At 56.7% G+C, this 85,510-nt stretch carries 84 protein-coding genes and 2 tRNA genes; 40 read left to right on the top strand and 46 right to left on the bottom strand.

What is annotated here, in order from left to right:
• The 5 genes from ACR0MS_RS18380 to ACR0MS_RS18360 form a co-directional block, all read left to right on the top strand.
• The coding region (locus tag ACR0MS_RS18380; protein ID WP_480579006.1) for a hypothetical protein at positions 1 to 188 on the top strand (188 nt) is incomplete at its 5' end.
• 308 nt (positions 189 to 496) lie between these two features.
• A complete protein-coding gene (locus ACR0MS_RS18375; RefSeq protein ID WP_480576830.1) occupies positions 497 to 1,252 on the top strand; it encodes a 5-oxoprolinase subunit B family protein in 756 nt (251 codons plus the stop codon).
• On the top strand, positions 1,249 to 2,247 hold the full coding sequence (locus ACR0MS_RS18370; RefSeq protein WP_480576833.1) for a 5-oxoprolinase subunit C family protein: 999 nt from the start codon (positions 1,249 to 1,251) through the stop codon (positions 2,245 to 2,247). The genes ACR0MS_RS18375 and ACR0MS_RS18370 overlap by 4 nt, the downstream gene beginning before the upstream one ends.
• 12 nt (positions 2,248 to 2,259) lie before the next feature.
• A complete protein-coding gene (locus tag ACR0MS_RS18365) occupies positions 2,260 to 3,021 on the top strand; it encodes a LamB/YcsF family protein (RefSeq protein WP_480576836.1) in 762 nt (253 codons plus the stop codon).
• A 151-nt stretch (positions 3,022 to 3,172) separates the two neighbouring features.
• Positions 3,173 to 4,420 (top strand): hypothetical protein, encoded by a 1,248-nt coding sequence (locus ACR0MS_RS18360; protein ID WP_480576839.1) that lies wholly within the window; start codon positions 3,173 to 3,175, stop codon positions 4,418 to 4,420.
• Positions 4,421 to 4,480: 60 nt separating this feature from the next.
• On the opposite strand, the gene ACR0MS_RS18355 is transcribed toward ACR0MS_RS18360, so the two are convergent.
• On the bottom strand, positions 4,481 to 5,863 hold the full coding sequence (locus tag ACR0MS_RS18355; protein WP_480576841.1) for a D-alanyl-D-alanine carboxypeptidase family protein: 1,383 nt from the start codon (positions 5,861 to 5,863) through the stop codon (positions 4,481 to 4,483).
• Between the two features lie 280 nt (positions 5,864 to 6,143).
• Positions 6,144 to 6,845, bottom strand: a complete 702-nt coding sequence (locus tag ACR0MS_RS18350) for an HAD family hydrolase (RefSeq protein ID WP_480576844.1) — start codon at positions 6,843 to 6,845, stop codon at positions 6,144 to 6,146.
• A 91-nt stretch (positions 6,846 to 6,936) separates the two neighbouring features.
• Between ACR0MS_RS18350 and clpS the strand changes: the two genes are divergently transcribed.
• The 4 genes from clpS to hemF are packed head-to-tail and all read left to right on the top strand — an operon-like array spanning position 6,937 to position 9,997.
• Positions 6,937 to 7,278 (top strand): ATP-dependent Clp protease adapter ClpS, encoded by a 342-nt coding sequence (gene clpS / locus ACR0MS_RS18345; RefSeq protein WP_480576847.1) that lies wholly within the window; start codon positions 6,937 to 6,939, stop codon positions 7,276 to 7,278.
• 30 nt (positions 7,279 to 7,308) lie between these two features.
• Positions 7,309 to 8,274 (top strand): class I SAM-dependent methyltransferase, encoded by a 966-nt coding sequence (locus tag ACR0MS_RS18340; protein ID WP_480576850.1) that lies wholly within the window; start codon positions 7,309 to 7,311, stop codon positions 8,272 to 8,274.
• 36 nt (positions 8,275 to 8,310) lie between these two features.
• Entirely contained in the window at positions 8,311 to 9,108 is a 798-nt protein-coding gene (locus tag ACR0MS_RS18335) for an SDR family NAD(P)-dependent oxidoreductase (protein WP_480576853.1), read from the top strand.
• A 4-nt stretch (positions 9,109 to 9,112) separates the two neighbouring features.
• Positions 9,113 to 9,997, top strand: a complete 885-nt coding sequence (gene hemF / locus ACR0MS_RS18330) for an oxygen-dependent coproporphyrinogen oxidase (protein ID WP_480576856.1) — start codon at positions 9,113 to 9,115, stop codon at positions 9,995 to 9,997.
• A gap of 7 nt (positions 9,998 to 10,004) precedes the next feature.
• On the opposite strand, the gene ACR0MS_RS18325 is transcribed toward hemF, so the two are convergent.
• The 4 genes from ACR0MS_RS18325 to modA form a co-directional block, all read right to left on the bottom strand.
• On the bottom strand, positions 10,005 to 10,412 hold the full coding sequence (locus ACR0MS_RS18325; RefSeq protein ID WP_480576859.1) for a hypothetical protein: 408 nt from the start codon (positions 10,410 to 10,412) through the stop codon (positions 10,005 to 10,007).
• A gap of 94 nt (positions 10,413 to 10,506) precedes the next feature.
• Complete coding sequence (gene modC, locus ACR0MS_RS18320) at positions 10,507 to 11,604, bottom strand: molybdenum ABC transporter ATP-binding protein (protein WP_480576862.1); 1,098 nt, start codon at positions 11,602 to 11,604, stop codon at positions 10,507 to 10,509.
• Positions 11,601 to 12,293, bottom strand: coding sequence for a molybdate ABC transporter permease subunit (gene modB / locus ACR0MS_RS18315; RefSeq protein ID WP_480576865.1), 693 nt, complete (start codon positions 12,291 to 12,293; stop codon positions 11,601 to 11,603). Before modB ends, modC begins: the two co-directional genes overlap by 4 nt.
• 3 nt (positions 12,294 to 12,296) lie before the next feature.
• Entirely contained in the window at positions 12,297 to 13,076 is a 780-nt protein-coding gene (modA, locus tag ACR0MS_RS18310) for a molybdate ABC transporter substrate-binding protein (RefSeq protein WP_480576868.1), read from the bottom strand.
• 224 nt (positions 13,077 to 13,300) lie between these two features.
• On the opposite strand from modA, the gene ACR0MS_RS18305 reads away from it, so the two are divergent.
• Positions 13,301 to 14,554 (top strand): aminotransferase class V-fold PLP-dependent enzyme, encoded by a 1,254-nt coding sequence (locus ACR0MS_RS18305; protein WP_480576871.1) that lies wholly within the window; start codon positions 13,301 to 13,303, stop codon positions 14,552 to 14,554.
• 73 nt (positions 14,555 to 14,627) lie between these two features.
• Positions 14,628 to 14,703, top strand: a tRNA-Val gene (locus ACR0MS_RS18300).
• A 336-nt stretch (positions 14,704 to 15,039) separates the two neighbouring features.
• Here ACR0MS_RS18300 and ACR0MS_RS18295 read toward each other — a convergent pair.
• The gene (locus ACR0MS_RS18295; RefSeq protein WP_480576874.1) at positions 15,040 to 15,633 is read right to left on the bottom strand and encodes a TetR/AcrR family transcriptional regulator; all 594 of its coding nucleotides are present in this window, start codon (positions 15,631 to 15,633) and stop codon (positions 15,040 to 15,042) included.
• A gap of 118 nt (positions 15,634 to 15,751) precedes the next feature.
• Here ACR0MS_RS18295 and ACR0MS_RS18290 point away from each other — a divergent pair, with 118 nt between their 5' ends.
• From ACR0MS_RS18290 to aspT, 6 genes are all read left to right on the top strand, one after another.
• Positions 15,752 to 16,129: a hypothetical protein gene (locus ACR0MS_RS18290; RefSeq protein WP_480576877.1), complete on the top strand. Its 378-nt coding sequence runs from the start codon at positions 15,752 to 15,754 to the stop codon at positions 16,127 to 16,129.
• Between the two features lie 79 nt (positions 16,130 to 16,208).
• On the top strand, positions 16,209 to 17,099 hold the full coding sequence (locus ACR0MS_RS18285) for a haloalkane dehalogenase (RefSeq protein WP_480576880.1): 891 nt from the start codon (positions 16,209 to 16,211) through the stop codon (positions 17,097 to 17,099).
• Positions 17,100 to 17,210: 111 nt separating this feature from the next.
• Positions 17,211 to 18,173, top strand: coding sequence for an HlyD family secretion protein (locus ACR0MS_RS18280; RefSeq protein ID WP_480576882.1), 963 nt, complete (start codon positions 17,211 to 17,213; stop codon positions 18,171 to 18,173).
• Positions 18,170 to 19,096, top strand: a complete 927-nt coding sequence (locus tag ACR0MS_RS18275; protein ID WP_480576885.1) for an ABC transporter ATP-binding protein — start codon at positions 18,170 to 18,172, stop codon at positions 19,094 to 19,096. The genes ACR0MS_RS18280 and ACR0MS_RS18275 overlap by 4 nt, the downstream gene beginning before the upstream one ends.
• A gap of 5 nt (positions 19,097 to 19,101) precedes the next feature.
• Positions 19,102 to 20,238: an ABC transporter permease gene (locus tag ACR0MS_RS18270; protein ID WP_480576888.1), complete on the top strand. Its 1,137-nt coding sequence runs from the start codon at positions 19,102 to 19,104 to the stop codon at positions 20,236 to 20,238.
• Between the two features lie 136 nt (positions 20,239 to 20,374).
• Complete coding sequence (aspT, locus tag ACR0MS_RS18265) at positions 20,375 to 22,075, top strand: aspartate-alanine antiporter (protein WP_480576891.1); 1,701 nt, start codon at positions 20,375 to 20,377, stop codon at positions 22,073 to 22,075.
• 154 nt (positions 22,076 to 22,229) lie between these two features.
• On the opposite strand, the gene ACR0MS_RS18260 is transcribed toward aspT, so the two are convergent.
• The gene (locus tag ACR0MS_RS18260) at positions 22,230 to 23,861 is read right to left on the bottom strand and encodes a bifunctional aspartate transaminase/aspartate 4-decarboxylase (protein WP_480576894.1); all 1,632 of its coding nucleotides are present in this window, start codon (positions 23,859 to 23,861) and stop codon (positions 22,230 to 22,232) included.
• Between the two features lie 274 nt (positions 23,862 to 24,135).
• Positions 24,136 to 25,572, bottom strand: a complete 1,437-nt coding sequence (gene xylB, locus ACR0MS_RS18255; RefSeq protein WP_480576897.1) for a xylulokinase — start codon at positions 25,570 to 25,572, stop codon at positions 24,136 to 24,138.
• A gap of 119 nt (positions 25,573 to 25,691) precedes the next feature.
• On the opposite strand from xylB, the gene ACR0MS_RS18250 reads away from it, so the two are divergent.
• The 8 genes from ACR0MS_RS18250 (at position 25,692) to ACR0MS_RS18215 (ending at position 34,545) form a co-directional block, all read left to right on the top strand.
• Positions 25,692 to 26,717 (top strand): LacI family DNA-binding transcriptional regulator, encoded by a 1,026-nt coding sequence (locus ACR0MS_RS18250; RefSeq protein ID WP_480576900.1) that lies wholly within the window; start codon positions 25,692 to 25,694, stop codon positions 26,715 to 26,717.
• 95 nt (positions 26,718 to 26,812) lie between these two features.
• A complete protein-coding gene (locus tag ACR0MS_RS18245; RefSeq protein ID WP_480576903.1) occupies positions 26,813 to 28,117 on the top strand; it encodes an ABC transporter substrate-binding protein in 1,305 nt (434 codons plus the stop codon).
• Positions 28,118 to 28,222: 105 nt separating this feature from the next.
• The gene (locus tag ACR0MS_RS18240; protein WP_480576906.1) at positions 28,223 to 29,089 is read left to right on the top strand and encodes a carbohydrate ABC transporter permease; all 867 of its coding nucleotides are present in this window, start codon (positions 28,223 to 28,225) and stop codon (positions 29,087 to 29,089) included.
• Between the two features lie 12 nt (positions 29,090 to 29,101).
• The gene (locus ACR0MS_RS18235) at positions 29,102 to 29,932 is read left to right on the top strand and encodes a carbohydrate ABC transporter permease (RefSeq protein ID WP_480576909.1); all 831 of its coding nucleotides are present in this window, start codon (positions 29,102 to 29,104) and stop codon (positions 29,930 to 29,932) included.
• A 12-nt stretch (positions 29,933 to 29,944) separates the two neighbouring features.
• Positions 29,945 to 30,949 (top strand): ABC transporter ATP-binding protein, encoded by a 1,005-nt coding sequence (locus tag ACR0MS_RS18230; protein ID WP_480576912.1) that lies wholly within the window; start codon positions 29,945 to 29,947, stop codon positions 30,947 to 30,949.
• Positions 30,946 to 31,719: an L-iditol 2-dehydrogenase gene (locus ACR0MS_RS18225; protein ID WP_480576915.1), complete on the top strand. Its 774-nt coding sequence runs from the start codon at positions 30,946 to 30,948 to the stop codon at positions 31,717 to 31,719. The genes ACR0MS_RS18230 and ACR0MS_RS18225 overlap by 4 nt, the downstream gene beginning before the upstream one ends.
• On the top strand, positions 31,719 to 33,230 hold the full coding sequence (locus tag ACR0MS_RS18220) for a mannitol dehydrogenase family protein (protein WP_480576918.1): 1,512 nt from the start codon (positions 31,719 to 31,721) through the stop codon (positions 33,228 to 33,230). The genes ACR0MS_RS18225 and ACR0MS_RS18220 overlap by 1 nt, the downstream gene beginning before the upstream one ends.
• A gap of 316 nt (positions 33,231 to 33,546) precedes the next feature.
• The gene (locus ACR0MS_RS18215; protein WP_480576921.1) at positions 33,547 to 34,545 is read left to right on the top strand and encodes a LacI family DNA-binding transcriptional regulator; all 999 of its coding nucleotides are present in this window, start codon (positions 33,547 to 33,549) and stop codon (positions 34,543 to 34,545) included.
• Here ACR0MS_RS18215 and ACR0MS_RS18210 read toward each other — a convergent pair whose 3' ends face one another.
• Both ACR0MS_RS18210 and ACR0MS_RS18205 read right to left on the bottom strand, forming a co-directional pair.
• A complete protein-coding gene (locus ACR0MS_RS18210; protein WP_480576924.1) occupies positions 34,546 to 35,679 on the bottom strand; it encodes a Gfo/Idh/MocA family protein in 1,134 nt (377 codons plus the stop codon).
• A 36-nt stretch (positions 35,680 to 35,715) separates the two neighbouring features.
• On the bottom strand, positions 35,716 to 36,819 hold the full coding sequence (locus ACR0MS_RS18205) for a Gfo/Idh/MocA family protein (RefSeq protein WP_480576927.1): 1,104 nt from the start codon (positions 36,817 to 36,819) through the stop codon (positions 35,716 to 35,718).
• Positions 36,820 to 36,946: 127 nt separating this feature from the next.
• On the opposite strand from ACR0MS_RS18205, the gene ACR0MS_RS18200 reads away from it, so the two are divergent.
• The 3 genes from ACR0MS_RS18200 to ACR0MS_RS18190 are packed head-to-tail and all read left to right on the top strand — an operon-like array spanning position 36,947 to position 39,596.
• Positions 36,947 to 37,915, top strand: a complete 969-nt coding sequence (locus tag ACR0MS_RS18200) for a PfkB family carbohydrate kinase (RefSeq protein ID WP_480577044.1) — start codon at positions 36,947 to 36,949, stop codon at positions 37,913 to 37,915.
• Positions 37,916 to 37,923: 8 nt separating this feature from the next.
• Positions 37,924 to 38,760, top strand: a complete 837-nt coding sequence (locus ACR0MS_RS18195; protein WP_480576929.1) for a 5-deoxy-glucuronate isomerase — start codon at positions 37,924 to 37,926, stop codon at positions 38,758 to 38,760.
• Positions 38,757 to 39,596 (top strand): class II fructose-bisphosphate aldolase, encoded by an 840-nt coding sequence (locus ACR0MS_RS18190; protein ID WP_480576932.1) that lies wholly within the window; start codon positions 38,757 to 38,759, stop codon positions 39,594 to 39,596. Before ACR0MS_RS18195 ends, ACR0MS_RS18190 begins: the two co-directional genes overlap by 4 nt.
• Before the next feature lie 27 nt (positions 39,597 to 39,623).
• On the opposite strand, the gene ACR0MS_RS18185 is transcribed toward ACR0MS_RS18190, so the two are convergent.
• The 15 genes from ACR0MS_RS18185 to ACR0MS_RS18115 all read right to left on the bottom strand — a co-directional run bounded on the left by ACR0MS_RS18185 (position 39,624) and on the right by ACR0MS_RS18115 (position 54,271).
• Positions 39,624 to 40,382 (bottom strand): SDR family NAD(P)-dependent oxidoreductase, encoded by a 759-nt coding sequence (locus tag ACR0MS_RS18185; RefSeq protein ID WP_480576935.1) that lies wholly within the window; start codon positions 40,380 to 40,382, stop codon positions 39,624 to 39,626.
• Positions 40,379 to 41,185, bottom strand: a complete 807-nt coding sequence (gene iolB / locus ACR0MS_RS18180) for a 5-deoxy-glucuronate isomerase (RefSeq protein ID WP_480576938.1) — start codon at positions 41,183 to 41,185, stop codon at positions 40,379 to 40,381. Before iolB ends, ACR0MS_RS18185 begins: the two co-directional genes overlap by 4 nt.
• Before the next feature lie 47 nt (positions 41,186 to 41,232).
• Positions 41,233 to 42,414, bottom strand: coding sequence for a phytanoyl-CoA dioxygenase family protein (locus ACR0MS_RS18175; protein ID WP_480576941.1), 1,182 nt, complete (start codon positions 42,412 to 42,414; stop codon positions 41,233 to 41,235).
• Between the two features lie 47 nt (positions 42,415 to 42,461).
• The gene (gene iolE / locus ACR0MS_RS18170; protein WP_480576944.1) at positions 42,462 to 43,361 is read right to left on the bottom strand and encodes a myo-inosose-2 dehydratase; all 900 of its coding nucleotides are present in this window, start codon (positions 43,359 to 43,361) and stop codon (positions 42,462 to 42,464) included.
• Entirely contained in the window at positions 43,358 to 45,190 is a 1,833-nt protein-coding gene (gene iolD, locus ACR0MS_RS18165; RefSeq protein WP_480576947.1) for a 3D-(3,5/4)-trihydroxycyclohexane-1,2-dione acylhydrolase (decyclizing), read from the bottom strand. Before iolD ends, iolE begins: the two co-directional genes overlap by 4 nt.
• Positions 45,191 to 45,269: 79 nt before the next feature.
• Positions 45,270 to 46,088, bottom strand: a complete 819-nt coding sequence (locus ACR0MS_RS18160; RefSeq protein ID WP_480576950.1) for an ATP-binding cassette domain-containing protein — start codon at positions 46,086 to 46,088, stop codon at positions 45,270 to 45,272.
• A 1-nt stretch (position 46,089) separates the two neighbouring features.
• Positions 46,090 to 47,214 carry an ABC transporter permease gene (locus ACR0MS_RS18155; protein WP_480576953.1) on the bottom strand — a complete coding sequence of 375 codons (1,125 nt, stop codon included), beginning with the start codon at positions 47,212 to 47,214 and terminating at the stop codon, positions 46,090 to 46,092.
• A gap of 81 nt (positions 47,215 to 47,295) precedes the next feature.
• Positions 47,296 to 48,198: a sugar ABC transporter substrate-binding protein gene (locus ACR0MS_RS18150; protein WP_480577047.1), complete on the bottom strand. Its 903-nt coding sequence runs from the start codon at positions 48,196 to 48,198 to the stop codon at positions 47,296 to 47,298.
• 163 nt (positions 48,199 to 48,361) lie between these two features.
• Positions 48,362 to 49,375, bottom strand: coding sequence for an inositol 2-dehydrogenase (gene iolG, locus ACR0MS_RS18145; RefSeq protein WP_480576955.1), 1,014 nt, complete (start codon positions 49,373 to 49,375; stop codon positions 48,362 to 48,364).
• Positions 49,376 to 49,935: 560 nt separating this feature from the next.
• A complete protein-coding gene (locus ACR0MS_RS18140) occupies positions 49,936 to 50,199 on the bottom strand; it encodes a helix-turn-helix domain-containing protein (protein WP_480576958.1) in 264 nt (87 codons plus the stop codon).
• Positions 50,200 to 51,087: 888 nt separating this feature from the next.
• The gene (locus ACR0MS_RS18135) at positions 51,088 to 51,732 is read right to left on the bottom strand and encodes a hypothetical protein (RefSeq protein WP_480576961.1); all 645 of its coding nucleotides are present in this window, start codon (positions 51,730 to 51,732) and stop codon (positions 51,088 to 51,090) included.
• Positions 51,729 to 53,144 (bottom strand): tyrosine-type recombinase/integrase, encoded by a 1,416-nt coding sequence (locus ACR0MS_RS18130; RefSeq protein ID WP_480576964.1) that lies wholly within the window; start codon positions 53,142 to 53,144, stop codon positions 51,729 to 51,731. Before ACR0MS_RS18130 ends, ACR0MS_RS18135 begins: the two co-directional genes overlap by 4 nt.
• 240 nt (positions 53,145 to 53,384) lie before the next feature.
• Positions 53,385 to 53,461 (bottom strand) — tRNA-Arg (locus ACR0MS_RS18125).
• A gap of 21 nt (positions 53,462 to 53,482) precedes the next feature.
• The gene (locus tag ACR0MS_RS18120; protein WP_480576968.1) at positions 53,483 to 53,959 is read right to left on the bottom strand and encodes a GNAT family N-acetyltransferase; all 477 of its coding nucleotides are present in this window, start codon (positions 53,957 to 53,959) and stop codon (positions 53,483 to 53,485) included.
• A complete protein-coding gene (locus ACR0MS_RS18115) occupies positions 53,960 to 54,271 on the bottom strand; it encodes an ETC complex I subunit (RefSeq protein ID WP_480576971.1) in 312 nt (103 codons plus the stop codon).
• A 153-nt stretch (positions 54,272 to 54,424) separates the two neighbouring features.
• On the opposite strand from ACR0MS_RS18115, the gene uvrB reads away from it, so the two are divergent.
• Entirely contained in the window at positions 54,425 to 56,611 is a 2,187-nt protein-coding gene (uvrB, locus tag ACR0MS_RS18110; RefSeq protein WP_480576974.1) for an excinuclease ABC subunit UvrB, read from the top strand.
• A gap of 432 nt (positions 56,612 to 57,043) precedes the next feature.
• Here uvrB and ACR0MS_RS18105 read toward each other — a convergent pair whose 3' ends face one another.
• The 3 genes from ACR0MS_RS18105 to ACR0MS_RS18095 all read right to left on the bottom strand — a co-directional run bounded on the left by ACR0MS_RS18105 (position 57,044) and on the right by ACR0MS_RS18095 (position 58,246).
• Complete coding sequence (locus ACR0MS_RS18105; RefSeq protein WP_480576977.1) at positions 57,044 to 57,361, bottom strand: hypothetical protein; 318 nt, start codon at positions 57,359 to 57,361, stop codon at positions 57,044 to 57,046.
• Between the two features lie 234 nt (positions 57,362 to 57,595).
• Complete coding sequence (locus ACR0MS_RS18100) at positions 57,596 to 57,949, bottom strand: MmcQ/YjbR family DNA-binding protein (RefSeq protein WP_480576980.1); 354 nt, start codon at positions 57,947 to 57,949, stop codon at positions 57,596 to 57,598.
• A 9-nt stretch (positions 57,950 to 57,958) separates the two neighbouring features.
• Entirely contained in the window at positions 57,959 to 58,246 is a 288-nt protein-coding gene (locus ACR0MS_RS18095; RefSeq protein ID WP_480686340.1) for an excalibur calcium-binding domain-containing protein, read from the bottom strand.
• A gap of 287 nt (positions 58,247 to 58,533) precedes the next feature.
• On the opposite strand from ACR0MS_RS18095, the gene ACR0MS_RS18090 reads away from it, so the two are divergent.
• Positions 58,534 to 59,037, top strand: coding sequence for a HugZ family pyridoxamine 5'-phosphate oxidase (locus ACR0MS_RS18090; RefSeq protein ID WP_480576986.1), 504 nt, complete (start codon positions 58,534 to 58,536; stop codon positions 59,035 to 59,037).
• Here ACR0MS_RS18090 and ACR0MS_RS18085 read toward each other — a convergent pair.
• Positions 59,022 to 59,429 (bottom strand): universal stress protein, encoded by a 408-nt coding sequence (locus tag ACR0MS_RS18085; RefSeq protein ID WP_480576989.1) that lies wholly within the window; start codon positions 59,427 to 59,429, stop codon positions 59,022 to 59,024. The genes ACR0MS_RS18090 and ACR0MS_RS18085 overlap by 16 nt on opposite strands.
• A 66-nt stretch (positions 59,430 to 59,495) precedes the next feature.
• The gene (locus ACR0MS_RS18080; RefSeq protein WP_480576992.1) at positions 59,496 to 59,822 is read right to left on the bottom strand and encodes an antibiotic biosynthesis monooxygenase family protein; all 327 of its coding nucleotides are present in this window, start codon (positions 59,820 to 59,822) and stop codon (positions 59,496 to 59,498) included.
• A gap of 104 nt (positions 59,823 to 59,926) precedes the next feature.
• On the opposite strand from ACR0MS_RS18080, the gene ACR0MS_RS18075 reads away from it, so the two are divergent.
• Positions 59,927 to 60,589, top strand: coding sequence for a hypothetical protein (locus ACR0MS_RS18075; protein ID WP_480576995.1), 663 nt, complete (start codon positions 59,927 to 59,929; stop codon positions 60,587 to 60,589).
• A 31-nt stretch (positions 60,590 to 60,620) separates the two neighbouring features.
• Here ACR0MS_RS18075 and ACR0MS_RS18070 read toward each other — a convergent pair whose 3' ends face one another.
• From ACR0MS_RS18070 to ACR0MS_RS18060, 3 genes are all read right to left on the bottom strand, one after another.
• Complete coding sequence (locus tag ACR0MS_RS18070; protein WP_480576998.1) at positions 60,621 to 62,909, bottom strand: glycosyl hydrolase family 28-related protein; 2,289 nt, start codon at positions 62,907 to 62,909, stop codon at positions 60,621 to 60,623.
• A gap of 228 nt (positions 62,910 to 63,137) precedes the next feature.
• Entirely contained in the window at positions 63,138 to 64,301 is a 1,164-nt protein-coding gene (locus ACR0MS_RS18065; RefSeq protein WP_480577002.1) for a tyrosine-type recombinase/integrase, read from the bottom strand.
• Positions 64,298 to 64,858, bottom strand: a complete 561-nt coding sequence (locus tag ACR0MS_RS18060) for a hypothetical protein (RefSeq protein WP_480577005.1) — start codon at positions 64,856 to 64,858, stop codon at positions 64,298 to 64,300. The genes ACR0MS_RS18065 and ACR0MS_RS18060 overlap by 4 nt, the downstream gene beginning before the upstream one ends.
• Positions 64,859 to 64,985: 127 nt before the next feature.
• Here ACR0MS_RS18060 and ACR0MS_RS18055 point away from each other — a divergent pair, with 127 nt between their 5' ends.
• The 4 genes from ACR0MS_RS18055 (at position 64,986) to ACR0MS_RS18040 (ending at position 68,982) form a co-directional block, all read left to right on the top strand.
• Complete coding sequence (locus ACR0MS_RS18055) at positions 64,986 to 65,189, top strand: hypothetical protein (protein ID WP_480577008.1); 204 nt, start codon at positions 64,986 to 64,988, stop codon at positions 65,187 to 65,189.
• Positions 65,190 to 65,250: 61 nt separating this feature from the next.
• Positions 65,251 to 65,505 carry a MerR family transcriptional regulator gene (locus ACR0MS_RS18050; RefSeq protein ID WP_480577011.1) on the top strand — a complete coding sequence of 85 codons (255 nt, stop codon included), beginning with the start codon at positions 65,251 to 65,253 and terminating at the stop codon, positions 65,503 to 65,505.
• 150 nt (positions 65,506 to 65,655) lie between these two features.
• Entirely contained in the window at positions 65,656 to 67,998 is a 2,343-nt protein-coding gene (locus ACR0MS_RS18045) for a DUF3631 domain-containing protein (protein ID WP_480577014.1), read from the top strand.
• 504 nt (positions 67,999 to 68,502) lie between these two features.
• On the top strand, positions 68,503 to 68,982 hold the full coding sequence (locus tag ACR0MS_RS18040; protein WP_480577017.1) for a hypothetical protein: 480 nt from the start codon (positions 68,503 to 68,505) through the stop codon (positions 68,980 to 68,982).
• 252 nt (positions 68,983 to 69,234) lie between these two features.
• Here ACR0MS_RS18040 and ACR0MS_RS18035 read toward each other — a convergent pair whose 3' ends face one another.
• Complete coding sequence (locus ACR0MS_RS18035; protein WP_480535589.1) at positions 69,235 to 70,944, bottom strand: sulfatase-like hydrolase/transferase; 1,710 nt, start codon at positions 70,942 to 70,944, stop codon at positions 69,235 to 69,237.
• A gap of 276 nt (positions 70,945 to 71,220) precedes the next feature.
• Between ACR0MS_RS18035 and ACR0MS_RS18030 the strand changes: the two genes are divergently transcribed.
• Entirely contained in the window at positions 71,221 to 71,841 is a 621-nt protein-coding gene (locus ACR0MS_RS18030) for a class I SAM-dependent methyltransferase (RefSeq protein ID WP_170558291.1), read from the top strand.
• Between the two features lie 172 nt (positions 71,842 to 72,013).
• Positions 72,014 to 73,744 (top strand): adenylate/guanylate cyclase domain-containing protein, encoded by a 1,731-nt coding sequence (locus ACR0MS_RS18025; protein ID WP_480686339.1) that lies wholly within the window; start codon positions 72,014 to 72,016, stop codon positions 73,742 to 73,744.
• Positions 73,745 to 73,925: 181 nt separating this feature from the next.
• Here ACR0MS_RS18025 and ACR0MS_RS18020 read toward each other — a convergent pair whose 3' ends face one another.
• The 4 genes from ACR0MS_RS18020 to ACR0MS_RS18005 form a co-directional block, all read right to left on the bottom strand.
• A complete protein-coding gene (locus tag ACR0MS_RS18020; RefSeq protein WP_171126091.1) occupies positions 73,926 to 74,696 on the bottom strand; it encodes a DUF2182 domain-containing protein in 771 nt (256 codons plus the stop codon).
• A gap of 28 nt (positions 74,697 to 74,724) precedes the next feature.
• Positions 74,725 to 75,345 (bottom strand): DUF1326 domain-containing protein, encoded by a 621-nt coding sequence (locus ACR0MS_RS18015; RefSeq protein WP_480686338.1) that lies wholly within the window; start codon positions 75,343 to 75,345, stop codon positions 74,725 to 74,727.
• A 232-nt stretch (positions 75,346 to 75,577) separates the two neighbouring features.
• The gene (locus tag ACR0MS_RS18010; RefSeq protein ID WP_170425569.1) at positions 75,578 to 75,772 is read right to left on the bottom strand and encodes a DUF1059 domain-containing protein; all 195 of its coding nucleotides are present in this window, start codon (positions 75,770 to 75,772) and stop codon (positions 75,578 to 75,580) included.
• 31 nt (positions 75,773 to 75,803) lie between these two features.
• Positions 75,804 to 76,214 (bottom strand): GFA family protein, encoded by a 411-nt coding sequence (locus ACR0MS_RS18005; RefSeq protein ID WP_480577023.1) that lies wholly within the window; start codon positions 76,212 to 76,214, stop codon positions 75,804 to 75,806.
• A 159-nt stretch (positions 76,215 to 76,373) separates the two neighbouring features.
• Between ACR0MS_RS18005 and ACR0MS_RS18000 the strand changes: the two genes are divergently transcribed.
• Positions 76,374 to 77,270, top strand: coding sequence for a LysR family transcriptional regulator (locus ACR0MS_RS18000; RefSeq protein WP_217359036.1), 897 nt, complete (start codon positions 76,374 to 76,376; stop codon positions 77,268 to 77,270).
• A 55-nt stretch (positions 77,271 to 77,325) separates the two neighbouring features.
• Here the strand turns inward: ACR0MS_RS18000 and ACR0MS_RS17995 are convergent, their stop codons facing one another.
• The 5 genes from ACR0MS_RS17995 to ACR0MS_RS17975 form a co-directional block, all read right to left on the bottom strand.
• Positions 77,326 to 78,558 (bottom strand): flavin-containing monooxygenase, encoded by a 1,233-nt coding sequence (locus ACR0MS_RS17995; RefSeq protein WP_480577026.1) that lies wholly within the window; start codon positions 78,556 to 78,558, stop codon positions 77,326 to 77,328.
• A gap of 263 nt (positions 78,559 to 78,821) precedes the next feature.
• Complete coding sequence (locus tag ACR0MS_RS17990; RefSeq protein ID WP_480577029.1) at positions 78,822 to 80,531, bottom strand: adenylate/guanylate cyclase domain-containing protein; 1,710 nt, start codon at positions 80,529 to 80,531, stop codon at positions 78,822 to 78,824.
• 498 nt (positions 80,532 to 81,029) lie between these two features.
• Positions 81,030 to 81,494 (bottom strand): CoA-binding protein, encoded by a 465-nt coding sequence (locus ACR0MS_RS17985; protein ID WP_170389882.1) that lies wholly within the window; start codon positions 81,492 to 81,494, stop codon positions 81,030 to 81,032.
• A 3-nt stretch (positions 81,495 to 81,497) separates the two neighbouring features.
• Positions 81,498 to 81,863, bottom strand: coding sequence for a 2Fe-2S iron-sulfur cluster-binding protein (locus tag ACR0MS_RS17980; RefSeq protein ID WP_170389884.1), 366 nt, complete (start codon positions 81,861 to 81,863; stop codon positions 81,498 to 81,500).
• The gene (locus ACR0MS_RS17975) at positions 81,860 to 83,215 is read right to left on the bottom strand and encodes a selenium-binding family protein (protein ID WP_480577032.1); all 1,356 of its coding nucleotides are present in this window, start codon (positions 83,213 to 83,215) and stop codon (positions 81,860 to 81,862) included. The genes ACR0MS_RS17980 and ACR0MS_RS17975 overlap by 4 nt, the downstream gene beginning before the upstream one ends.
• Positions 83,216 to 83,285: 70 nt before the next feature.
• Here ACR0MS_RS17975 and ACR0MS_RS17970 point away from each other — a divergent pair, with 70 nt between their 5' ends.
• Entirely contained in the window at positions 83,286 to 84,047 is a 762-nt protein-coding gene (locus ACR0MS_RS17970; RefSeq protein WP_480577035.1) for an IclR family transcriptional regulator, read from the top strand.
• A 96-nt stretch (positions 84,048 to 84,143) separates the two neighbouring features.
• Complete coding sequence (locus ACR0MS_RS17965) at positions 84,144 to 84,497, top strand: putative quinol monooxygenase (RefSeq protein ID WP_010437910.1); 354 nt, start codon at positions 84,144 to 84,146, stop codon at positions 84,495 to 84,497.
• Positions 84,498 to 84,821: 324 nt separating this feature from the next.
• Here the strand turns inward: ACR0MS_RS17965 and ACR0MS_RS17960 are convergent, their stop codons facing one another.
• A complete protein-coding gene (locus tag ACR0MS_RS17960) occupies positions 84,822 to 85,016 on the bottom strand; it encodes a hypothetical protein (protein ID WP_480577038.1) in 195 nt (64 codons plus the stop codon).
• 154 nt (positions 85,017 to 85,170) lie between these two features.
• Positions 85,171 to 85,510 (bottom strand): hypothetical protein (locus ACR0MS_RS17955; RefSeq protein WP_480579009.1); only part of this gene is annotated, 340 nt, incomplete at its 5' end.

The raw sequence follows: 85,510 nt of genomic DNA, 5'->3' as shown, positions 1-85,510 counted from the left end.
CAACTCAGCGCGCCCGCCTAAAACTCAACCTCAGATGCCCCCAGTCTATCCTGAGCGTCCCCGCCGCTCCCGCAGCGCCCCAACCCCGCCTCAGCAGCGCCGGTGAAGGGGGTTCTAAGGATAACACCAAAAACCCGCAAGTGGAAAAATGCATATTGCGCGATTTTTTTGCTGTTTTATTTTTTTAGATTTAAAAACAGATGGTTAAACATCCAAAATCTTGAAACCCAAGCCCCTGATCACGGCTTCCAGACGAATAATACCGTAGTCGTCGCACCACGGCACTCGTGACCACCCTATATATAGTAAGTTGCCCTACCCCACCCACAAGACTCAAGCGAGTCGAACTTCAGGTTTTGATGCAATCCGAACCTAAAATCACCAGATCGGGCATCCAGTTTCGCGTTTAATACTCGGCGGCGATGGTCAGAGGCTTGCGCATTCGTACTGAATGCGGTCAGGTCGTCCGAACAGGAAGGCCTCAGATTTTCTCGTCATGATATCGCCAGTCGCACCCCCCTTTCCAAGAATTCAACCCGTCGGCTTTGACGGTCTGCTTGTCTCGTTCGCGGATAGCATGGCGGAATCTTCTAACCGTGCGGCCCTGGCCTTTCGAAGTGCTTTGGATCAGGCCCAATGGGATGGTGTGATTGAAACGTCTGCTTCGCTGGCTTCGGCCTATGTCCGCTTTGATCCCGAACAGCTCCCCCACTCGGAAATCCGAACCCGCGTGTCTGACCTACTTGGGCAGCAAAACTGGTTTGAGGCCCCGATGCCCTCGGGCCGCAAGTCTTGGCGCGTTCCAACTGTTTATGGAGGGGACTTGGCACCGCAACTGAACGAAGCGGCGGCCGCGGCAGGACTGACACCGGATGAAGCGGTGCGACGGCTCAGCGACTCGCGCGTGCGGGTTTTGACAATCGGGTTTGCACCCGGGCAGCCTTATCTCGGACCTCTGGGTCCCGAGTTCAACATACCGCGCTTGCAGGAGCTGACCCCGATGGTGCCGGAAGGCGCGCTGGTTTTGGCCATATCGCAGTTTGTGCTGTTCTCAGGGCCGACGCCAACCGGGTGGCGACATGTCGGGCAAACTGCTTTTCGCTGCTTTCGACCCGAGCGCCCAAACAGCTTTGCGTTAACGCCCGGTGATGAGATGCAGTTCTATTCCGTCTCGCAAGACGATCTCGAGACTATTCGCGCAAACGACTTAGATGGCTCGGGCGGCGCGACGTATCAGGAAATCGGGTCATGAGCCTTACCGTTCTAAGAATAGGACCCGCATGCACACTGCAGGATCTGGGGCGTACCGGTTATTTGGATCAGGGTCTTTCACGCTCCGGAGCCGCAGACATACTGGCCCTGTACGAAGGGGCGGCCTTGCTGGGTCAAGCGCCTACATTGGCGGCTTTGGAAATGGCGGGCATGGGTGGCGAGTTTGAAGCGACCGAACCGACGCGCATAGCGTTGACCGGCGCGCCGATGCAGGCGAGCGTTGACGGCAGCCCCGTCATTTGGAACGCGTCGCACGAACTTGAAGCGGGACAGCGTTTAACCATCGGTGCAGCGACGCAAGGAACCTATGGGTATTTGCATATCGGTGGCGGAATTGACGGCGACATGTTCCTTGGCTCTCGCTCCGCCCACCTGACGGCCAAGATTGGACGGACTGTCCAGGTAGGTGACCATTTGACTGCCGGGGCGGGCTCGGGTCAGGCCGGGTTGAAACTGCCGCCCGACAACCGATTTTCGGGCGGCGTGCTTCGGGTCGTCGCCAGTTTCCAAACCCCTTTGTTCGACCAAGATACCTTGGACCGGTTTGCCAATACGCAGTTCCAACGTGGTGCCCGGGCCAACCGAATGGGGATGCAGCTTGAAAGCGCCGGAGAAGGCTTTGCCGCCAAGGGTCAACTCAACATCCTGTCCGAGGTTATCACACCCGGCGACATCCAGATGACCGGCACCGGGAACCCGTTCATCCTGCTGCCCGAGTGCCAGACCACCGGAGGGTATCCGCGCATTGCAACGGTCCTTCCGTGCGACCTGCCGCGCGCGGCGCAAACGCCCGCTGGCGGACACCTGAGTTTCAAGTTTGTCACGATGGATGAGGCCGTCGTCCTGCACGCGGCCTTCCAAGGCGATTTGTGTCGCCTGCCTTCGCGGGTGGAACCTATGATCCGCGACCCCCATGACATCCCTGACCTGTTATCCTACCAATTGGTCGGCGGAATGATCTCTGCCACAGACTAAGGAGTTTTGCCGATGCCCAGCGTTGATCTGAATGCAGATATGGGAGAGAGCTTTGGCCCATGGAACATGGGTGATGATGAAAGCCTGCTCAAGATCATCACCTCGGCCAACATCGCCTGCGGCTTTCACGCCGGAGATCCGGACGTCATGGCACAGACGATGACACAGGCGGCAGAAAACAACGTCGGCATCGGGGCGCATCCGGGGTTTCCCGACCTTCAGGGTTTCGGGCGCCGCAACATGAAAATCCCGCATGACAGCCTGCGCAATCTGGTTCGGTATCAGTTGGGTGCAGCCATAGGGGTTGCCAAGGCCGTTGGCACCAAGGTCCGGCACCTCAAGCTGCATGGCGCACTGGCAAATATGTGTTCGGTCGACATCGACATGGCGCGGGCTTGTTATCAGGGTGCTCTGGATGTGGACCCGGACATTATCATCATGGTTTTGGCCGTGACCAAACAGGAAGACGCCGTGCGCGAGCTGAACTGCAAATGGGTCGGAGAGATTTTTGCAGACCGCGCTTATAACGACGACGGAACTCTGGTCGACCGCAGCAAACCCGGCGCGGTCATCCATGACCCCGAACTGGCCGGTCCGCGCATTGTGAATATGGTTCAGGAAGGGGCCATCATTACCGAATCCGGCAAACGACTGGAAACGTCGATCGACACCATCTGTCTGCACGGTGACGGACCAACTGCTGTGCAAATTGCCCGCTCGGTCCGGGAAAACCTGATTGCGGGCGGTGTTGACGTGACAAAATTCACCCGTTGATCAGGTTGGCATAACTTGGCCACCCCATGTCCAGACTGTTGCCCGGTATCGCCTCAGGCCCTAGCATGGCCGTAACTGTATGATCTGAGTACCACAAATCCCGGCAACGACCTGCACCGAGCACACGGCGCACCGGCAAGGAGCACGCTTAATGTCTTTTGATCTGATGTCTTACGAACCCCGCGGCGACAAGAAGAACTCGGATTTCTTCAACGAGTATCTGCCGATGATTTACGAACGCCGCTCAAGCTCAGGCATCGCAGATCAGGTCGGGCCGATGCGGGCCATTGTTCTTCAGGTGGAACCGGACACATTGTTTGACACGCTGGTCGAGCTTTATGTGATGAGCCCCTATCGCCACACCGCCAGCTATCTTGGGCGAACGCACAAGTTTTCGGTTCTGCATTCCCACGCAGATTACCCCGCGCTGATCGTGATGGCACCCCTCAGCCCGACATTCGAGGATTTCATTCCCCGTATCAACCGCATGTATCCGCTGGCCCGCAACACACCCCAAACTCGGTATGTGGGCGAGGTATTCGCGGCCTCCGACCTGAACACGCTGACCAAGACGCTGGAAGATCAGAACATACGGTTTGAATATAGTGGCGATACCGAAAATCCGTTTTACACACTGGACGGCTTCCGCTTCACGACGCCATCGGATTTCACCTGCAATCGGGTCGGCTATTCCACGCTTGATTTCAACGACACGGATAGTCTTGGCCTGGGCGACCGCGTCTTGCTCAGCGATGCTGAACAATCCCGCCTGGATCAGGCAGCCGCTTTTGGGTCAGACAGCAAGATTGCCCCGCTCATGCTTGGCATCGACCACCTTGCCACGCGGGTATTGGCCGGAGAGCGTGAGGATGCGATCCTCGAATTCCTCACGATGGTGCCCTATTATTTCTGGGGTGCGTACAACATCTTTGACATGAATTCGTCCACCAATGTGAACCGCAATCCGAGTGTCGACGATGACAAGAAATCCCCCGCCAAGGTGTTCACGGCAAACAACACGCCCTCTTTCGTGAACTCCTTTGCCAAGCTGCCGATGCCCACCGAAGACTTCGTTCGCAATTTTGGCCGTCGCCTGCACCATATGGCCGTCGAGATACAGGACGGCGACCACGGTGCCGGCGAAAAGAACGTCGATTTCGTCGTGAACACTCTCAAGGACAAGGGCGTGCCGTTTCTGGCGCATGTGGTTGGCGAGTGCAAAGACGACCCGAACCTGAAACAGATTTTCTCAAAACACTCGAAGAATACCCTTCTGATCACCGAGTATATTGAGCGCTGCCATCACTATGACGGCTTTTTCACCAAGGATAACGTCGCCGCGCTGACCGCCGCCGCCGGTCAGGATGAGCAATACCAGCACGGCCATGTCTTCGACTAAGAAAAAGGGCCGCGAATGTCTTCGCAGCCCATGTCCAGTCAGGAGAATATATGCCGGGTCTTATGACGGCCCGATCATGAAACATGTCACATTCCGGGCCTGAAGCCTGCGGCAGGCCAGATCAGCCTGTTCGCGGGTCATGCCCTGAAACGTCGCATCAAAGCCGCGCGCGCTTTGGTTCACCTTGCGCAGCGTTCCTTCCAGAGTGGTCATTTCCGAAAGGGCTGTTTTCAACAGCACCTTTTCGGCCTCATATCGTGTTGTATAGCGCCCGACATTCACACCCCAGAGATGCCCACCCGAGGTGGACAAGCGCGTGACAATCTCCTGCTCGGGCTCGGGCTGTTCGACGGGGCCGGTCGATGCAAGGACCAGATCCTCGGGACGGGCCGCCGGGCGGGTCGTATCCTCGGACGGGGTCTGAATATCTGCGGCGGCGATGGCTGCCGCGATCCCATCCTGAATACGCGCGCCGTTTTTCGCTGCGGTCGCTGCAACCGTTCCGGCCACCTGAACGGCGGCCCCCGGTCCCGGACGCAGTACCGGTCGCAAACTGGTGGTCGGTGCGCCAACCAATCGCGCGACCTGTACATTCAGGCCCGCATTTCCTGCGTAAGCAGGACGCGACGGTTTGCGGATTGGTGCACGCGACGGTGCGCGGCGGAACCCCATATCCAGCAGCTCGGCCACTTTAGCGTTACGTGATGCACCGGATTTTCCACCGAAAACCGTGGCAATGATCCGTTCGTCTTTACGTTTGGCCGAGGCCACAAGGTTAAAGCCTGCTGCCCGCGTGTATCCGGTCTTGATCCCATCCGCACCCCTGTAGGCGGCCAGCAACCGACGGTTCGTGTTCGGCACCGTCTTGATCCCGGCATGCGTCGACTGACGCGAAAACAGGTTATAATACTGCGGGTAATCATACAGCAGATGCCGACCCAGCGTTGTCATGTCCCGCGCAGTCGACAGGTGACCTGATTCCGTCAACCCGTGCGCGTTCTTGAACGTGGTGCGGCTCATGCCCATGGCTTTGGCGGTGCGGGTCATGCGCCGGGCAAACGCCGCCTCGGACCCGCTGATGGCGATGCCGATCGCCGTGGCCGCGTCATTGGCCGATTTCACGGCCGCGGCGCGGATCAGATACCGAAACGCAATCGTCTGGCCCGTACGAAGACCCAGTTTCGACGGGGGTTCGGACGAGGCTTTTTTGGTGATGCGAACCGGGGTGTCCAGCTCGATCTCACCGTTTCGCACGGCCTCAAACGCAATGTAGAGCGTCATCATCTTGGTCAGCGATGCGGGATGAAGCCGGGTGTCGGCGTTGCGCGAATGCAACACCTCACCGGTGCGCGCGTCAATCACCATGGCCGCGTAGGGCGCGGCCAATGACTGGAGCGGCGCAAAAGCAAGCAACCACACGAATGCTATAAGAATAAAGCCCATTCGGGCCGGAACTGTCCGCCGAACCTGCACGATCTTTGCCTCTGTCTACCTCACGCCGCCGGGTTTTCCCGGTCAGCAATACATTTATTTTATTATCCTTCAGGCTAGCACAGAGACCCCGTGAAATAAACCTAAAGCGTACAAATTCGTCGCTTTATTGGCTGCTCATTTAACGCTATATGTTGTTGAAAATTGACGCCACACCACTAAATCCGCCCCAACTCGCAAATCGGCATTTGCGATCACTCTGTTTTTCCCGAACTGAGACCAATCGGCAACATCATCCAAGTGTCTGAACGAGGCCTGTCAGCTCTCCCAGGTGTTCCAACTCCTTGAAGCGTGGGTTGCCCATCGGTATCTCTGCCTTTTCGATCTCCCAGACCAACCCGTGTGGAACATATACGCCCCAACACCCGGCCTGAATCGGGGCCACAACGTCGGACCGCATCGAGTTCCCGACCATCATCGCGTGCTCTGGCCCCTCGCCATATCTTTGGAAAATCTCTCGATAGATTTCTGGCGTTTTTTCCGAGACTATCTCGACTTCGTCAAACAGCTCCCCCAGCCCCGACTGCGCCAGCTTGCGTTCCTGATCAATCAGATCGCCCTTGGTGATCAACACGACCTTATGTGTCGTGGCTACACCCTCGATCGCCTCGCGCGCATGGGGAAGCAACTCAATCGGATGGGCCAGCATGTCCTGCCCTGCTTCGATCAACTGCCGAATGACTGACGCGGGAACGCGGTCCTCGGTCACCTCGATGGCGGTTTCGATCATCGACAGGGTGAAGCCCTTGATTCCGTAACCATAGTGTCGAATGTTGCGCTTTTCAGCTTCCAGCAAACGATCTAGCAGATGATCGCGCTCGGCATGGTCGGCCAGCAATTCCGCGAAATGGCTCTGCGTCAGTTGGAAGAACCGTTCATTGTGCCACAATGTATCATCCGCATCGAACCCGATTGTGGTCAGCTTATTTTCCATTACAATTGCGTCCCGCTGGCTCTTTTCTCTGACCCCTAGGACGTTATATAACCGCACAGATAAACCGAAGCCTGAATCGGACAGCCGCGCGATGCTTATTGACCAATGGATGATGTCTGACAATTCCGACGACGAGTCTGACTCGTCGGTTCTGGTCCAGACACGCCCCAAGACCAAGCGCCCGCCGCTGTATAAGGTTCTGCTCCTGAACGATGACTACACCCCGATGGAGTTCGTCGTTCATGTGCTCGAGCGCTTCTTCGGCATGACCCACGCCGAAGCGTTCGAAATCATGCTGACCGTCCACAAAAAGGGCGTTGCCGTGGTCGGCGTGTTCAGCCACGAGATTGCGGAAACCAAGGTCGGGCAGGTCATGGATTTTGCCCGTCGGCACCAGCACCCGCTGCAATGTACCATGGAACGCGAAGAGTGACGCCAGCGGCGGCTCTTACCGGATTTGCCCATGTCCCCTCGCCTTGATCTCGCCTTGCAAAGCGGCCTTGTGCTGTCTCAACCGCTGACCGTCATTGGGCCGACACCGGCAAATGATCTGTCCTCTCTGCCGCGCGACACGCAAGTCGTTCAGCCCTTCAAACCGTTCCACGACTATTTTGCGGACCAAGGATTTGTCGTAACGCCGCAGTCTCAGGACCCGTGTCAGGATGCGATCGTGATCCTGCCCCGCGCCAAAGCCTTGGCCCGCAGCCTTGTGCAGCAAGCCTGCGCGCGCGCCAGTGGCGTGATCGTCGTGGACGGCGCCAAAACCGATGGTGTGGACAGTCTTCTGAAAGAAATCCGTAAGCGAGCAGATGTTGAGGGGCCGATTTCCAAGGCGCATGGCAAAATCTTCTGGTTCCGCTCTGCGCCCGATGCGTTTGACGACTGGGCCGCGCCCAAGACCCAAATGGCGGACGGATATCAGACCGCTCCCGGCGTCTTTTCGGCAGATGGCGTCGATCCGGCCTCAACGCTGCTTGTGAATGCACTGCCGGACAAGATCGGGGCGCGGGTCGCAGATCTGGGGGCGGGCTGGGGGTTTCTCTCAGCGTCACTGATCCAAAATGCGGGTTTGCGAAGCCTGCATCTGGTCGAGGCCGACCATATCGCCCTGACCTGTGCGCAGGCGAATGTCACCGATGAACGCGCGGTTTTTCACTGGGCCGATGCCGTGACATGGAATGCGCCCGACGCGCTGGACACCGTCGTCATGAACCCGCCCTTCCACACGTCACGCAGCGCCGAGCCGGAACTGGGCCAAGGGTTCATCAAGTCCGCCGCCCGCAATCTGGCCAAGCATGGAGAACTATGGATGGTCGCCAACCGCCACCTTCCATACGAAGCAACTTTGACCGACAGGTTCGCGCGCGTTGAAGAAGTATCCGGCGACGCACGTTTCAAAGTGTTCCATGCCTCTCGCCCTCGACGGTGATCCCGGTTAACCTCCGCCTCAACCCAGGAGATTTGCATGTCCTTTTCCATCGCTGGCAAAACAGCAATCGTGACCGGCAGCGCCAACGGCGTCGGTTTGGCCATCGGTCGGCACTTTGCGGATGCGGGTGCCAATGTCATGTTTGCCGACATGGACGAAAAGCGTCTGGCTGATGAACTGGGCGAACAGGCCGATGACAGTAACATCCGCTTCTTTGCCGGCGACCTGCGGGAAAAGCTGACGATTGCGAACCTGCTGTCCGCCACCATAGACGCCTTCGATCAGGTGGATATTCTGATCAACGGGGCGCGGCAGGTCATTCCGTCCGATCCTCTGGACACGGACGATGACTCGGTGCGGACTTTGCTGAACCAGAACCTGATGCCCGCTTTGCGGCTCAGTCAGGTTGTCGCCAAGCGGATGATCAAACAGGCGGGTGACACCGAAAACCCGGCCGGGTCGATCATCAACCTGTCGTCGATTGCTGCCCGACGCACACACCCGGACTTGATGGCCTATTCGGTTTCGACCGCCGCACTGGATCAGATGACCCGGTCTCTGGCCGTGGCGCTGGCTCCGAACCGCATCCGCGTCAACTCGATCGCGCTGGGGTCGGTGATGAGTGCATCGCTGCAATCCACCCTGAAAGAGAACCGCGACTTCCGGGATGACATCGAAAAACACACACCTTTGTCCCGCATCGCCGCCCCGACCGAACTGACGGAAACCGCACAGTTCCTTGCCTCGGACGCTGCCGGTTTCATCACCGGACAAATCCTGACCATTGACGGAGGCCGCACCCTGCTGGACCCCGTCGCAGCCCCGGCGCACTAATCAAATGTTCGAAAAAGAAAAGTCCACCGCCTCAGCCTGGTTCCGCCAACTGCGCGATGACATCGTTGCGGCGTTTGAAGCACTGGAAGACAGCCACAACACCGGGCCATTCTCGGACGCAGGGCCGGGCCGGTTTGAGGTCAAGGAAACGACACGCCGATCTGACGAGGGCACGGACGCTGGTGGCGGCCTGATGTCCGTCATGCGCGGAGGCCGTGTGTTCGAGAAAGTCGGCGTCAACATCTCGACCGTTTACGGCACGCTGGGTGAGCGCGCACAACACGCCATGGCCGCGCGCAAAGGCATTCCCGGCATGACAGAAGACCCGCGCTTTTGGGCGTCGGGCATCTCGTTGGTCGCGCATATGCAGAACCCGCATGTACCAGCGGTCCACATGAACACGCGCATGTTCTGGACACCGCATGCATGGTGGTTCGGCGGTGGGTCCGACCTGAACCCCTGCATCGAATATGACGAGGACACGGCCCATTTTCACGCCACCCAAAAGGCGCATCTGGACCCGCATGGGCCGGGGCATTATCCGCGCCTGAAAGACTGGGCGGATGAGTATTTCTATATCCCGCACCGCAAAAGCGCCCGTGGGGTCGGCGGCATCTTCATGGATGATTATTGCACCGGTGACTGGTCATCGGATTTCTCGCTGACGCAAGATATCGGAAAAGCGTTCCTCCCTGCCTTTCTGCCACTGGTCGAAAAGCGCCGGGTTCAGGAATTTGACGCGGCAGACAAGGACACCCAGCTTGTGCACCGTGGCCTCTATGCGGAATATAACCTTGTATATGACCGTGGCACCAAGTTCGGGCTGGAAACCGGCCATGACCCCGATGCCGTTCTCATGAGCTTGCCGCCGCTGGCGAAATGGGTCTGATCAGCGGTCAGAACCCAAAATCCATGAAGTTGTCGTAACAGTACCCCTGCGCTGATCCGGCGGACATGTTTTCACCGACGCGTTTGACCGTGACCGAGTAACCCGGAGTGGTATCGACCCCGTCTGGTGGGGTCAGCGAGAATTGCACGGTCCTCGATTGCTTCTCGTAGGCCCGGGTGATGTAGATGCGCTGGGATGCCTTGGTTCTTAGGGTGCGGATAGCAAAGTCGCCAATACCACACCAATAGGCAACCGGCGCAGAGGAACCGCTGGTGGACACCTCGTATATGCCGTTCTTCAGGGGTGTGACCGTGGTACGGAATGCCGGATACGCGCCAATGCCGAACCCAACCGCCTGAGCGAGGCCCGGAAGGGCAATCAACAAAGCCAAAAATGGCAGCTTCCAATTTCGCATAACTGAAATCCCGCGATAAAAACCTAACCGGAACCATAGCAAACACAGAGGCCGAGTAAAGAATCCCGGTCGCAGTCCGAGTGGGGCCGTGGCCTCAGTAACTGCCCAGACGCCCGCCGACATCCTGCGGGGCCAGCGCGACGGTTTTGATCACTGCATAGCAAACGCGCCCGGGCTCCAACCCCAGGGATGTGACCGAACGGCGCGTGATCCGAGCCAGAACCGAACCGGCCGTCGTTTTAATTGAAACGATCGCGCCCGGCCCTTCACCTGACCGGATCGTTTCAACCGTCCCCTCCAACACGTTCAAAGCAGAGAGCCCGTCGGGGCGCTTGCTGGACAGGATGACCTCTTGCGCCGGGATGCGGATGCGAAGACTGGCCCCGACCTGATGGGAAATACGTGGCAGGAACAAGCTGGTGCCACCCGCATCCAACTCGGTCAGCCCATCATCATGGTGCTTGGCCACGCGCACCTGCAGAACCGCGCCCACGGCCCTGACACCTGCGGGTGCAACCGAAGGATCCGCCAACACCTCGGACGCGGGGCCATGGCGCACGACCTTGCCGTCCTGCAAAGCCACCACCGAAGTGGCGAGGCGCGCGACCTCGGCCGCCGAATGTGTGACATAAAGAATTGGAACGGACACCTCATCCCGAAGCCGCTCAAAATACGGAAGGATTTCGGATTTTCGCGCATCGTCCAGCGCAGCCAGAGGCTCATCCGCCAGAATCAGACGCGGGCTGGCCAGCAAAGCGCGGCCAATCGCAACACGTTGTTTTTCACCGCCTGAAAGACCGGCTGGTCTGCGATCCAGAAGATGCCCGACACCCAGCATTTCGATGACCTTCTGCGGGCTTTCCCTGCGGGCTCCTCTGGGTGCAAACCATCGTCCGAAAAAAAGGTTCTGACGAACTGTGAGATGGGGAAACAGCCGCCCTTCCTGAAAGATATAGCCGAGCCTTCGTTTGTGCGGAGGCAACCACAGGCCACGCTCAGTGTCGAACAGCTCCCAGTCATCAATGGCGACGCGACCGGCTGTAGGGCGCAGCAAACCCGCGACCGCATTGACGACTGTGGTTTTACCCGCCCCGGACCGCCCGAACAGCACCGTTACCCCGGGCGGAGCCTCAAAACTGAGGTCCAGCCTGATGTCCGGCAGGTCATGTTGAAGACGTACAGAAAGGCTCATGATCCGGCCACCCGCGCGGCGACCCGACGTCCTATGAACTCTGACAACAGCAAAGCGCCCATCGCGATCACGATCGAGATCACGACCAACCTTGTGGCAGCAGCCTCGCCCCCCGGCACCTGCAGAAACGCATAAACGGCCGAGGGCAGGGTTTGGGTCTGACCCGGAATGTTCGAGACAAACGTGATGGTGGCCCCGAACTCTCCCATTGCCTTGGCAAAGGCCAGTATCGCCCCCGCGACGACTCCGGGCAGGATCATCGGCAATGTGACCGTCGCAAAAACCAGCGGGCGCGACGCACCCAGTGTGGCCCCGGCCTGTTCAAGCTTGGGGTCCACGGCCTCGATCGACAGCCGGATCGCCCGGACCATCAGCGGAAAAGCCATGATCCCTGCGGCCAGCGCCGCTCCGGTCCAGCGAAAGGCCACGACCACACCGAATTCCGCCAGAAGCCTGCCCAAAGGCCCCTGAATGCCAAATGTAATGAGCAACAGATATCCCGTGACGACCGGTGGCAGGATCAATGGCAAATGCACCAGCCCGTTCAAAACCTGCCGACCGGGAAACCGCCAGCGGGCTAAGGCATAGGCAACAAAGATACCAAATGGCAGGGTGACCAGCGTGGCCCAAAAGGACACACGCAAGGACAGCTTCAACGCCTCAAGCTCTTCCGGCCCCAGCCATCCCATGGGCTATTCGCCCGGCAGGGCAAACCCCTGCTCTGCAAATACAAGACGCGCCGCGTCCGAGTTGAGATGGGCAAGAAAAGCTTTCGCCCCGGCTGACGCAGGCAAGATAGCGGCTGCGGGGTAAATGATCGGAGGATGCAAGTCCGGCGAAAAGGTCGCGACGACTTGGACACGATCTTCGACCTTGGCGTCGGACCGGTAGACAATGCCCAAAGGGGCCGCACCGGTTGCAACCAGCGCAAGCGCGGCTCGGACATTGTCTGTTTGGGCGACCTGATTTTGAACCCGGCTCCATTGACCGAGACTTTGCAACGCTGCTTTGCCATAGATCCCTGCGGGCACAGCATCCACCAGCGCCATGGCAAGATGCCCGCCATTCAGCGCAGCCTGCAGATCGACATCCAGCCTCATTTCGCCAATATCGTTTGCGCCACTGCCAGCAATCAGGACAAGCCCGTTCCCCAAGAGATCGACGCGAGAGGCTTCATCTATCAACTCTTGTTCCTGCAGGACATCCATCCAGTCTTCGTTGGCGGAAATGAATACGTTCGCAGGGGCGCCAAGCTGTATCTGTCGGGCCAAAACAGACGAGGCCGCGTATGAGATGGTGACGTCCTGCCCGGATTGCTGTTCGAACGTGGGAGCGATTTCATCCAGCGCGGTTTTGAGGCTGGCGGCGGCAAAAACCAATACACCTTCCGCTTCCGCCCGTAGCGGACCTTGCAGCGACCCCACCAGAATAAGGGCCGCAATCAATACGCGGCAGGCACGTGACAGGAGCATATCCTTTTCGTTGGCATCGTTTCAGTCTCTCCGGGGATATCTGAGGCAACCGGGGGCACGCAAGCGCCTTTGGGGAACGCATCCGCATATCAGGCAGATAATCAAAGAAAAATGCGCGGTACTGCCATTTCCGTCAGTAGGAGTGCGACCAATGTCGCAAACGATATTGATCCAGACCCGTCCCGGATGGATGCTGCAATCAACTCAGGAACAGGACGTCCACCATGCTGCACACTATACCCGGTCTGATAGACGCCATTCGTTCGCGCTTTGCCCATGTCGAGACCTGCCCCTTTCAGGGCCCCCGCATCTTTTTCGAGAACGCGGGCGGGGCACTCACGTTGAACTCGGTTGTTGAGACCTCGGCCAAGTTCGCCGCAATCCCTGACAATCAGGGACGGGACAACATAGCCAGCCATGCGCTTGTGGACATCATCAACACCGCCAAAGCCGATTTGTCAGTGTTCATGAACGCCTCGACAGGGCAGTTCTTTGTAGGCGAAAGCGGGACCGAACTGTTGTTCCGGATGATCCGCACCGCCTGTGTTAACGCGCCCAAGGGCAGCAAAGTGATCGGCAGCTCGATCGAACACCCCGCAAGCCGTAGCGCCGCGCGTCGCTGGGCCGAGATTGCGGGATTGGACTACGTCAACGTACAGCATGATGACGAAACGGGTTTGGTCACAGCCGATGATTATCGCGCGTCCATGACGTCGGATGTCAGGGTCGCAACGATCGTTCACGCCTCGCCCGTCACGGGCATGGGCATGGACGTGGCGGCCATCGCGCGGGCCATACGTGACGTCTCACCCGACTGTTTCATTATCGTCGATGGCATTCAGCATGCGGCCCATGGACAATTGGATATCGACAGCTATCTCGTCGATGGCTATGCGATTTCACCTTACAAAGTGTTTTCGCGCCACGGCTATGGGATTGCCTGGATTTCAGACCGTCTAACTGCCCTGCCCCATGATCAGTTGATCGACGCCCCGTCGGAAGGGTGGGAATTCGGCACCCGCGATACGGGGTCTTACGCAACGATGTCCGACGTTGTGGCCTATTTTGACTGGCTGGGGGCTGAGGTCTCGGAAGAAACCGATCGGCGCGCCCGGATTGAGGCTGCGGGCCGCGCCATTCACGCATATGAAACCCACTTGACCGATGCGATGATCAACGGCACCGGCAACCTGCCCGGCCTGCGCGACATGGATCACATCACAATTCTGGCCGGTGCCGACAACCCTGCACGCGAGGGGTTGGTCTCGATCGTAGTGCGCGACACTCCGTCTGCCCAAGTCGTGACGCGTCTGAATCAGGAAGGCATCCGCACCCATATTCGAAAAGCCGACCACTATAGCGGCAATGTGCTGACGCCACTGGGTCTGAGCGACTGCATCCGCATCTCGCTTTGCCATTACAACACCGAACAGGAAGTGGCGCAGTTGTTGACCGTTTTGAACGAGATGGCCGACTGATCCGAAATCTGAGGAAGAAATTATGCCAGACCCTCTTGCGCCCACGCGCTGGCTTGGCTACATGCACCGTCACGGGTGATTAGCTCAGTTGGTAGAGCGCTTCGTTTACACCGAAGATGTCGGGAGTTCGAGTCTCTCATCACCCACCATTCCCATCTTTTTCAATGGTTTGCCCAGTGTCTTGTAACGAGAACCTGGTGACAATCTGAGGACGAGTGTTCGGGAATCGAAACCTCAAAACCGCGTTGAACTGCTCAGACGATTGTTCCTTAGAGGCAAAGGTTACGATCTCGGCGACGCTTGTTAGGCCAATAACGCGGAACTGGTGGAACGGGTCTGCGCGCAGATCAAAGGCTTTACGGCAGTCGGCACTGTGGACGCTAGACCGGACGGTCCAAAATCCAGATATTCGCTACAGGAACGAAGTGCTTAGACCGTAAGAAATCAGAACTACACAACCCATAGAAGCGTAAATCTGAAGAAGCCTACCGATTTTTCCATCCTTCAATCAATCCGACCGCCGCTTCAGCATAGCCTTGTGGAAACTGGTCCGACGTCCGGGCCTTCATGATCGTGTGAAGCCCCAGCAAAAGTCCAACCAGTAGCTTTGCGCTTTCCTCTGGATCAACATCATCGCGCACCGTTCCTTCAGATCTGGCGCGGGTAAGGATTGCCGCAAACCGCCCTTCCAAGGTGGTCAAATACCTTTCGATTCGGGCATTCACCTCAGGGTCAGAACGGTCAAATGAGCTGATCGAATTGAAGGCCAGACACCCCGCATCCTCGATCTTTGGCATACGCTCGGTCGAGGCTATACCTCGGAACCAATCCCCCAGATCATCCAGTGTATAGGTCTCTGCGTTCGGAAAATGCTGCGCCTCGGCATTGTCCAGATAAGTGTCCAGAGTCTTTAGAAAAAACTTCTCTTTCCCGCCGTAGGTGGTTTGCAGCGTGAATCGGGTCAGCCCTGTCTCATGCTCTAGGTCCCGCGTGCTGGCGCCGTGGTATCCCCGCCGCCAAAACAGGTCGAGCGCACCCGCTACGGCACTGTCGTGATCCGTCTTGCGTTTTCGCGCCATACATTTCTCCTTGCCTTTTCTATCCATACGGATAGTAATCAGTATCTATCCATCTGGATAGCATTGCTGGCCCATAACGGCAAATGCCGTGTGGTCCAAACTGAAACGGAGGCCTGACATGACCGCAATCGACACAACTAGTGGAGCTTCAAAGCCCATCACCTTGCGTATGATCTTCATCCTGAACGCTTTGAAAATCCTGCTGGCTTTCGGCTTTTTCGCCGCATTCAAGTTCTACGGGCTGAAGGTCGGAGAGTTGGCCGGTCCGCAAGCCGCCAAACTGATGCTGTATACGATGCTGGGATACATGGTGACTTTTACCTGCATCGTCGCATCTATCCTTAAGCGCAATATGATCGGTATCCGCGCAGCGATTGTCGTTGACTTTCTGGTCTCGATCCCAGCGACGGCGGTCATTGGCTTTATCATTGCGATCGTCAGCATGGGTCTGACCTTTACCGCGTCTGTCCGGGCGTATTTCGCGTATCGTGTCTAAGATGAGCCGCCCGACCAAAATGGTATGATGAGGCCCTTGGTTTGATCGAAGAGACCCGCAATGCAGAAAGAGCGATGCAATGACGAGCGATAAAGAGATTTCCCCCGATTTCCCGTTTAACTCGAAATTTGTCGAGGTGAACGGGCGGCGCATCCACTATGTCGAAGAAGGGGAAGGCGCGCCGGTTCTGTTTCTGCATGGCAATCCGACCTCGTCTTTTCTGTGGCGCAACATCATTCCCTATGCCGCCCGGCAGGGCCGCGCCATTGCCTTGGACCTGATCGGCATGGGAAAATCGGACAAGCCTGATATTCCATATCGCTTTGTTGATCACGTTCCCTACGTTGATGGATTCATCAAGGCGCTGGGGTTGAACGACGTGACGCTTGTCATCCATGACTGGGGCTCGGCGCTGGGGTTCCACTATGCGCATCGGCATCCTGAAAACATCCGCGGCATCGCTTTCATGGAAGGTATCGTCCGTCCGATGAGCTGGGCCGGATTCCCACCCGATTTCCGTGCCGGGTTCCGTATGATGCGGACGCCCGGTCTGGGTTGGGTCATGATTTCGGGCCTGAACATGTTCGTCGAAAAAATCCTGCCAAGCGCCATAATACGTGACCTGACCGAGCAAGAGATGGAGCATTACCGCGCTCCTTTTCCCACAACCAGCAGTCGCAAGCCGGTTCGGGTGTGGCCGTGCGAAATTCCGATCGACGGTACGCCAACAGATGTGCATGACATCGTCAGTGCCTATAGCCGCTGGTTGGGTGAGACCCAGACCCCGATGTTGATGTTCCATGCCACACCAGGAGGCACCATCGGACCAAAAGAGGTCGAATGGTGCCGTCAGACCATCCAGACTCTCGAAGTTGTGGATATCGGACAAGGTATTCATTTCCTTCAGGAAGATAATCCCCATCTGATCGGAGAAAAGCTGGAGGATTGGCTGGCGCGCTTACTCAGATAGCCCTGTTCAGCCGCAGGTTGCGATTGGACGATCTATACAAAACAGATTTCTCGATAGTATGGTTTTTAAACCAGCCCAACCCATACGAGGGCCAGAAACCGGAGGGTAGACTTGCTGAATTTCACAATCCCCATTCCATTGATACTGGCCGCGGCATTGCCTGCCGTTCTGGACCGGTGTTCTGGCACAGATACAAGCGTGGCCTTGGGTATATTAGCGCGCGATCGCGTGGCTCTGACCGCGACGGCCAGCGAAATCGTGGTTGAGTTGCCGGTTGCCGAAGGGACGGTCGTCAAGGCTGGGGATACTCTGGTTCAGCTTGACCCAACCCTGCAAAGCGCAAAGCTGGCTCTGGCGCAGGCCGAGCTTGAAAAGGCGCAGGCCACTCTTCTGAAATTGCAGGTCGGCCCGCGAGAGGAAGAGATTGCGATTGCCGAGGCCAAAGTCGCCGGTGCCGTTGCTCGGCTGGCTGATGCCGAAGCCATTTTCAACCGAAACACCCGATTGGTTGAAAACTCGGTCGTGACCGAAGCGCAAGTGGCAAATGATCTGGCCCTGCGCGATTCCGCTCGGGCCGAGTTGATCGGCGCCCAGGAATCTTTGAAGGAATTGCAAAACGGAACCCGTCCCGAAGATCTGGCCGTCGCCGAGGCCAATGTGCGCGCGGCCCAAGCCTCGGTTGCCGCTGAACAGACCGTGCTGGATGACCTGACAGTTGTAGCGACGCGCGACGGTGTGCTGGATTCACTGCCATGGAACCTGGGCGAGCGGGTGACATCCGGCAGTCCGGTGGCCGTTATGGTCACGGGCCATACACCTTACGCGCGGGTCTATGTGCCCGAACCGCATCGCGTCAATCTGAAACCCGGCGATACGCTGGCGGTGCGCGTTGACGGGCTGTCTGATCCGCTCGATGGCGTGATCCGCTGGATCAGCGACGACGCGTCCTTCACCCCTTACTACGGGTTAAACAAGGACGACCGTGCCCGACTTGTCTATTTGGCCGAGATTGACCTACCCAACGCTTCGCCGGATTTGCCCGCCGGAGTGCCTGTGCAGGTCCCTATGCCATGAGCGATGTCGTCGTCTCGACGCAGGGTCTGACCCGCCGTTTTGGAGAGAACACCGCAGTCAACAATCTGGACCTCGAAATCCGAACCGGTCAGATCTACGGGTTTCTCGGGCCCAATGGCTGTGGCAAAACGACGACCATGCGTATGTTGACGGGATTGCTGACCCCAAGTAGTGGCGCGATCTCGGTTCTGGGCCGGTCGATGCCCGAGGCGGCAGAACCGCTGAAGAATGAGATCGGGTATATGACCCAGATCTTCTCATATTACCGGGACCTGACAGTGCTGGAAAATCTGAGGTTCGCAGCCGAAATCTACGGCCTCCCGGTGAAATCGGCCACGGATCGGATTGACGAACTGCTCCACACCTATGACCTGACGACAAATGTCCATCAGCTCAGCGGCAGCATGAGCGGGGGTCAAAGGCAAAAGCTGGCCCTTGCCGCCACCGTCATCCACCGACCGAAACTTCTGTTTCTGGACGAGCCGACCTCAGCCGTTGATCCCGAAACCCGTCGCACGTTCTGGGAGCAACTGTTCGATCTGGTCGATCAAGGAGCGACAATGATCGTATCCACCCATTTCATGGACGAGGCAGAGCGCTGTCATCGGCTGGCCATCCTGCAGCACGGGATAAAAAAAGCGGATGGCTCTCCCCGCCAGCTCATGGACGATTTGCAGGCCGATGTTGTCGAAGTTGAAGGGCCGGACCTGCGAAAGGTTAAACACGCCTTGGACGGCAAACCCAAAGTCCTTTCGACCGCGCAGGTCGGTTCGCGATTGCGCGTGCTCGTCGACAAGTCTGAACCTCAACCGGCGGAAATGCTGCGCGCCCAGCTTGGCGCGTTCCCCGATCTATCCTTGACACCCCAAAAGCCAAATCTGGAAGATGTGTTTGTCAGCGCGACACGAGGGCCTGAACAGTGATCTCTGTGCGCCGCATCGCTGCCGTGCTGAAGAAAGAGCTGCTGCAACTGCGGCGGGACCGGATGACATTCGCCATGGTCATCATGATCCCGCTGATTCAGCTGCTGTTGTTCGGCTATGCGATCAACACCAATCTGCGTCATCTGCCCGTCGCGCTGGTGGATCAGTCCAGAACCGAACTGTCTCGCACGCTGGCGCAGATCGTTCAGGCCACACAGGTTGTTACCATCACCGAAGAACTGACCACCCCGCAAGAAGCGGAGCGCGCGATCACAGAGTCTCGCGTGCGCGCCGCGCTGATCATCCCTCAGGACGTCAGCCAACGGCTTGCGCGCAGCCCGTCGGTTGGTCTGGGCCTGCCTGACGCAACGGGCGAGACCAGCAGCCGCCCCGTGGCCCATTGGATCGTCGATGGATCAGACACGATGGTGGCCAGCGCAATCAAATCCTTGCGTACGATGCCGCTGACCGAGCTGTTGAAACAACCTGAGAACCGACAGGTTCCCACCTTTGAGGTCACGCTGTATTTCAACCCGGAACAACGGTCGGCGGTCAATATCGTGCCGGGTCTGGTCGGCGTGATCCTGACTATGACAATGATCCTGTTCACCTCCGCCGCCATCGTCCGCGAACGCGAACGGGGCAATATGGAGATGCTGATCAACACCCCGATCAAGTCGATCGAGCTTATGATCGGCAAGATCATCCCCTACATCTTTCTGGGCCTGATACAGGTCGCCATCATCCTTGGCCTTGGGCATGTGCTGTTCGACGTCCCGATCAACGGCGGACTGGGCGTGCTTCTGGTGGTGACACTGCTGTTCATCATCGCCAGTCTTTCTTTGGGTCTGGTGATTTCGACCCTTGCGCAGAACCAGCTTCAATCAATGCAGATGACAATCTTTATCCTGCTGCCCTCGATCCTGATGTCCGGTTTCATGTTCCCGTTCGACGGCATGCCGAAACCGGTCCAGATCATCGCTCAGGTCCTGCCGGCCACCCATTTTATGGATATGATCCGAGGTGTGGTGTTGCGCGACGCTTCGCTCTACGCGTTGCGGTGGGAAATTTCTTGGATGGTGGGCTTCGCGGTGCTCGGGTTACTGGCAGCAACTCTGAGGTTCAAGAAACGGTTGGGCTGAGGACGGCTTTTAGCCGACCCTAAACATGGTCAGATGATCCTGTCGGCGCTGCTCGTCAAATTATTCTTGAGTTCTATACAAATAGGCGATGATCTAGACCGGAACGGGCCCTTGGAGAAACCCAGGAGATCTCATAATGGAATTGATTACAGACCAGCTTCGCACCTTTCCCATCATGGCGTTATTTCTTTGTCTTGGCCTTGGGTACGGTGTCGGTAAATTCCGGATCGGCAAGTTCGAACTGGGGGGCATTGCTGGCACCTTGTTGGTGGCGGTTTTTGTGGGACAAATCGGCGGCATCAACCTAAGCACCGATGTTCAGAATGTGTTCTTTTCCCTGTTCATATTCATGGTTGGGTACAATGGCGGCCCTCAGTTTTTTGCTGCCTTGAACCGAACGGCCCTAACCAAGTTGCTGGCCGCATTCATGATGACCCTGTGGGGATTGTTTTTTGTCATAGTCGTCGCTCGGCTGGCGGGTCTGGACAAAGGTTTGGCGGCTGGATTGGCAGCCGGGGCGCTAACGCAGTCCGCTATTATTGGCACCGCAGGAAACGCCATTGATCTGCTGGGACTGGCCGCAGATGAGGCGGAAAAGCTGAAAACCAACATCGCCGTCGGATATTCAGTGACCTATATCTTCGGCTCAATCGGCCCGATATTGGCCGTTAGCGTCATTCCAATCCTTATGCGTGTGGACTTGCGGCAAGAGGCGATCAAGCTTGCCCAAAAACTCAGCGGTGGCGACCACAATCTGGAAGAAGGTGAGTTTCTTCCTATGAACCGTTTTGACGCCCGCGCCTACGAGGTAAGTGCTGATGCCGCGATCGCAGGCCAGTCGGTCAAATCCATTGAAAGTGGCTATGACGGTGATCTGATCGTCGAGAAACTGCTGCACGGCGGTGCCCCGGTGGATCCGACACCTGAAACGATTGTCAATTCTGGGGACGTTATTGTTGTATCCGGCATAGTCACGACCCTTACCCGGTTTGAGGGCACCGCGAGCGGTGAGATTGGCGAATACCCGCCCGAACTGACCGTGGTCGAAGAACGCCGCAATGTCGTGATTACCAACCGCAAACTAACAGGCAAAACCCTCATCGAACTGCGCGAAGCACTGACGGCAGATCAGCGACGCGGCGTTCACATCTCAAAGATAACCCGTATGGGCCACGACGTACCGGTGCTGCACAATACCGAGATCCACGCAGGGGATGAGGTAAGTATAGTTGGCCACAAAGACGACTTAAACCGAGTGGCGAAGGCGGCGGGATATGTCCCGCCTGCGGCTTCCGTTACGAATTTCATTGCCTTGGGTATAGGTGTGGCAATCGGTTACCTGATAGGCGAAATCAGTTTTGTGATTGCCGGGACAAAAGTGGCGCTTGGCTCTGGCCTGGGTTGCCTCGTTACCGGGTTGATCATCGGGTATCTGCGTATACGACGGCCCAAGATTGGCGGTATCAACCGTGGTGCCGCGAACTTTCTGCAAAGCTTTGGTCTGGCGGTCTTCGTCGGGGTTGTCGGCCTGAATGCCGGTAAACCCGCGCTTGAGGCAATCCAACAATATGGTGTCACTCTGCTCCTGCTGGGCGTCGTGGTCACACTGATGCCGATGATCGTGCAATTCCCGATCAATTATTACGCCCTGCGGATCAAAAACCCGGTCGAGGCTTGCGCGGTTGTGACGGGTTCCCGCTCGGGCAATCCCGGTTTTGCGACACTTCTGGAAAAGACCGGAAACTCGACCCCGACACCAGCGTTCACCATGACTTACGCGGTTGCGAATATCTTCTTAACGCTCTGGGGGCCGTTGGTTGTGGCGTTTGTGCCGTAGGCCAAAACAACAGGATTAGGATGAACGAGCCTCATGGGACCAGCCAAAGGCCTTTTTGGGGTGCGCAGGGGAAACCATGCCGAACAAGGCCCGCCGGGGCGACAAAAGCCGCCCCGGTCAGCTCAGTACCGAAATCTGCTCCATAAACCGGAATTTACCCGTGCAGCGGCAAACCTTTTGAGGCGCGATAGGCTTGAACATAGCCCACCGCGACCGCCCGCACCGCGCGACCGATCTGGCGATAGGCATCATCATCCAGATTGGCGAAAGAAACCCGAGCCGACCAGTTGGGCGCATCAAAGCCAGACCCGTTCAGCAGCACGATGCCGTGGTCTTGTGCCAGTTTGAACGAGATATCCAACGGGTGAACATTTTCTTTGATCCACTCGACAACGTCTTCGCCAACGTATTTTCGCAACCAGAACTCAAAATCTATGATGCCGTAATACTTGTCGAACAATGGGTTGTCGTCCACTTCGATCCCCAACCCTTGGACCAGTTCGTCGAAGCGATGTTTCAGGATGCCCCAACAGAACTTCTGATAGCCTTTCGTTTCATCCATCAACTCAACCAACGAGAAAAGCGTCATCATCACCTGTTGCGGCACAGACAGACCCGCAGTGTGGTTAAGCGCAACATCACGGCTATCGGCGACAATCCGGTCGATGAACTTGAACGAGGCCGGATCAGGGGTCAGCGACTCATAGCGCGCGTTGACCACGGCCTTGGTCTCATCCGGCGCACTAGCAATCATCTGGTCGAAGATATTGTTTTCAGCCACCAGTATTGCGCCCAGACGCCAGCCAGTGCAGCCAAAATACTTGGAATAGGAATAAACCCCGATCGTGTTCTCGGGAAGGTGCCCCATTACCGACTGAAAATCTGGAACAAAGGTACCATAGACATCATCTGTCAGAATGATCAGGTCGGGACGGGTGGTCTTAACGAAATCGACAAGCCGGGTCATTACCTCGGGGCTGATCGCGACAGAAGACGGGTTTCCCGGGTTGACCAGAAACAGAGCTTTGACTTTGGGATCCGCGAGTTTTTCGAAATCTTCGTCGTTGAGCTGGAAATGGTCTTCCTCTGCCGAGGAAACGTCCACGGTATTCAGCCCGTAATCTTCCAGCACCGGCATTTCCAGATAGGGCGTGAAGATCGGTGTGCCCAGTGCGATTGTGTCACCTGCATTAAGCAAGCGCTGGTTCTTGAGTGCTTTGAAGATATAGCACATCGCGGCGGTTCCGCCCTCGACCGCGTAGATATCGAATTTCTCATCAGGCCGGTGCCCCGCGCACATCGCCCACATAACGTATTCGTGGACGATAGCCTCATTGTGTACCAAACACCGATCCGGCATGGGATAGTGGTCGCCCATTATGCCGTCGGTCAATTCGAGCACGAAATCGTCGGGTGTAAACCCAAACTTCTCTATCGCAAAATCCACTACTGCACCCAAAGTATCGGCACCCGGGGGGCCGTTTTTCTCAACCGAACCGGCGCAGTAAGCTTTTAGCCTTTCATAGCATCCCGCCCCTTGCGGCATACCGGCCAAACCGACCTGTGGTTCATAACGATGCCGCTGTGCCTCGGTCATGGCGAACTGACCTAATAGAAAGAACGCCTCACGTGCTTTGGTGGCGATCCAGTTTGGGTTACCGCGCCCCGCATTCAGATAGGGCAGCGCCATCTGGCGGGACTCTCTCTGCGCCAGCTTGATAAGCTCGTCTTTGATCTGGAAAGGACTTAGATTTTCGAATTTATGCAGGTCCAGTGTTTCTGACATGGCATCAAACCCTTGCGTCAAAGTGATTGGAAAAATTCAATTGGATCGTAGGCAAGGATTTACGTCGATGTAAACATTTCTGTTTTTTGGGGACGGCGGGTGATCGAGCATAATCAAGTTGCGGATCAGAGGATCAGGCGCGCCGTCGTTCCGTAAAGCAAAACGCAGAAACCGGTGCGCTTTTCGATCTTTGATAGCGCATTGGGATCGCTCTCAACATGGCAAGAAAGCGGTCAAACAATTGGCGTAGCACTTAATTGGACCGCAAAGTCACTTAATCCACTGCGCGCACAGCATCATAAAGCCTGCGAAATCTCTGCAAACGCTCGGAGAGCGCCACCATATCTGTAGGCAAGAACCTATCTGCCGTTGGCGGCTGAAGCGCGAGATCGGCGACGCCCAATGCGTCGTCACCGCAGGCCGCCAGCCGAGCTGCACCATAGGCCGGGCCGGAATCCGCTCCTTTCGAGCGCACAATAGGCTTCCCGATTACGGTCGCGATCAGGCCCAACAAAAAATCCGACCTGCTCCCCCCTCCAATGGCTGCCAGTTCCGGTAGTTGGTTCATGGTGGCACCGAAACTCTGCGCGGCATCGGCAAAGCAAAAAGCGATGGATTCCACGACAGAGCGGCAGATTTCGGCACGTGTCGTGGAATCCTCAAGGCCAAAGAAGCTGGCCCTTATATGTGGGTCTCCGTGGGGGCTGCGTTCACCTGTCAGATACGGCAGGAAAATAGGCACGCGTTCGCCGCTGACCGTTTCGGCAAGCTCGACAACCTCGGCTGCGGATGATCCCAATTGACCACCGATCCATGAGATCGGCCTGGCACCATTCAGCATCGCTGCCATCTGATACCAACGGTCAGGCAGAGTGTGCGCAAAAGCGTGAACATATCGTTCTGGGTTGGGCTTGTACGTTCGATCAGCCACAAACAATTGGCCAGACGTTCCCAACGATATGAACCCGCGCCCCGGTTCGGTGGCCCCCAAAGAGACTGCGCCGGTTGCCGCATCTCCCCCGCCGGCAACGACGGGTACACCGCGTTTCAACCCGGTTTTCTCCGCCGCTTGCGCTGACACTCTCCCAACGACAGTGTGACCATCGAAAACCTGCGGCAGCCAATCAAGGTCTACATCCGTTGCTTGGGCAATACCGTCATGCCAATTGCGTGACACCTGATCGAGCCACATTGTCCCCGCGGCATCGGACGTATCGGTTGCCAGCTCTCTGTGCAGGCAAAGACCGATGTAGTCCTTGGGCAGCAGGATATGGGCAAGTTGGGCATAATGCTTCGGCTCATGTTGTTTTAGCCAAGAAATTTTAGGCGCGGTGAAACCCGGCAAGGGCAGGACGCCCGCGATTTGGCCGATGTCCGGACAGGCCGCGCGCAGGTCGTCGCACTCACGCGCTGCCCTGCTGTCATTCCACAGCATCGCCGGGCGGATTGGGCGCAGATTACGATCCAGCAAAACGGCTCCATGCATCTGACCGGACAACCCGATGGCCTTCACGTCCGACAGCGCGATTTGTCCTGTAAGCTGACTGATCGCGTCGCATGTCGCCTGCCACCAAAGATCCGGGTGCTGCTCTGACCATCCAGGCTGAGGCGAAGCGGATTTCATCGCCACTGAGGACGTCGCTAGAATTTGATCAGCATCCGCACAGACAAGTTTGACCGCTGATGTTCCGATATCGATCCCGAGATACATTCAAACCCCTTGCCTGCACAAACGCACGGAACTTGTCTGGCTATTGATTTTTATCGCGCGCAAAGAATATGTAAAAATATGATAAGATCAAGGCGGCAACGATCCGCAGGCAGACTGGCATGACTAAAATTAAGAACATGGAAGAGTTCGCAGCGCTCAGCGGTATCTCGCGACCCACGGTATCCAAGTACTTTCATGACCCCGATAGCGTTCGCCCAACGACACGGGCGCGTATTGAAGAAGCGCTCGAACGGTTCGACTATCGCCCGAACATCTATGCTGTGAATCAGAATCGGAAGCTGACCAAGAATATTGGGATCGTCGTACCCTATTTGGCGGATCCGTTCTTTGCCGAAATCGCACGGTATCTGGAACAAAGCTGTATCGCGGCGGGCTATCGCCCATCCCTGTTCAGTGCGCATGGTGAACAAAAACTAGAGAACGAAATTCTGGACGGGCTGCAATCCATGAAACCCGCCGGGGTCCTGCTGGCTCCGCTGGGGCGGATTTCGGACCGTACCGCGATCGAGAAGTTCTGTGCCAATGTGCCGACGGTCCTTTTTGACAGCAATCTTGAGGGCCTGGGCGCCGCGTTTATTGGGTCGGACAACTTCAGCTTTGTGTCGCAGACTGTGGAATACATGACCCGCACAGGAGAGCCTCCGTCTTTCTTTGAAATGCGAACGCCGGCCAACCCGAACGCCAACAAGCGAAGGAAGGCCTATGTTGAAATGATGGAGCGTCTGGGGTTTGAGCCGCATATCATCAAGGTCGAAGGCAAAGGATGGGCATTTGAAGAGATTGGGCACAGGGGTGCTCTGAAAGTTCTCGAAGAGCGGGCATTAAGGACGAACTCAGTTCTGTGCAGCAATGACCGGCTTGCCATCGGCTTCCTTGCGGCCTGTTTTGAACAGGGGATTCGGGTCGGAAGGAAGGAAGATTGCACGCTGCGTGTCGCCTCGAACGACGATCATCCCTTCGCAAAATTTACGTGCCCCTCTCTGACGACAGCCGCGCATGACTACGACAATGTCGCAGCACGAAGCGTCGAAACATTGTTTGAACTCATTGAAAGTGGAGGGAAATTCGACACACGAACTGAAACGCTTTTCCCGGCGCGCCTTGTTCTGAGGGACTCTGCATAGCCCCAAATATTTAACGCGCGTAAAGTTTTTATTGACGCCGCGACAATTTACACACTACGCTCCCTGCACGACATCCAAGCTCAGGGAGGACAGGGATGTATCTGAAGCACGCACTTCGAGCGGCGACTGCATTGACTTTCGTCGCCACGGCAGCAGCCCACGCGCAATCCATCACAATCGCGACTGTGAACAACGGCGACATGATCCGGATGCAGGGCTATACCGACAAGTTTACCGAAGCCACTGGCATCGACGTCGAATGGGTGACGTTGGAAGAAAACGTGCTGCGCCAGCGCGTGACCACCGACATCACCACCAAAGGCGGTCAGTTCGATATCATGACCATCGGCATGTATGAGACTCCGATCTGGGGCGCGAATGGCTGGTTGGTGCCGCTGGAAGGTATGTCCGCAGAATATGACGTGGATGACATCTTGCCTGCCATGCGCAATGGGCTCAGCCACGAAGGAACGCTCTACGCAGCTCCGTTTTATGGCGAAAGCTCTATGGTCATGTACCGCACCGACCTGATGGAGAAGGCGGGTCTTGAGATGCCGGAAGCTCCGACCTGGCAATTCATCCGCGAAGCGGCAGCGGCAATGACCGATCGCGACAATGATATCAACGGGATTTGCCTGCGTGGAAAGGCTGGCTGGGGTGAAGGCGGCGCGTTTATCACCGTGACCGGAAATTCCTTTGGCGCACGCTGGTTCGATGAAGACTGGAAGCCTCAGTTCGACCAGCCCGAATGGAACGAGGCGCTGACCTTCTTTGTGGACATGATGGCTGAATCCGGTCCTGCGGGCTATGCCACGAACGGCTTCAACGAAAACCTGTCGCTGTTCCAGCAGGGCAAGTGCGGCATGTGGATCGACGCCACAGTCGCCGCCTCATTCGTGACCAATCCTGACGACTCGACCGTGGCGGACAAGGTTGGTTTTGCGCTGGCCCCCAATGCGGAAGGCGTTGACAAGCGCTCCAACTGGCTTTGGGCATGGGCACTGGCAATTCCGGCCGGCACTCAGCAAGAGGACGCGGCCAAACAGTTCATCGAGTGGGCAACCTCCAAGGACTATATCGAGCTGGTAGCCGAAAACGAAGGTTGGGCGAACGTGCCACCGGGCGCGCGTACCTCGCTGTACGAGAACCCAGAGTATCAAAAGGTCCCCTTCGCCAAGATGACGCTGGACTCGATCTTGTCCGCTGACCCGAACAACCCAACGGTAAAACCGGTGCCCTATGTCGGCATCCAGTTTGCGGCGATACCGGAATTTGCAGGCATCGCTACGCAGGTCAGTCAGGAGTTCTCGGCGGTCTATGCCGGACAGCAATCGGTAGAAGAAGCGCTGGAAAAAGCGCAAGCCTTCACTGCTGAAGAAATGGAAGCCGCAGGGTACTGAGGCATCTCCCCGCGGGAGGGCAGAGGTCTGCCCCCCGCCTTACCCTTCCACAACCCACGTTTTTCTCGCAGGCTGGTAAGCGCTTGAATAGAGAGGTCTTGTGTCATGGCAACTCAACATTCCCGATCCGTTGCGCGCCTGATGATGGCACCCGCCGTGGTTCTTCTGCTTGGCTGGATGCTCGTGCCATTGACGATGACACTGTATTTTTCCTTCAAGAAATATCTACCCCTGCGGGGTGGTGATTTGGGCTGGGTTGGCTTGGACAACTACATTCGGTTCGTCTCATCCAGCTCGTTCTGGCCGGCAGTTCAGGCAACGCTGGTGATCGTCGGTGGCGTTTTGGTGATCACTGTTGTTCTGGGCGTCTTGTTAGCGATGCTGCTGGATCAGCCGATGTGGGGGCAAGGTGTTGTCCGCATCCTCGTGATCGCACCATTCTTTGTCATGCCGACCGTATCCGCGCTGGTCTGGAAGAATATGTTCATGGACCCGGTGAATGGCCTGCTGGCCCACCTTTGGCGCTTTTTCGGGGCCGAGCCGATCTCATGGCTGTCCGAGGCGTCGATGACCTCGATCATCATGATCGTGTCCTGGCAATGGCTGCCCTTTGCAACGCTGATCCTGCTGACCGCAATCCAGTCGCTGGACAGCGAGCAGTTGGAAGCGGCTGAGATGGATGGCGCACCTGTCTTGAAACGCTTCTACCACATCGTCTTGCCGCATCTGAGCCGTGCGATCACGATTGTCATCCTGATCCAGACGATCTTTCTTCTGTCGATCTTCGCCGAGATTTTCGTGACCACCGGCGGCGCCTTCGGAACCCGCACCCTTACCTACCTGATCTTCCAACGCGTACTGGAAAGCCAGAATGTCGGCCTTGGATCAGCTGGAGGGGTCTACGCCATCATCCTTGCCAATATCGTTGCGATCTTCCTGATGCGCATCGTCGGCAAAAACCTGGACGCGTGAGGAGGTAAGACCATGGCCCGCTCCGTCACGACACAACGCAAATCGCTGAACACTGCCCTAGCTTGGGCAATAGGTTTGCTGATCTTCTTCCCAATCCTTTGGACCATCCTGACCAGCTTCAAGACCGAAGCGCAGGCGATCGCAAGCCCGCCGCTGTTTCTGAACTTCAACTGGACGCTTGAAAACTACGCCATCGTGCAGGAGCGTTCGGACTACATGCGGTTCCTGTGGAACTCGGTCATCATCGCGGGTGGCTCGACCATTCTGGGCGTGATCATTGCCGTTCCTGCGGCATGGGCGATGGCTTTTGTGCCTTCCAAACGCACCAAGGATATTCTGCTGTGGATGCTGTCCACCAAGATGCTGCCTGCGGTCGGTGTCCTGTATCCGATCTACCTGCTGTTTATCCGATTGGGTCTTTTGGACACGCGCGGGGGGCTGGTCGTCGTTCTGATGCTGATCAACCTGCCGATCATCGTCTGGATGCTCTACACCTATTTCCGCGAAATCCCCGGTGAAATCCTGGAAGCCGCGCGGATGGACGGAGCGACGCTAAAAGAGGAAATCCTCTATGTCCTGACCCCCATGGCCATCCCCGGCATCGCCTCGACGGTGCTGCTGAACTTCATCCTGGCGTGGAACGAGGCGTTCTGGACCCTCAACCTGACAGCGGTCGATGCGGCCCCGCTGACGGCCTTTATCGCCAGCTATTCCAGCCCTGAAGGGTTGTTCTTTGCCAAGCTCAGCGCGGCCTCGACCATGGCAATCGCACCAATTCTGATCCTTGGCTGGTTCAGCCAGAAACAACTTGTCCGCGGCCTGACCTTCGGCGCTGTGAAATAAGGAGCCTTCCGTATGGGACGCATTCAACTCAAGTCCGTTACCAAAAGCTTCGGCGACGTGCAGGTCATCCCTCCTTTGGACCTGACAATCGAGGACGGTGAATTCACCGTCTTCGTCGGCCCCTCGGGGTGCGGTAAGTCCACTCTGCTGCGTCTGATCGCAGGGCTAGAGGACATTACCTCGGGCTCCATCGACATCGACGGCTCGGACGCTACCGACGTGCCGCCCGCCAAACGCGGTCTGGCGATGGTGTTCCAGTCATATGCTTTGTACCCGCACATGACGGTACGCAAGAACATCGCGTTTCCCCTGCGCATGGCAAAGTTGGGTCAGGCAGAGATCGACAAAAGGGTCGAAGGTGCGGCCAGCGTCCTGAACCTGACCGATTATCTGGATCGCCGCCCCGGACAACTGTCCGGCGGACAGCGCCAGCGGGTCGCCATTGGACGAGCCATCGTTCGCGAACCCGCGGCGTTTTTGTTCGACGAGCCGCTGTCGAACCTCGATGCAGCGTTGCGTGTCGGCATGCGGCTGGAAATCAGCGAATTGCACGAGCGTCTGGCGACCACGATGATCTACGTGACCCACGATCAGGTCGAAGCTATGACGATGGCAGACAAAATCGTTGTTCTTCAGGCTGGAGTTATCGAGCAGGTAGGCTCTCCGCTGGAACTTTATCGCACACCGCGTAACCTGTTCGTTGCAGGCTTTATCGGGTCACCAAAAATGAACTTCATCACCGGTGAAGAGGCCGCGAAACACAAGGCACAAACTATTGGTATTCGCCCCGAACATATCGCCGTGTCCGACAGCGAAGGCACGTGGTCCGGCGTTGTCGGCGTATCGGAACACCTCGGCTCGGACACGTTTTTTCACATCCACGAAACCGGTCTGGCCGAGACGATCACCGTCCGCGCAGATGGCGAGGTCGGCTTCCGCCACGGGGATAAAATCCACCTGACACCGCGAGCTGACGTCATCCACCGGTTTGACGAGAAAGGTTTGCGGATCGAATGAAACGTCTGGCTGGCAAAACCGCCCTGATCACCGGGGCCGCGCGAGGCATCGGTCTGGCCTTTGCCAAAGCCTATGCAGCGGAAGGTGCGCGTGTCGCCATCGCCGACGTCGATTTCCACGGCGCGCAGGAAGCGGCTGCCGGGATTGGCGAGGCAGCTTTCGCAATCGAAATGGATGTGTCCAACCAGCAGAGCATTGATGCCGCAGTCGCAAAAACAACGGCCCGTCTCGGCCCCATAGACATTCTGATCAACAATGCGGCCATCTTCACAGCCGCACCCATCATCGAGATAGAGCGCGAAGACTATAACCGGGTTTTCGATATCAACGTGGCAGGCACCTTGTTCACGATGCAAGCCGTTGCGCGTCACATGATCGAACACGGTACAAAAGGCAGGATCATAAACATGGCGTCGCAAGCGGGACGCAGGGGTGAGCCGTTGGTCGCTGTATACTGTGCCAGCAAAGCTGCAATCATATCTCTGACGCAATCGGCGGGTCTGAACCTGATCTCGTATGGGATCAACGTGAACGCTATCGCCCCCGGCGTTGTCGATGGCGAACACTGGGATGGTGTTGATGCATTCTTTGCAAAACACGAGGGCAAACCCGCTGGCCAGAAAAAGCGGGAAGTGGCAGCAGCCGTTCCCTATGGCCGCATGGGGCGCGCCGAAGACCTGACCGGAATGGCAGTGTTTCTGGCGTCGGACGAGGCCGAGTACGTCGTCGCGCAAACCTACAATGTCGATGGCGGGAACTGGATGAGCTGATGGGCCTTTCAGAGAACACAAAACCTCCGGTGCGGCTGCGGCGAGATTGCCTTTCGGACCTGCCAACGACTGTCAGGACACCAGCTTATGTATCCTCGGACCTGACGCCTGGCATTGTTCATATCGGTCTGGGCAATTTTCATCGCGCGCATCAGGCGTGGTACATTCACCAGCTGATGCAGCAGGGGCAGGCTTATGATTGGGCGATCCTCGGGGCCGGCATGCGAAACTACGACGCCGAGATGCGAGAGAAGTTGCTTGCGCAGGACTGCCTGACAACGCTGATCGAGCTGGACCCGGATGGGATATCCGCCGAGGTGATTGGCCCGATGATCGACTACCTACCGATTGAGGCCGGCAACTCCGCTCTGATCCGAAAGTTGGCCGACCCGACCATCCGGATCGTGTCCATCACTGTAACCGAGGGCGGATATTTTCTGGACCCAAATTCTGGCGATTTCGACCTTGATCACGAAGACATCCGCCATGACGCCGATAACCCGGAACAGCCCCGCACCGCGTTCGGCGCCATAGTTGCAGCGCTCAAGAAGCGCCAGGCGGACGGTCTGAAACCCTTTACCACGCTGAGCTGCGACAACCTTCAGGGAAACGGCACGATAGTGCGCAACTGCGTTGTTGGTTTGGCGCGCCTGTCCGATCCCGACCTTGCCGACTGGATCGACGAAAACGGTGCATTCCCCAATTCAATGGTGGATTGCATCGTACCTGCGACGACGGATCAAGTTGTATCCCAATGCCTCACGATGGGTATCGTCGACCGTGCCCCGGTTTCGCATGAAAACTTCCGCCAATGGGTTATCGAGGATGACTTCTGCGCAGGACGGCCGCCACTCGAACAGGTCGGGGTAACCTTGACTCACGATGTGCACGGCTATGAGACGATGAAACTGCGCATTTTGAACGGAGGGCACCAGCTGCTTGCAAATGTCGGGGAAATCCTAAGTGTTCCGACGATTTCGGACTGTATGCAGGACCCGGACATCTTGGCTTTTTTTCAGAAGGTACAGGCTGAGGAAATTCTACCTCATGTCAAAGCCGTCCCAGGAACCACGGCGAAACAGTATCTTGGGTTGGTTGAGAAGCGGTTTGGAAACACTGCGATTCACGATACCACACGCAGGGTCGCGTTCGACGGATCTGCGCGACATCCCGGGTTCCTTCTGCCGTCGCTGCGTGATGCACTTGCGTCCGGCTCTTCCCCTCATGGCCTCGCGTTGGCTGAAGCCTTCTGGTGCAGGATGTGCGCGGGTGTTCGTGAGGACGGCTCAGAAATCGCCGCCAATGACCCCCAATGGGAGAGCCTGCGGAAAACGGCGTTGGCGTCCAAAGCCAATCCAGAACTTTGGCTCGACCAAAGACAGTATTACGGAGATTTTGGCCGGGACGCACACTTCTCCAAAACCTTCGCCTTGTGGCTGACCGCGATCTGGCAAAAGGGCAGCCGGGCGGTAATAGCAGATTATGTCGCTAACAGTTCAATGGCGCGCTAATTGCATCTGCAATGCGCGATCAGCCGGGAAAGCACCCTGTGTATCTTAGATATATGGCGCCCACTCAGGGCGATAAGCGTTCAAGCAATGCCCCCGAAGTGAACGGCTGCCTTACCTCTAAAATGCGGCTAGGACTGTCTGCTAAAACACGCAGGTAAGACATGCGCATACTCTCGGACGGAGGGTCTCAAGGATTGCTTGAATGGATGGTAACGTACAGTAAGATTTGCAACCGATTGCAAGTTGATTGCGATGCTGCGTAATATCCAGCCATGAATTCAAATCCCAGCCCTACCCTGCGCCAATGGTGCCTGCCATGAGCGTAACTTTGAAAGATGTTGCGGCCCTTGCTGGCGTATCGCGTTCGGCCGTGTCGCGGACCTTTACCGAAGGGGCGTCTGTCTCGGCCAAAACCCGAAGCAAGGTCGAGAAAGCCGCGGCGGAACTGGGATACAGCCCGAATGCGCTGGCCTCATCCCTGACCACCGGGCGGACCAAGCTGATCGGGCTGATCTCTAACAACTTCCACAACCCGATCTTTCTTGAGGTCTTCGATCAATTCACCCGAGCGTTGCAGGAACGCGGCCTGCGGCCTTTGATCGTGAACCTGACCGACGAGACGGAACCCGCCAATTCAGTTCGCATGCTGCGCCAGTATTCCGTGGACGCGGCAATCGTGGCGTCGTCGACTCTACCGCCCAGTTTTGCCAAAGCCTTTCACGATGCCGGAGTGCCCGTCGTGCACACGTTCGGACGGTCGGCCACCTCGCCCGAGGTTCATGTCGTCGGAATCGACAATGTCGAATGTGGACGCATGGCGGCACGTGAGCTGATGGCGCGCGGTTATCGTCGTATCGGGTATCTGGGCGGGCCGAAGGATGCGACCTCGGCCATGGACCGATATCACGGTTTCATGGAAGAGGTAGACAAGCATCCCGAGCTGGAGGTTTCACATTCCTTTGCAGGGGCCTATTCGTTTGAGGCAGGGCGCGCCGAAATGCTGCGGCTTTTGACCAACGCCCCGGCCGATGGCTATTTCTGCGGTGACGATATCCTGTCAATCGGCGCGCTGTCGGCCTTATCCGATCATGGGTTGAAACCGGGCAAGGACGTCGGGATTATCGGCCTGAATGACATGGAGATGTCGCGCTGGGAAAGCGTGAATCTGACCACGATTCACCAGCCCATCAAGCAGATCATCACATCCTCCGTCGACCTGGTCGAGGAGATGCTGAAAGACCCCGAGCGGTATCCCGAGGCCCGAATTTTCCCCTGCCGGGTTATCGAACGGGGCACGTTGCGCCCCCGTCCCTGATCAGCGGAACATCGGCGGACGGGCGTCGGTCCACGCGCCGTCATTTCTGGACGACGCGACAGCCGCGTGTACGGCTGCAATCGACCGCACTCCGTCAGAGGGGGTCGGCAGCCCATCCCGCACCTCACCCAATATGGCATCGGCCAGATCGCAATAGATATTGGCCACGGCCAGCGGGAATCCTTCGGGGTGAGCAATCGCCACGCGGGACAGGCGTTGCGCGTCGTCATGCAACCCGCCTTCGCCTTTTTCAATGATCTGCGTGCGGCCTCCGACCGGGGTATAGATCAGCTGATTGGGTTGCTCGGACGCCCAGCGCAGACCTCCGGTTTCGCCAAAGACCTGAATGTCGAACCCATGCTGTCGCCCGATGGCCACCGAAGAGGTCCACAGCCGCCCAACCGCGCCACCTTCGGTGCGGAAGTTGATCATGGCGTCGTCTTCAAGCTCGCGGCTGGAAATGGTCGAGGCCATGTCAGCCGAAAGCACCTTGACCTCATCATCACTGATGAAGCTGGCCATATGCAGCGCGTGGATACCGCAATCTGCGAACTGCCCGGATACGCCAGCCATCGCTGGATCATAGCGCCAACGCACACGGGGGTTGTCGGCATCGGTTGCATCACCGTGGTGTCCGTGACTGAAATTTGTCACCACCAGACGCACCTTGCCGATGTCGCCCGCCCGCACCATCGCACGCGCCTGCCGCACCATCGGATAGGCGGAATAGCAATAATTGACCGCGCAGATCTTGCCCGAGGTTTCGGCCACGCGCACGATCTCCTCGCCTTCTTCCACGGTCATGGTCATCGGCTTTTCGCACAGCACGTGGAAACCAGCCTCAAGGAACGCCTTGGCAATCTCGAAATGGGTGGCGTTCGGTGTGGCAATTGTCACCAGATCAATGCGGTCGGAGCGGTCTTTTTCACCGGCCAGCATCTCTTGCCAATCGCCATAGGCACGGTCCTGCGCCACGCCCAGACGCTGCGCATATTCTCGCCCGACATCCGGGCGGTGATCCAACGCGCCCGCGGCGAATTCGAACATCCCGTCGGCCAGCGCGCCCAACCGGTGGGCGGGCCCGATCTGACTGCCCTCGCCGCCACCAATCATGCCCCATTTCAGCTTTGCCATGATCTTAGTCTCTCTGTTGTCTTGTCGTTTGTACCGTCAGAAATCGCTGACGTTCTGCCATTGCCGCTGGTCCGAGGACGCAAGCACCGCCGCCAGAACACGGTTCACCTCATGCCCGTCGCGGAAGGTCGGCCAGATGTTTTGGCCCGTGTGGATGGCGTTCAGGAAGTCCTTCGCCTCGATAATGATCTGGTCCTGATAGCCGGTGCCATGGCCCGGTCCCTGACAGAAGGGTTCATAATCCGGGTGCGCGGGTCCGGTCAGAATCTTGGTGAAACCCCGCGACGCCTCCGGGCCTTCCCGATGATACAGCCATAGGGCGTTCTGGTCTTCCTGATCAAATCGGATCGCGCCTTTGGTGCCTGAGATCTCATAGGCGTAGCCCATCTTCCGCCCCGTGGCGACGCGGCTGAAATAGAGATTGCCCATGACGCCGTTCTCAAAGCGGCACATCATCTGGGCATGGTCGTCATTCGTGACCTCTCCGCCCGGTCGATGGCGGTGGACGGTTTCCACATCGGCCATCACCTGCGCAATCGGCCCGATCAGGGCCATCGCGCCATTGACCATATGCGGGGCCAGATCGCCGATCGTGCCGTTCGCCATGCCCGTCGTGCGCCATGTCGCAGGTGCTTGGGGGTCGGCGTAGAAATCCTCGGTATGTTCCCCCCGAAACCAGGTGACGTCGCCGATCTCTCCATCCGCGATCAAGCGCCGTGCATATTGGCTGGCAGGCGTTCGGATATAATTGAAGCCAACCATGTTGATCGCTCCGGCAGCCTTGGCCGCCTCCACCATCGCGCGGCTATCATACAAGGACGCACCCAGAGGTTTTTCGCACAGCACCGGTTTGCCCAGCGCAAAGGCGGCCTCGGCAATCTGACGATGCGTCGACTGGGGTGAGGCGATCACCACTGCCTCAACTTTCGGATCGTTGACCAGCACACGCCAGTCATCCGTCGCCCGAGCAAACCCATAGGCCACGCGGTAGCGTTCGGCGCTATCGGGGGTCGAGGCACAAATCACCTCAAGCCGGGGGCGCAACTCGGTGTTGAACACAGCGCCCACAGCGGCCATCGCAACCGAATGGGCCTTACCCATATAGCCGCCACCGACGATTCCAATTCCGATTTCAGGCATTTCCAACGGCTCCGAACAATATATTTGCAACCGGTTGCAAAATCAGTATCGTGAGAATCGATTTAACGCAAGGACCTACGATCCCTGCCCGCCCCTTTTCGCCGGAGGACAAGACGTGAGCACTTTGATGGACGGGATCAAAGGAAACAGGTTTGCCGTTTTCGGGCGTGCCGGCATGGACATGTTCGCCGACCCCGTCGGCGTCAAAAGTGAAAATGCCGATACCTTTCGTGCCGATCTGGGCGGATCGTCCGCCAATATCTGCGCGGGGCTGGTCAAGCTGGGCAGTCAGGCATCTCTGATCACTTCGGTCTCGGACGATGCGGTGGGGCGGTTCTGCCTGAACCGGCTTGCACATTACGGGGTGGACACCTCGTTCATTCGTGTGGTCGGCGGCGAATACCGGATGTCGCTGGCGGTCTATGAAAGCTGCATCGAAGACTTCCAGAACGTCATCTACCGCAACGGCGCAGTCGATTTTCAAGTCACAGAAGAGGATATGGACAGGGTTGATTACGGTCAGTTCTCGGCCGTGATCTCAGCCGGAACGGTCTTTGCCGCCGAACCATCCCGCGGTGCCACGTTCCGTGCCTTCGACAATGCACGCGCCGCCGGTTTGCCGATCATCTTTGATATCGACTACCGCCCCTATAGCTGGCCCTCAGCCGAAGTCGCAGCCGAAGTTCTGTCCCGCGCAGGCGAAGCCAGCGACCTGATCGTCGGCAATGATGAGGAATTTGGTTTCATGGCAGGCGGTATCGACAAAGGCTTTGCCAAGGCCAAGGAACTGGCGGAAAAACCGGGCCGTATCGTCATCTACAAAATGGGTGAAAAAGGTGCGGTGACCCTGACTGAGGGTCAGGAGATCGAAACCGGCATCTATCCGGTTAAAGCTGTAAAACCCAACGGAGCCGGGGACAGTTTCATGGCCGGGCTGCTGGCCTCGATTGCGGCGGGTCATTCGCTGCGTGATGCGGTGATGCGGGGCTCGGCCTGCGCATCGGTTGTCGTGTCACAGCCCGGCTGCGCCCCTGCCATGCCCACTACGTCTGAACTGGACGCCTTCCTTGCGTCCCATCCCGGTCCCACGACCTAGGAGGTCCCATGCATATCGCCCCGTTTGACAACCAGAACAAACCCATCGTGGATGCCGACGACCCGACGGTGCCGCTGAACTATTTCAACATCGTCAAACTGAAAAAGGGCGAGGCGTTCGAATATCAGGTGCCCGGCTATGAAACCTGCATCGCGCCCGCCACCGGCAGCGTCGATGTCGAGGTCGAGGGCGTGCAATTCCCGGCGCTGGGAAACCGGGGCGAGGATGTCTGGGATGGCGAACCCGAAGGGGTTTATGTGCCTGTTGGGGCAAAGGCGCAGATGGTCTGTGTCTCGGACGAGGCCGAGGTTTTCGTGGCCGGTGCCAAATATGACAAGGTGCTGGACCCGTTCGATGTGCGCGAGCATGACCTTGTGCAATATGGCAGCGACGACACCAAAACCCACCGCAAGATCAAGCACATCCTCGGTCAAAAACAGCACGACAAAGTGGGCCGCCTGTTGGTGAGCGAGCTGTTCACCGTCGGTCAGGGCGGCTGGTCGGGGTTTCCCAGCCACAAGCACGACACCAACCGCCTGCCGGACGAAACGCGGCATGACGAGACCTATAATTTCCGCTTCAAACCCAACTGGGGCTCGGGCCTGCAAATGTTGCAGCGCGAGGATAACGAGCCGGGCGACGCCTATCATATCGTCGATGGGTCCACGATCTGCATCGACAATGGCTATCACCCCTGCTGCGTCCTGCCGGGGTATGAGATGTATTATTTCACCATCCTCGGCGGCCTGACCCAGCGGTCTCTGGTGCAGTATTTCCAACCCACCCATGCCTATCAGATCGAAACGATTCCGGGCATCAAAGACATGATCGCCAAGTTCAAATGACCCTCGTTACGCTGAAAGACGTCCTGCAACCCGCCTATGATCAAGGCTATGCCGTCGCCGGGTTGGTCACACTCGGCTGGGAAGATATGCGCGCCTATGTCGCCGCGGCCGAGGCTGAAAACGCCCCCGTCATCCTGCAAGCCGGACCAAGCTGCCGCGAACATACGCCCCTGCCGGTGCTGGGCAAGATGTTCCGGTATCTGGCTGAAAACGCCTCGGTCCCTGTCGTGGCGCATCTGGATCACGGCTATACGTTTGAAGAGTGCAAGATCGCGCTGGACAGCGGCTTTACTTCGCTAATGTTCGACGGATCACGCAAACCGTTGCAGCAAAATATCGACGAAACCGCCACCATTGCTGAAATGGCGCATGCTGCCGGTATCTCATGCGAGGGCGAGATCGGGTTCGTTGGCTACTCGGGCGGCGAGGGATCGAACGGAACCGACCCTGCCGAGGCCGCGCAGTTCGCGCAGCAAAGCGGTGTCGACGCCATGGCGATCTCGGTTGGAAATGTCCACCTGCAACAGGACAAGGAAGGCGGTCTGGACGAAGCACGCATTGCCGAGATTGACGCGCTGACCGACGTGCCCCTTGTCATCCATGGCGGGTCTGGCGTGCCGGTTGAGCAGCGCACGCGCCTGTCCCGCGAAACGTCGATCTGCAAGTTCAACATCGGGACTGAACTGCGCATGGCCTTCGGCGCCGCGCTGCGCGAGGCCGTTACAGCCGATCCAGAACGATTTGACCGGGTAACCATCCTGAAAGAGACGCACGACCCGGTCGAAGCTGCAGCCCGTACTGTGATCCGCGCGTTTGGCGCACCGCCTCAGGTTTAGCCGATTTATCGGCAACCTTTGGCGTGATCAGATCGAACCGCCCTCGACCATAAAGTTCCCCGCGCTGCACATGGCAGCATCATCCGAGGCCAGAAACACCACCATCCGGGCCACGTATACAGGATCAATCGGGTCAGGCAGACACTGACGGTCAACCTGCTTGGCCAGTGCCTCGGGGGTGACCCACAGGTCTTTCTGGCGGTCTGTCATGATCCAGCCGGGGACAACGGTGTTCACACGGATGCGGTGATCCCCCAACTCGCGCGCCATTGTACGGGTCAGGCCGTGGACCGCCGATTTTGCCGTCGCATAGGCAGGAAACCCGGCTCCGCATTCCCACCATGAGTTCGAGCCGAGATTGATAATGGATCCACCACCCGCTTCGATCATTGCAGGGGCGACAGACTGGATAGCAAAGAACATGTGGCGGATATTGGTTGCCATACGCTCGTCCCAATACTCGGGCGTTACCTCGCGCCAGTCATGGCGGTCGTCATGTGCGGCGTTATTGACCAGAACCTGCGCGGGGCCCAGTTCGTCTGTCAACTGACCAAGTGCTTCGCGCAAAGCCTCGATATCGCGCAGGTCGCATTGGACAAAGGCATGTTCGCCATCAAGGGCAGACAGCAAATTCAATCCGGCGTCCGCGTTGATATCCAGAAACCCAACTTTTGCCCCTTGTGCTGCAAACGCATGAACCGTTTCTGCGCCGATCCCTCCTGCGCCGCCGGTTATGAAAACGGTTTTTCCGTTCAGACTAGGGAAGTTGGCAAATTCCGGTGTCATCCGTCTCGCTCCATGATCCATTCAACTTCAGGCGCGGGTACAAATCGCCATTTCCGCAAAGGGCCCGCCATGACGTTCAGATAATACATCTCAAAACCATAGGGTGCCCCGCAAGGGTGATGACCGCGCGGAACGGTCACAACATCGCCATCGGACACAGCCATTGTTTCATCCAATTGGCCGTCATCTGTATAGACCCGTTGAATGCCAAACCCGCTCGCGGGATTGAGGCGGTGATAATAGGTCTCTTCCAGATAGGTGATCCTTGGAAAATCATCCTCGTCATGGCGATGGCTGGGGTAAGATGACCAATGGCCGTTCGGCGTGAAGACTTCGGTTACCAGCAGGCTATCGGCATAGTCTTCGTTTTCCATCGCGATATTGTTGATATAGCGGGTGTTCACCCCCTTGCCGCGTTCGGTCAGTGTGATGCCATCCGGACCAATCCGCCGCGCCGCGTGTCCTCCTTTTCCCGGCGCAGAACAAACGGCGAGAACGCAATCAGTTTCGGCAACGGCCCGCCACTCGACCCCATTGGGCAGATAGAGGCAGTGCGGCGGCGTCTTCTCGAACACATTCATCCGGTCGCCCAGCACACCCCAGTCGCGATCCGCTCCGCTGATCTGCGCCTTGCCTTCCACCATGACCAGAATGACCTCTTGATCTCCGGTCACCTCGGACGCGACATCACCCGCCCGCAGGTGATAGAGGCCAAAGCCAACATACCGCCAGCCCGCATTGGCCGGTGTGATATCATGCACCTTGCCGCGTGTGCCGAACGGTTTCCTGAGCAGGTTTGCCATGGCGTTGTCTCCTTGATGGGTGGGTCAGGGCCCAGCCGAATGATGTTTCACGCGGCTTGCCGTCTGTGCAAGGCCGAAAGCGCGTCGGTCAATTGCGACTCTGACCAACCTTCCGCGACCGCGCGACGCAGGATGTCCGCCTGACTTTCTGGCGCGTTGCCCCCGATCGGCGGATCCGTGTCCAGATTGGTGGGAAAGGGATACCCCTCGGCCGTGGCCGCAATCGCGGCATTCAGTTCCAAGGCGTCCAGATCGCCCCGCTGTTTCAATGCGATCAGGGACGGCAGAATGGCTTGCGACATGGTCCGTCGATCCACGGCCTCCATCGCGCGTCCAAAGGCGGACGAGATTTGCAGCAAGTTTGCCATTCGATTGATATCCGAGCTTTGGTTTTCGCCAGCAGCGTGGAACAGCGCCGGATTAAAGAACACCGCATCACCTTTGGACAAAGGCAACTGGATAAACGTGTCTTCGAAATGGTCCCTATGAGCGGGATCGTGAAAGGCCAGATAGCCGGGCGCGTAGAGCTGCGAAAAAGGCAACAGCTTGGTCGGGCCGCTTTCGACCGGCATATCACAATGGGGCACCGCGCCTTGCAATGTCAGCGCGGCGGTCAGGTGATGGGCATGGGCCGGATAGCGTTCCGCATTTTCCGCACTTTGAAACCCAAGATGATAATCGCGATGCGCCTGCTGCGCCTGGCCACCGGGTCGCACCTGATTGATCTGCGCAGTGACCTGATAGTTCGGACCCAGCCAAGCCTCGCACACCGCCGAGATCGACGTGTTTCCGAAATACAAGGCGAACCCTTCGGGGTCTCGCAGGCATTGCTTTTGCGCCGCGTTCCATATCCGATCATTGGCTCCTGAAGCCGCAAAATGATCACCCTCTCCCGCTCCGCTTTGGCGCTCCTCGTCAATGATCTGGGTAAACACGTCCGAGGCCCGGTCGATCACCGAGGTATCAGAATAAGCCCCTTTCAACGCAATTACGCCAGCGGATTTGCTCAGAACCCAACCCCATTCCGACAACAGGGCCAGACGTTCCCCGGGCCGTCTCAGCACAGGCTGCAACGCCTGCATGTCATAGACCGGCACATTGCGTTCAACCGTTGCAGCAAATGGCACCGCATCCGCCGAAAGATTCTGAGAGGTCAACACCTTGAATTCATCCAGATCACAGGATTCCCGGTCAAAATACCCGACATATCCAAGCTCTTGATGCACCATGATTTTCTCCTTTCTCATGGCTTTGGTGTTGTGCCGTGTTCGGCCTGTCAGTTCGTGATGGACAACCCCGCCTTTCCGCACACCTCAAGGATGTGGTCGTAGCCCATTTTGGAGTATTCGTAAGGCGGTGCCTTGGCCGGATCCTGTTCGGCTTCGACAACGATCCAACCGCTATACTCCAGTGCATTCAGCGTGTTCGCAACGGCCTGAAAGTCGATGCAGCCATCGCCGGGCACGGTGAACGCCCCTGCAATCACGGCATCCAGAAAGCTGCGAGTGTTCTCGCGCGTGTCCTGCACGACCTGCGGGCGGATATCTTTGAAATGCACATGATGCACCCGGTCGCCCCAGCGGTTCAAAGTCGCCAGAACATCGCCACCCCCAAACAACAGATGGCCGGTGTCAAAGCACAGCTTCACCTCGGGGCCCGACCCTTCCATCAACCAGTTCACGTCGTCTTCGCTTTCGATGATCGTGCCCATGTGATGGTGATAGGCCATGGGCATCCCCTGATCCGCCATCCATTTGGCCAATTCGGTGATCTTGGCGGCATAAGCCAAAACTTCATCTCTGGTCAGCTTCGGGCGGTCATTGACCGGAGTTCCGATCTGGCCCTGCACCGTGTTCGAACATTCGGCATAGACGATACAAGGGCTGTTCAGCGCCACGAATTGTTCGACCTGTTCGCGCACGGCCTCGCGTTCGGTTGCGAAGTCGTTCACCAGCGATGCGCCCGAGCACCAACCACCGCAGAGCGCGATGTCATTCCCCTCAAGATAGGCGCGCAGACCTTCGGTATCGCCAGGCATCCGCTGGCCGCGTTCGACACCGGTATAACCGATCTCGCGGGCCTCCTTCAGCGCCTGCTCCATAGTGTAAGCAGCCGTCAGATCCGGCAGATCATCATTCTGCCACGCAATCGGAGAAATACCGATTTTCACGCTCATTTGGTGTTTCTTTCCTTGATCGCCAGCTCATAGGCCGCGCGTTTTTCGTTCACTTCGGGGCGGATGCTGACCTCGGGCACCGCCACTTCCCACCATGTTCCACCGTATTCGGTAGATGGGTATGGGTCGGTATCAATGACAACCACATACGGCCCTTTGATGTCGGTGCGTTTGGCCAGCGCGTCTTCCAGCTCGGCAATGGAACCAACCTTGACCGAGGTCGCGCCCATTGCTGCGGCATGGGCCGCGAAGTCTATGGCAGAAGGGGTCTCATGAACGGCGTGATCCAGCAGGTTGTTAAACTCGGCCCCGCCAGTGCCCATCTGCAAGCGGTTGATGCAGCCAAAGCCCCGGTTGTCGGTGATCACCACGGTAAACGAGACCCCCATCATCGCGGCCGAGGCCATCTCGGAATTGGCCATCATATAGGTGCCGTCGCCGGTAAAGCAGATCACGTCGCGCTCGGGCTCGGCCATCTTGATGCCCATGGCACCCGCGATTTCGTACCCCATGCAGCTAAAGCCGTATTCCATGTGGTACGCGCCGGGACGCGGGGCTTTCCACAGCTTGTGCAACTCTCCCGGCATCGTACCTGCCGCACACATCACAACCGTATCGTTGTGCGAGGCACGCTGAACCGCACCCACAACCTGCATATCCGTCGGCAGCGCGTTCCCGTCGCCGGGCGCGTCCGTCAGCTTGTCGACCTTTCCGTACCAGTCGGCCTTGAGCCTGTCCGAAACCGTATCGGCGCGATAACCTTGCAGGGCCGCCCCCAGTTCCTCCAACCCCACGCGGGCGTCGGATTGCAGCGGCATCGCGCCGTGTTTCTCGGCGTCATAGGCGTTAGTGTTCAGGCACACCATCTCGCGGTCCGGGTTCGAGAACAGGCCCCATGACCCCGTGGTGAAGTCCTGCAACCTCGTACCGACGGCCAGTACCAGATCGGCCTCGGCACACACGTCATTGGCAGGCTCGCCGCCCGTCACACCAACCGGCCCAAGGTTCAACGGATGATCCCAGGCCAACGCGGACTTGCCCGCCTGCGTTTCGGTGATCGGAATGTTGTGCGTCTCGGCAAAACTCTGCAACGCGTCGGTCGCGCCCGAGTAATGCACACCACCCCCGGCAATGATCACCGGGCGTTTGGCGGCCTTGATCGCAGCCACCGCACGGGCCAGTTCACCCTCGTCCGGGCGAATACGGCGCTGATACCAGACGCGGGGCTCAAAGAAGCTTTCGGGATAGTCATACGCCTCGGCCTGCACGTCCTGACAGAAGGACAGCGTAACGGGTCCGCAATCGGCGGGGTCCGTCATCGTGCGGAAGGCGCGTGGCAGGGCGGTCAGCAGATGTTCAGGCCGGGTGATCCGGTCAAAGTAACGGCTGACCGGGCGGAAACAGTCATTCGCGCTGACCGTCCCGTCGTTGAAATCCTCGGGCTGTTGTAGAACCGGGTCAGGACCACGCGTCGCAAACACATCACCGGGCAACAGCAACACCGGCAGGCGGTTCACATAGGCCAGCGCCGCCGCCGTCACCATATTCGTGGCCCCCGGCCCGATCGAGGACGTCACCGCCATCGTCTGCGTCCGACGCTTTTGCTTGGCATATGCGATGGCACAATGCGCCATGGTCTGCTCGTTATGGCCGCGATAGGTGGGCAGGCTGTCCTTTACGGCGTGCAGCGCCTCACCCAGTCCGGCCACGTTGCCATGGCCGAAAATGGCCCAAACGCCCGCAATAAACGGCTCTCCGGCTTCGTTCATCTGCGCGCCCAGATAGCGCACCAAAGCTTGCGCTGCGGTCAATCGGACTGTCTTGCCCATTGTGATCCCTTTTCAACACAAGGCCATCCGGCCCTTTCTGCAATTTCGATAGTTCTGAACCCCAGACAGGGGAACGGCGTTACACCGTTCCACCCAAAGAGCCTTCCAACTGGGCCAATTCCTGCCCGCCAGCCATCAGGTCCTGCAATTCTTCGGGCGAGATCTCACCGCGCTTGGCCGTTCCAAGGGTTTTACCCCGGTTCAACACGGTAAAGCGATCGCCAACCGCCAGCGCATGACGCACGTTGTGGCTGATGAAGACCACACCGATCCCCTGACTGCGCACCTTGTCGATGGTCGCCAACACGTTCGAGGTCTGACGCACACCAAGGGCCGAGGTCGGCTCGTCCAGGATCAGGATCTTCGCTCCGAAATGCACAGCCCGCGCAATTGCCACCGTCTGACGCTCACCCCCAGACAATGTGCCAACGGCCTGATCCGGGCCACGCAGGTTGATGCCCATTTTGCGCATCTCTTCCATGGTGATCTCATCCGCCAGCTTCTTATCGAAAAAGTTGATCCCGGCCACTTTGCGCGTCGGCTCGTTGCCCATGAAGAAATTGCGGCTGACACTCATCAGCGGGATCATGGCCAGATGCTGGTGCACCGTTGCGATCCCGGCGGAGATTGCATCGCGCGGGTCTTCGAAGTGCATAGGCTTTTCTTCGAAGAATATCTCACCCGCGGTCGGCTTGTGCACGCCCGACATCGTCTTGATGAAGGTCGACTTGCCCGCACCGTTGTCCCCCAGAAGGCAGTGGCATTCGCCCGGTTTCAGATCAAAGCTGACCCCCGCAAGCGCAATCACCGAGCCAAAGTGTTTCTGGATATCGACCATCCGAATGATCGGCTTGCGATCCTCTGCGTCGCCGTGATGGAACTTGGTATCTTCGGTCATCTCAGCGTTCTCCTGTGATGATACGGCGGATATAGGTGTTCAGGATCACCGCCCCCAGCAGGATCACACCCAAGAACACCCGGAATAGAGAGCTTTCCACACCGGCAAAGAACAATCCCTGTTGGACCACACCAAAGATCAGCGCGCCCAGCGCCGCGCCAAGAACCGAGCCATAGCCGCCGGTCAGTAACGCGCCACCGATAACCACGGCAATGATCGCCTCGAATTCCTTTAGCAGGCCGCGATCGGCACCGGCCGAGCCGAACTCCATCACCTGACAGGTGGCAAAGACGGTCGCACAGAAGGCCGTGAACATGAACATCAGGATTTTGACTTTGTTGACCGGCACACCCGAGTTCCGGGCTGCCTCGGCATCGCCACCGGCCGCAAAAATCCAGTTGCCGAACTTCGTTTTGGTCAGCAGTACATGGCCAAAAATGATGATGCCAATGGCCCAGATGATCAGCATTGGAATGCCGTCCACCACGGGCTGCCCCTGACGAGAACCCCGTTCGAAAACCTCGATCACGCCGTTGTCACCGAGCCAGACAAACAAGCCTTGTCCGACCTTTCCGCCAAAGACCGACGCCAGCCAATCGCCTTCGGCAGCGTCCTTGATCCCGCCGATGATGGTTTTGCGTTCGATCGTCTGCGGAAGGTAAATCGTAAAACCGCGCAGAATGAACAGAAACGCCAGCGTAACAATGAAACTGGGCAGACCCGTTCGGACAACGATATAGCCGTTCAGCGCTCCGATAGCGACGCAAAGAACAAACGTGACTATGATCGCCATCCAGACCGGCCAGCTCATCGTGACCGAGAAAATGGCAATCATCATCCCCGCAAACCCGATCATCGACCCGACGGACAGGTCAAATTCACCGGCGATCATCAGCAGACAGGCCCCGACAGCGATGATCATGAACTGAGCCGAAACGACCGACCAGTTCATTACCCCCTGCGCGGTGAACATGCCGCTGTCAAAGGCGAACAGCAGGAAAAAAGTGAATACGGCCACGGTGCCGACCATCCCACCCAATTCGGGACGGATCAGGGCACGGCGCAGTGGTGAGATCTCTTTGATCCGCTCGTCGCCGCCTGCCGTGGATTGAACTGACTCAGACATCGTGGTCCTCCCTCGCGCGGGGTTCTGAGTATTAGAAGTGCAGCGGGCACACCGAACGGGTGCCCGCTGTGATTCAGAAGATCAGCGGTATTCGCCCGCGAACTCTTCAATCTTGGTCAGGCCGTCTGCGGTCACAAATCCGGGGCCCGAGTTGATGTTGTTGCCCGGCAGAACGCCATAACGGTGGTAGTTGGTCAGCACCACAACCGGCAGATAGGCTTGCAGGAAGGGCTGCTGGTCGATACCCCACTGGATGGTGCCGTCCTTGATGGCCTTGACGATTTCACCGCCCAAGTCGAACGTGCCGAAATAGATGTCACCGGCCATGCCGTTTTCCTGCAGCGCCAGAATGGTTGGATCAGCCGAGGTCGGGCCAAGCGTCAGAACAGCGTCCGTATCCGGGTTGGCCGACAGATAGGCCAGAACCCGGTTCTTGATTTCAGCAGGGTCCTGCCCCGCGTCGATCATCTGCTCGCCCAGTTCGACGCCCAGACCGTCGGCAAATCCCTGGCAGCGCTCTTGGCTGGACGGCTGCACGATGTAGTGGTTCACGCAGAGGAACGACCCGATGCCGTCAGCCTTGGCGCGCTGACCGGCTGCCAGGCCCGCGTCATATTCAGGCTGACCCACATACATCAGGGCACCAATTTCGCGCGCCTTGTCAGGCGTGCCGGTGTTCATGATGATAACGTCGATACCGGAATCCACCGCGGCCCGGATCGGACCTTCCAGAATGTCCGGATCAGCCAACGTTGTGATGATCCCATTCGGACCAGAGGCTGCCGCCTGATCAATGATCCGCGCCATATCAGCAAGATCACCGGTGGGCGGGTTGCGATATTCCACTTCGACACCCATTTGCTCGCCCGCCAGCGCGATGCCGTTCTTGATCGTATTCCACCAGCTATCGCTATCAGGGGCGTGGCTGACCAAAATATACTTCTCGCCCTCCGCAGCCGCGCCGGTCACGGTCGCCAGCGCCATCGCGCTGGCTGCCAGAGCGCTCTTTACGAACTTATTCATTTGGTTTCCTCCCATAAGAACAGTTTGTCTTTTTGCCGGGGTCTCAGCCCCAATCATTCGGACGGACCGAATCTCCTCCACTCCGGGAATCTGGCGGAGCTTGCCCCAGTTTCCGGATATCCAGTCATTTTGCAACCGGTTTCAAAACATCAGCCAGCGCAACGGGCTGTCCGGTCTGCATGGAACGTGTCGCGGCCTCGGCCATTGCAAGGGCGGATACACCATCCTCCAGCGTGACCGGCATCGCCGAGCCAGCCTGTACCGCCTGCACGAACGCATCCCACTCCGCGCGATAGGCGGGCATATAGCGTTCCAGGAAAAAATAGGTGGGCTTGGCCCCGGTGACGCCATTGGCCGTAGATTTCACGACCGCGTTTTCCAGAATGTTATGAGCTTGCAAAAGCCCCCCTGACCCCAGCACCTCAATGCGCTGATCATAACCGTAGGCAGCGCGCCGGGAATTCTTGATAACCGCAATCTTACCACCATCGTAAGTCATTGTAACAACGGCAGTATCCACATCTCCGGCGCGTCCGATTTCAGGGTCGACAATCGAAGATCCGACTGCGGAAATCTGCACAGGCAACGTGCCCATCAGATAGTTCGCCATGTCGAAATCGTGGATCATCATATCCCGAAACAGACCGCCCGAGACTTTGACGTAGTCAATCGGCGGCGGTGCAGGGTCGAAGGACGTGATCGAGAGCATCTCGGTCGCCCCGATCTCGCCCTGATCTGCCGCCAACTTAAGCGACGAAAAACTGGGATCAAATCGGCGATTGAACCCGATCATGACAGGGCGGCCCGTTTTCGCAGCGGCAGCACGACAGGAAAGGGCCCGCTCAAGGCTGAGATCAACAGGTTTTTCGCACAGAACCGCTTTTCCGGCCCGTGTTGCAGCTTCTATCAAGTCGGAATGCGTATCCGTGGGTGACGCGATCAGAACCGCGTCGATCGAAGGATCACTGATCAGCGCGTCAGATGTACGCCGCTCTGCCCCATATTCCTTTGCAAGACTTGCCGCCGCTTCGGGCACCGCATCGGAAATTGCGATCAACATACTTTGGGGGTGTTCTGAGATAGCGCGGGCATGAACCCGGCCAATCCGTCCAGCTCCAATCAGTCCGACTCCAAGCAATGGGACCTCCCGAATCCTCACTCGGTGCCACAGTGTTTCTTTTTGCAACCGGTTGCAAGAAAATTCTGATCGCAACCTAAATCTCCACCGCAAATTACCAGGCCGCGGGATTTATAGCGTTATCTGTGATAGTGTGCGGCCCAGTTCATGAGTACTGGGATGTTGCAATGTTTGAGTATGGAATAGCGACTGGAGCTTTCCCAAGCTCCGGTTCACGAGGTGGAAGCGGTGGTACAAACCTGTCGTATTGGATCGGGTATTTCGAACAAAACCCCGAAATTTTGATTGCCTCAATCGTCGGAATTGCGCTCATCGCAAGATACATCTTGGCCCGATAACACTGCTCAGGTCGCCGCAGGCGGCAAGGCGCGGGGCGCCCGTCTTATGAAATATGTTTGGGGCTGCGTTAGATGGCGATCCCGCGAGGACTCGAACCCCGAACCTGCTGATGGGCTAACAGCGCACCACAGGTCCGTAACTTATTGATATTAATTACCAAAACATCCGCCAATAACTGCTGGATTCCACGGATGTTCCACGATTAGCCCCCGTTTTGGGTGTTATGGTCCTGCCAGCTTTGAAGCGGCGGCTGCCCGTTTGGGCTTCCAGCGCTGCCGGTCCAGCATCCGCGCATAGCTTTCCATGCGGATGAATGTTGCGCGGCCTATTTTGACGGCCTCAAGTTCATCACGTGCCAGCAGGTCATAAACGGTAGAAAGCGGGATTCCGGTTGATGCGCTGAATTTTGCCAGCTTCATCAGGTCGGGTTCGATCACGTCTAAGTCAACGGAATCACCCAGTGTCTGGTCAGGTTGGTTTTCCATGCTCACTCCAAGGTTTACGCCGACGAACGCCAACGGTTGCTATTCGGTGTAGGCGTAGAAAACCTTGCAGGGCTGACTTTGCCGCAATGCCGTGACTTTGCTGCAAAGATGGCTTTGTGGTGCTGCCATCGTACCCTTCGCGGGACGCAATAGACGTTCCCCACTCTACAATCCCGGCAATGGTGAAAGGCTCGGTGAGGACCCTAATTATCTAATAGTTGATATGCTTAGACCTAATCCCCATGTCTTTGAGCAGTGGTTGGAGGGAACAGCTTTGGAAAGTACTGGCAATTATTGGTCTCTGTTTGATTGGACGTCGATAGGAAGGTGGGTTTCCGACAACAGACCTTCGAAATATTTGGGCCGACTTTTGGGCCAACGGCTTAGTCGATTTCTGGGCTCTACTGCTATAGGTCTGATTAACTCTATTGCGCTCGGTTTGATAAATCTGCCTTGGCTGTTGGGGAAGGTTTTCTATTCCTTCCCCCATCACAATGGACCTTCCATGATTGGTTCTACCCTACCCGGTCCGTCGGCAGCAGGAACACTGGGTATTCTTAAAGGCACTGGAGGTGCAGTGGGCACAATTGGCGCCATCTTGTTGAGCCCAGCAGTCCAAACTTTTTCGTTGGTGGCAGGTGTCGCGCTCCTCACGTTTGAGGGCATCGGATGGATGAGCGACTACTTCCTCGAAGATGGTTAAACCCGTCTGACAGCTTAAGGAAACCTCCGGTTTCGGGAGGTTCGTGGGAAGTTTATGGGAGGTTTTTCGGGGTATACCGGAAATTTCCCTATCAATATCAACGCGATGGGAGGTTGGGAGGTATTTTTTGACTTATATGTATATGGGAGGCGATCTAGTGATTGTATTGCCCCCCTCAGTTCGCCTTACTTCGCTTTGTGCTTAGGTTTGCGCTCGGACATGTTGGCCTTCGTCATGAACTTATTCGCCGTTGGCCGTGTGATGCTGCGCAGATCATCGTTCGCCTCCGCTAAAGCCCGGTACTGATCAAAAGCTGCTTCCTGCGCTTCGTTATGCTCCATGCCATCTGCATCGGCTTTCCAATAGAACAGGGTCATCAGCCGCTGCCACTCCTCCGCCTTCTGCTGGTTGGCCGCTGTTCCCTTAACCCCTAATTCCTCCCGCAGTTCCTCCTTCATCCGCTCCTTATCAACCCACTTCCGCAACTGCCGGATATCGTCGGCGTCATATTTCACACCGTCACCGGTGTAGTAGAAATCATCGCCACTCCAAATTTCGTGGACTTCGGTTTCGGGGCACTGATCGACAATCTGGGCGGCCTCCTGCCATGTTTCGCAGTTTGGCCGGGTGATTGGGGTGCGTGTCATGATGATATGGGGCACCTGCGGGGCAACGTGATCGTATACCGTCTTAGCGATCCTCCGACCGTCCTGCAGGAGATAGTGGGCCTCAACCCCATCCAGGCCCTCAACCAGTTCCCCGGCATCGCAGGCAGCTTTCAGGTCCAGAAACTCATCCTCAGTCCTAACAGCGGGTGTTTCGATATTCATGCCCGACCCTCCGAAATATGCGTGATGTTGTCGGCAATCAGGCTGTCCAGATGATCTGCCCACAATTGCGAATACTGCAGGGCCGCATCGTCCAGCTTTCCCCCGGCTGAATACAGGCTGTCGATGCCGCCCTTCACGTGGTTAAGGAGACGGTCGCGAATATCTTCGTTTCCGCCTGCTTCCTTCACAAACGCAGCCCCTGCCCGGCGCAATCCATGCGAACCGAACCGCTCACTTACTTCGGGGTGTTCCTTCCGCTGCTGCCGCCAGAACTTCTGCACCAGGCTTTCTAAGATCGGTTTGCGGGGGTCGGTTGCGGAAGGGAATACATAGGGCGAACCCTTCCGCTCCTGTGCCAGTTCCTGCAGCAGATCCAGTGCCTGCCGGGACAGCATCACTGTGTGAGGGTGCCGGTTTTTCGATTTCGCTTCGGGGATGACCCACGTGCCAGCCTCCAGATCAATATCGGTCCACTCAATCTGGCAGGCTTCGTTGATGCGGGTAAACGTCAACGCCTGCAGCCGCAGCACCTTCCGGGCCGTTGAATCCGTAACGCTTTCAACGGCAGAAGCCCCTTCCGTGATAGTGCAGAAGGTCCGCAGTTCTGCCAGCTTTGGGGAGTGGCGCTTTGCTTTGTATCCCGGCTTCTGCGTCATCGTCACCGGGTTCGCCGTTCCTGCTAGCAACCATGACTGCCGGTTGATGGGCTGGCCTTCGGCGGCTTCCTTCGTCAGCGGAACAGCCAGTGCATAGTTATAAACCTTCGACAACACGGCCCGAAGCATCTGACTCCGCCGCATCGTTTTGCCCCGCTTCTGCAGGTCACGTTCCAGCCCCTGCAGGATCGAGTCGATGGTTTCCTTCGTAATCTCATGGGCAGGGATATCGCCATGGGGTTCGACAAAATACTTCAGCAGGAGGGTTTGATCTTCCTTCCATGAGCGTTTGAAGGGTTTGGCGTATTCCGTCAGATAGCGATCAACCATGTCGGCAACACTCATAGTCGCCATGGGCATCGTTGCAGGCATCGCAGGGATTTTGCCCTGGTGCCGCTGTTCCCTCAGGTCAGAACAGATCGAACGAATATCACCCAGCGCAATCGCCGGGTAACTTCCGATGCGGATTTCCTTCTGCTGGTCAGTGACAGGGTGACGGAAGCGGAAATACGCAACAACGCCATCCTTACCGCAGCGATAAAGCAGGCCAGTGTGATCAGGGTCGGTCAGCTTCATCCCGCCCTTCATCGCATCCAGTGTTTTATTGTTAACGGCAGTGGGACGGGATTCGCCTGTCTCAAATACTGCGATTGCATGCAGGATCGCTTTGCGGCGATCCCCCCGCACCCCGGTTGCCAATGCTTCCTGAAGATACTTCAAAGCCAGATCAGCTTTGGTTAAGTTTGGTTCGGTCATCGTTTTACTCCACAGTTACGATGGCTTTCGCCGGGGGCGGAGTTCCGACACTCCTCCCCGGCACCTTCCCCATATAGCACCGGATGCGGAAATTTTCCACGGATGTTCCACGGATTCACTAACCACCCCCGCTCCTCCTCGTTTATCGGCGGAAGTCGGGAAGGCCGGGTTTGTCAGTGGAGGTAAACGGGAAACCGAAGGAAATAAGGACGTTATGCTGTTTTTTCGGGGATTTGTGATTGGCGATCCCGGAAGGACTCGAACCCTCAACCTGCTGATTAGAAGTCAGCTGCTCTATCCAGTTGAGCTACGGGACCGCTGCGCCCTTCTTGCGGTTTTTACGTCTGGGGTTCAAGAGCCAAGCGCATGAAGGCGCTGTTCGGATCCTCTTTGTAGCCATAGATCGGTCCACAATAGGAATAACCCAGCGACTCATAAAGTTTGCGCGCCGCGTCATATTCCGGAAGCATGTCCGCTCCGGTTTCCAGAACCAGCGCCGACACGCCCTCGGCCCGAGCAATTTCTGCTAGACGGATCATCATGGCCCGCGCCAGTCCCCGTCCGCGTGCCTCTGTCAGAACATGAACGGACTTGACTTCGGACGTCCCATCCGGAAGCGCCTTTAACGCGCCGCAGCCAACAGCCTGACCGTTGTCATACATCGCCCAGAACCGAATCCCCGGCCCGGCCAACCCATCGGCATCCATCGTGTGATTGCTTTCGGCCGGTCCTGCTGTCTCGCTATGGGCGAAATGTGCCTGAACCACCGGGCGCAACGCAGGCGAAGTCGGATCTGCCAGTCGAATGTCGATCATTCAGTGCGTCCAGGGTGCGCGCCGGTCGGTCGCGAAGTTCTCACCATAGCCACGCGCGCGCAGGTTTGGTTTACGCGTGTGCGGTTCGCTGACCTGCGCGTCGATGCCGTTGTCCTTGGCGTAGTCCAACGCCTCTTCCTTGGTATCGAATTTCAAACGCACCTGCGTCTGCGTGTCATTGGACGAGGTCCAACCCATCAGCGGATCAACCTCGCGCGCGGATGCCGGGGCGTATTCCAAAACCCACTTGCGGGTTTTGGCCATTCCCGAAGTCATCGCATTCCTTGCAGGCTGGTAAATCCGTGCGCGCATGTCGCCTCTCCGTACTCGCTTGGCTGAGGATGTTTATGCGTCAGAGTGCGCTCCGGGACAAGGTGGCAATTGTCGCAAGTCCAGGGTTTGGAAATGCCCCCTTGAACAAGAACAAAAACAGATCAAAATCAGGCGCGAAAGGAATCCCCCCTGATGGCTTACGCTCATTCCGACAAGACCCAGCTGACCGCCGAAGACGTGCGCGCCCGCCTCAAACTGGAAGGCGGCAAGGCGTTCGTGATGCATACCGACTTCAACCCGGCAGGCGACCAGCCAACCGCGATCAAGGAGCTGGCCGACGGCGTTCTGGATGGCGAGCGCGATCAGGTTCTGCTGGGCGCGACCGGCACGGGCAAGACCTTCACCATGGCCAAGGTGATCGAGGAAACCCAGCGCCCCGCCATCATCCTTGCGCCCAACAAAACATTGGCGGCGCAGCTTTATGGTGAGTTCAAAGGCTTCTTCCCCGAAAACTCGGTCGAGTATTTCGTGTCCTACTATGACTACTACCAGCCCGAGGCCTATGTGCCGCGCAGCGACACCTATATTGAGAAAGAATCCCAGATCAACGAACAGATCGACCGGATGCGCCACTCGGCCACCCGCGCTCTGCTAGAGCGTGATGACGTGATCATCGTGGCCTCGGTGTCTTGTATCTACGGCATCGGCTCGGTCGAGACCTATGGGGCCATGACGCAGGATCTGAAGGTAGGCAGCGACTACGATCAGCGGCAGGTGATGGCCGATCTGGTCGCCCAGCAATACCGTCGCAACGATCAGGCGTTTCAGCGCGGCTCGTTCCGGGTTCGCGGGGACAGCCTGGAGATTTGGCCTGCCCACCTTGAAGACCGCGCCTGGAAACTGTCCTTCTTCGGTGAGGAACTGGAACAGATCACCGAATTCGATCCGCTGACCGGTGAGAAAACCGACACGATGGAGCAGATCCGGGTCTACGCAAACTCGCACTACGTGACGCCGAAACCCACGATGCAGCAGGCGATCATCGGGATCAAAAAGGAGCTGCGCATCCGGCTGGACCAACTGGTCGGTGAGGGCAAACTTCTGGAAGCCCAACGGCTGGAACAGCGCACCAATTTCGATCTGGAAATGCTTGAGGCCACCGGCGTCTGCAACGGGATCGAGAACTATTCGCGCTATCTGACCGGCCGCGCACCGGGCGAGCCGCCCCCAACCCTGTTCGAATTCATCCCCGACAACGCCATCGTCTTTGCCGACGAATCCCACGTCTCGGTCCCACAGATCGGCGGCATGTACCGGGGCGACTATCGCCGGAAATTCACGCTGGCCGAACACGGGTTCCGCCTGCCGTCGTGCATGGACAACCGACCCCTCAAGTTCGAGGAATGGGACGCCATGCGCCCGCAATCCGTCTTCGTCTCGGCCACACCCGCCGGGTGGGAGCTGGACCAATCGGGCGGCGTTTTCACCGAACAGGTCATCCGTCCCACCGGCCTTCTGGACCCCGAGGTCGAAATCCGCCCGGTGTCGATGCAGGTGGACGATCTGCTGGACGAGGTGCGCAAGGTCGCCGCCGATGGCTATCGCACGCTGGTCACGACCCTGACCAAACGCATGGCCGAAGACCTGACCGAATACCTGCACGAACAGGGCATCAAGGTGCGCTACATGCACTCGGACATCGACACGATCGAGCGGATCGAAATCCTGCGCGACCTGCGTCTGGGGGCCTTCGACGTGCTGGTCGGTATCAACCTGCTGCGTGAAGGATTGGACATCCCCGAATGTGGGCTGGTTGCCATTCTGGACGCGGACAAAGAAGGGTTCCTGCGCTCGGAAACCTCGCTGATCCAGACCATCGGCCGCGCCGCACGGAACGCCGATGGCCGCGTGATCATGTATGCCGACAAGATCACCGGCAGCATGGAGCGCGCCTTGGGCGAGACCAACCGCCGCCGCGCCAAACAGATCGCCTATAACGAAGAACACGGCATCACGCCCGCGACGGTGAAGAAAAACGTCGAGGACGTTCTGGCCGGGCTTTACGAAGGCGACGTGGACATGAACCGCGTAACCGCCACCATCGACAAACCGATGCACGGCGCCAACCTTGAGGCCCATCTGGACGGGTTGCGTGAGCAAATGCGCAAAGCTGCCGAGAACCTTGAATTCGAAGAGGCCGCCAACATCCGCGATGAGATCAAACGTCTGGAAGCGGTCGACCTCGCCGTCGCCGACGACCCGATGGCGCGGCAATGGGCGGTCGAGAAAGCGTCTGAGGATGCTGTGAAATCACGCGGGAGGTCAACGGCTGGCAGGCCGGGACAGCGGGGTGGGAATGTGAAGCGGAGGAAGCGGTAAGCCTTTTCCCACGAGAATTTTGAGCACAATTACCGCTGCCTAGACTTCCTTATTTGTCTTTACCTCGTGTCGTGGGCTTTCCCGAACTAGTGTTTTGGCTTGAATTACTACCCTGACTCCGCTCCCCTTTGTTTATCGACTGAGGGGCTGAAGATCCTCGTTTTGAGCTACCGCCCGAAGATACACTAGGTTTTCCCGAAGATGGTTTTTTTGCCATTCCTTGTCCCTTCACACTAGATTTAGAAGCCAAGCTGGAATCTGTGCACAGCCGAGTACTACGGCTCTCCATAGATTGATACGTGCTTCCAAAATAACCTTTTCGTTTTCATCAAAATATGCGTCGCAGTCCTTAGCCAGCTGAGCCTTGGTATCCTCAACCGGTTCCATCATGACTTCACGGTGCAACACCCAAGTCGGATTCAGCTCAAAATTTCATGTTCTCTGAGCCACACTGACCATTGCAGCAAAATAAAGGGACAGCGAGAATGTAAATATTACAAGCCAAAACTCGGCACGTATCGATAAAAACGCGAAACCCTCTTGTCCGATAACACTCTTAATATCCACCAATCCAGCAAACACGGTTCCAACTAAGCCAGTCATGGCAGCCGCCATGCCCGCTTGGTTTCGAGCGTTTCGAAGATCTTCTTTTTGAGAACGCAGCTGCGAGTATGCAATCTCAAACGCCAACTCTTTCTGAGACATCAAATTGCGCAGCTCTAATGGTTTCAATAGCAGCATACTATGCATGAAAGCCGAATTTTCTCAAGGCATTGTAGAAACTGCAGTGCATTCGCACGATACAAAACTTAACACTAAACCCTTTCAGCCCAGCGCTCGCTCCTTCAAGCTTGAACACACAAAACTGGTCATCGCGCATAAGGTCCAGAGCGCCATTTAACGGACGCTTGGCGCTCGTGTAGTTCCGACTAAGAATTTAGCGAAGTTTTATTAAAACCCAGTTAACCCGTGCGATCTCAGCCCCTAAACCCCCAACTCCGCTCTCACCTTCTTGGTCAGTTTCGCCACCACCAGATCATAAGACGTCACGATATGATCGCGCAGCGAGGCATCGCTCATCCCGCGCGCCTCGTAGACCTGTAGCCACTTCATCCCGCGTGAGGCCAGATAGGGCGCGGGGCGGATGCCGGGGACGTCGCTTAGCACCTCAAAGGCCAGATCGGTGGCTTTGAAGGTGAAGGCGTCGCGCCCCTCGTTCCAGCCGCAGATCGCAAAGACCTTGCCGCCCACTTTCCACACATCCGCATTGCCCCATTGCACAACGTGGGTGGTCGCCGTGAGGCCCGCGCAGAAAGCGTTGAATTCGTCGCGTGTCATGTCAGAACCTCAGGGCCGAAGGAACTTGGCGTTTCCAACCGCGCGACCGGCGGGTTCCGGTTGTGCGGTTTGCACATCTTGGGCCGGTGCCGCCTGAAGTTGAGAGTCGCATGCAACCCCGTCCCCATCAGGGTCATTGCGCCGGTGATAGCCCGGCAACCCTTCAAAGAACGGGCCGGGTATGATGGCTTCGGCCGCCGGACAGCCACCCATCGCGATGAGATGGAAAAGGGCTTCCTCCCGGCCGAATTCGGACGTCCGCGTATAAACGGTGACCGCAATAGCCGCAGTGGTCATCGGCAGCATCAGGATCATGATTGCAATGCGCACGGGCGACAACGCGCGTCGTCGCACGGTATCGGCGCGCTTGCGACGGGCCGGTGTATTCGGGTCTGTAAACAACTGTCGCGGGTTGGGGTCACGGGGCGGCATAGGTCATGATACGTCGGATTTGCGGCGAATCCGAGGCCGCCTCACGGATACTTCAAATTAATTGGATTCATTCTTCGGTACGTCATACCAAAGTCTGGCGGCTATGAACGCCGCTGAGCCAGCCTCATCCTGCGAAAGGCGCAAGAATTGACATGACGACTACCGATCCGTTCCGACCGGTCGACGAAGCGGTCCGCCAGTTGGCCCGCGAGCTTGTTGCCGAAGCAACTTATGGCGCGCTGGCGGTTCTGCGGCCCGATACACCCGCGCCATCCGTGTCGCGTATCGCCATCGCCGCGGATGAGGATGGATCGCCGGTCACTCTGATCTCGACACTGGCGGATCACACCCGCGCTTTGCAGGCCAACCCCATATGCGCCGTTTTGCTGGGCGAGCCAGGCCCAACCGGAGACCCTTTGACCCATCCGAGGCTTACGCTGCATGCGAATGCGGTATTTGTTGTGCGTGGCACGGATGCGCATGATCGCCTGCGCGCGCAATACCTGAAGCTACGGCCCAAGTCGAAGCTCTATGTCGATTTTGCCGATTTCAGCTTCGTGCGGTTTCGGATTTCCGAAGCCCTGCTGAACGGCGGGTTCGGCAAGGCCTGGCGCCTTGCCGCGTCGGACATATGGCCCGATCAGCGCACCACGTGAACCGCGCAGGCCGCATGCCGTACAACGTGGTTCGCCGTAGAACCAAGTAGCAAGTCCTGCATTCCCGGTCGGTGGGAGGCCATGATAATCAAGTCGGGCTTATGATCTTCGGCCCAGTCAAGAATGGTCCGTCCCGAGTGCCCTTCGACCAAAACGCCAGTGGCATTTGGCAGCTTGGCGGCCAGATCGTCCAATTCCGACTGCAAGGCTTTACGCGCTTCGGCAAGGTATTCAGGAGGCATGTAGGAGATCGCATAGCTGGGTATATGCTCGACCACATGCAGCAGGGTTACCTGAGCATCAGGTGTCGCCAGCACCTCGGCCAATTTCAGCGGTCCGGAAATATCCCGTTCTGCATCAAACGAAATAGGGACAAGAATATTGTGATACATGGTGCGCACCTCCGTTCAATTTACGATAAGGATGCGTCGCAACAGCGCTTATTGCTTTGATTTAGGTCACGATCCGCCAAATGTTTCGGCAACATCATACATGACCGGTTCAAAGCTCTTGCACAATTCGTTGATCTTCCGGTTGCGTTCCCGCATTTCCGGGGTGCGCAACATGGCCAGAAAATCCTCGCGACGCTCCCACTGAGAATAATTGGCGATTCTGGTCTGCGCGTCGTTCACATGCAAACCGGCAGCGACAAAGCCGGGCTGTTTCGAGATAAATTCCGCATAGGCATCGGTCAACGCCTCCAGCAGATCGTGGCAGGTGCCCGGGGTCATTTCAAAGGTTGTGATAACGGTCTGGACGCTTGCGTTCTTGGCAATCTTCGGCATCTGGATTCTCCCTTTTCCAATTGAACTTAACATAGGTTTCGGAAAGATTTTGAAAATCAACACATCCTAACGATCCGTTAACCATGCTGACGGATGCTGCGCGAATGTGGCGGTTTGTTTTCCTTCTTGTCCTCCTGCTGTCGGCCTCACCTGCCTTGCCCGGCGCGTGGCTTCGAAAGAAGGATACCGCCTTTACCGCCGCTTCTGTCACGGCTTTCAAGGATGGGGACTATGGCTATGACTACAAATCCGCGCTTTATGCTGAATGGGGATTGAGAGAGAACCTCACACTTGGTTTCGACTTTGAAGAAAACCGGGATCTCTACGGCCACGCAACGGTATTCGCGCGGCTGCCCATTGCCAACTTGGGTGAAAAGGGAAGGTTCGCGGCACAATTCGGTGTAGGCGTTCACCACCGTCACAGGGGTGCTTGGGCGTTGTACAAAGCCACCTTATCCTACGGCAAAGGCTTTCAAACCGCTTGGGGCAATGGGTGGGTCGCAGTAGACACCACGTTGGAGTATCGAACCCATAATTCCCTGATCCGAAAACTGGATTTGACCGCGGGTCTGAAGTCGCAACGCTGGGTTGACCCTCTGCTACAAATCGAAACCGCCTATCGTTCGGGAGATGACATATTTTGGCGGGTGCGCCCGTCGGTCATGGTCCGCAAGCCAGACAGTTCTACAACATGGGTACTGGGCCTTGAACGCAATGATGCCCGTGAAAACACAGGCATCAAGGTTGCTATCTGGAGAGAGTTCTGAACGCCCCGAGAACAACAGGGAATATTGAGGCTCAGTATTCCATTCGCACGATGGTCGACACTTGGCCCCGGACACCTTGCGCCCATCGCAATTGGATTTGGTCACCGTTAGAGCCCTGCTCTAAGTTGACATATGGTGTCGTATAGACTGTTGACCCAAACGCGTTCTTCAATTGCCCGATAATTGTAACGGCATCGCACCCACGCGCCCTGCCACCAAAAGGCAGGCGCCCTTGGGTTTCAATCGTCCAGACCTGCGACGTCGAGCTTTTGGAATAGCGAAGGCGCAACGGGTTTTCGACCTTCGCGGAAACGCCATGAAACGTGTTGTCCTGGAACTTGACGTTGAGATGCGCATAGCGGTTCAGATCGGCAAAAGTCGTGTCCACCCGTTCGGCCCGATTGATACTGCCATTGGTCGAACGGAACTTGTTGCCCGTCACCACGACACCGTTCAGGAAATGACCTGATCCATGGGGGCGAATGACGATCGGGCTGAACCAGGGGGCAACTTCGCTGGAGTAAAAGATATTATCCGTGATGGTCATGGCGCTGAACGAGAACCCGCCGTTGTAAACCGGATTGGCGTCCCTCTCGTTCGTCCACTGGACAAAGCAGTTGTCGACGTAATTCTCGGAAATTGTCGAGCTGTTATAGGTCCCGATCATCACGAGGCCAGCCGTGCGGACGCCCTGCGGAATACTGTCGCCCTGAAAGAAATGATTGCCCAGAACAAGATTGTTCGTACCCGCAAGAACCGCAAAGTGCAGAAAGCGAACCGCGCGATTGTGGCGCAGCTTGATGTCATTTGCTGTCGCGTTCAACGCGATCGACTTACGATCAGAGACGTTGAAGGATTCCTCGGACGACAGGAATTGGCAATTGTCGATCAACATACCCTGACACCCGGTTCCGGTGGACGTGATCCCACGGTCTTTTGGGCGGCTGATAAAGCAATTGGTGATGGCGAATGTGCTTCCTGACGGTGCAAGGCGAATTGCACTGCAACGGCCATTGCACTGGAATTCAATCTCTTCCATCCCAAATTTGCGCAACGTGCTGAAACCGCTGAAATCAAGAAGATATTTAAAGTCGACAAAGGTGAATGTCTGCGTGCCAGCGGCGTCATAGATCGGAGCGTTCAGCGTGATCTCACCCGCGCCCTCGTTCTTGGATCGCACATAGATTTCGCGACCAACACCACTGCCCTGAACCAGCGCGCCAACCGGGATATTGGCAACATTGGCGACATTCGTAAGTCGTGTAGGGTCCGATGGGTTGTAGGTCGCCACTGACGTAAAGGTCTCGGTATCCCAGGCAGAGTTGCTTCGCACATCGAATTGACCATTGCGGATCACCCGGCGCGTCGAAAACCCGGCTTGTTTGTTTGGAACAGCCGCCGCCATGTCAATCGGCCCGTTGATCGCAACCTTTCTACCGCCCAGATCCAGAGATTCGTGGTCAGAGTTGTTCAGCAAGGCTTGAAACGCCTTTTTGAACGCAAGCTCTTCATTGCCAAATGCAGAGATGTAGGCAGGCAGGTTGTAGTTCTTGGTCAACAGCAACATCTTGTCGTCAGGCATGGTAACGGTGCCCTCGAACTCCACTTCTGACGACAGGGTTACATTCTGCGCCAAAAGATATGTACCGTAAGAGACAAAAACGCGCCGACCATTTGCAGCCTGATCTGCTGCCTCAAATGCATCGGTATCATCGGCAACACCATCACCCACGGCGCCGAAGTCGCGCACGTCCACCAGGCTGATCATATCGCGCAGAAATACGCCTGTGACATCTTCAATCTCGATATCGTCGACCCGAATAACCGAACCGTTGGCGCCTTCGATATCCAGCCCAAAATGCCCATAGATCGCCTGAAGGCCCCAGGGCATGTCGACGCCGGTGCGCTGTCCAGCCCCTACAATGGCCGTGACCTCGTGTACCGCGCCGTAGCCCGAAAGTTGCGTTGCCGAACCTTGTTCGATCACGCCATTCACATGGGCATCTCCTGCCCCGCCCGCCCAGGCCGCGATCCGAACTTCGGGTAATGGGCCACTGATGGCCTTGACCCGAGCCTTGATCTGCAAGTAGCAGCCGGGAAGAAGCGGAGTTTGCCCCATATACCGCAGTTTTTGCGTCGGACTTACCTTCAGGATTTCAAGACAGCCGCCAAAATCCGCATCGGCGGGAACAAACGCACCCGTACCTGAACCATCATATGTCGGCGATCCGGGCGTTCCGTCGCCGCTGGACCAAACACTGAGGCCATTTGCGAAAGCAGGCGGCATGAATACGATGCCGCCGGTGATTGCCTTGTTCATAGAAATCCCTTTCCCATTCGCGCTGCGGCAGATCACCGTGCGCACAATCCCAGTGCCCGGGGATGAGGCCCCAAGCGCGAAATCCTGAGTATCGAAAAGGAGTGAATAAACTGGCGAACCCTGCGAACTGTGAATTCACAAAAGACGAACAGAGCGTGTTTTAGCGTACTCTGTGTGCTTTGATGGACGGTCGCCGCGAACTCCGCGAACTCGCTGTCCCCGTCCCCGTCACTTCTTGTTGAAGAGCGAAGCCACGTGGGACACCGCTTTCCGCTGGTCGTCGCTGTCTGGCCGGATGTAGTGCAGTTGCGCGGTCAGGGGCGTGTGGCCCAGTTGTTCGGCCACCACGTTGATCGGCACACCGGCGCGGACCATCTCCGTTCCCATGACTTTTCGCCAAACGTGGGTCGGTTGGAAGGCCGGGAGATCGAGGCCCCGGCGGATGTCGGCCAACGCCTGTGTGTAGGTGTCGGTCTTTATCGCGTCGCCCTGCTGGTCCACGAAAACCAGCCCCAGTCCTTCGGCGTCCCAAGTTCCAGGATTTGCCCGCAGCCGGTTCTCCCGGTTGACCCTGATTTGTTCGGCCAGAACCTCGACTGCATCGGGTGCAAGTGACAGGGTCCGCAGACTGGCTTCCGCCTTCACCGGGGCGATCTTGTAGTAGACCCGCCCGTCCTTGGCGACCCGCATCAACGACTGTTCGATCCGAATGGTTCCGTGTTGCAGGTCCACCAGATGCTCGGGCAACCCGAACAACTCGGACCGGCGCAGCCCGGAGTATAGCTGGAAGCGCCCGGGCAGCCGCCACTTGGAATCGTCTATCGCATCCAGATACATGCGCAACTCGTCCCGGGTCGGCATCGGCACCCGTGGCTTGGGTTGTGCTTTGGGCGCTTTGGCGGCCTCTGCTGGGTTCCATGACAACAACCGTTGCGCACAGGCGTCCCGCAGACACACCCGCAGGAGCGCCAGAACCCCACTGACGGTTTTCGCGGCCAACGGCTTTTTCGACAACGAAGCCTGCCCGGTGGTCAGGGCCACGAGGAATTCTTCGATGTTCTGGGTTGTCAGTTTCGACAGGGGCAGGTGTCCGAAGTACGCGCACCAAGCATCAACCCGGGTCTTGTGGGCGTAGTAGGTGTTTTCACGGATGTGACCGAGGTCGAGCCGCTTCTGCAGCCAGTCCTCAGAGAACGCCGTCACAGTGTCCCGGGTTCTCCGCACACCGTCCTGATACTCGGCATCATACGAAACCGCGAACTCCTTCGCTTCGGCGTGTGTCTTGAACACCCGCGTCTGGCGCACCCGCTTCTTCTTGATTGGGTCCCAGAACTCGGTCTGGACACGCCACCGGGGGCCGGTTTTGCGTTGGACCTTTTGTATGCTGCTCATGTCTTGGTCCTGTTCTTGCGCTGGATGTAAGTGTTCTTGTGCCGGGTGCTGCAGAAGGTCCGGCGACCGGTCGGGTTGACAAAGACGCCCTCGCATTCGGGGCAAACGTCCATGCGGTCCTGTTGCTCGACCGTCAGAAAGGCGTCGACTAGCACGTCGCCCTCAGGCCGCAGGGCATGCCATCCGTGCGCACCGGGAGTGGGTCCGGAGGGCAGGAAGGCCACGAGCGGAGCTTCACCCGCCATCAGGCGTCCCAAGGCCCCGGAAAGGCTGACAACGCTCTTTTTCGGATATGACCATTCGTCGGGCGTCTGGTCGAACATCGACCGCAACTCGCTGCAGACCGTGACGAGGTCCCGGGCATAATCGCCCATCAGTTCGCCGGGTGTCCCGCCATACAGTTCTTGAATCGCCAGTGACACGGGCAACCACTCGGGCTTTTCCGTGTCGAGTTCGGCGCTCCCTATCTCGAACCAGATGGCATGTCGTCGTTCTGGCGTGTCTTTCGTGGCCCGCAGTCGCTCGACTAGTTCAGAAGTGCTGTTTGTAGAGTTCATAGAGTTCTCCAAAGTACACTATATTGACAAAAAATCATACAATTACCCCCTAGACAAGTACCTATGTCATCTACTCACCTAGGTATAGATGATTTGTGAATGCCGTTCAATCTATTTAGGAGATGACATGCCGCTCGAAATACATGGACATGGGGAAGTCCTGACCCCGAAAGAAGCAGCCGCCCGCGTTGGGCAGGTCCCAGCCACTATTCGCCGTTGGTGCCGGGAAGGAAAACTAACCGAAATCAGCATCGCCAACAAAAAGTACGTGCTGCCCGATGAGGTGGCCGAGTTGGTGAAGGTGAAGCCGCGATCGGTCGCCGCAGAATAACCGCATCCCCAAGGGTCGCGGGGAAAGGCGACCCACCAACTAATCTCAGAGGAGTTGAACTATGAGATATCTACCGCCCGAAGACCGTCGCGTGACGACGGCGCAGGCAGCCCAGATCGCCGGGGTCGCACCCGGCACCATCAACACTTGGGCCAAGCGGGGGCTGTTGCCCCGCTACTCCAAGGCCCCGAAAGGGGTGAACGCGCAGCAGTTTTTCTATGATGTGAAAGACATCGAAATGCTGTTCGCGGAAGAACCGAAGCCGGAATCGGACACGCCATCGCTGTTCGAGCAAGAAGCCGTAGCTGCTGAATAAGCAACAGGCCCCGGGGGACGAAACCCGGGGCCTATCTAATTGGCACCGAGGGAGTTGAAACCCGGTGCCTCCACCAACTGGGACGACCCGAACATGTCACATCATATCGTGTCAATTTCCTCGTTGCCCCGCGTTTCATAGGGGGAAACGATGACCATGCAACCGGACCAACACCCTGAACCAGAACTGTGTCGGGGTCATGGCATCAACGACAAACCCGGAACCTCGTTCAACAGCATCACCGTGTCGGGTATCCGCAAACTGGCGGCCAGCCCGCAACGGGTACCCAAGGACAAGGCCGACTGGGTGATACCTTCGACCTATCGGGGGGCCGACGCCCGGTCAGCCATGCCCCAACTCGACAAAGGCGAGTTCTATATGCTCGTGGTTGATGTCGACGACGGCAACCCCAGTCTGGGCGAGGTGCGGGACGCGGTGGTGAAGGTTCTAGGCGTCTGCCAGACCATCATCTACTCGACTGCATCGGCCACCAAGGAACTGCGCAAGTGGCGGGTGATGATTCCGCTCCAAGTGTCGATTGGCGGGGGCGAATACGAACTGTTCCAACAGGCTTTGGTCGAGTTGCTGGACGTCGCGGGCATCGACATGGATATATCGGGGACGCGGGTTGCCCAGTTGTCGTACCTGCCAAACCGGGGGCCGGATTTCTACGAACACCAATGCACTGACGACCCGGTGTTGTTTGTGGACCCGAAGCACCCACTGCGCAAACGCGCTGCCGCTATCCGAAAGGCCGCGCAGGTGGCAAACGAGGCCACGAAAGCCGAGCAGAAGGGCGGCGTATCGAACCAGATACAGAGATACAACGACGACCACCCACTGGAAGCCGAGTTTGAGCGGTTTGGGTACAAGAAGCAGCGCGGCAAACTGTGGAGGTCGCCCAACGAAACACAGGGTGGCGGGACATCCATCCCGTTCCCGGGCCGGTGGGTTTCGTTCTCGGGCAAAGATGCCGACGCGGGCATCGGGTTTGGCACCAAGACCGGCCACCGGTCGGGCGATGCGTTTGACCTGCTGGTGCACTATGAATACGGGGGCGACCGAGAGGCCGCATTCAAGGCCATCGCCAAGGACTATCCACCGCTGTCCAAGCACCCCGAAAGGGACGCCATCGTTACCGAGGTTGCCAAGGACCACGACCCCAAAGGGTTGTCGTCGCTCGGGGACGCCGTGGCCGAGATTGAGGCCCGGTTCAAGGACGCAAGCATCCGGAAGCACAAAAAGCCCGAAATCGAAGCACTCGTCAAAGCCGTCTGGGAACGCGAATTCGCGCAGGAGGAAGCGATAGGGTTGCCGGACGCCGTGCTGGAGTGGCCCAAACTCGAACCCAAGGGGGCCGAGGTGGTTTTGCCCGAACTGTTGGATGCGCTCGTGGACAGGTTCAAGGGTTATCTGTCGCTGGATGATCGAATCTTGGACCTGTTGGCCCTGTGGGTCGTGGGTGCAGGAAACGCGAACCTGTTTTCCCAGTACCCGCGCGTTCTGATCAAAAGCCCCGAACCAAACTCGGGCAAGACGACCGTGTTGGAACTCATGGCCTTCACCGTCCCGCAAGCCGTCATACTGGACCGTTCGACCTCTGCTTCGGTGATAGCGATGTTCGATATCGCGAAAGGTTCTGTGGCGTTTTTCCTCGACGAACTAGACACGTGGGTTGCCACGAAAGAGGGCAACGACGATATGACCGGCATCTGGACCTCAGGTTTTGAGCGGGGCAAACAATCTGCAAAGATGGAGCAGATGGGGAACACGTGGCAACCCGTGTTTCGGTCGCTGTATGCGCCGGTCGCCGGGGCGTCACTCCACGACCTGCCTCCGGCAAACGAAAGTCGGGCCTACGTGGTTCGCATGGTGCCAGACCGCACCGGGACCAAGCAAAACATCCGGAAAGAAAAGAACGTGCTGGGGGGCAACCCGCTGGACGACCTTCGACAACAGGTGGTGGACTTCTGGGCTGGGGAACCCAAAATCGAACTGGCTCCGAGTACCGAGGACCTCGATGGGCTTGGGGGTCGGGACGCTGACCGGGCCGTGCCACTGATTTTGCTTGCGCGGTTCGCGGGCGGCGACTGGTACGACCGACTGCGGGCTGGGATGGCCTACATCCAAGACCGAAACGACCCAAAACAGGGGCCAAACCGAGAACTGTTGGAAGACCTGTGCCGGGTATACGTTGCTGACGACCCGGGACACCTGCCGAGTTCGGACGCGGTGTCACGTCTGGTGGATATGTCCGACCGTCCGTGGGGCGACCGGAACGCCGGGATGGGCATCACACAGGCGGAACTAGCGGACCTTCTGCGGCCCTACGACCTGCGCCCAAAGAACGTCTGGGTGGATGGAAAATCGCCCAAAGGCTATAAGCAGGACGAACTCGAACACGTGTTCGAGGTGTACCTTGGCCCCAACTGGCCTAGCGCCTATCTGGACGTACCTGCGGAAGACCCGTACCCCGACAGACCGGAGCTATAACCGCTAGGGAAGCGCTCCTAGCGGGGCTTCGGGGCGATTGCTGGCGGGGATACGCTAGGAACCCAGAACCCCAAACGAACAAACCCCGCTCGTGCTCTGAGACATTGTCAACCGGGGGGTTGCTAGCGCCCTAGCGCCCCTCCAGGGCATGGAAAGAAAACACAGAAAGCGAACACCCCCGAACCCCGGGGCAGGTGCGCACAGGCCGTTTTATCCCCCGAAACCCCGCTAGGGCGCTAGGTGTTTATATTTTAATAATTTTTAGAACAAACTCCGTTCGGGTTCTTGGCGTATTCGAGGCCCTAGCACCTCCCATCGCTAGGGACCGCTAGCCGCGCTTGGTGCGGACCAAATCTATGCACGATTGGGTCGCTCGTGTTTTCATGGAAGCGAACGCGGGCGGAAATATTATGAGGAAGGGAACATCAAGCATTCGGGGGTATGTATACTCACACCACGCCCCGCTAGCGTCTCCCTATCAAGCTATGAAGCGAGGATATTCGCATGCCAAGAGGAAGCGGTCTGACACCCCGGAAGAGTGTCGCGACATCGTCAGAACTTTGGAAGCATCTGGGTGACGGCCCCATCGAATGGCCTGCAGATGTGGAGCCGTGGCAGCACGACCAAGCGAAGGCCGAGCGCGTGTTCCAAGAGGTGTTGTTGGGTCGCCCAAGATCGCGATGGACGGGAACAGATATCCATCTAGCGGCGATCTACGCTCGTACCCTTGTCGAACATGAGTACACGCATCGAATGGTGCAAAAGGAAGGCCACCTTATCCAAAACAGCAAAGGCGATAGGGTTCGGTCGCCATGGCTGAGCATTCACATCAACCTGCAGTCGCTTCTGATCGCCCAAGCCAAACAGTTGGGCATCGTGGCGCGTCCCGGAAACAACAAAACAGCAGACGATGAACGAGCATCAGCCGAGGCGGCAACCAAAAAGATAAACGAGAATGCTGTGCGACACGACCTGCTCGCTTGATTTGCGTTCCAGATTAGGGCCAGGGCGTTTTAATTGAACCAAACCTCAAATACCGCTTCTTTGCGATAGCAGACGTTTAACAAAACTAAGTCAACGACTGAGTTGCGGACAAAGCTGCCGTTCACTGCGGTGTCGAGTTGGGGGCCGCGTGAACGACATCTTTGCTACCCAAAGGCTGAATTCGAAAGTCGTTTCTTTTCGATTGTGGAGTTTGCCAACGAAGACCCGCAATTTGCGGGCCCCTTTTTGCAGTCAATCTCCCCAATCAAAATCCATCATTTCGAAGCTGGGCTGACGCTGAATAAACTCCTGCACGGTTACCGGCAGGCCTTGCAGATTTCGTTCAAGCCTGTCCGCAATTGCAAGAGTTTCTGGACGGGCGTTTGATAACCCTGTCAGAGGAATTCCACGTGCGTTTGGTTTATCGGGATACTGTTCTTTCAGCAGCTCGTGTCGCATACGCATCATCTTGAATTGTCCAAGAGTGTGAATGAGAGGAACCAAGTGGGGGCTTTCTTCGTGTGGATCTTGGTAAAGGTCGTAGTATGACGCACCGATACCAGATGCGGCGCCCGGGTCCGCTGATATCCAATGCTGCTTGTAACGCCCTTTCACAGTGGCCGCGAGTGTGTGACCTTGGTAAATATGCACCCAATCACGACGCGAGAAAGTATCTCCGTTCAACAGCAATGAGCTCTGGTCGACGCCATCGATAACGCGGTCGCGAGGGATGTGATCTGTTGCTCCGGCAATAGTTGCGAAGGTTGTAAACAAATCTGTGACGTGTACCATGTCGCCAACCAATTGACCGCCATCAATCGTACCGGGCCACCACGCAAACGCCGGCACACGAACGCCGCCTTCGGTAAAATCACCTTTTCCACCTGAAAACATGATTTGCGTCATGCCCCACCCTGGCGGAGGATTGTGAACCATTGGCCCATTGTCCGCCATCGCCACGAAGATTGTGTTCTCGGCGATACCAAGGCTCTCAAGTTCATCCATCACTTGACCAACGAACAGATCAAGCCTGTGATATGCCTCAGCGACTTTGCCACCATTCAATGTGTTTCGTTCGATATCCGGCTGAAGGAAATTCAGCCAATTGGGCCAATACTGTACGTAGAATGGTTTTTCGGCTTCAGCGTTCCGTCGGATGAAGTTGATCATCCTGTCTTGGCTTTCGGGATCGACTTTGGAATACCATTCGTTGTTAGGTAATCCCCATTCTTCCCCTAGTTCGCCTTTTCGCCCGTCAATCGTCTGAACCCAACCTTCAGGAAGAAGACCCGGGTCATCTAACTTGTATGGGTCTTCTGGACCAATATTGGGGAACCCAAGCGTTGCATTGGCAGCGGAACCCATAGCGTCATAGAGAGATGTTATTTGGTTCATCGGGGTGAAAAGAGCTTCGTCGAAACCTTGGTTGTGCAAGTAGCTTTCTTCGATGTCCCCCAGATGCCCCTTTCCATAGTGCGCAGTTGCATAGCCAACTTCGGACAGTACTTCGGCAATCGTAACCTCGTCACCTCGTAGACCCGCGTACTCATGGGGCATCCCCACGACACCCATGCCATGTCTGACAGGGATGCGACCTGTTAGAAATGCGGCTCGAGTTGGAGTGCAAGACGGCTCGGAGTACATCCGAGTGAAGTTAATTCCTTCGGCCGCCATTTCGTTTAGATTAGGCGTCGAAAACCCAAGAGTTTGTTGAATTCCCGGAAAGCCCACGATGCCAAACGGCTGATCGTCCCAAAGAATATAGACGATGTTTGGTGGCCGCCCGTGTTCTTCTTTGAGTTCCGCCAATCTCGTTTGAATGGCTGCATCCTCTTCTGCCCAGCGATCTCCATGCTGTGCATTTAGTACAAAAAACTCTGCATCGTGAATAATTTGGTTGTCTTGCGCGGCGGCGACAGATGCCCACATCGCTGCGGATGCGATCAGTACCTTCTTCATCATTCGGTCGTTTCCCCCATGTTCTGATCTTCCAACCATACCAAAAGTCATTAGAGTATCTTGCCAGCAAAGGAATAGAAGATTGGTCGACGACCGCTTCACTCGATGCGTGTCCGATAGAACAGCAAAACTAACGACACGTCCAGCAGTATGAAACTGTCCGCTCCGGGCTCGAAGCAGACGTTCGCTGCACTAGGCATGATAGTCCGCTTTGCGGACATTGCAGTCATTGACCTAAAGTTACATGATCACCACCTGACGGGATCAAGTGGAGACACCATGGCAGACGAGAGAGTGAGCCACTGGGAGGAGGTCTACCGCGAGAAAGACGATACCCAGCTGAGTTGGCATCAGGATGATCCCTCAATCTCATTGGAGCTCTGCGACGTGGTCGGCGTCGATAATGCCTCCTCTGTGATAGACATAGGCGGAGGCACTTCACACTTCGCAGAACGCCTGATCGAAAGAGGACTGAGCGACGTTTCTGTGCTCGATGTATCCAAAGCTGCGCTTGATCGATCTCGTGGACAACTTGGCGCCGTAGGCGAGCAGATTGAATGGATCGCAGCCGATGTCACAACCTGGAGCCCGGAGAGAAGCTATGATCTATGGCACGATCGCGCAGTATTTCATTTCCTTGTCGATGCGGACGACCGTTCCGCCTACCGGGACCAGTTGTACCGCTGCCTTCTCCCAGGTAGCCATGCGATTATCGCAACGTTTGCGCTCGACGGTCCGAAGAAGTGCAGCGGTTTGCCGATCGTTCGCTATGATCCAGAGGGGCTATGTGAGGTATTAGGCGATCGTATTTCCCTGGTCACGCATCGGAAGCACACACACCATACTCCTTGGGGAAGCTCTCAGTCCTTCCAATTCAGCTTGTTACGCGTGGGCCAGTAGCGCTGCTGTTGCGCTTCGGCACGACTGTGACATCCAATGGCCTTGCTCATGCCTTCGCTGCAACTTTACTCATCCGGCGGCCGTCTTGCGGACGAAGTCGCCCTTCGGTTTCTTTCCAAGCCTGCGCATGATAATCTTTGATAATTGCACTTTGCTCGGAGGAGGATGACCTCTGAAACGCAGGCTGACCGCCATACTAGCAGCCGATCTGGTTGGGTATTCCCGCCTTATGAACTCGGATCAAAGCGGAACTCTCAGCGCGTTGCGAGAGCTTCGATCTGGGCTTTTTGACCCTTCTGTAGTCGCGCATCGCGGCAATTTAGTGAAATGCATGGGGGATGGTTGGATAGTCGAGTTTCCATCAGTCTCTGACGCTGTGACCTGTGCTGTCGCCATTCAAAACTCTTTGGCCAGCGAGAATACACTGAAGTTGAGAATTGGGATACACACAGGTGAAGTCGTTTTCGAGGAGGATGATGTGTTTGGTAACGGCGTTAACGTCGCCGCTCGTTTGGAAGCGCTTGCCGAAGCCGGGCAGGTTCTCATCTCCGGCTCCGCCTATGAATGCCTGGACAGCAAAACGGCTTGCGCCTTCCAAGGCGGAGAAAACCGTGAGCTTAAGAACATTGATCGACCGGTGCCAGTCTGGTGGTGGGGGGACGCCGAGTCTGTAGATCCGCTTTATGATTCTGAACCGCCCGGGTCCCCTGACGGAACTGCGATCGCCGTATTACCATTTGACAACATTTCAGGCGACCCTGAACAGGAATATTTTTCGGACGGGTTGTCCGAAGACATAATTACGGCTCTGTCGAAACACCACTGGCTCGAGGTCGTCGCGCGCAACACGACCTTTGCCTACAAGGGAAAATCCCCGAATGTTCGGCAGCTCGCCGATGACTTGGACGCCGACTACGTTGTCGAAGGCTCAGTCAGGAAAGCGGGCGCGCGCATTCGAGTCACGGTTCAGCTGATTGACGCATCGACTGGCAACCACGTGTGGGCGGAAAAATATGACCGTCAGATGGAAGACATCTTCGATGTTCAGGACGAGATCACGGAAAAAATTGTTGGCAGGCTGGAGCCCGAGGTCGGAAATGCGATCCGGCGCAAGTTAGAAGATACGCCGCGCCGAAACCCCCATGCCTGGGACTGCTATCATCTTGGGCTTGCGCACTTTTACAAGTTTACTGCCGTAAGCAACCGTGAAGCTCAGAGGTTGTTTCTCCAAAGCCGCGAACTGGACCCCAGTTTTCCCGAGGCACATGCCTGGTGGGCCTATGCCACGATTCTCGGGATGGTGTATTGGGACACGGAACCGGATTCTGCCCTTATGGACGAAGCGCTGGCTGCCGCACGCACCGCCGTTTCAATGGATAACCAGAATGCGCTGCTCTACATGCTGATGGGCAGAGTCCAACTGGCCCGCCGGGAATACCGCAGCGCGCTGGCTGAGAATGAAACTGCAATCAAATTGAACCCGACGCTGGCTCCAGCATATTGCGGATTGGGAGACTCACTTTCTTATGAGGGACGATACGAAGAGGCGATTGCCAATTTCGAAAAAGCCGTGGAGATGAGCCCTAACCATCCACAGCTTTGGGCCTTTCTGAGCTATGGCGCGCTGACTCTGCTTTTCGATCACCAGTTCGAGAAAGCTCTGGACTGGGCAGAGCGGGCTCGCGATGTGCCAAATTGCCAATACTGGGCCACCGCGCATGCAGTCGTGGCGCTTGCCAATCTCGGGCGGGACAAAGATCTGGCCAAGATGGTACATAACCTAATGGTGGAAGAGCCGAAATTCTCGCGGTCATTCGCAAAAAATAAGCTGTTCTATCTGAAGCGGGAGGATCAAATGGAACTTTACCTTGCAGGGCTTGCAAAGGCAGGTATCCCCGCCTGATTTTTCCTGTGATCGGCCCTTGCTTTGCCGCTTGTCTTGAATGCTTGCGTCAGGTCAAGCCGAATGACCGCAAAGGATTCGGAGCGGGACTTAAACTCCCGCAGAAATTGCTTGTCCGGTGACGTGTTGAAGATCGCTCTGCGGTGGCCTTTATCCAGCCTGTGAATACACCAATGTTTCCTCAGGCAATCGTGATCAGCCACCCGCCCCAGGCAATCAAAACCAAACCCAATCCTCGGCTCAGAAACCGCCCGAATGGCAACGTCTTTTCCGCCAACACTACGATTGTAAGTACGGCAACCCACGGCAGGTTCATGACGCCCAACACAAACAACAGCACCATCAGCATCCAGCAGCAGCCAAGACAGTAGGCCCCGTGGTGAAGCCCCATCTTCGCGGCACCCAGGGTTCCCTCGTGCCAATGAGCCGTCAGAAAACTCATGGGCGAGCGGCAATGCTCTAGGCAAGCGTTCTTGAGTGGCGTCCATTGAAACAAACCGGCAAGTATCAACATCACGCCGCCCACAGTCGGCGCAACCCTCCCCATCATGGATGAAAGCGCGCCACCCGTGTGCAGCCACCAATTCAATACCGTCGCCGCCAGCGAGAATACCAGCCAAACCAACAGATACCCCGCCACGAAGCTGCCCGTTGGCACGAAGGGTCGCCCTGCCTCCTCCCGCTTCGCGCGGACCCGCTCGTAGATCATTACGGCGGGTGTAACTGAAGGCAGCATCATCGCGAACATCATTACCGCCCACATGACAAGCATGAAGACAAAATCCGCGACGGACCACTGCATCATCATCGGCATGGCCATGTCGCCAACCATCGTCATCGAGGACGAACCAAGCCCGAGGTAAATTATATAGGCCCACGTCAGCGCCGTGAGCGCGGCTAGCGCTGCCAGCACCAGCGCCCGATCTCGTCGTGCAACTCCTACAGCATTCATTATGACGGCCTGACGATCCGGCCCGGCCTCAGCCGGCCCAAGCGACTTGTCCGACCACACCCGACCGGCCCGTCCAGGTCACGGGCATATCCGCGTCGTTCCAGGTGGTTCCTTCACTGGGGGCCAGATCACCTTCATGCCCTTCATGCCCGAAGGCCAGGCTGAACGCGGCGTTCTGCAGTTTCATCTTGTTGCCGAGGTCATTGACCAGGCGACGGGATTTCATCTCGCCCACATCGGCCACGCTTGCAGTTACTTCGCCATCGGCCTCGGTCACGCTGATCTCGGCGCGTTTGGTCGGAAGCCAGGTCGACAACAGGCTTGCCGGCACCTCCATGCCGCCGCCGGACGCACCCTGCAAGATAATCTCCAATGCCGCCGCCTGCGCATCGCTGGCGTTTTCGTCAATGTACACTCGCCCGGTGCCGTTGGCGTCGAATAGTGTCTGCCCGGGGAAATGCAATGAGACAATCGCGTTTTGGCCAGAAAGGTCCACGCCTTCATGAGAGCCCTCGCGAATGCGTATCAACAGGGACGTCGCGCAATACCCTTGGTCCAAGAGCATAAGGTCAGCTTGTCCGAACCAGCATGGGCAAAGCATGTTGCAATTGCAGGTTTCGACGAGCTCCCCTGAAACATTCCAAGACATGATTTCTCCTCCCATCCCACATTTTCCACGGATTCATTTTAGCAGAAAGGCTGCTTTTCACCAATCAACCAGAAGGTTAACCATGTCTCCTCAGGGCACAGAGCCGCCTATCCCTACAGCTTACATGATTAGCTGGTTGGCAGCCCAAGCCGGTCCTTCGCAACAAAGCCGCCATTCGTCACCAAGCGAGCCATACCGAAATATCATTGGGTTCGAAGCCTAATTTATTTGATCACGTGGGCTTTATCAGTGTTTCCAGATATTCTCGAGTGTCGGCGTCCCATGAGCTGGGGTCCTCTCCATGGGCGACCACCGCGTGCAGTTCCATGAGCTTCCAGACTTCGTCCTTGGTCGCTGCAACCACTTTGCCTGGGCAGGCCTCCATGCCCTCGCAATCCTTGCAGGCATATGAATAAACAGTGTTCATCGCTTTCTCCTCCGTTCGCTCGAAAAGTTGGTTAGAACTCAGGAAACGTCGGCAGCCCGTCGTCGAGTTTTATCCATGGCTGCTGATGTGACACGAAGACGTGGGCCTTGGGTTGCGCAATCGATGGGTCGTCCAACGTTACAGCAGAAAACCAAGCGTCAGCACTCCAGTCTTGGCCCTCAACTTCATTTAGTGCGGCATAGGTCAGCGTCGTTCCGCAGTCCCGACAAAACCCGCGGCGAATACCCGGAGTTTTCTCAATGTGTTGGATTTCGCCTTTGATAACGGCGAAGTCTTCCGCTGCTACTTTAGCCCAAGTTACAAAGGCGCCGCCAAGGGCCATTTGGCATGAACGACAATGGCAATGTCCCGACCAGACAGGTGGTGTCGCGATCTGGCATCGAACAGCACCACAGTAACATCCACCTTGAAGTTTTTTCATCGTATCAAGCTCTCATAACGTGCGGCTAGGTTTACATCGATAGTGAGGCATCTGCTCTAATATCTCATGATTTTAGAACAGGTTTCACTGTGAATAATGTCAAGAATGCCGATATCATGCGACTCAAATAGTCTAACAAAGCTTTAGAAAAACTACAGTATGGATTGGTTGCACCTTCCCCCGATGAACGCTTTGCGCGCTTTCTCAGCAGTTGCGGAAGCAGGGAGTTACACCGTGGCGGCTGAACGCTTGAACGTTACCCAAGCGGCTGTCAGCCAGCAGGTGAAATCGTTGGAAAGACATTTGGGTGTAGCTCTCGTTGCCAGACGTGGGCGCAGCATCGAATTGACAGAGCCAGGCATGATTCTTGCGCGTGAACTGGGTATCGGCTTTGAAATTATCGGAAGGGGTGTCGAACGACTGACAGAACACACAGCGCAGCGCCCAGTTCAATTGACCATGTCACCCGCATTCGCGGTGGAGTGGCTATTGCCGAGAATGGCAGAGTTTCAACGTGAACATCCAGAGATCACTTTGATGCTGAACCCAACTTCGGAACTGGTTCAGATAAGACCAGGTGGTATCGATGTCGCCATTCGGTATCACGACAGACGCATGCCGAGAAAAGAAGAGGATACTGTCCTTGTTTCCGACATGGTCGTGATCGGGGCACCTTCACTGGTGGGAGGCCAAGATCTGCGTGACCCGGCCTCTTTAACGAAGCTGCCCTGGTTGCAGGAACTGGGCACCAACGAGGCGGCTGACTGGTTCACCTATCACGGGGTTATTCCTGCCGAACCATTGACCATAAATCACATGCCGGGGAACCTGATCATGACTGCGGTTCGCCGGGGTGACGGTATCACGTATACCGCCAGAGCTTTTTTCGAGGACGATCTATCATCTGGTCGGATGATTGAATTGTTCTCTGAGCCTCTCTTCGGCGTCTATTACATCCAGACGCAGGCAGAATTTCAGCGCCCCGAGGCTAAGGTTTTCGTCAATTGGCTAAAATCTCAGTCGCAAGTCGTATCGGCGAACACGTCCGAAAACTGATCCAGTTGCAGTTGGAAACTTTCGAACCAAGCTAGGCTCGAGGTTGTCGCGCACCTCATTTGTTCGAAGTGGAAATCAAGTGATCAACTACATACTCCGCGTCCTCGCCCACGCCATAAAACAGGCCAGACCCTTGTGTGTGCATCCAATGCAGCCCGCAGAAGTACAGGCCTGCTATATCCGTAATACCTCGCTCATATTGCGGATAGCCAGTCTCATCGAAGACCGGCAAGTCGATCCATCCAAAATCGCGGTGAAACCCAGTTGCGTATATGACGGTCGAAACATTCGCCGCATCCAAGTCGAAGAACGGTGGTTCAGGTTTGGGCTGCCAGTTGATCGGGTCAACAATTTCCTTGGGATCATCGAGTCCATTCTCTGCAACAAACGTGTCGATGCTCTCCATTTCCGCGAGACACACATCGTCCACTGCCTTGAGTGTTTCTTCAAGTCCGCCCGCCAAAATCAGACACCCGTCTTGAACACCCTCAACCTTGCTGTGTAGTTTGACCCCGTCGAGCGCCATCTGGCGCAGATCAATTATACGACCACCCTCTCGCCCAGAGAGATGTGGATGGGCTTTGAACCGGATAGCTGTCCCTTTGGGATGGTCCTTTATCGCCATGTTCATGTACCCAGTCGCCAAGTCCCATTCAAAAATGTCGCGACCCCTATAGCGACGTGGGATGCGGCCAGCACTGCCCACTGCGAGATGTACGTCGCGCCCGGATAAGTGCAGGTCCTCAGCGACCTGACACCCTGACTGACCACTTCCAATAATGAATACCGCACCATCCGGTAGGCTCGCTGAGTTGCGATAGTCACACGTATGTATGCCAGTAACCCTTTCGGGCAGATCGTAATGCCAACTTGGTATATTCGGGTGTTGATGCGTGCCTACGGTGACGATCAAGTTCTGCGCTCTGATTTCGCCATCTGATGTGGTTAGTTTGAACCTACCCGGTCCTGCACTTGCCTCGATTCTAGCCACCTCGACGCCCCCTCGATAGGGCGGACCAAAACTGCTCGCATAGTCTTCGATGTACTTGACGATCTCATCGCGGAGCATGAAACCATCGGGATCATCCCCATCGTAATGGAAACCGGGAAGTCTGCAGAGTTTGTTAGGAGAGACCAGGCAGAACGAGTCCCAACGGTTACGCCATGTATCGCCAATCTGCCCGCGGTCCAAAACAACGTGATCATGACCAGCCTGCTTTAAGTGCCAGCTAACGGAAAGACCAGCTTGACCTCCGCCCACAACCACAGTGTCAATCAGGGTGTACATAGCAGCAAACCTTTCTATGAAACTCTATCGGCGACAGCTAGTTGCTTCAACGTATCAATGTCCGCTCAGGGCTCAAGGCAGTCATCTGAGTCTTTCAGTCAGATGACGGCTTAGGAACGGAAAGCGGTCATTGTTGGTGGTCATTCCGAGAAATTTCGCCTGAAGGTCTGCATTGAACGGCAGCGGACTTTCGCTGAAATCTACTAAAAGTCTGGTTTGCGGACGAAGCCGCCGGACTGTATAGCCTGCTTGATTTTGTTTTCTCAGATTGGAAGGCCTGCTCTTAGCCATCCATCCCTCCATTGCTCCGAGCATTCGGGAACGCTGAAAATGGGGAGTCTCGTTTGTTCTTTAATGTCTAGATCCGGACGAAGCTCCTTCAGTTCAGATACCGCAGCCCTCGCTGACTCTAGGTCTCCGTTTTGAGCCAAGGATGCGATGAGCATGAGATGCGTAATCACGAATTTCGCCCTAATGGCCAAGGCGTTTCGATTGGCCTCAACGGCTTCAGCATAGCGGCCAAGTTGAAAAAATGCGGAGGCCTGCCCGACATAGGCTGCGTGCCGCATCGGATCTTTCGGACTGAGATTGATTGAGTGTGTCGCGTGTTCCAGGGCTTCTTCGGGTCTGTCGAGAAAACTCAGATTGATGCTAGCGAGCATGTGAACGGTCGCAGCGTTTGGATTTTCGGCCAATGCTTGTTTGAAAACTGCGCGAGCTCGCGGCAAGTCTTGTGCAAGCATAGAGATCGAGTGTGCGGCGTAGGCCAACGCAATTCCATCTGCGCGATCGCTCAACAATACACGTTCTGCTGCAGCAACAGCTGCCTTCGGCCCTTCGTCAATCGGTTTCAGTCCCTGCACCATTCTTTGGATATGCAACCACGCAAGTAATCCAGCTGCCGACGAATAATCAGGATCGCGCTCCAACGCCAGACGCGTAAGGCGAATGGCCTCACGGTTGTCTTCGTCCGTCAGCAGGTGAAAATGTGACTGGGCCCGAAGATAAAGTTCATAAGCGTCGAGATTTTCTGTCGGTTTCGCCCGAGCGCGAACTGTCTCGGCATGGCGAACGGACGGTTCGATCGCCGTAACAACTTCCTGCGTGACCTGATCTTGAAGGTCAAAAACATCGTCCAGCATCCCATCGAAACGATCGGCCCAAAGATGACTGCCATTCTCTGCATCAATTAGCTGTCCTGTTATCCGAAGACGCTGGCCTGCGCGCCTTACCGAACCCTCAAGCACATACCTCACGCCGAGCGCCTGCCCAACTTCGCGAATGTCGGTGCTCTTACCTTTAAAAGTAAAAGATGAGTTTCGCGCTACGACCATCAACCAACGAAAACGAGACAACTCTGTTATGATGTCCTCGGTAATTCCATCAGCGAAAAACTCTTGTTCCGGGTCGCCTGACATATTGTCAAACGGCAGCACGGCAATACCAGGTTTCTCAGATTTGACAGTTGCACTTGTAGCCGTCGAACCGACAGGCCACTGCCACACGCCAACTGGGCGTGCAATGTTCTTCAACTCAGTCTTCCGACCGCCAGAGAACGAGGCGGCGGCTTTCCGGTCTAGGCTGTTGTGTGCTGTGTCTGAAAGCAATGTCTGCCCCGGTTCCGCTAATGCCTCGAGACGGGCAGCTATGTTGATACCGTCACCGAATATGTCATCGCCTTCCGAAACTACTTCCCCTGTATGTATGCCGATGCGGACTTGAATCTCCTGTGGGCGGTCAGCCGTCTGAACAGCAATCGCGCATTCTGTCGCAGCCGATGCGGAGCGAAACTCAGCAATCCAGCCGTCACCCATGCTTTTGATCAATCGCCCTTCATGAATAGCCAAAGCGGGCATTAGATGATCCTCACGGAAAGCCTTAAGCGCTTTGAGTGTTCCGTCGCTATCCTGATCCATCAACGCCGAGTATCCAGCGACATCAGCCGCCAGCACAGCCGCAAGCCTCTTTTCCATGTTTCTCTCCCCGCTTGTTGGAAGCTAGCCTGCAGAGAGAGCACTGTCAGCCCGGTATTTAGAGCAAAGTGGTCCCATCAAGAAAGCGCGATCGCTTTGGGCTCTCAACAGACACGGGAGCCCGTGCAGCATGTGTGATCACAAGGCGCCCTGCCCTTCGAGGACGACCAAAAGCGGCCGTTTGACCTTGACCTCTGTCGCCGCGGTGCGGCCCGTCAAAGGAGATACTCGTTGCACGAGTGAGGCTGGAAGAGGGACGGAGGTCCGAAGAGCGCACAAAGCTGCCGTTCGCCGCTGCGCGGCGCTGGGACGTAGCCTGAATATCCGGTTCGCGGACAAGGTGGCCGTTGGTTCTATATATAAAACGGCCATTCTTGGGTTTAGAGTACGCGGATTTCGTAAAGCGGGCAGGATTATGTGTCTTCTCTTCCGTAAGCACAATATCTCAATTGGCACCCTTATTCGATGCTGAGGAGGCCGCTACCAATCGAATTTCCATCATATCTTTAGGTCCAGGCGCGGCTTCCAAAAAGGGCGGAAGAGTTCAATCTTGGGGCATCGGTTCATCACGACTTTAAGGCCCGCCGCTTCGGCGAGTTGCGCTGCTTTGTCGTCGTACACACCGATTTGACCCCAAAGAACTTTTGCCCCGATTGCGATAGCCTTCTCGGCAAAGGCATACAACTCTTCCTTTGGACGAAAAACGTCTACCATATCAACACGTTTGTCGATCTCTTCCAGCGAGTGGTAGACCTTGAGCCCTCTAATTTCCGAAACATTCGGGTTAGGATTCACCGGTAGAATATCATAGCCGATTTCACTCAGCTGTCGCAGAACGCCATAGCTGAATTTCGTTTTGTCCGCGCTAGCCCCCACCATTGCAATGGTTTTAACCGACTGCAGGATGTCGGCGAGGTATTTGGGGTCGTAATCGTAGATGCGGTCGATATCTGCTTCGGGCATCGGTTAACCTTCCTTCGGCGTCGCAATGTCAGCCTTGAGTTCGTGGGGTTTTAGAGGGTCGAGAAACGGATTGCGGTACAGCTTGTCATGGCTCTCGACCCCGATCTCAAGCGTGATGTCGGATGTCGGACGTGCCACGCAAAGGATCACATAGCCGTTCGCGATTTGCCGATTATTCAGCGCAACCTGTCGGCGTTGATCGATCGCACCACTCTGTAGTTTTGCTGCGCAGGTAATGCAGCCGCCATACTTGCACCCAAAAGGCAAGTCGACGCCCTGTTCTCTCAGCGTTTCCAGAAGTGGACGCCGCGCATCCACACAGTATTGCGCGCCATCTCTGTTCGCGATCGTCACGGTATACACAGTCATAGCCAGATGTCGCTTGTGCAATCACCGCCCGGATATCGGCTCTCGTGACAGCGCGATGGCCCATTCGGTTCTTTGCCAAAGTCCACAATGAAATCCTCGTTGATCTTCATGCCACCGTTTTCAGGGTCGCAATCGATCATCACCATAACCCCGCCCTTTTCGCGGATCTCGGGATAGAACTGGTTATCCCAAGTCGAGAACAGCGAGGTCGTGACATAAAGCCTTCGTCCGTCGAGAGAGAGCTGGAACATTTGCGGACCACCCGCGACCTCAACCCCATTAACTATCGGAGCTTTACCCAAAAGCCCTCCCATAAACACTTGGCCGGTTAGCTTGGGATTATGCGGGTCGGTGATGTCATACTGGCGCATATCTCCATGCAGCCAATTGTTCAGGTACAAGTATTTGTCGTCCATCGAGATCAGGATCGCCGACATTACCCCCGGCAACGGGATCGGCCATTCGGGGTGCATCTCGTTTTCCACGTCGATGATCTTTTCCCACTGCCACTTTTTGGCATCGTCTTGCCACCAATGGATCACATTGGTCGAAAGAGCTGCGCCACAGAACCCATGCGTGCTGTTGGGGTCATGGTGGAACTTGACTTCCAGTGGCAACAGCCCGTCTTCACCCAAATAGAAACTTTCGACCGGTTCGCGCTTTTCGAAATTCCAAAAATGCAGCTCCCGCCCATATTTCAGATGGCCAACTTCTTCCAGATCGAAGCCCGGCATGAAGGTATTGGGCGCAGCCCATTCGGAACTGACCATCACGTTGTGGCGTGGTTGGTACCAGAAGTCATAGCCGAATTTGATATCTCCCATCGAGGTTTCCCAGCGACCGACGATGTTGAACTCTTTGTCGAGATGCAGATAGCCTCCAGGAGCCTCACCCTTGGCATTTCCAAGGAAGGAAATGATAATTTCCGAGCCCAAACAATGCACCGTATGCGGGCCCGATAAATCTGCCTTGGCCTTGATTTCGGCCCCGTCAATGACCTTATGCAACCGCGGCGCACGCGGGTCAGTGGCTGTATCAACGATGTGAAGGTTGTTAGAGCGTACGCCCGGCAGGATCAGGTATTTGCGGGACATCGAGCCGTCGTCGTGACAGGACGAACAGGCGTTCCACCCCATGTGGTGAAGCTCGTCCCCAATCCCTGGCATTTCCAGCCTATGGATTACCTGAGAATAGGTCGGGCTGTCAGGGTCGACATCCACTGTAGCAAGATAATCAGGTTTCTGGATCCCTGTCCCGGTGTAGATGGCGATCGTGTAGAGTAGCTTTTCTCGGGGGGCTTTGATGGCTTCTTGCGGACTCTTGAAGCCCGGTCCACAGCATTGTCCATCCATCGTATGCTCCTCCCTTGATTCCCCAAATTGTATCGTATATCGAAAAATCAATTATCATAAAGTGAGAAAAATGCATCTCGAACGATTAGCGCTGGTTTTGGAAATCGTGGGTCAAAAAGGACGTGCGTCCGTAGCGGATATATGTGCTCAGTCCGATATACCTAAACCGACGGCCTACAGGCTGGTTCAAGACCTTGTTTCGTCCGGCCTCCTTGACTCACCAACCCGCGGAGAGTTCGCGATTGGGAATAGGCTAAAGCGTATCACGTTGAGCGATCACTCTGATCCCGCTCTTTTGCAAGTGATTGCGCCTGTCCTATCTGGCGCCGCGAATGACTATGGCGCTGCATTTTTCTTGTCTCGGCTACGGGGCCATTGGGTCGAGATTATTCATGTGGAGACACCGCAGACGGGCGTGTCTTTTCTTCATCCAGGTATGGGCAAACGACCAATGCACGCGTGCTCTTGCGCCAAGGCAATCGCCGCCGTTTCGCCTGAACTGCTGTCTCAAGACCGATTGGATGGGCAGCTTAAGCAGTACACAGATCGCACGATTACAGACCCCAAGGATCTGGCCGCGGAACTCGATGTCATTCGAGCCAAAGGGTATGCCGAATGTGTTGAAGAGCTCGAGCGCGGAATCAGTTCTGTCGCTACAACGCTGACCAAGACAGGTGTTGGTGCGACGCTTTCAATCGGCGCTACGGCGTCTCTTCGGGTGTTTACACCTTCCGAGCGAGAAAAGATTGGCCATACACTTACCACAATGTCACACGAACTTGCTCGCGCGCTAGGATGGGGTGAAGCAGATGAAGAAAGGATATCCGCTTAGGTTCATGGGTATCGCAGTGCTTTAGGTTTATACCATCCAGCAGGACAGGTGTGTTTTGCGACCTTCGCCGCTTTCAGGTCAATGAGGGAGACAAATATGGACGATGCAATGTTTGGTGGGTTCTTCGTGATCAACGTAAAACCTGAGTATCGGCAGCCCTTTTTGGACGCCAGCATCTTCCAAGCGCAAAATGTTGTCAGTGAAGAACCCGAAGTTTTCCAGTTTCATATTATGGTGGATGAAACAAACCCAAATCGTTTCTATTTCTACGAAGTGTTCCGGAACGAAGCAGCAGTCCAGGATCATTGGGAATCTGAAACCTTCAATAACTGGTTAAACACTGTCCGAAAGATGCTGGATGGAGAGATCGAACTTGTTGCTAGGATGCGCTCGCTTTTTCCGACGCCAAAAGGTTTCGAGGCGCAAAAAGCCAGCCTGCTACTATGGTAAAATTGACCGACGTTTGAAACTACCACCGGTACGAGAAAATTATGAGATTTGGTGCTTGTCCGCTTTGGGCTCGATGCAGACATCCGAGAGATTTGGTCAGATGTCCGCTTAAAGGCCCAAACGTGCCACTCGCAGTTTCACCCGGCATGCCCGAGTAGGATTAGAGTTTTTAGTATGCTGTTTTAATGTAAGTTTTTCGATTCCGGGACAGTCAATTTGCGTTGTCGGGCCACGGGAAGCCGTTTCGAGGCGCTTTCGGGTACTAATATAGCCCGGGACCGTCTCAGACCCGTCCCGCCCCCCTCCCGTTGGCTTCCTTGGGTGTCAGACGGTGTCGTCCCAGTGGTTGGGGAGTTCCGATTCACGGGGCAAGACATCCGGCGCATTCACTCCGTGCTTGGTCAACCACTCGCGGATGGTGGTCCACTCGTCCTGCAGGCTGGGCTTCGAGCGCCATTCCTGCAGTTGTTCGAGTTTGCATTTGAGGTCAAAGGGGATAGTTCGGGGCCACTCGGTCATGACTCATGTTCTATTTTTGTTCAGGCGCGGGTCAAGTCACATTTTCGCGGACTACCCGAGCGCAAAATCCAGGATCACACACCCTATCGCGAACACACACAGGAACAACGGCCTCCAGCCTCCATCTACATTCTAAGTCTTGGCGTTGAAACAATCATTCAAGTTGACTGTGAGGTGTATCCGCATCCAAATCTTGGAGCAAACCGCGTCCAAAATAGTGGTGACTTTCAACAACCTTGGCGGGACTGAGCAATGTTTTTCTTACTTGTTCAACTGGAACGACTTGCAAGATACCTGCGTTAGGGTTGGGCACACCGGGGTAGAAAACTAAAACCGACTTGCCATCCTTTGAGCGCTCTACTTCAAACGCCCACCTCATGGCATTGAGCCTCCCCAACTGAACTGGTCCACCGTTATGTTTAGGAAACGGAGGACCACGAATGGCAAACAAGAGACCGAAGCCCGAAGAGATTGTCTCGAAGTTACGGCAGGTT

The sequence above is a fragment of the Ruegeria sp. CJ2 genome (assembly GCF_056536745.1).
The sequence above is the reverse complement of the archived record's forward strand: the minus strand, read 5'-3'. Positions and strand labels throughout refer to the sequence as shown.

Bases quoted from the DNA above. Each gene is read 5' to 3' on its own strand.
- ACR0MS_RS18375 (WP_480576830.1), top strand. From the start codon at position 497: ATGATATCGCCAGTCGCACCCCCCTTTCCAAGAATTCAACCCGTCGGC.
- ACR0MS_RS18370 (WP_480576833.1), top strand. From the start codon at position 1,249: ATGAGCCTTACCGTTCTAAGAATAGGACCCGCATGCACACTGCAGGAT.
- ACR0MS_RS18365 (WP_480576836.1), top strand. From the start codon at position 2,260: ATGCCCAGCGTTGATCTGAATGCAGATATGGGAGAGAGCTTTGGCCCA.
- ACR0MS_RS18360 (WP_480576839.1), top strand. From the start codon at position 3,173: ATGTCTTTTGATCTGATGTCTTACGAACCCCGCGGCGACAAGAAGAAC.
- ACR0MS_RS18355 (WP_480576841.1), bottom strand. From the start codon at position 5,863: ATGGGCTTTATTCTTATAGCATTCGTGTGGTTGCTTGCTTTTGCGCCG.
- ACR0MS_RS18350 (WP_480576844.1), bottom strand. From the start codon at position 6,845: ATGGAAAATAAGCTGACCACAATCGGGTTCGATGCGGATGATACATTG.
- clpS (WP_480576847.1), top strand. From the start codon at position 6,937: ATGCTTATTGACCAATGGATGATGTCTGACAATTCCGACGACGAGTCT.
- ACR0MS_RS18340 (WP_480576850.1), top strand. From the start codon at position 7,309: ATGTCCCCTCGCCTTGATCTCGCCTTGCAAAGCGGCCTTGTGCTGTCT.
- ACR0MS_RS18335 (WP_480576853.1), top strand. From the start codon at position 8,311: ATGTCCTTTTCCATCGCTGGCAAAACAGCAATCGTGACCGGCAGCGCC.
- hemF (WP_480576856.1), top strand. From the start codon at position 9,113: ATGTTCGAAAAAGAAAAGTCCACCGCCTCAGCCTGGTTCCGCCAACTG.
- ACR0MS_RS18325 (WP_480576859.1), bottom strand. From the start codon at position 10,412: ATGCGAAATTGGAAGCTGCCATTTTTGGCTTTGTTGATTGCCCTTCCG.
- modC (WP_480576862.1), bottom strand. From the start codon at position 11,604: ATGAGCCTTTCTGTACGTCTTCAACATGACCTGCCGGACATCAGGCTG.
- modB (WP_480576865.1), bottom strand. From the start codon at position 12,293: ATGGGATGGCTGGGGCCGGAAGAGCTTGAGGCGTTGAAGCTGTCCTTG.
- modA (WP_480576868.1), bottom strand. From the start codon at position 13,076: ATGCTCCTGTCACGTGCCTGCCGCGTATTGATTGCGGCCCTTATTCTG.
- ACR0MS_RS18305 (WP_480576871.1), top strand. From the start codon at position 13,301: ATGCTGCACACTATACCCGGTCTGATAGACGCCATTCGTTCGCGCTTT.
- ACR0MS_RS18295 (WP_480576874.1), bottom strand. From the start codon at position 15,633: ATGGCGCGAAAACGCAAGACGGATCACGACAGTGCCGTAGCGGGTGCG.
- ACR0MS_RS18290 (WP_480576877.1), top strand. From the start codon at position 15,752: ATGACCGCAATCGACACAACTAGTGGAGCTTCAAAGCCCATCACCTTG.
- ACR0MS_RS18285 (WP_480576880.1), top strand. From the start codon at position 16,209: ATGACGAGCGATAAAGAGATTTCCCCCGATTTCCCGTTTAACTCGAAA.
- ACR0MS_RS18275 (WP_480576885.1), top strand. From the start codon at position 18,170: ATGAGCGATGTCGTCGTCTCGACGCAGGGTCTGACCCGCCGTTTTGGA.
- aspT (WP_480576891.1), top strand. From the start codon at position 20,375: ATGGAATTGATTACAGACCAGCTTCGCACCTTTCCCATCATGGCGTTA.
- ACR0MS_RS18260 (WP_480576894.1), bottom strand. From the start codon at position 23,861: ATGTCAGAAACACTGGACCTGCATAAATTCGAAAATCTAAGTCCTTTC.
- xylB (WP_480576897.1), bottom strand. From the start codon at position 25,572: ATGTATCTCGGGATCGATATCGGAACATCAGCGGTCAAACTTGTCTGT.
- ACR0MS_RS18250 (WP_480576900.1), top strand. From the start codon at position 25,692: ATGACTAAAATTAAGAACATGGAAGAGTTCGCAGCGCTCAGCGGTATC.
- ACR0MS_RS18245 (WP_480576903.1), top strand. From the start codon at position 26,813: ATGTATCTGAAGCACGCACTTCGAGCGGCGACTGCATTGACTTTCGTC.
- ACR0MS_RS18240 (WP_480576906.1), top strand. From the start codon at position 28,223: ATGGCAACTCAACATTCCCGATCCGTTGCGCGCCTGATGATGGCACCC.
- ACR0MS_RS18235 (WP_480576909.1), top strand. From the start codon at position 29,102: ATGGCCCGCTCCGTCACGACACAACGCAAATCGCTGAACACTGCCCTA.
- ACR0MS_RS18230 (WP_480576912.1), top strand. From the start codon at position 29,945: ATGGGACGCATTCAACTCAAGTCCGTTACCAAAAGCTTCGGCGACGTG.
- ACR0MS_RS18225 (WP_480576915.1), top strand. From the start codon at position 30,946: ATGAAACGTCTGGCTGGCAAAACCGCCCTGATCACCGGGGCCGCGCGA.
- ACR0MS_RS18220 (WP_480576918.1), top strand. From the start codon at position 31,719: ATGGGCCTTTCAGAGAACACAAAACCTCCGGTGCGGCTGCGGCGAGAT.
- ACR0MS_RS18215 (WP_480576921.1), top strand. From the start codon at position 33,547: ATGAGCGTAACTTTGAAAGATGTTGCGGCCCTTGCTGGCGTATCGCGT.
- ACR0MS_RS18210 (WP_480576924.1), bottom strand. From the start codon at position 35,679: ATGGCAAAGCTGAAATGGGGCATGATTGGTGGCGGCGAGGGCAGTCAG.
- ACR0MS_RS18205 (WP_480576927.1), bottom strand. From the start codon at position 36,819: ATGCCTGAAATCGGAATTGGAATCGTCGGTGGCGGCTATATGGGTAAG.
- ACR0MS_RS18200 (WP_480577044.1), top strand. From the start codon at position 36,947: ATGGACGGGATCAAAGGAAACAGGTTTGCCGTTTTCGGGCGTGCCGGC.
- ACR0MS_RS18195 (WP_480576929.1), top strand. From the start codon at position 37,924: ATGCATATCGCCCCGTTTGACAACCAGAACAAACCCATCGTGGATGCC.
- ACR0MS_RS18190 (WP_480576932.1), top strand. From the start codon at position 38,757: ATGACCCTCGTTACGCTGAAAGACGTCCTGCAACCCGCCTATGATCAA.
- ACR0MS_RS18185 (WP_480576935.1), bottom strand. From the start codon at position 40,382: ATGACACCGGAATTTGCCAACTTCCCTAGTCTGAACGGAAAAACCGTT.
- iolB (WP_480576938.1), bottom strand. From the start codon at position 41,185: ATGGCAAACCTGCTCAGGAAACCGTTCGGCACACGCGGCAAGGTGCAT.
- ACR0MS_RS18175 (WP_480576941.1), bottom strand. From the start codon at position 42,414: ATGGTGCATCAAGAGCTTGGATATGTCGGGTATTTTGACCGGGAATCC.
- iolE (WP_480576944.1), bottom strand. From the start codon at position 43,361: ATGAGCGTGAAAATCGGTATTTCTCCGATTGCGTGGCAGAATGATGAT.
- iolD (WP_480576947.1), bottom strand. From the start codon at position 45,190: ATGGGCAAGACAGTCCGATTGACCGCAGCGCAAGCTTTGGTGCGCTAT.
- ACR0MS_RS18160 (WP_480576950.1), bottom strand. From the start codon at position 46,088: ATGACCGAAGATACCAAGTTCCATCACGGCGACGCAGAGGATCGCAAG.
- ACR0MS_RS18155 (WP_480576953.1), bottom strand. From the start codon at position 47,214: ATGTCTGAGTCAGTTCAATCCACGGCAGGCGGCGACGAGCGGATCAAA.
- ACR0MS_RS18150 (WP_480577047.1), bottom strand. From the start codon at position 48,198: ATGGCGCTGGCGACCGTGACCGGCGCGGCTGCGGAGGGCGAGAAGTAT.
- ACR0MS_RS18140 (WP_480576958.1), bottom strand. From the start codon at position 50,199: ATGGAAAACCAACCTGACCAGACACTGGGTGATTCCGTTGACTTAGAC.
- ACR0MS_RS18135 (WP_480576961.1), bottom strand. From the start codon at position 51,732: ATGAATATCGAAACACCCGCTGTTAGGACTGAGGATGAGTTTCTGGAC.
- ACR0MS_RS18130 (WP_480576964.1), bottom strand. From the start codon at position 53,144: ATGACCGAACCAAACTTAACCAAAGCTGATCTGGCTTTGAAGTATCTT.
- ACR0MS_RS18120 (WP_480576968.1), bottom strand. From the start codon at position 53,959: ATGATCGACATTCGACTGGCAGATCCGACTTCGCCTGCGTTGCGCCCG.
- ACR0MS_RS18115 (WP_480576971.1), bottom strand. From the start codon at position 54,271: ATGCGCGCACGGATTTACCAGCCTGCAAGGAATGCGATGACTTCGGGA.
- uvrB (WP_480576974.1), top strand. From the start codon at position 54,425: ATGGCTTACGCTCATTCCGACAAGACCCAGCTGACCGCCGAAGACGTG.
- ACR0MS_RS18105 (WP_480576977.1), bottom strand. From the start codon at position 57,361: ATGCATAGTATGCTGCTATTGAAACCATTAGAGCTGCGCAATTTGATG.
- ACR0MS_RS18100 (WP_480576980.1), bottom strand. From the start codon at position 57,949: ATGACACGCGACGAATTCAACGCTTTCTGCGCGGGCCTCACGGCGACC.
- ACR0MS_RS18095 (WP_480686340.1), bottom strand. From the start codon at position 58,246: ATGACCACTGCGGCTATTGCGGTCACCGTTTATACGCGGACGTCCGAA.
- ACR0MS_RS18090 (WP_480576986.1), top strand. From the start codon at position 58,534: ATGACGACTACCGATCCGTTCCGACCGGTCGACGAAGCGGTCCGCCAG.
- ACR0MS_RS18085 (WP_480576989.1), bottom strand. From the start codon at position 59,429: ATGTATCACAATATTCTTGTCCCTATTTCGTTTGATGCAGAACGGGAT.
- ACR0MS_RS18080 (WP_480576992.1), bottom strand. From the start codon at position 59,822: ATGCCGAAGATTGCCAAGAACGCAAGCGTCCAGACCGTTATCACAACC.
- ACR0MS_RS18075 (WP_480576995.1), top strand. From the start codon at position 59,927: ATGTGGCGGTTTGTTTTCCTTCTTGTCCTCCTGCTGTCGGCCTCACCT.
- ACR0MS_RS18070 (WP_480576998.1), bottom strand. From the start codon at position 62,909: ATGAACAAGGCAATCACCGGCGGCATCGTATTCATGCCGCCTGCTTTC.
- ACR0MS_RS18065 (WP_480577002.1), bottom strand. From the start codon at position 64,301: ATGAGCAGCATACAAAAGGTCCAACGCAAAACCGGCCCCCGGTGGCGT.
- ACR0MS_RS18060 (WP_480577005.1), bottom strand. From the start codon at position 64,858: ATGAACTCTACAAACAGCACTTCTGAACTAGTCGAGCGACTGCGGGCC.
- ACR0MS_RS18055 (WP_480577008.1), top strand. From the start codon at position 64,986: ATGCCGCTCGAAATACATGGACATGGGGAAGTCCTGACCCCGAAAGAA.
- ACR0MS_RS18050 (WP_480577011.1), top strand. From the start codon at position 65,251: ATGAGATATCTACCGCCCGAAGACCGTCGCGTGACGACGGCGCAGGCA.
- ACR0MS_RS18045 (WP_480577014.1), top strand. From the start codon at position 65,656: ATGACCATGCAACCGGACCAACACCCTGAACCAGAACTGTGTCGGGGT.
- ACR0MS_RS18040 (WP_480577017.1), top strand. From the start codon at position 68,503: ATGCCAAGAGGAAGCGGTCTGACACCCCGGAAGAGTGTCGCGACATCG.
- ACR0MS_RS18035 (WP_480535589.1), bottom strand. From the start codon at position 70,944: ATGATGAAGAAGGTACTGATCGCATCCGCAGCGATGTGGGCATCTGTC.
- ACR0MS_RS18030 (WP_170558291.1), top strand. From the start codon at position 71,221: ATGGCAGACGAGAGAGTGAGCCACTGGGAGGAGGTCTACCGCGAGAAA.
- ACR0MS_RS18020 (WP_171126091.1), bottom strand. From the start codon at position 74,696: ATGAATGCTGTAGGAGTTGCACGACGAGATCGGGCGCTGGTGCTGGCA.
- ACR0MS_RS18015 (WP_480686338.1), bottom strand. From the start codon at position 75,345: ATGTCTTGGAATGTTTCAGGGGAGCTCGTCGAAACCTGCAATTGCAAC.
- ACR0MS_RS18010 (WP_170425569.1), bottom strand. From the start codon at position 75,772: ATGAACACTGTTTATTCATATGCCTGCAAGGATTGCGAGGGCATGGAG.
- ACR0MS_RS18005 (WP_480577023.1), bottom strand. From the start codon at position 76,214: ATGAAAAAACTTCAAGGTGGATGTTACTGTGGTGCTGTTCGATGCCAG.
- ACR0MS_RS18000 (WP_217359036.1), top strand. From the start codon at position 76,374: ATGGATTGGTTGCACCTTCCCCCGATGAACGCTTTGCGCGCTTTCTCA.
- ACR0MS_RS17995 (WP_480577026.1), bottom strand. From the start codon at position 78,558: ATGTACACCCTGATTGACACTGTGGTTGTGGGCGGAGGTCAAGCTGGT.
- ACR0MS_RS17990 (WP_480577029.1), bottom strand. From the start codon at position 80,531: ATGGAAAAGAGGCTTGCGGCTGTGCTGGCGGCTGATGTCGCTGGATAC.
- ACR0MS_RS17985 (WP_170389882.1), bottom strand. From the start codon at position 81,494: ATGCCCGAAGCAGATATCGACCGCATCTACGATTACGACCCCAAATAC.
- ACR0MS_RS17980 (WP_170389884.1), bottom strand. From the start codon at position 81,863: ATGACTGTGTATACCGTGACGATCGCGAACAGAGATGGCGCGCAATAC.
- ACR0MS_RS17975 (WP_480577032.1), bottom strand. From the start codon at position 83,215: ATGGATGGACAATGCTGTGGACCGGGCTTCAAGAGTCCGCAAGAAGCC.
- ACR0MS_RS17970 (WP_480577035.1), top strand. From the start codon at position 83,286: ATGCATCTCGAACGATTAGCGCTGGTTTTGGAAATCGTGGGTCAAAAA.
- ACR0MS_RS17965 (WP_010437910.1), top strand. From the start codon at position 84,144: ATGGACGATGCAATGTTTGGTGGGTTCTTCGTGATCAACGTAAAACCT.
- ACR0MS_RS17960 (WP_480577038.1), bottom strand. From the start codon at position 85,016: ATGACCGAGTGGCCCCGAACTATCCCCTTTGACCTCAAATGCAAACTC.